The organism is Malikia sp. (assembly GCF_028687635.1).
GTDB lineage: Bacteria > Pseudomonadota > Gammaproteobacteria > Burkholderiales > Burkholderiaceae_C > Malikia.
Genome location: NZ_JAQTZS010000001.1, coordinates 167,547 through 279,957 on the forward strand (window position 1 = coordinate 167,547; position 112,411 = coordinate 279,957).

The window sequence follows — 112,411 nt, forward strand, 5'->3', positions numbered from 1 at the left end:
CTGGCCCAGGCCATCGCGAGCAGGTTGTTGCCAGTGAAAAGCTCGGCGCCCGCGACCACGACCAGCAGCAGGCCGAGCGAGAACACCAGGCCACCCAGCCATTGGCCGGCGGCATAACCCAGGGCGGCATCGGACTTGACGATCACGAAGCCCAATGCCCCCAGGCCGATGAAGGCACCGGCGAGCACCCCCAGCAAGGCCAGCGGCAGCAGAGGCAGACGCGCCTTGGCCACCCCCACCGTCTCGACCCGCTGGGCGATCTCGCGCGGCGCATAGGCGTCGAAACCAAAAATCTCGGACATGCGGCCACCTCCCTGCCGCCAGCCCGGCGGACGATCAACTTATACTATGGGAAAGCGCCGATTTGTTTCCAGATTGCGGGCGCGATAGAAATGCCGCTAAAGAGGGGACCCCGGTTTCGCACCCGTCTCTGCTTATCCGACGGTTCGCGGCGCCGGGTTTTTTGTTTCGGGACGCAGGAGTCCCTGGGGTGAAACCAGTGATCGTCACGCCACAAACGATGCGATTCGACCAGCCGCTCACGCTGCAGAGCGGCGCGGTGCTGCCCAGCTACGAGCTGGTCTATGAAACCTACGGCGAGCTCGACGCCGACCGATCCAACGCGGTGCTGATCTGCCACGCGCTCAACGCCTCGCACCATGTGGCGGGACTGAAGGCCGACGCGAACGGCCAGGCCATCCCCCGGAGCGAAGGCTGGTGGGACAACATGATCGGGCCCGGCAAGTCGCTCGATACCAACAAGTTCTTCGTCATCGGCGTCAACAACCTGGGCTCCTGCTTCGGCTCGACCGGCCCGACCCATGCCAACCCGGCCAGCGGCCAGCCCTGGGGCGCCGACTTCCCCGTCGTGACGGTGGAGGACTGGGTCGACGCCCAAGCCCGCCTGATCGAACGGCTCGGCATCCGGCAGCTCGCCGCCGTCATGGGCGGCAGCCTGGGCGGCATGCAGACCTTGAGCTGGACGCTGCAATACCCGGACCGGGTGCGCCATGCGGTCGTGATCGCGAGCGCGCCCAACCTCAACGCCGAGAACATCGCCTTCAACGAGGTCGCCAGGCGCGCCATCATCACCGACCCCGACTTCCACGACGGCCATTACCTGCGCGCCGGCACCATCCCGAGGCGCGGCCTGCGCATCGCGCGCATGATCGGTCACATCACCTACCTGAGCGACGACGTCATGAACGAGAAGTTCGGCCGCGAGCTCAAGCCGCTGGCCAGCGCGCTCGCAGCCGGCGACCCCGATGCCGCCGAACGGCTGGCCTACCAGTACAGCACCCAGGCGATCGAGTTCCAGATCGAGAGCTACCTGCGCTACCAGGGCGACAAGTTCAGCGAATACTTCGACGCCAACACCTACCTGCTGATCACCCGGGCGCTCGACTACTTCGACCCGGCGCGGCTCTACGGTGGCGGCAGCCTGAGCGCGGCGCTGGCGCGCGCGCGGGCCAGGTTCCTGCTGATCAGCTTCACGACCGACTGGCGCTTCTCGCCGGCGCGCAGCCGCGAGATCGTCAAGGCCCTGATCGACAACCGGCGCGAGGTCAGCTACGCCGAGATCGACGCGCCGCACGGGCACGACGCCTTCCTGCTCGACGACCCGCGCTACCTGGCGGCGGTGCGGGCCTATTTCGAACACACCATCGCCGCCGACGCCCGGGGAGCCGCCGCATGAGCGACCGCCTGATCATGGAATCCATCGCGCGCCTAGTGCCACAGGGCGCGCGCGTGCTCGACCTCGGCTGCGGCGACGGGGCGCTGATGGCCTATCTGCAGGCCGAGCGCGGCTGCAGCGGCTACGGCGTCGAGATCATCGACGCCAAGGTGCTGGCCTGCCTGCAGCGCGGCGTCAACGTGCTGCAGTTCAACCTCGACGAGGGCCTGAGCATGTTTGGCGACCAGAGCTTCGACATCGTGCTGCAGATCGACACGCTGCAGCACCTGCGCAACACCGAGATCATGCTGCGCGAAACGGCACGGGTGGGCAAGAGCGGCATCGTCGCCTTCCCCAACTTCGCGCACTGGCCCAACCGGCTGAGCGTCCTCAAGGGACGCATGCCGGTCACCAGCCGCCTGCCCTACCAGTGGTACGACACGCCCAATATCCGGGTCGGCACCTACGCCGACTTCGAGTTGCTGGCGCGCCGCAACGGTCTGCGCATCGATGACAGCTTCGGCCTGGACGAAGGGCGCGAGGTGCGCTGGCAACCCAACCTGCGCGCCAGCACCGCCGTCTTCAAGCTCAGCCGGGGCTGAGCACGCGACAGAAACCCGGCTGCCACTGCGGTCTTGTCCCGTGGCATGCCCCGCTCGGCGACAATCGAAAATTGAATCCGGCCCTAGCGGCCCATCCCAAAAAGCAACCAGGACATCGTCATGCCCGCATACCGTTCCAAGACCTCCACCGCCGGCCGCAACATGGCGGGCGCGCGCTCGCTGTGGCGCGCCACCGGCATGAAGGATGAGGATTTCAGCAAGCCGATCATCGCCATCGCCAACAGCTTCACCCAGTTCGTGCCCGGCCATGTCCACCTGAAGGACCTGGGCCAGCTGGTCGCGCGCGAGATCGAGGCCGCCGGCGGCGTCGCCAAGGAATTCAACACCATCGCGGTCGATGACGGCATCGCGATGGGCCACGACGGCATGCTGTATTCGCTGCCGAGCCGCGACATCATCGCCGACTCGGTCGAGTACATGGTCAACGCGCATTGCGCCGACGCGCTGGTCTGCATCTCGAACTGCGACAAGATCACCCCCGGCATGCTGATGGCCGCGATGCGCCTGAACATCCCGGTCGTGTTCGTCTCGGGCGGCCCGATGGAAGCCGGCAAGGTGCGCCTGGCCAACCCGACCACCCACGCCATCGAGTTCAAGAAGCTCGACCTGGTGGACGCGATGGTGATGGCCGTGGACGACAAGGTCAGCGACGCCGACCTGGCCGAGGTCGAACGCTCGGCCTGCCCGACCTGCGGCAGCTGCTCGGGCATGTTCACCGCCAACTCGATGAACTGCCTGACCGAGGCGCTGGGCTTGTCGCTGCCGGGCAACGGCACCGTGGTGGCCACCCACGCCGACCGCGAAGCCTTGTTCAAGCAGGCCGGCCGCACCATCGTCGAGCTGTGCCGCCGCCATTACGAGCAGGACGACATGAGCGTGCTGCCGCGCGCGATCGGCCTGAAGGCGTTCGAGAACGCGATCACGCTCGACATCGCGATGGGCGGCTCGACCAACACCATCCTGCACCTGCTGGCGATTGCCCAGGAAGCCGAGATCGACTTCACGATGAAGGACATCGACCGCCTGTCGCGCATCGTGCCGCAGCTGTGCAAGGTCGCGCCCAACACCAACAAGTACCACATCGAGGACGTGCACCGCGCCGGCGGCATCATGGCCATCCTGGGCGAACTCGACCGCGCCGGCAAGCTGCACACCGACGTGCCGACCATCCACGCCAGGACCATGAAGGACGCGCTGGACCAGTGGGACATCGCGCGCCACCCGTCCGAGGCGGTCAAGACCTTCTACCTGGCCGGCCCGGCCGGCATTCCGACCCAGGTCGCCTTCAGCCAGGCCACCCGCTGGCCCAGCCTGGACCTGGACCGCGCCGAGGGCTGCATCCGCTCGGCCGAGCATGCCTTCTCCCAGGAAGGCGGCCTGGCGGTGCTGCACGGCAACATCGCGCTGGACGGCTGCGTGGTCAAGACCGCTGGCGTGGACGAGTCGATCCTGGTGTTCGAAGGCTCGGCCTTCGTGACCGAATCGCAGGACGAGGCCGTGGCCGAGATCCTGGCCGACAACGTCAAGGCCGGCGATATCGTGATCGTGCGCTACGAAGGCCCCAAGGGCGGCCCGGGCATGCAGGAGATGCTGTACCCGACCAGCTACATCAAGTCCAAGGGCCTGGGCAAGGCCTGCGCGCTGCTGACCGATGGCCGCTTCTCGGGCGGCACATCGGGCCTGTCGATCGGCCACTGCTCGCCCGAGGCGGCGGCTGGCGGCGCGATCGGTCTGGTGCGCAACGGCGACCGCATCCGCATCGACATCCCGAACCGCAGCATCGACGTGCTGGTCTCGGACGCGGAACTGGCCAAGCGCCGCGCCGAGCAGGACGCGCTGGGCTGGAAGCCGGCCAAACCGCGCCCGCGCAAGGTCTCGGCCGCGCTCAAGGCCTACGCCCTGCTTGCCACCAGCGCTGACAAGGGCGCGGTGCGCGACCTGTCGCTGCTCGGCGACTGATCGCTACTCCGTCCAAGGCGGCGCTCAACGGCCGGTGAAAACCGGCCGGCGTCGCTCGGCGAAGGCACGCCGCCCTTCGGCAAAATCCGCGCTGCGCGTGCTGGCATGCTCGCGCTCGCGCAGCAGCACGGGATCGTGGCGGCCCGCCGCGATCTCGTTGAGCGAGCGTTTGATGTTTTCGGCCGCCAGGGGCGCCAGCGACAACACATCCCGCACCAGCAATTGCAATTCGGCCTCGAAAGTTTCAGGACTCGCCAGCGCCTCCAGGCAGCCGGTCTGCCAGAGTTGCTCCGTGCTGAACGGACGCGCGGTCAGGAAGGCGCGCTTGGCCGCCGCCAGGCCCAGGCGCTCGACATAGCGCAGCAGCCCGCTCGGGTAGAAATGCAGGCCCAGCGCCGTGGCCGGCATGCGGAACTCCACCCCCTGCAGCGCGATCCTGAGGTCGCAGGCCAGGAACAGGTCGGTGGCGCCGCCGTACAGGCTGCCGTTCAAGGCACAGATCGTGACCGGACGCAGCGCGGCCAGCGCGTCGGGCACGTGCTCGAAGGCGCTTGAGGCCTGCGCATCCTGCTCAAAGCCACTGATGTCGTAGCCGGCACAGAACACGGGCCGGGGCTGATCCGTGGTGTTGGCACGCAGCACCAGCACACGGACCGACTCGTCGGCGTCCACGCGGGCGAAATGCGCCAACAGGGTTTTGAGATCAGCGTCCTCCAGCCGGTTGCGGTGCGCCGGCCGGTTCAGCAGGATCGTGGCCACGCCGTCCTGGACGGTCAGCAGCGGCGTGGAAGGTTCGGAGTGGATCGGGTGGCTCATGCCGGCATTTTCTCCCACGGCACTGAACGCTATCTTGCAGCGGCCCGGGTTGATGCCGAGTTGGCGCCCGGAAAACAAAAAAGCCTGCATGAAGCAGGCTTTTTTGACCTAGTTGAACTGGAAATTCTGGTTGCGCGGGCAAGATTTGAACTTGCGACCTTTGGGTTATGAGCCCAACGAGCTACCAGGCTGCTCCACCGCGCGTCAAGAATTGAATTCTAGCACGAATTATTCGGCTGCCGGAACTTCAGCGGAAGTATCTGCGCGGTCAACCAGTTCGATCAGAGCCATCGGGGCGTTGTCGCCGACGCGGAAGCCCATCTTCAGGATGCGGGTGTAGCCGCCCGGACGGGTAGCCGAGCGCGGGCCCAGGTCGTTGAACAGCTTGGTGACGACGTCGCGGTCACGCAGGCGGTCGAAAGCCAGGCGGCGGTTGGCGACCGAGTCGACCTTGGCCAGGGTGATCATGCGCTCGACGACGCGACGCAGTTCCTTGGCTTTCGGGACGGTGGTCTTGATGGCCTCGTGCGTCAGCAGCGAGTTCATCATGTTGCGCAGCATGGCCTGGCGGTGGGCGCTGGTGCGGTTGAGTTTACGAAGTCCGTTTCCGTGACGCATGGTAGTTTCCTTTTGAGTATTTACCTACGGCCGTATCAGGTACCGCAGGGGGTCAGGGGCAGAAAAAGGGATCAGTGCTTTTCCAGGCCGGCGGGCGGCCAGTTTTCCAGCTTCATGCCCAGCGTCAAGCCGCGCGAAGCCAGCACTTCCTTGATTTCGTTGAGCGACTTGCGACCCAGGTTCGGGGTCTTGAGCAGCTCGTTCTCGGTGCGCTGGATCAGGTCACCGATGTAGTAGATGTTCTCGGCCTTCAGGCAGTTGGCCGAACGCACGGTCAGCTCAAGCTCGTCGACCGGACGCAGCAGCACCGGATCGAACTGCTGGGCACCCGTTCCCTTGGTGGCACCGGCCTCGAAGGCGTCGGCGCCTTCCAGCTGCGCGAACACGGCAAGCTGTTCGACCAGGATCTTGGCGGCGGCACGCACGGCCTCTTCCGGACCGACGGCACCGTTGGTTTCGATCTCCAGCACCAGCTTGTCGAGGTCGGTACGCTGCTCGACGCGAGCGTTCTCGACCGCGTAGCTGACGCGCTTGATCGGGGAGAAGGAAGCGTCCAGCAGGATGCGACCGATGGCTCGGGTCGAATCGTCACCACGGCGCACGTTGCCCGGCACATAGCCGCGGCCCTTCTCGACCTTGATCTGCATGTCGAGCTTGGCGCCAGCCGACAGCGTGGCGATGTGGTGCTCGGGATTCAGGATCTCGACATCATGCGGAGTCTGAATGTCCGCCGCCGTGACGAGGCCGGCACCGTCCTTGCGCAGGCTCAGCGTGACTTCATCGCGACCGTGCAGCTTGAACACCACGCCCTTGAGGTTGAGCAGGATGTTGACGACATCTTCCTGGACGCCGTCGATCGAGGAATACTCGTGCACCACACCCGCGATCGTCACTTCCGTCGGAGCGTGGCCCACCATGGAGGACAGCAGCACGCGGCGCAGGGCGTTGCCCAGCGTGTGGCCGTAACCGCGCTCAAAGGGCTCGAGCACGACCTTGGCCTTGTTGGCCGTCAGTTGCTCGACGTTGATGTTCTTGGGTTTGAGCAGATTATTCAGCATTCGGACTTCCTTCAATACCCTCGGCTCGTTACGCCGATAAGGCCGATGGAGCACAAATCCCGGAAACCGCAGCTGAGCGGAATCCGGGCACTAGGGAGAATTTCTCGATTAACGCGAGTACAGTTCGACGATCAGCGATTCGTTGATGTCGGAACCGAATTCGTCGCGGTCAGGCGACTTCTTGAACACGCCTTCTGCCTTGTCGGCAGCGACTTCGACCCAGGCGGGGAAGCCGATTTGCTTGGCGAGTTCCAGCGCCTCGATGATGCGAGCCTGCTTCTTCGACTTTTCGCGCACGGCCACGACGTCACCGGCCTTGACCGAGTACGACGGGATGTTGACGCTCTGGCCGTTCACCTGGATCGCCTTGTGCGACACCAGCTGGCGCGCTTCGGAACGGGTGGAGGCAAAGCCCATGCGGAAGACGACGTTGTCCAGGCGGGATTCCAGCAGCGACAGCAGGGTCGCGCCGGTGTTGCCACGGCGACGGTCGGCTTCGGCGAAGTAGCGGCGGAACTGGCGCTCGAGCACGCCGTAGATGCGCTTGACCTTCTGCTTTTCGCGCAGCTGCAGGCCGAAGTCGGAGGTGCGCTGACCCGAGGTACGGCCATGCTGGCCCGGCTTGGTTTCGAACTTCGACTTGTCGCTGATCGAGCGGCGGGCGCTCTTGAGCAGCAGGTCGGTGCCTTCACGGCGGGAAAGTTTGGCCTTGGGGCCGATATAACGTGCCACGTTGATTTCCTTGATTGTCTGCCGCAAGTTGGCACTTGCGGGAGCCGCCCGATGCGTTAGCTTTCGGCGGCGGTGGTCTTAACGACAAACACCACCGCAGCGCTGCTGCGGTGGTGACCAAAACAAAAGCTTTGGATTATAGCGGTTTCGCGCTGATCGGCAAGCGATCAGATGCGACGACGCTTTTGCGGACGGCAGCCGTTGTGCGGCACCGGGGTCACATCGGAGATCGAGCTGATCTTGATGCCCAGGGCGCCCAGGGCGCGCACCGAGGATTCGCGACCAGGGCCGGGACCCTTGATCTCGACATCCAGGTTCTTGATGCCCTGTTCGATGGCGGCACGACCCGCCACCTCGGAAGCCACCTGGGCGGCGAAGGGCGTCGACTTGCGCGAACCCTTGAAGCCCTGACCACCCGACGAAGCCCAGGACAGGGCATTGCCCTGACGGTCCGTGATGGTGATGATGGTGTTGTTGAACGAGGCGTGGACGTGCGCGATGCCGTCGGCAATGTTCTTGCGAACCTTCTTGCGAACGCGGGCGGCGGCGCTGGATTGTTGCTTAGCCATGGTGATCCTTCAATCCGGTTTATTTCTTCAGCGACTGGGCTGCCTTGCGCGGGCCCTTGCGGGTACGAGCATTGGTCTTGGTGCGCTGACCGCGGACCGGCAGGCCGCGGCGATGACGGAAACCGCGGTAGCACCCGATGTCCATCAAACGCTTGATGTTCATCGTGGTTTCGCGGCGCAGGTCGCCTTCGATCGTGTAGGAGTTGACCACGTCACGAACTTTTTCAAGTTCGGCGTCGGACAGATCCTTGATCTTCTTGTTGTAGTCGATGCCACAAGCTTCGCAGATCTGGCGCGCACGGGTGCGGCCGATACCGAAGATGGAAGTCAGGCCGATTTCGGCGTGCTTGTGAGGCGGAATGTTGATACCAGCAATACGTGCCATGGTGGTCCCTTAAACCTATCAGCCTTGACGCTGCTTGTGTCGCGGGTCGGTGCAAATAACGCGCACGACGCCATGGCGACGGATGATCTTACAGTTGCGGCACATTTTCTTGACCGAAGCCGAAACTCTCATGTCATTCTCCTGAAGAAATCTCAAAACTCTTTACTTGGCGCGGAACACGATCCGGGCACGCGAGAGGTCATAGGGCGTCAATTCGACCTTGACCTTGTCACCAGGCAGGATGCGGATGTAGTGCATGCGCATCTTGCCCGAAATGTGGCCCAAGACCACGTGCCCGTTTTCCAGCTTTACCCGGAACGTGGCGTTGGGGAGGTTTTCTACCACCTCGCCCTGCATCTCAATCACATCGTCCTTGGCCATTGTCAGACACCTGGCGCGGCCTTGAAGTTGGCTTTCTTTAACAAGGATTCGTACTGCTGGGACATCAGGTAGTTCTGTACCTGGGCCATGAAGTCCATGGTCACCACCACGATGATCAGCAACGAAGTGCCACCGAAGTAGAACGGAACGTTGTACTTCAGGATCAGGAACTCCGGCAGCAGACAGACCAGCGTGATGTAGATCGCGCCAGCCAGCGTCAAGCGCACCAGCACCTTGTCGATATGCCTTGCGGTCTGGTCACCCGGACGGATGCCCGGAATGAACGCACCGCTCTTCTTCAGGTTGTCTGCGGTCTCCCGGCTGTTGAATACCAGCGCGGTGTAGAAGAAGCAGAAGAACACGATGGCCGCGGCGTAGAGCGCCACGTAGATCGGCTGTCCTGGCGACAGTGCCGAAGCAATGTCGCGCAACCAGCGCGTACCGTCACCGGTGCTGACCCAGCTCACCACGGTGGTGGGCAGCAGGATGATGGACGAAGCGAAGATCGGGGGGATCACGCCCGCCATGTTCAGCTTGAGCGGCAGGTGCGACGATTGGCCGCCATACACCTTGTTGCCCACCTGACGGCGTGCGTAGTTCACCAGGATCTTGCGCTGTCCGCGCTCGACGAAGACCACGAAATAGGTCACGAGGACCACCAGGGCGACGATGAAGATCGCCGCCAGGGGAGCCATCGCGCCGGTGCGGACCAGTTCGAACAGGCCGCCGACCGCATTGGGCAAGCCCGCTGCGATACCGGCAAAGATGAGGATCGAGATACCGTTGCCCAGGCCACGCTCGGTGATTTGCTCACCCAGCCACATCAGGAACATCGTTCCAGCCACCAGGGTCACGACCGTGGTCAGGCGGAAGCCGAAACCAGGGTCGATCACCAGGCCTTGCGTGCCTTCCAGCGCCATGGCGATGCCAAGCGACTGGAAGATGGCAAGACCCACGGTGCCGATGCGGGTGTACTGCGTGATTTTTCGCTTGCCAGCCTCGCCTTCCTTCTTCATCTGCTCGAATGCGGGCAGGATGTAGCCCATGAGCTGCATGACGATGGAAGCCGAGATGTAGGGCATGATCCCCAACGCGAACACGGTGAAGCGCGACAGCGCCCCGCCCGAGAACATGTTGAACAGGTTCAGGATGCCGCCCTGCTGGCCCTTGAAGAGCTGGGCCAGCTGGTCGGGGTTGATGCCCGGCACCGGGATATGAGCCCCGATGCGGTACACGACCAAGGCCAGCAGCAAGAAAACGAGCCGGCGACGGAGGTCACCGAACTTGCCTGTCTTCGCGAGGGTTGCAGCGTTAGTGGCCACGAGCAATTCCGGTTAAAGCCCGATCAGGCCAGCGAGCCGCCAGCGGCTTCGATGGCTGCCTTGGCGCCAGCGGTCGCGCCGACGTTAGTCAGCTTGACAGCCAGAGTCAGTTCGCCGGTCTTGACGACCTTGACCTTCTTGGCCAGTTCCGACACGAGGCCGGCGGCTTTGAGAGCCAGCAGATCGACTTCTGCGGCGCCCAGCGCTTGCAGGTCGGACAGGGTCACTTCGGCGTTGTACTTCAGAGTCTGGGACTTGAAGCCACGCTTGGGCAGACGGCGTTGCAAAGGCATTTGACCGCCTTCGAAACCGACCTTGTGGTAGCCGCCCGAACGCGACTTTTGGCCTTTGTGGCCACGGCCAGCGGTCTTGCCGAGACCGGAGCCAATGCCACGGCCCACGCGACGCTTGGCGTGCTTGGCACCGGAAGCGGGCTTGAGAGTGTTGAGTTCCATGTCTTGACTCCGATCAGATCACTTTGATCAGATAACTGATCTTGTTGATCATGCCGCGCACTGCGGGGGTATCCTGCAGTTCGCTGACGCTGTTGAGTTTGCGCAGGCCCAAGCCGCGCACGGTGGCGCGATGGTCCTCTTTGCAGCCGATGGGGCTGCGAACCAGTTGAACCTTGATGGTGTTATTGGCAGTCATGTTCTCTCCCATCAGCCCACGATCTCTTCGACCGACTTGCCGCGCTTGGCAGCGATGTCAGCCGGAGTGGTCGAATTCTTCAGGGCGTCCAGAGTGGCGCGAACCAGGTTGTAGGGGTTGCTCGAGCCATGGCTCTTGGCCACGACGTCGGTGATGCCCAGGACCTCGAAGACGGCGCGCATCGGGCCGCCGGCGATGATGCCGGTACCCTTGGCGGCCGGCAGCATCATGACGCGGGCGGCGCCGTGGTGACCGTGCACCGCGTGGTGCAGGGTACCGTTGCGCAGCGAAACCTTGATCATGTTGCGGCGGGCTTCGTCCATGCCCTTGGTCACGGCGGCCGGCACTTCGCGGGACTTGCCCTTGCCCATACCGACGCGGCCATCACCGTCACCCACCACGGTCAGTGCGGCGAAAGCCATGATGCGACCGCCCTTGACCACTTTGGTCACGCGGTTGACCGCGATCATCTTTTCGCGCAAGCCGTCGTCAGCTTCGCTCTTCACGTTAGCTTGAAATTTAGCCATTTGCGTATCCCCAATCAGAATTGCAGGCCGGCTTCACGCGCGGCGTCTGCCAGGGCTTTGACACGGCCGTGGTAGGCGAAGCCCGAACGGTCGAAGGCCACTTTTTCGATGCCGGCGGCTTTCGCCTTTTCGGCAATGCGCTTGCCGATCAGTTCGGCCGCGGCCTTGTTGCCGCCCTTGCCTGCAGCACCCAGCTGGGCACGCACTTCCGCTTCGACGGTGGAGGCCGAAGCCAGCACCTTGGAGCCGTCGTCGGAGATGACGTTGGCGTAGATGTGCAGATTGGTGCGGTTCACGGTCAGACGAACGGCGCCTTGCTGTGCAATGCGGATGCGGGTCTGACGGGCACGGCGCAAACGCTGTTCTTTTTTCGTCAACATGTTCGCAGTCCTTATTTCTTCTTGGTCTCTTTGATCACGACCTTTTCATCCGCATAACGGATGCCCTTGCCCTTGTAAGGCTCGGGAGGACGCACGGCACGGACTTCGGAAGCGATCTGGCCAACGCGCTGACGGTCAGCGCCCTTGATCACGACTTCGGTCGGGGTCGGGGTGGCGACCGTGATGCCAGCGGGCATCTCGATGTTCACCGGGTGCGAGAAACCGACGGCCAGGTTGAGCTTGTTGCCCGAGGCGGAGGCCTTGTAGCCCACGCCGATCAGGCTCAGCTTCTTCTCGAAGCCCTTGCTCACGCCATTGACCATGTTGTTCACGAGCTGGCGGATGGTGCCGCTCATGGCGTTGGCTTCGCGCGATTCGTCGACCGGGCTGAACGACAGCTTGCCGTCCACGCTCTCGACCTTGACCAGTGCGTTTTGCGGCAGTTCCAGCGCGCCCAGGGCGCCCTTGACACTGATCGCGTCCGCCTGGACGGACACTTCCACACCTTGCGGAATGGCTACGGCTTGTTTTGCTACACGAGACATTTCAGATACTCCTCAATGCAGCGTTAGGCGACGTAGCACAGCACTTCACCGCCGACACCGGCAGCGCGCGCTTTGCGATCGGTCATCACGCCCTGGGGGGTGGTGACGATGGCGACGCCCAGACCGTTCTGTACGGTGGGGATGTCCTTGGTACCCTTGTAGACACGCAGGCCAGGGCGGCTCACGCGCTCGATGCGCTCGATGACCGGACGGCCAGCGTAGTACTTGAGGGCGATTTCGAGCTGGCTCTTGCCGGCTTCGGTCTTGACTTGGAAACCGTCGATGTAACCTTCGTCCTTCAGCACCTGGGCGATGGCAGTCTTCACCTTGGAAGACGGCATGGCCACGACGGTCTTGGCGACCATCTGTGCGTTGCGGATGCGGGTCAGCATATCGGCGATAGGATCACTCATGCTCATTTGGGGTACTCCTTGCGCCTTACCAGCTGGCCTTGGTCACGCCGGGGATTTCGCCGGCAAAAGCCAGTTCACGAACCTTGGCACGTGCCAGACCGAACTGACGGAAGGTGCCACGGGGACGACCGGTGATTTCGCAACGGTTGTGCTGGCGGGTCGGGTTGGCATTGCGGGGCAGTTTCTGCAGACCCAGGCGGGCTGCATCACGCTCTTCGTCGGAACGCTTGGCGTCACCGGCAATGGCCTTGAACTCGTTGTACTTGTTGGCGAACTTGGCGGCGAGTTTCTCGCGCTTCAGTTCGCGCTGGAGCAAAGCTTGTTTAGCCACAAACCACCTCAGTTCTTGAACGGGAAACGGAAACCAGCCAGCAGTGCCTTGCACTCGGCGTCGGTCTTGGCGGTCGTCGTGATGCTGATGTTCAGACCACGCAGAGCATCCACCTTGTCGTATTCGATTTCGGGGAAGATGATCTGTTCTTTGACGCCAACGTTGTAGTTGCCGCGGCCGTCGAAAGACTTGCCGGAGATACCACGGAAGTCACGCACGCGCGGCAGGGCCACGGTGACGAAACGGTCCAGGAATTCGTACATCTGGGCGCCACGCAGGGTGACCATGCAGCCGATCGGCTGTTGTTCGCGGATCTTGAAACCAGCGATAGCCTTGCGGGCCTTGGTCACGACGGGCTTTTGACCGGCGATCTTGGTCAGGTCGCCGACGGCGTGGTCCATGACTTTCTTGTCGGCAACAGCTTCGGACACACCCATGTTCAGGGTGATCTTGGTGATGCGCGGCACTTCCATGACGGACTTGTAGCCGAACTGCTCTTTCAGAGCCGGTGCGACCTTGTCGCGGTAGATTTCTTGAAAGCGTGCCATGGTCATGCTGCCTTGATTTCTTCGCCGGAAGACTTGAAGACGCGGACTTTCTTGCCGTCTTCAGTCACCTTGACGCCGACGCGATCGGCCTTGCCGGTGGCGGCGTTGAAGATAGCCACGTTGGACTGGTGGATCGGCATGGTCTTGTCGATGATGCCGCCAGCGATACCCTTCATGGGGTTCGGCTTGGCGTGCTTCTTGACCAGGTTGATGCCTTCAACCACCAGACGCTCTTCGTTAGCGCGCTGCACCACGGTGCCACGCTTGCCCTTGTCGCGACCAGCGATGACGATGACTTCGTCGCCTTTACGGATCTTGTTCATGTGTCGATTCCTTACAGGACCTCAGGGGCCAGGGACACGATCTTCATGAACTTTTCGGTACGCAGTTCACGCGTCACGGGGCCGAAGATGCGGGTGCCGATAGGCTCCAGCTTGGCATTGAGCAGAACGGCAGCATTGCCGTCGAACTTCACCTTGGCACCATCGCCGCGGCGGATGCCGGCAGCGGTACGGACGACCACAGCGTTGTAGACCTCGCCTTTTTTGACGCGGCCACGCGGTGCGGCTTCCTTGATGCTCACTTTGATGATGTCGCCCACGCTGGCATAACGGCGCTTGGAGCCGCCCAGCACTTTGATGCACATCACGGACTTGGCGCCCGTGTTGTCTGCAACATCGAGTCGAGATTGCGTTTGGATCATTTGATTTAAGTCCCAACTTGAATCCCAGCGGCCACCACGGCCACAGGCGATCAGTCTTGGGCCCGTCGTTGGCAGCCAGCACACGGTTTGCAACCGCGCTCCGGCCGACTTCGCTGGGCAGATACTTCCCCCACTACGGGCGAAGAGAGCGATTATCCATCACTTTTCAAAATCATGCAAGGGGTTTCAGCGGGAAAATCCGCAGTGGTTTCACGTCCGGCAGACCCTGCGGCCCTCCCCGGTGGAGCCGCCTGCCGCTGGCGGTAAGATCGGCGCCCATGAAGCAAGAGCAGCACTCCATCGCAGCGACCCGCATCGCCTTCATCGGCGGCGGCAACATGGCCAGCGCCATCATCGGCGGGCTGATCCAGCAAGGCCTGGACGGCGACCGGATCACGGTCGTCGAGCCCTTGCCCGAGCAGCGCGCGCGCCTGCAGGCTCAGTTCGGCGTGCGAACCGAAGCGGCCGCCGGCCCGGCGTTGCAGGGCTCCGACCTGGTGGTGTGGGCCGTCAAGCCGCAGGTCTTCAAGCAGGTGGCGCGGGACTGCGCCGCGCAGGTCGCGGGCGCGCTGCACCTGAGCGTGGCCGCCGGCATCCGCAGCGACAGCATCGCGGCCTGGCTGGGCAGCGAGCGCATCGTGCGTGCCATGCCCAACACGCCGGCGCTGGTCGGCCAGGGCATGACGGGGCTTTACGCGCGGGCGGCGGTCGAGGCGGCGGACCGCGCCTTGATCGACGCCGTGATCGGCACCACGGGCCAGTTCCTGTGGGTCAGGCAGGAGGCCGACCTCGACGCGGTGACCGCCCTGTCGGGCTCGGGACCGGCCTATGTGTTCTATTTCCTGGAAGCGATGCGACAGGCCGGCACCGAGATGGGCCTGGACGCCGAGACCGCGACCCGGTTGGCGATCGGCACCTTCGCCGGTGCCGCCAGACTGGCGCGGGACGCGAGCGAGCCACCCGAGGTGCTGCGCGAGCGCGTGACCTCCAAGGGCGGCACGACCTACGCGGCGCTGTGCTCGCTGGAGGACAGCGGCGTCAAGGCCAGCTTCGTCAAGGCACTGCACGCGGCCGGGCAGCGCGCCAAGGAACTCGGCGACGAGTTCGGCGCCTGATCAGCAGCCAGTAGCGCGAGGCTCAGCCCAGCGCCTTGAGCGCGTAGTGACCGGCCACGCCCAGGAACAGGGTCAGGCCGAGCCAGTGGTTGAGGCGAAAGGCCCTGAAGCAGCCCTCGCGCGTGCGGTCACGGATCATGCCGTGATGCCAGGCCACCTGCCCCAGCGCCGCCGCCAGCGCGAGACCGAACACCGGCCCGCCGACCGCCGGCCACAGCAGCCCGCCCCACAGCGCGAGGTGGAGCAGGTAGAAGGCGGTCACGCCCACGACGTCCCAGCGCCCCAGCGTGATGGCCGAGGTCTTCATGCCGATGCGCAGGTCGTCGTCGCGGTCCACCATCGCGTACTCGGTGTCGTAGGCCAGCACCCAGAACAGGTTGCTGACCACCAGGCCCCAGGCCTGCCAGGGCACCGAGGCGGCCAGCTCGCTCCAGGACCAGGCGGAGGCGCCCTGCTCGACCTGCATGGCGGCGAAGGTCATCGGGATGCCGAAGCTGAACGCCACCCCCAGCACCGCCTGCGGCATCGAGACATGGCGCTTGGCGTAGGGGTAGGCAAGCGCCACCGCCAGCGCCGGCACGGACAGCAGGATCGCCGCCGGCGTGGTGGTCAGCACGAGCAGGAAAGCAGCGAAAGCCAGCGCGGCACCGACGGCCAGCGCCTCCCGCACCGACATGCGCCCGCTCGTGATCGGGCGCTGCGCGGTGCGCTTGACATGGCGGTCGAAGTCGCGGTCGGCGACATCGTTGATGCAACAACCCGCGCTGCGCATCAGGATGGTACCGAGCGTGAAGACCAGCAGCAGATGCCAGCCGGGCCAGCCGTCGGCGGCGACCCAGAGCGCCGACAGCGTGGGCCAGAGCAGCAACAGCCAGCCGGCGGGCCGGTTCCAGCGGATCAGATCGAGGTAGAGCGCGAGCTTGGCGCGCCAGGCCGGCAGCGCGGCGGCGTTTGCGTGGTTCATGCGGAGAGTCGTTTGACGCCGGGCAGCTCGCAGGCGTAGATGGCGTTGCGCAGCGCGGCGATGGCCTCGTAGCGGGTGAAGCTGCGCCGCCAGGCCAGCACGACGCGGCGCGTCGGCGGCTCGCCCGCGAAGGGCAGGTAGCGCAGGTAGGAGGCGTCGCCCGGACCCGAGCCGGGCGGCAGGGTCCTGGCGTCGGGGCCGAGCGCCCAACTCGGCACGCTCAGGCGCGGCACCAGCGTGACGCCCATGCCGGCGGCGACCATGTGGCGGATGGTTTCGAGCGAGCTGCCCTCGAAGCTCTTCCTGATGCCTTCGGCGTCGTTGGAGAAGCGGGCGAACTCGGGACAGACCTCCAGCACATGATCACGGAAGCAATGTCCGGCGCCCAGCAGCAGCATGGTCTCCTGCTTGAGCTGCTCGGCCGTGACCTCGTGCTGCCGCGCCAGCGGATGGTTGACCGGCACGACGGCGACGAAGGGCTCATCGTAGAGCGGCGCGATCGCGAGGTTGGTATCGGGAAACGGCTCGGCCAGGATGGCGCAGTCGATCTCGCCCAGGCGCAGCTGCTCCAGCAGCTTGGCGGTCAGGTTCTCCTGCAGCATCAGCGGCATCTGCGGCGTGCGCTGGATCACCTGGCGCACCAGGTCGGGCAGCAGGTAGGGGCCGATGGTGAAGATCACGCCCAGGCGCAGCGGACCGGCGAGCGGGTCCTTGCCGCGCTTGGCGATCTCCTTGATCGAGGCGGCCTGCTCGAGCACGACCTGGGCCTGGCGCACGATCTCCTCGCCCAGCGGCGTGACGGCGACCTCGCTGGCGTTGCGCTCGAACAGCTTGAGTTCGAGTTCTTCCTCCAGCTTCTTGATCGCGACCGACAAGGTCGGCTGCGAGACGTAGCAGGCCTCGGCCGCCTTGCCGAAATGGCGTTCGCGCGCGACGGCGACGATGTATTTGAGTTCGGTCAGCGTCATGTGAGGTTCAGGCCTTGAGGTAGTCGGATTTGCCGCCGAGCCAGCGATCGACATGCCGCTGGGCCTGGCGCGGCCAGTGCGCCAGCATGACGGGCGCCCAGGCGCGCGCCCATTCGAGCAGGTGGCTGTCGGTGGTGAGATCGGCGAAGCGCAGCATGGCGGCGCCGGACTGGCGCGCGCCGAGGAACTCGCCGGGGCCGCGGATCTCGAGGTCGCGCCGGGCGATCTCGAAGCCATCCTGGGTTTCGGCCATGGCGCGCAGGCGGTCACGCGCGGTCTCGCTCAGGCGCCCCGACTCGTTGGTGGAATACAGCAGCAGGCAGGCCGAGGCCGCCGCGCCGCGACCGACCCGGCCGCGCAGCTGGTGCAGCTGGCTCAGGCCGAAACGCTCGGCATGCTCGATCACCATCAGCGAGGCATTGGGCACGTCGACGCCGACCTCGATCACGGTGGTGCTCACCAGCACGCCCATGGCGCCGGCACTGAACAGCGCCATCACGGCCTTCTTCTCGGCCGGCGGCATGCGCGAGTGCAGCAGGCCGACCAGCACTGGCGTGCCGTCGGCATTGCGCAGTCCCTCCATCGCGGCGCCGAGTTCAAGGTGGGCCTCGGTCGCGTTGCGCAGGTCGAGCGCCTCGCTCTCCTCGATCAGCGGGCAGACCCAGTAGACCTGGCGCCCCTGCGCGACCTGGGCCCGGATGCGGCCGATGACCTCGTCGCGCCGGCTGTCGGAGACGGTCTTGGTCACGATCGGGCTGCGCCCGGGCGGCAGCTCGTCGATGGTCGAGACGTCGAGGTCGGCGTAATAGCTCATCGCGAGCGTGCGCGGGATCGGCGTCGCGCTCATCATCAGCAGATGCGGCTCGAAACCCGCGCCCTGCATCTTCTCGCGCAAGGCCAGGCGCTGGGCGACGCCGAAGCGGTGCTGCTCGTCGATCACGGCCAGCGCCAGCTGCTGGAACTGGACCTGCTGCTGGATCACGGCGTGGGTGCCGACCACCAGCGCCGCCTCACCCGAGGCGATGCGCGCCAGCATGGCGCCGCGCTCCTTCTTTTTCTGGCTGCCGGTCAGCCAGGCCACGCACTTGCCCAGCGGCGCCAACAGGGACTCGAGCCAGCCGACCAGCTTGCTGAAATGCTGCTCGGCCAGGATCTCGGTCGGTGCCATCAGCGCGCATTGCCAGCCGGCATCGATCGCGACCGTGGCGGCCAGTGCCGCGACCACGGTCTTGCCGCTGCCAACATCGCCCTGCAGCAGGCGGTGCATGGGCACCGGACGCGCCAGGTCGGCCACGATCTCGCCGACGACGCGGGCCTGCGCCCCGGTCAGGCCGAAGGGCAAGGCGGCCAGCAGCTGCTGGTCCAGGCCACCCGGGTGGCAGCGCAGCGCCGGCGCGCGCAGCAGGTCGCGCTCCTGCTTGGCGCGCTGTTGCGAGAGCTGCTGCGCCAGCAACTCCTCGGCCTTCAGGCGCTGCCAGGCCGGGTGGCTGCGATCCTCCAGCGCCACCAGCGAGGTATCGGGCCTGGGGTGATGCAGGAAATGCAGCGCCTCGCGCAGCGTCCAGGACGCTTCCATCGCCCCGCCGGGTCCGCGTCGGCGCAGGCCGGGACAGTCGGCGACGGCCTCGGGCGGCACGGTGTCATCCAAGTCGGCGCGATCGAGTCCGCCGAGCACCGCGCGGCGCAGATAGGCCTGCGGCAGCCCGGCGCTGGTCGGGTAGACGGGCGTGAGCGCATCGGGCAGCTCGCCACCGGCGACGCGGAAGGTCGGGTGCATCATGGTCCAGCCCAGGAAGCCGCCGCGCAGCTCGCCACGGGCCCGGATCTGCTCGCCGACCGCCAGCGTCTTCTGGTGCGAGGGGTAGAAGCTGAAGAAGCGCAGCGTGCAGCGGCCGCTGCCATCATCGAGCACCACCAGCAGCTGGCGCCGCGCACCGAGGCTGACCTCGCAGGAGGTCACGATGCCCTCGATCTGGACCTCTTCGCCCTCGCGGGCGTCGCGCAGGCGCACGATGCGGGTCTCGTCCTCGTAGCGCAGCGGCAGGTGCAGCGCCAGGTCGATCGCGCGCACCAGCCCGAGCTTGCGCAGCGCTTTCTGCGGCGCGGACAAGGGCTTGCTGGCGGATGCCGGCGGCGAAGCGGACGGAACGGCTGACATGGTGGCATTTTGCCGCAGCCGGACCGGCTTTGCGACTGAACGGAAAAGCAGACAATCGCATCATCAATTTAAAGAAAAACAAGCATGAGCCTGGCGTTCAATTACCGGCACCTGTATTACTTCTGGATCGTCGCCAAGGAAGGCGGCATGACGCGCGCCGCCGCGCGGCTGGACATGGCGGTGCAGACCGTCAGCGCCCAGGTGCGCGAGCTGGAGCGCGACCTCGGCTGCCAGCTGCTCAAGCCAGCCGGGCGCGGGCTGGCGCTGACCGAGGCCGGCATCGCGGCGCTGCGCCAGGCCGAGCAGATCTTCCAGCTCGGCGAGGTGCTGCCCGAGCGGGTGCGGGCGGCGGCACAGGCGCCCGCCATGCGGCTGGCGGTCGGGATCGCCGACGGGCTGGCCAAGCTGGAGGTGCAGCGCCTGCTGCAGCCGGTGCTGGCCACGCCGGACCTGCGGCTGGTCTGCCACGAGGGCGAGATGGCCGACCTGCTGGCCGAGCTCGCGGTACACCAGCTCGACATGGTGCTGTCCGACCACCCGGCCCCGTTCAACCCGCACCTGAAGGTGCACAGCCACCCGCTGGGCAGCACCGGCATGGGCTGGTACGCGACGCCGCGCTGGTGGGAGCAGGCCCAGGCCGGTTTCCCGGCCTCGCTGCAGGATGTGCCGGTGCTGCTGCCCACCACCCATTCGATCGTGCGCGCCCACCTCGACCAGTGGCTGGCCCAGCTGGGCCTGCGTCCGCGCGTGGTTGGCGAATTCGAGGACAGCGCCCTGCTCGAAACCTTCGGCGGCGCGGGCCTTGGCGTCTTCCCGGCGGCACTCGCGCTGGAAGGCGCGCTGCTGCAGCGGCATCAGGCCCGGCTGCTCGGTGCCTGCGCGGGCGTCGAGGAGCATTACTACGCGATCAGCACCGAGCGCAAGGTGCAGCATCCGCTGCTGCGCCAGCTGCTGGCGCAGGACTGAAGCGGCCGCTCAAGCCAGCGCGGCGTGCAGCTCGACCAGGGCCAACGTCAGCTTGTGGCTGGGATCGAGGTGGATCATGGGCCGCGCGAGCTGGTGCGACTCGCGCACCTTGATCGAGGCCGGCAGGTAGGGCCGCAGCACCGGCAGGCCTTCCGCGATCAGCTCCTGCACCAGCTGCTGCGGCAGCCTGGCGCGCGACTGGAACTGGTTGACCACGATGCCCTTGACCTGCAGCGCGGGATTGTGGTCGGTGCGAATCTCCCGCACATTGGCCAACAGGGTGTAGAGCGCCTGGCGGCTGAAATCGTCGCAATCGAACGGGATCAGGCAGCCGCCCGCGCCCATCAGCGCCGAGCGGGTGTAGAAGTTCAGCGCCGGCGGCGTGTCGATGTAGATCCGATCGTAGTCGCTGCCGAGCTGCTGCAAGGCCTCGCGCAGCTTGTAGATCTTGTGACGCGACTCAAGCTTGACCTGCAGCTCGTCGAGCCGGTCGCTCGCGGCCATCAGGTCCAGCCGCTCGAACGGGGTGCGCAGGACGAAATCCGCTGGCGGCGCCGGGTTGAAGCTGAAGCTCAGCGTCTGGTCGAAGAAGCTCGCGACCGTGGGCTGGTCGGCGCCGACCCGGTCGCCGAGCAGGTAGCGGGTCGAGTTGCCCTGCTGGTCGAGATCGATCAGCAGCGTGCGCAAGCCCTGGGCGGCGCTGATCGCGGCGAGGTTGCTGGCGATGGTGGACTTGCCCACCCCGCCCTTTTGGTTGAAAACGACTAGCGCCACGGCGCCTCCTGCTGTTGTTGTACTGTGTGGCCCATTATCTGGCAGCCCGGCCATGGGAAAATGGCGGTTTTTCTTGGCACGGGCCCGTTCGGCCCTCAAGCGACATGACTCCAGCCTCTCTTGGCGCCACGCGCGCCCACACCGTCAGCGACTTCGACTTCGAGCTGCCGCCCGAACTGGTCGCCCAGCACCCCTCCCCCGAGCGCAGCGGCTCGCGCCTGCTCGACAACAGCGGCCGCTCGCCGGTCGACCGCATCTTCAGGGAACTGCCCGGCCTGCTCCAGGCCGGCGACCTGCTGATCTTCAACGACACCCGCGTCGTCAAGGCGCGCCTGTATGGCGAGAAAGCCTCGGGCGGCAAGGTCGAGCTGCTGATCGAGCGCGTGCTCGACGGCCACGAGGTGGTCGCGCACATGAAGGTCAGCAAGAAACCGCTGCCCGGCGCGCTGCTCCACATGGTCGGCGGCTTCAGCGCCGAACTGCTGGGCCGCTGGCCCGAGGGCAACGGCCCGCTGTTCCGCTTCAGGCTCAGCGCCGAGCCCTACGGGCTGATGGAGCAGCATGGCCATGTGCCACTGCCGCCCTATATCGAACATGGTGACAGCGCCGAGGACGAGCGCCGCTACCAGACCGTGTTCGCGCGCGCGCCGGGCGCGGTCGCGGCGCCGACCGCCTCGCTGCACTTCGACCAGGCCCTGCTCGACGAGCTCGAAGCCCGCGGCGTGCAGCGCGCCAGCGTCACGCTGCATGTCGGCGCCGGCACCTTCCAGCCGGTCAAGGTCGACCAGATCGCCGACCATGTGATGCATTCCGAGCGCTACGAGGTGCCCGAGGCCACCCAACAGGCCATCGCAGCCTGCCGCGCGCGCGGCGGCCGCGTGATCGCGATCGGCACCACCACGGTGCGCACGCTCGAATCCTGGGCCAAGTCCGGCCGCGCCAGCGGCGAGACCCAGATCTTCATCACGCCCGGCTTCGAGTTCCGGGTCGTCGACCTGCTGGTGACCAACTTCCACCTGCCCAGGAGCACGCTGATGATGCTGGTCAGCGCCTTCGCGGGCTACGAGATCGTGATGGCGCTCTACGCGCGCGCCATCCGCCAAGGCTACCGCTTCTTCAGCTATGGCGACGCCATGCTGCTGACACGCCGGCCAGCGCATTGCTGACACCCGGCCTCCCGCAGCAAGCTGCTGTGCTACCTTACCCATTTTTTAAAAATAAGAACCACATGGAAATGCTCAAAATCGAGAACCCTGTCGTCTTCGGCACCGAAGACCTGCTGATCAGCCTGTGCAATTCGGTGACGCGGATCCTCAGCCTCACGACCCGAACCCAGATCCACTACTCGGGCATGGTCCAGCGCATCAGCAAGACCTGCCTCAAACCCGACATCGGCTGCTTCGTGCTGTTCGATGGCGGCTTCTCCGGCCTCGTGATCCTCAACTTCTCGGCCCAGGCGGCGCTGGAACTGTACGAAAGCTACATGCTGAACATGGGCATGTCCAAGTCGGATCTGGCCACCTCGCACACCTCGGACGAAGTCGGCAACGTGATGGGTGAGCTGATGAACCAGGTGCTGGGCGACTTCACCGGCAAGGTGAGACGCGAGCTGCACACCGACATCACGCAGAACCAGCCCAAGATGCTGTCCATCAACAAGCAGGTGGTGCTGAGCGTGGATGCCAATCTGGACCAGCCCGATTCCCGCCGGGTGACCTTCTATACGGGTCGCAACAACATCTTCTATCTGGAGCTGTCGGTCGACCACACCGAGTTCATCAAGCTGTACGACTTCGAGCCGGAAATACTGGACGCGGATGAATTGATGGATCAGATCCAGGCGGAAGCGGCGGCCGCGTCGTCGCATGCGCCCGCCACCCAGAACGATTCCAGTGTCGATACCGACGACCTGCTCAAGTCGCTCGGCATGTGAGTGGGGAAACGTCCATGCTCAAATTCGACCTGATCAAGACCGACCCGGACAGCCACGCCCGACGCGGGACGCTGACGCTGAACCACGGCGTGGTGCAGACCCCCATCTTCATGCCGGTCGGCACCTACGGCACCGTCAAGGGCGTGATGCCGCGCAGCCTGCACGACATGGGCGCGCAGATCATCCTCGGTAACACCTTCCACCTCTGGATGCGGCCCGGACTCGACATCATGCAGAGCTTCGGCGGCTTGCACCAGTTCGAGCAATGGGACAAGCCGATCCTGACCGACTCGGGGGGCTTTCAGGTCTGGAGCCTGGGCGCGATGCGCAAGATCAGCGAGGAAGGCGTCAAGTTCGCCTCGCCGGTCAATGGCGACAAGCTCTTCATGTCGCCCGAGGTCAGCATGCAGATCCAGACCATCCTGAACTCGGACATCGTGATGCAGCTCGACGAGTGCACGCCCTACTGGCAGGGCGAGAAGGGCTCGGGCCACATCACGACCGAGGCCGAGGCGCGCGTCTCGATGGAGCTGAGCCGGCGCTGGGCGCTGCGCAGCAAGAACGAGTTCGAGCGACTGCAGAACCCCAACGCGCTGTTCGGCATCGTCCAGGGCGGCATGTTCGAGCACCTGCGCCAGGAGTCGCTCGAAGCGCTGGTCGAGATGGACTTTCCCGGCTACGCGGTCGGCGGCGTCAGCGTCGGCGAGCCCAAGGAGCTGATGCTGCAGATCATGGCGCACACGCCGCACCGGCTACCCCAGCACAAGCCGCGCTACCTGATGGGCGTCGGCACGCCCGAGGACCTGGTCGAGGGCGTGGCGCAGGGCGTCGACATGTTCGACTGCGTGATGCCGACGCGCAACGCGCGCAACGGCACCATCTTCACGCGCTACGGCGACCTGAAGATCCGCAACGCGCGCTACAAGGCCGACCCGCAGCCGCTCGATCCCAGCTGCGGCTGCTATGCCTGCGCCGGCTCCAGCGGCGTGAGCTGGGATGACGGCGGGCGCGACGGCTTCAGCCGCGCCTACCTGCACCATCTGGACCGCTGCGGCGAGATGCTTGGGCCCATGTTGACCACCGTGCACAACCTGCACTACTACCTCAACCTGATGCGCGAGGTGCGCGAGTCGCTGGAGGCCGGCCAGTTCAGCGCCTTGCGCGCCCGCTTCAAGTCCGAGCGCGCGCGCGGCGTCTGAGCCAACCAGCCACTCATTCGGCGTCGGGCTTCCTGCGCGAACGGGGAGTCGTGGTCTTTTTTGCTGCAGTGGCGGCACTCTTCTTGGCGGCCGCCTTCGGTCGCTGGCTGGCCTGGGCGGCGGCCCGGGCCGCCGCCTCCGCGACCTCTTCCCTGGCCTGCTCGGCCATCTTCTCGGCGGCCTCGGCACCGGCCTGCACCGACTGAGCCATCTGCTCGGCCGCCTTGGCGGCCTGGCCGGCCATGTCCTGTACCGCGTTGGTCGCAATGCTGGCGAACTGCTCGGTCAGGGAGTTCCACCATTGCATGGAATCGATCGCTGACCTGGACGCCTCGGCGGCGGCCTGAGCCCCGTCCTGGGCGGGTGTCTCAACGGCCTTGGCGGGCTGAGCCGGCTGGCTGGGCTGCGCCGGCGCCGGCGCGGGCTTCATCTTGAACGACTCGGCCACGTCGTGCAGGCTCAGGTTCATGCTCTCGAGCGTGGACAGCGTCATCTTCTGCACCTCGAGCGCCTGTATCGTCGCGTCCAGCGCCTTGGCGTTCTGGTCCAGCCAGAAAGCCACCGCGCGCAGGTCCTGGATGCGCTTGTCGATTTCCTCGATGCTGAAGGTCGGCGCGACCCAGTGTCCGAGTCCGGGCAGGGCGCCTGCCGCCGGCTGCAGTCCCGGCGTCACGCCAGTGGCCTGGCGCGCGAGGTTCTGCAGAAAATCGAAGCCAGGTATGTACTGGCCAAAGGCGCTGAAATCGGTTTTTTCCATCTGAACTCCTGGGGGACAAGAAGCCATGCCGGGTCGGCGCGGCGCTGTTCTGCCAAGCATGCCACAAGCGGCGCAGCTCGCTCCAGGTGCCAGCTTGACCTCCGTCAAGGTGCGGATCAAAGGCTTGGCGCAAGATATGGGCAAGTGCAAGGATTTCGGATCAGAATGTCGATTCGACCCGGCCTTTCCAGGAGCAAACCGCCATGAGCGACAACATGACAGACAATTTCGCCCAGCAACTGCAGCAGATGCGCACCAGCGTGATCGAGCAGATCCGCGCCCAGCGCGGTGGCAAGATCGGCCGGGCCGAGGCCGCCATTGACCGCCACGACGTGCAGAGCGGCGACTGGGCGCAGTTCGACGGTGAGCGCGACCTCGCGATGGCGATCGACCAGCGCGAGACGGAAGAACTCAAGGCCATCGACGAAGCGCTCAAGCGCATTGCGAACGGCAGCTATGGCGAGTGCACCGACTGCGGCATCGACATTCCGGCGGCGCGCCTGCACGCCAACCCGACCGCGCTGCGTTGCCTGAACTGTCAGGAGCGGGCCGAGCGCACCAGCGGCGAGACCCACTCCACGCTCTGATACCGGCTGTTCAGTCCGGCGACACCAGGGTCTGGGCCAGGGCACCGAACAGGCTGCGGCCATCGCGCCCCTTCACCTCCAGACGGATCGTGTCGCCGTATTCCAGACAGGGGGTCAGCACCGGGCTGCCCTGCAGGGTCTCGATCGCGCGCTGCTGCGTGAGGCTGCCACAGCCCCTGGGCCATTCGCGCCGCCCCTCGACCTCCCGCGCGGGAGCGCAGACCGGACCGCTGCCGAGCAGCGTGCCGGCCCCGAGCGCACGGGTGCGGCATAGCTGCGCGAGCAACTGGCCAAAATCAAACAACGCTTCGCTTGCATCGCAAGCCCCGAACTGGCGCCCGTTGAGCTCGACCCGCAGCGGCAGCTTGAGGCGACCGCGCTCCCAGGCACCGCCGAGCTCATCGAGCGTCACGGCCACCGGGCCGAAGGCCGTGGCGGGCCAGGCCTGGACGACAGCGCTGGCATCGACCGGAGCTTCAGCCTGGAGGCCGCGCAAACACCAGTCGTTCGCCAGCATCAGCAGCCGGATGGCGTCGAGCGCCTGCTCGGGACTGGAGCCCGCCGGCAAATCGCCCACGACGACCGCCAGGCCCGCGCCAAAGTCCGCCGCGAATGCCTCGTGCTGGACGACCATCTCGTCGCGGGGACCGAGAAAAGCGTCTCCGGCCCCCTGACGCAGCCGGGGCGGGCCGACGGGAACCGACTGGCCTGCTGCTGGCTCAAGATGACCGGCATAGGCGTCGGCAGCGGCCCACTGGAAGGCGCGCGGCAACGGCGCCATGCAGCGGCCAGCCTCGAAGGGAAAGGCATGCCTGACCCGCCCCTGGTTGAGCGCGACATAGAGGTCATGCAGCTGCGGTGCGATGAAGTTCCAGTCGTCCAGCGCCTGTTGCAGCGTGTGGGCGATGCTGGAAGCGTAGTGGGCCGTTCCGAGATCGCGCGAGACGACGAGCAGCTGCCCGTCGCGCGAGCCGTCCTTGTAAGTGGCCAGTTTCATTTCGGGGGAGCGACCGGCTGAGGGGCCGCCTGGGTGACAGAGAACAGTCGCGCTGCTCCCGGGCTGTGAAATGCTGGCTATTGTAGGCAAGGCCTCCGCTGCGTCGGACTGGCTCAGTCCTCGAGCAGGCTGCGCAGCATCCAGGCGGCCTGCTCGTGCAGGGTCAGGCGCTGCGTCAGCAGGTCGGCGGTTGGCAAGTCGTGCGCCTGGTCGACCAGCGGGAAGATGCTGCGCGCCGTGCGCGCGACCGCCTCATGCCCTTCGGCCAGGATGCGAACCATCTCCAGCGCCTTGGGCGGCCGGGCCTCGGCATCCGGCATGGAACTCAGGCGACCGTATTCGCCATAGGAGCCCGGTGCCACATGGCCCAAGGCACGGATGCGCTCGGCTATCGGGTCGACCGCATTCCACAACTCGGTGTATTGTTGCATGAACATCGCATGCAGGTTGTTGAACATCGGCCCGGTGACGTTCCAGTGGAAGTTGTGCGTGGTCAGGTAGAGCGTGAAGGTATCGGCCAGCAGACGACCCAGGCCCTGGGCAATCTCCGCCCGGTCATGCTCGGCGATACCGATGTCCATCTTGCGCGCTTCGGTCTTCTTCTTGGCCATTTCTCTCTCCGGTTGAAAAGCGTTAGCTCGACAGCCTATTAACACCCCATCAGCCATCCAGTGCAAGACCTACCAATGAAAAAATGATAGGAAAAATCAATCGAACAATCGGTGGCTGACTATGGCTCTGGCAAGGGTTCTTGCCGTATTTTCGGGCAGGGGAGGAAAGCAGATGACCAGTTCACGAGCGCAAGCCCCGTCGTTCACGGCGGGGTCTAGCGAGTCTCTACCTGCTAGGATTTCCGCTGTTGCGACGACGGTTCCGAATTCTTCTTTTGCCATCAGGCAGTCGGAATCCAGCACGACAATTTCCGGTGATTCGCCGTCCCGCATGGGAGTCCGAGAGGTAGGCGCCTTGCTGAATGAGTCGGCGCGAGCCGATGCGGCTGGACATGGCCGTCTCGCGGGAGGAATCACCGCCATCGATGGCGGCGAGGATGTCAAAGACAGCTCGACCATGGGTGCGCCCGCAGCCGAGCGCAAGGGATTGCGCGCCAGCCAGGCGCGCGCCGCCTTCGAGCGCCTGCTGGCGCTGGCCGACGTCAGGGTAGGAGGCAACCGTCCCTGGGACATCCAGATCCACCATCCCGGAACCTTCGACCGCGTGCTCGGCCAGGGCAGTCTGGGACTGGGCGAAAGCTATATGGACGGCTGGTGGGACTGCGAGCGCATCGACGAATTCATCTGCCGCGCGCTGCGCGCCGGCCTGGACCGGCAGGTGCGCAACCCGGCCCTGCTACTGCTCGCGCTCAAGGCCAGGCTGATCAACATGCAGTCGCCCGCGCGGGCCTGGCAGGTGGGACAAACGCATTACGACACCGGCAACCTGCTGTTCGAGGCCATGCTCGACCCCACCATGTCCTACAGCTGCGGCTACTGGAACGACAGCGCGACGCTGGAACAGGCGCAGCGCGCCAAGCTCGAGTTGATCTGCCGCAAGCTGCAGCTGCGCCCCGGCATGACGCTGCTCGACATCGGCTGTGGCTGGGGCGGACTGATGCGTCATGCCGCCGAGCATCACGGCGTGAGCTGCGTGGGGCTGACGATCTCGCGCGAGCAGGCCAGCTGGGCACGAGACAGGCTGCGGAACCTGCCGGTGCGCATCGAACTGGCCGATTACCGCGATTTCAACGCCGACGGCAGCATAGGCTTCGACCGCGTCGCCTCGGTCGGCATGTTCGAGCATGTGGGGCACCGCAACTACAGCGCGTATTTCCGCATGGCAAGACGCAGCCTGCACGAGGATGGCCTGTTTCTGCTGCACACGATAGGCAAGAACCATCCCGGCGCGGCAACCGACCCCTGGATCGCCAGATACGTCTTTCCCAACGGCGAACTGCCGACGGCAGGCGAGCTCTGCACGGCCGCCGAGCCAGATTTCGTGATCGAGGACCTGCACAACTTCGGCGCCGACTACGCCCCCACGCTGATGGCCTGGCTGGCTCGCTTCGATGCCGCCTGGCCCAGGCTGCGGGAACATTACCCGGAGCGCTTTCGACGCATGTGGCGCTACTACCTGATGGCTTGCGCCGGCGCCTCCCGCGCACGCGACAATCAGCTCTGGCAGCTCGTGCTGTCCCCGCGCGGCGCGGCGGGTGGCTACCGGCGTCCGCTGGCTTGAGGCAACCGCCGCCTGCTCGCGCCAATGGCGTCGGCATCATGCGCGACAATTGCAACACCATGAATCCAACTTATGTCTTGACCCTGTCCTGCAAGGACAAACCCGGCATAGTGCATGCCGTCTCGGGCTTCCTGCTGGAACATGGCGGCAACATCGAGGAAGCCGCCCAGTACAACGACCACGACACCGGCCTGTTCTTCATGCGCGTGCAGTTCGTCTGCCAGCGCCTGATCGAGGAGGACCTGCGCACCGAGGTGCACCTGTTCGCACAGACACACGGCTTGGACTGGGGGCTGCACGGGCTGGAGGCGCGCATGCCGACCGTGATCATGGTCAGCCAGCAGGGCCATTGCCTCAACGACCTGCTGTTCCGCTGGAAGAGCGGGCTGCTGCGGCTCGACATCCGGGCCATCATCAGCAACCACCGCGACTTCTACCAGCTCGCGGCCAGCTACAACGTGCCCTTCCACCACCTGCCGGTGACGGCTGCCAGCAAGGCCCAGGTCGAGGCCCGGCAGATCGAGATCATCGAGCAGGAAGGCGCCGACCTGGTGGTGCTGGCACGCTACATGCAAGTGCTGTCGAACGAGATGTGCCGCCAGCTGGCCGGCAAGGCGATCAACATCCACCACAGCTTCCTGCCGAGCTTCAAGGGCGCCAAGCCCTACTATCAGGCGCATGACCGCGGCGTCAAGCTGATCGGCGCGACCGCCCATTACGTGACCGCCGACCTCGACGAAGGCCCGATCATCGAGCAGGATGTCGCGCGGGTGGACCACAGCATGACGGTGGACGACCTGACGGGCATCGGCCGCGATACCGAGAGCCAGGTGCTCGCGCGTGCCGTCAAGTGGCACAGCGAGCACCGCGTGCTGCTCAACGGCCACCGCACCGTGGTGTTCCGCTGAGCGGCGACAGGCTGGGCGTTCAGTCGATCGCGAGCTGGTGGCCGCCGCCGCCGCCCTGCTTCTTGGGCAGCGTGAGGGTGAGCACGCCGTTGTCGAACTTGGCCTTGGCTTGGCTGTTGTCGATGTCGACGGGCAACTGGAAACTGCGCGCGACCGAACCGAAATAACGCTCGCTGCGCAGCGATTTCTCGTCCGAGGTCTGGCTGTCTTGCTGCCTGACCTCGGCGCGCAGGGTCACGACATTGCCGTCGACCGTGACCTGGATGTCTTCCTTGGTGACGCCGGGCAGTTCGGCCTGCACCGTGTAGGCGTCGGCCGACTCCTTGACGTCGACCTTGATCGACTGCGGCAGCGGGTCGCCATGCAGCGGCTTGATGAAGAAACCGGGCGACATCATGTCCTTGAACAGATCGTCGAACAGGTTGCTGCGCGTCATGAGGCTATTCATGGTTCTCACTCCTTGAATCTGGTGGCATGGTCATGTCATTCAACGCGGGGCAATCAAGCCGATGACCCAGCGCAACACTGACAATAATGCCACCCCGGACAATTTGCAAGAGCCTGCGGCCCTTGATCAGGCACGCGCGGGGTAGGTCCGCGCGCCGAAGACCGCGCTGCCCGCGCGCACCAGCGTGCTGCCGCTGGCGACGGCCGCTTCGAGGTCATCGCTCATGCCCATCGACAGGGTGTCGAGTTCCAGCCCCTGCGCCCTGAGCGAGTCGAACAGCGCGCGCGCGCGGCCGAATACCTCGCAGGCGGTCGCGAAATCGGGCGCGGGCTCGGGTATGCACATCAGACCACGCAGGCGCAGGCGCGGCAGCGACGCGACCGCCAGCGCCAGCTCCAGCGCCTGGGCCGGCGCCACGCCCGACTTGGTCGGTCCGCCATCGACGTTGATCTGCACACAGACCTGCAATGGCGCCAGTCCTTCGGGCCGCTGTTCGCTCAGACGCTGCGCGACCTTCAGGCGATCCACCGTGTGGACCCAGTCGAAATGCTCGGCCACGGGACGGGTCTTGTTGCTCTGCAGCGGCCCGATGCAGTGCCACTCGATGCCAAGGCAGCCCAGCTCGCGCAGGAGCAACACCTTCTCGACGCCCTCCTGCACATAGTTCTCGCCAAAGGCGCGCTGGCCGGCCTGCCAGGCCTGCTGCACCGCCTCGGCGCCAAAGGTCTTGGAAACAGCCAGCAGGCGCACCGAGTCCGGCTGACGTCCGGCGCGCGCGCAGGCCTGGGCGATGCGCGCCTGCACGGCTTGGAGATTGGCGGGGATCATGGACATAATGAAACAAATTCAAGGAAGTCGGAATGGACATCACCCAACTGCTGGCCTTCAGCACCAAGAACAAGGCCTCGGACCTGCACCTGTCGGCCGGGTTGCCGCCGATGATACGGGTGCATGGAGATGTCAGGCGCATCAACGTGGAGCCGCTGGACCACAAGCAGGTCCACGCGATGATCTACGACATCATGAACGACAACCAGCGCAAGCACTACGAGGAATTCCTCGAGGTGGACTTCTCGTTCGAAATCGAGGGGTTGGCGCGCTTCCGGGTCAACGCCTTCAACCAGAACCGCGGCGCGGCGGCCGTGTTCCGCACCATTCCGTCCAAGATCCTGACGCTGGAGCAGCTCAACTGCCCCAAGATCTTCGCCGACCTGTCGCTCAAGCCGCGCGGCATGGTGCTGGTGACCGGCCCGACCGGTTCGGGCAAGTCGACCACGCTCGCGGCCATGGTCAACCACCTCAACGAGAACGAATACGGCCATGTGCTGACGATCGAGGATCCGATCGAATTCGTGCATGAATCCAAGAAATGCCTGGTCAACCAGCGCGAGGTCGGCCCGATGACGCTGTCCTTCGCCGCCGCGCTGCGCTCGGCGCTGCGCGAGGACCCGGACGCGATCCTGGTCGGCGAGATGCGTGACCTCGAAACCATCCGGCTGGCGATGACGGCGGCCGAGACCGGCCACCTGGTGTTTGGCACCTTGCACACCTCGTCGGCGGCCAAGACCATAGACCGCATCGTCGATGTCTTCCCGCCCGAGGAAAAGGAGATGGTGCGCGCCATGCTGTCCGAATCGCTGGTCGCGGTGATCTCGCAGACGCTGTGCAAGACCAAGGACGGCAGCGGCCGGGTCGCCGCGCACGAGATCATGCTGGGAACCCCCGCGGTGCGCAACCTGATCCGCGAGAACAAGGTCGCGCAGATGTACTCGGCGATCCAGATGGGCAGCGGCTTCGGCATGCAAACGCTGGACCAGAGCCTGACCGAACTCGTCAAGCGCAACCAGATTTCCGCTGCCGAGGCCCGCAGCAAGGCCAAGATCCCCGAGAACTTCCCGGGTTGAAACCCACAGGAACCCCCTACATGGAACGCGATCAAGCGAGCAAATTCATCAACGACCTGCTCAGGCTGCTGGTCAGCCGCAATGGCAGCGACCTGTTCCTGACAGCGGATTTCCCGCCGGCGATCAAGGTCGACGGCCAGATCACCAAGGTATCGCCCCAGCCGCTGACGGGCCAGCACACCCAGTCACTGGCACGCGCGATCATGAACGACCGGCAGGCGGCCGATTTCGAGCGCAGCAAGGAGTGCAACTTCGCGATCGCACCGGCCGGCATCGGGCGCTTTAGGGTCAACTGCTTCATCCAGATGGGCCATGTCGGCATCGTGATGCGCACCATTCCGGCCAAGATCCCGACCATAGACGAGATGAACCTGCCACAGGTGCTCAAGAACGTCGCGCTGGCCAAGCGCGGCATCTGCATCCTGGTCGGCGGCACCGGCTCGGGCAAGTCGACCACGCTGGCGGCGATGGTGGACTGGCGCAACGAGAACACCCATGACCATATCGTGACGGTGGAAGACCCGGTCGAGTTCGTGCATCAGCACAAGAACTGCATCATCACCCAGCGCGAGGTCGGGCTCGACACCGACAACTGGGAAAACGCGCTCAAGAACTCGCTGCGCCAGGCGCCCAACGTGATCCTGATGGGCGAGATCCGCGACCGCGAGACCATGGAGCACGCGATCGCCTTCTCGGAAACCGGCCACCTCTGCATGGCCACGCTGCACGCCAACAGCGCCAACCAGGCGATGGAGCGCATCATCAATTTCTTCCCGCAGGAGCGCCATGCCCAGATGCTCAAGGACATTTCTCTCAACATCAAGGGGATGATCGCGCAGCGCCTGATCCCGCGCCAGGACGGCAAGGGCCGCTACGCGGTGGTCGAGGTGCTGCTGCACAGCGGCCTGATCGCCGACCAGATCATGAAGGGCGAGATCGGCGAAATCAAGGAGACGATGAAGAAGAGCCGCGAGGTCGGCATGCAGACCTTCGATCAGGCGCTGTTCGACGCTTTCGAGGCCAGGCTGATCTCCTACGAGGAGGCGATCCGCAACGCCGACTCGCAGAACGACCTCAAGCTCAACATCAAGCTCAACAGCCAGCGGGCGCGCAATGCCGACCTGTCGGCCGGCACCGAGCACCTGACGATCATCTGATGAAGGCGACTCAGTTGAGCGGCTTGGCCGGGGTGTCGCGGGCCGGCTCGGGCTGCAGGCGCTTGAGCTCGTCCTCGCTGATGTAGTCGAAGACGCGCACCACCGCCTTGGCACCGCTGGTGGTGCGTGCCACCTCGGTCGCGAGGTCGGCTTCACGCTTGGTGACCCGGCCCATCAGGTAGACGGTGCCGCGCTCGGTCACGACCTTGAAGGCCAGGGCGGAGAGATCCTTGTGGTCGATCAGGCCCGCCTTGACCCGGCCCGAGAGCACGACATCGGAGGTGCGCTCGCTCAGCGACGGGCTGTCGAGCAGCGCCAGCTCGTTGACGACCGAGCGCACGTTGTCGACGCCAGCGACGACCTGCTGCACGCGCTGACGGTCGGCCTCGTTGGGCACTTCGCCGCTGAGCAGGACCCGGCGGTTGTAGCTCGTGACGTTGACGCGCACCCGGGTGCCGAAATGGTCGTGGATACGGTTGGCGGCCTTGAGCTCGATCGCCTCGTCCTCGACCTGGGCGCCCGAGCTGCGGCGGTCGGAAGCGACGATGCCGGTGCCGACGGCCGCGCCGACCATGATTGGCGCACAGCCGGAGAGCAGGCCGCCAAACGTGGCGGCCAGCAGCAGCGCGACGGTACTGCGCTGCAGGGAAACGGTGATCGGCTTCATCAGATTGCGCGGGAAACTTCGGCCTTCAGGCCGGGGAGGCAGAGCGCATCGTGCGCTTGGCGCGACCCTCTCCCGCTTCCTTTCTCGTCAAGCTCTGTTGTTGAAAGTAGCCGTAGCCGTCGCTGCGCTGGATAAGGCGGCAATGGCGGTGCGAGATGCCTTGGACGACTTCGGAGCCGGTTTGGATGTTGAAGCTGCCGGTAGCCCTGACGGCGACCCGGCCGGTGTAGCGACCGACTTTCTTGCCCGTGGGTACGGTGGCCTTGATGAGATCGCCAGTGCCGAAGCCTTTGACGCGCTTGGTTCGCATCAGGTAGCCACGGGGGAAACCGAACTTGTTGAGACGGGTGCGTTGGTAGCTGCCGCGTCCGGTCGCCTTGATCATGAGCGTGGGGCGCTGCCAATGGGCGATGGCGGCCAGTGATCCGACGCAAACGGCATCGAGGGCATGGGTCTTGGGGATACCGAGCCGGGCGCGGTTGAACTTGGTGCGTCCGCCCGAGGCCAGTTCGACGGGCAGGCCGGTGGCCTTGAGGGCTTGGGCCAGTGCCCAGCGGGTGGCGTTGACGGCGGCGGCATCCTTCAGGGGGCGCTGGGCTTGCGCCAGGAGTCGGCGCAGGCGCTGTGGGTCTTGCGCCAGGAACGATTCGATCGGCTGGGCGCCCTTCTTCTGGTTGCAGCAGGCGCAGGCCAGCGTGAGGTTGCTCACGCAGTCGGAGCCGCCCCGGGCGCGAGGCTGGATGTGCTCGACTTGCAGCGGCAGGTTCTGGGCACCGCAGTAGGCGCAGGTGCGGTCCCACTTTTCGAGCAGGTATTCCCGGGTTTCGTAGCCGGCGAGCGTGCCTTGCTGATACTCGACGCCGGCTATTTCGGGGTTCTGGATGGCCTGCAGGTCGAACCGCACGAGTTCGCTCGACAGGGCGGTGATGGGTGCCCAACGCTGGAGCCGCTGGACCCAGGCCAGGCTGGTGTGGACGCGGTGTTGCAGGCTGGGCGGCAGCCAGCCCTTGGCCTTGCGACGGTTGAGGAATCGCGGGGCACGGTGGCGCAGGTGGCCACGGCGGCGGCGGCGCATGGCGCAACGAGCCGTGAGGGCGTCGGAGATGGCATGACCCCGATGCGCGAGTTCGAGCAGCTGCAGCACGGCAGCGCCGGGGAGGACTTCGCCGGTGTCGGGCTCGACCGATTCGGTCTCGCGCACCAGGGCCAGTCCCGTGGTGCGGCTGCCCGGATCGAGTTTGACGCGCAGCGGCTGCAAGGCACAGCGGTCCGATTCACGGTCGATGAGACGAATGACGAACGGGACGACGCGGTGGAGGCGAGCCCTGCCGCGTTCGAGCAGCAGCCTGGCCCGCTTTTCGCTGCACGGCATCAGGGGTTTGCCCCTGCGATCCAAAACGAACACTGACACAAAAAACCTTTCTGCCCTTACGGGCCCTGGTGACGCCTGTCTTGCGACAGGGCTCCCCTCGGGAATGTCCATCACCGGCTCCCGTGCTGCAAGGCACGGCGGCCAGGACCTTCGGCGCTTTACCTTTCGCCAGCATGATCTTGGCCTTGCAGAGCAGCCCACTGAGGAAGCATGGACTGGTGCGTCGCAACGACCTGCAATGAACGTAGCGGGTTGGCTACCGCTTTCCCTGGTCAACCCGGCTTGAAGGGATTGCTCCCCTCAAGCTCCGCTTTTTAGAACGGGGTAGTTGACTCGACAAACTCCTCGGACTCGTCCTCGCCCAGCAGCTGGACGTCGATGCCATCACACATGCAGTGCAGCACCACCTGATGCGCCTCGTGGATGCGCGGCGCGCGCTCGCTGGGCGCGCAGACCAGGACATCGGTGTCCTTGAGCAGCTGGCCGAGCGCGCCGGCACGGGCACCGCAGAGCGCGACCACGGTCATCTCGCGCTCGTGCGCGGCCTCGACCGCGCCCAGTATCTCGGGCGCCTGCGACAGGCTGGTGACGACCAGCAGGGTGTCGCCCGGCTGGCCGAGCGCCCGCACCTGGCGCGCGTAGACCGAGCGCGCGTCGAAGGCGTTGTAGAGCCCGGTGAAGAGGGCGGCATTGCTGCCCAGGGCGATCGCGGCGAGCTCGGGCCGATCGCGCTCGAAGCGGCCGACGAAGGCACTCGCGAACGCCTCGACCAGACCGACCGAGGCACCGTTGCCGCAAGCCAGCACCTTGCCGCCGCCGGTGACCGAGGCCAGGATGGCACCGAGCGCGGCCTCCACCGCCGGCGCCAGGCTTTGCGCGCACTGGTACTGGAGGTCGGCGCTGTCGATGAATTGCTGTTGGATCCGTTGCAAGAGCATGGCGCGGATGATAAACCCGGCAGCACGGCGCTGCAGCTAGTCGGCGTAAAAGGCTGCCTGCAGCCATTCGATCGCGGGTGGCTCGGGGCCGTCGAGGCGGCCCTGCAGCAGCACGGCGTCGAAGCGGCAGGGTGGAATGCTCGCGAGTCGGGCCAGAAAATGGCGCGCGGCAAGGATGATGCGGCGCTGCTTGCTTGAGACGATGCTGGCCGCCGCGCCGCCATGATCCGACGAGCGGCGCTGCCTGACCTCGACGAAGACCAGCGTGCCGTCGCGCTCGCGCATAATCAGGTCGATCTCGCCGCCACCACGGCCCGGCGTCCTGAAATTGCGGCAGACCAGGCGCAAGCCCTGGCGCCGCAGATGGTCGAGCGCCAGCTGTTCGGCCCTGTCGCCTCGGGCCTTGCTGGTGCTGGCCGCTCCCTGAATCTGGATCGTCATCTTGAACCCATCCTTCCAGCCGGCGCTGGGCGCCGCGCAAGCGGCTGCCGGTCCGCAACATTATCCCGCCGGCGCGCTCTACGTGGTCGCCACCCCGATCGGCAACCTGGCCGACATCACGCTGCGCGCGCTGCACCTGCTCGGGCTGGTCGACGCGATCGCCTGCGAGGACACCCGCCACACCGCCAGCCTGCTGCAGGCCTACGGGTTGCACCGGCCGCTGCTGGCGCTGCACCAGCACAACGAGGCCGAAGCGGCCATCGGCGTGGTCGAGCGGCTGCGGCGCGGCGAACGCATCGCCTATGTCAGCGACGCCGGCACGCCCGGCATCAGCGACCCTGGCGCCCGGCTCTGCGCGGCGGTGCAGGCCGCCGGGTTGCGCGCGATCCCGCTACCGGGCGCCAGCAGCGTGACGACGCTGCTGAGCGTGGCCGGACTGGCGGCGACCGAGACCGACGCGGCCTTCGAGTTCACCGGATTCCTGCCGACCAAGGGCTCGGCGCGCGCGCGGGCACTGCGCCGGCTGGCGCAGCAGCCGCACGCCTGTGTGCTGCTGGAAGCGCCGCATCGCATCCAGACCCTGGCCAAGGATCTGATCGAGCTGGGCGAGCGCAAGGTGACGCTGGGACGCGAGCTGACCAAGCAGTTCGAGCAGCTCGTCACGCTGCGCTGCGACGAGCTGGCGGACTGGCTGGTCGCCGACCCCATGCATGGCAAGGGCGAGTTCGCGCTCGCGCTGCACCCACTGGCGCGCGCCGCGGCCAGCGAGGACGGCCCGGACGCCGAGGCGCTGCGCGTGCTCAAGCTGCTGCTGGCCGAGCTGCCGCTCAAGGGCGCGGCCCGGCTGGCGGCCGAGATCACGGGTGGATCGAAAAATGCGCTCTATCAGGCCGGGCTCGCGCTCAAGCCAGACAAATATTGATTTTTGTCAGCATTCGCGCAGGCCGATCGGGCATGATGAGGTAATTGATGCACTGCAACAAAAGCATCAAGCGACATTCATCAAGGCAGCCCAGCATGAGCATACGCAACCTAGACTCCCTGTTTTCCCCTCGCAGCGTCGTCGTCATCGGCGCCACCGACCGTCCCCACAGCGTGGGCGGCACGGTCTGGAACAACCTGTCGGTCGGCTACAAGGGTGAACTCCACGCGGTCAACCCGCATCTGACCGAACTCGGTGGCAAGCCCGTCTGCGCCGACCTGCGGGCGCTGGCGACGCAGGCCGGCAAGGCGCCCGAGCTCGCGGTGATCTGCACCCCACCGGCCAGCATCGTGGGCCTGATCGCCGAGCTCGGCGCCATGGGCACGCGCGCCGCGATCGTGATCACGGCCGGACTCTCGCCCGAACAGAAGCAGGCCATGCTGGACGCGGCCCAACGCCACACGCTGCGGATACTGGGCCCCAACTCCATCGGCCTGCTGGTGCCGCACCTGGGCCTGAACGCGAGCTGCGCACCGGCCAACGCGGCGGCAGGACAGATCGCCTTCGTCTCGCAGTCGAGCGCGCTGGTCACCGGCATGCTGGACTGGGCCAACGCGCGCGGCATCGGTTTTTCGCATTTCATCTCGTTGGGCGAGCATGCCGACGTCGACTTCGGCGACATGCTGGACTACCTCGGCAGCGACGCCCGTACGCGCGCCATCCTGCTCTACGTCGAGTCGATCGATTCGCCGCGCAAGTTCATGTCGGCCGCGCGCGCGGCGGCGCGCAACAAGCCGGTGATCCTGGTCAAGGCCGGACGCTCGGCACCGGGCCAGCAGGCGGCGGCCTCGCATACGGGCGCGCTGGCCGGCGCCGACGACGTGTTCAACGCGGCGATCTCGCGCGCGGGCATGCTGCGCGTGCACACGCTGTTCCAGCTCTTCACCGCGGCGGAGCTGCTGGCGCGCTTCCGCGACAACCGCAGCGGGCGGCTGATCGTGCTGAGCAACGGCGGCGGCACCGGCGTGATGGCGGCCGATGCCGCCGCCTATTCCGGCGTCGAGCTGAGCACGCTGAGCCCGGCCATGCTGGAGCAACTCGATGCCGTGCTGCCAGCCAACTGGTCACACGGCAACCCGGTCAACATCATCGGCGACGCACCGGCGCAGCGCTATGTCGATGCCCTGAAGATCCTGCTGCAAGACCGCGAGAGCGCGGTGCTGTTCGTGCAGGCGCCAAGCGCGATCGTGCCCAGCCTGGAGATCGCGCAGGCGCTGCTGCCGCTGGCGCAGCAGCGCCCACCCCGGCTGCTGGGCTGCTGGCTCGGACAGGACAACGTCGCCGAGGCGCGCCAGCTGTTCCGCCAGGCCGGCGTGCCCGACTACGACACGCCCGAGCAGGCGGTGGTGGCCTTCTCCTTCCTGCGCACCTACCAGCGGCACCAGGCCGAGCTGATGGAGACGCCCATGGCCGACCCGCTGGGCAGCCAGCCCGACCTGGCGCGCATGCGCGAACTGGTCGACTTCGTGCTGGCCGACGGGCGCGACGTGCTGACCGAGCCCGAGGCCAAGGAGCTGCTGCGTCTGGCCGGCGTGCCGGTCACGCCCACGCGCGTGGTGCCTCCGACGCCCGAAGCGGCGGTCTACGCCGCCGAAACGGTGGGCTATCCGGTGGTGATCAAGATCCTGTCGCAGGACATCGTGCACAAGTCCGATGTCGGTGGCGTTCGGCTCAACCTGCACGACGGGACCGAGGTCCTCACCGCGGCACAGTCCATGCTGCAACGGGTCGCCGAGCGCCAGCCCGATGCCCGCATCGAGGGCTTCACGGTCCAGCCCATGGTGCGGCGCTCGCATTCGCACGAGGTGATCATCGGCGCCAGCGTCGACCCGATGTTCGGCCCGGTCATCCTGTTCGGCGCCGGCGGCGTCTCGGTCGAGGTGGTGGGCGATCACGCGGTCGCGCTGCCGCCCCTCAACACCTCGCTGGCCAGCTCGCTGATCGGACGCACCCGCATCTCCAAGCTGCTGCAAGGCTACCGCGAGGTGCCGGCGGCCGACCACGACGCCATCGTCCATGTGCTGCTCGCGGTCTCGCAACTGCTGTCCGACATTCCCGAGATCGCCGAACTCGACCTCAACCCGCTGGTCGTCAACCATGAAGGGGCGCTCGCGCTCGACGCGCGCGTGCGCCTGAGCCGAGCCAAGCCGGCCGGCGCGTCCAACTTCGCGATCCGGGCCTACCCGCGTCACCTGATCGAGACCGTGCCGTGGAAGGATGGCGGCACGCTGACGCTGCGACCGATCCGGCCCGAGGACGAGGCCAGGCACCTGGACTTCTTCCACAAGCTCGACCCCGAGGACGTGCGCATGCGCATGTTCAGCTCCCGGCGCAGCCTGGAGCACAGCGAGCTCGCGCGCATGACCCAGATCGACTACGAGCGCGAGATGGCCTTCCTCGCCACCGTCACCAACGCCGACGGCAGCGAGGAAACGATAGGCTCGGTGCGCGGCATCAGCGACCCCAACAACGACGAGGCCGAGTTCGCCGTCATCATCCGGTCCGACATGAAGGGCAAGCGCCTGGGCTGGCTGCTGATGGACAAGCTGATCCGCTACCTGCGCGCCAACGGCACGCAGCGCGTGGTCGGCACCATCCTGAAGGAGAACAACGGCATGCTGGATCTGGCGCGTGGCCTGGGCTTCACGATCAAGCGCCACCCGGAAGATCCGGACCTGCGCTGGGCCGAGCTGCCGCTGCGGGAAGCGGCAGCGCCGGCATCGGCCTGAAGCGAGCCGGCATAATTTGGTCTGAACCCCTCACCCCACAAGCAGGAATTTCCATGAGCAGCATCAAGACAGTCGGCATCGTAGGCGCCGGCACCATGGGCAACGGCATCGCGCAAGCCTGTGCCGTCAACGGCATCCGCGCCGTGATGGTCGACATCAACGAGGCCTCGGTGCAAAAAGGCGTCGCGACGATCGCGTCCAGCCTGGAGCGCCTGGTCAAGAAGGACAAGCTGAGCGCGGCCGACCGTGACGCGGCGCTGGCGCTGGTGCAGGGCTCGACGAACTACGAGGACCTCAAGGGCGCCGACCTGGTGATCGAGGCGGCGACCGAGAACCTGGAGCTCAAGATCAGGATCCTGCGCCAGCTCGACGGCCTGCTGCCGGCCGAGACGCTGATCGCGACCAACACCAGCTCGATCAGCATCACCCAGCTCGCGGCCGTGACCGCGCGGGCCGAGCGCTTCATCGGCATGCATTTCTTCAACCCGGTGCCGCTGATGGCGCTGGTCGAGGTCATCCGCGGCCTGCAGACCAGCGACGCGACGCATGACGCCGTGCGCGAGCTGGCGCTGCGGCTGGGCAAGACGCCGGTCAGCGTGAAGAACGCGCCGGGCTTCGTCGTCAACCGCATCCTGGTGCCGATGATCAACGAGGCCTTCTTCGTGCTGGCCGAGGGCGTCGCCTCGGCCGAGGATATCGACGCCGGCATGAAGCTGGGCTGCAACCACCCGATCGGCCCGCTGGCGCTGGCCGACATGATCGGCCTGGACACCTGCCTGGCGATCATGAACGTCTACTTCGACGAGTACCAGGACAGCAAGTACCGCGCCGCGCCGCTGCTGAAGGAGATGGTGGTGGCCGGCCGCCTGGGTCGCAAGAGCGGCCGTGGCGTCTACGCTTACTGATGGCGGCTGATCCGCACACCGAGGGCCGGCTGACCGAGCTTGAGATCAAGGCGAGCTTCGCCGACGATCTGCTCGACGAGCTCAACCAGCAGGTCTGGCGCCAGCGGCAGCAGATCGCCCAGCTGCAGCTTGAGCTCGCCGCGCTGCGCGACCAGTTGCGCGACAACGGGGCGTCGACTTTCCGCAGCCTGCGCGACGAACTGCCGCCGCACTACTGAAGACCGGACCGCATGAGCCACTACACCATCGCCCACCTGGGCGCCCTGCCCATCACTGACCTGGCTTGCGCGCAGGCAGCGGTGACGATGGGGCGCGAACTGGCGGCCCGCTCCGGCATCAGCCTGCGCGAGCCGCCGCCCGAGCCGACCAGCTGCTGCGGTCGCGGCTGCAACGGCTGCGTCTGGGAGGGCTACTTCTCGGCCCTGGCCTACTGGCGCGACGAGGCCCTGCTGGAGCTGTCCGACCCGGACGGCGGCGCCTGACCCGACCCGATATCCCGGACCGAAAAAGCTGTTTTCCCTCAAAGGCGGCTACGATGATGACGCCATGCGCCCGATCGCCTTCATTTTCCCGAGCGGCCGGCAGGCCCTGCGCAGCGTTCTGGCCTGGCTGGGCGGATGGCTGCTGTGCGCGGCGATGGCCCAGACTGGCCTGGAGCACTACGGTGAATCCGGCAACGAAACGGTGACGGCTTGGCGGCGCCTGCTCGAAGAATCGCGGCCACTGCCCATGGATGAGCAGCTCCAGGCCGTCAACCAGTTCTTCAACCGCCGCCTGCGCTTCACGACCGACCAGGCCGCCTGGGGCGTATCGGACTACTGGGCCACGCCGATCGAGTTCATGCGGCGATCCCAGGGCGACTGCGAGGAATTCGCGATCGCCAAATATGTCTCGCTGCTGATGCTGGGTGTACCGTCCGAGAGGCTGCGCCTGATCTATGTGCGGGCACGCTTGGGCAGTGCCGCCAGCGGCAACAGCGAGGCGCACATGGTGCTGGGCTATTACGCCGACCCCACCGGCGAACCCCTGCTCCTGGACAACCTGGTCAACGGCATCAGGCCCGCCGCCTCCCGACCCGACCTGACTCCCGTCTTCAGCTTCAACACCCAGGGCCTCTGGGTGCCGGGCAGCGAGAAACCAGCCGCAGCGGACCCGACGGCACGCCTGTCGCGCTGGCGCGACCTGCTCAGCAGAATGAAGACAGAAGGCGTAAAGTTATGAAAAAAGCAACCCAGGAAGGGGGCGGCATGACACTTGTCAAGCAGATCTGGCTGGCCATTGCATTGATCATGGCAGCGGCCTTCGGCACCAGCCTGGCGGTCAACCTGTACTCGACACGCCACTACCTGGAGCAGCAACTGCAGGTCAAGAACCTCGACAATGCGACCTCGATCGCGCTATCGCTGAGCCAGATGAACAAGGATCCGACGACGGTGGGGCTGCTGCTGGCCGCGCAGTTCGACCTCGGCCACTACCGCTTCATCCGCATTACCTCGCCGAATGGCCAGAAACTGTTCGAACAGACCTACAGCGGCGACTTCGGTGACGTACCCCCATGGTTCACCAGGCTGTTTCCGATCCACACCGAGCCCGGCCAGGCGCTGATCCAGGACGGCTGGAAACAGTACGGCACGCTGACGCTCGCCAGCCATGACCAGTACGCCTACCAGAGCCTGTGGGACGGCATGCTGGAACTGCTGCGCTGGTTCGTGCTGGGTTGTCTGGTCGCCGGGGGCATCGGCACCTGGCTCGTGCGCTGGTTCACAAGACCGCTGCTTGAAGTGGTGGCACAGGCGCAGGCACTGGCCGAGCGACGCTTCCAGACGGTGAAAGAGCCGCGCACCTCCGAGCTGCGCGCCGTCACCCGAGCCATGAACGACATGGTGGGCCGCATCAAGGCGATGTTCACCGAGGAAGCGCAGCGACTTGAGGTGCTGCGCGACCGGGTCAACCACGATGCCGTCACCGGACTGTCCAACCGCGACCATTTCCTGTCGCAGCTGCGTGAGGTCCTGGGTGGCGAGCAGCACGGCTCCTCCGGCAGCCTGATCATGCTGCGGCTGGCGGATCTCAACGCACTCAACAAGCAGCTGGGCCACCAGCGCGCCGACCAGCTGCTCAAGTCGCTGGGCGAACTGCTGCAGGCCGACACCCAGGAAGGTCAGCGCGCCGGCCGGCTCAAGGGTGGCAAGTTCGCGCTCATCTGTCCGACCCAGGACTCTGCCGCCGCAGCGCAGGCCCTGCACGCAAGGCTGCTGCGCGACTGGCTGCCGCAATGGCAGTCTGAATGGCACGACCTGTTCCACCTCGCCGCGGTGCATTACGAGCGCCACCAGGGCCTGGCCGACCTGCTGACGCGGGCCGACCAGGCCCTGGCGCGGGCTCAGGCCAAGGGGCGCAACAACTGGTATGCGCCCGAGGCCAGCAGGACCCGGATCGCCATTCCAGCCGAACAATGGCGCGTCCTGCTGACCGAGGCGATGGCTCAGACCGACCGCCTGAGCCTGGCCCTGTTCCCGGTGCTCTCATGTCGGGACGGGTGGCTGCTGCACCACGAGGGGGCACTGCGCCTGCAGACGGACGTTGCCAGCGCGCCGCTGTCGGCTGGCGACTTCATGTGGATGGCGGCCAAGCTCAACCTGACCGCGCCGATCGACCTCGGCGTGGTGAAGCTGGCCATCAGGGGCCTGCGCGAACGCAGCGGCAAGGTGGCGATCAACCTGTCGGCCGACACGATTGCCGACTTTGGTTTTCGCAACCAACTGACCGAACTGCTGCAGGCCAATCCGGCGCTTTGTTCCAGGCTGCTGTTCGAAGTGCCGGAATACGGCGTCTCGCGTCATTTCGAAGCCTTCCAGAGCCTGTCGCACCGGCTCAAGTCACTGGGCTGCCAGGTCGGCATCGAATATTTCGGCAAGCGCTTCGTCGAGAGCGACAAGCTCGCCAGCCTGGGACTGGACTACATCAAGGTGGATCCGGGCTATGTGCGGGGCATCGGCGGCAACGCCGGCAACCAGGAGTTCCTGACCGGTCTGTGCACGATGGCACAGACACTGGGCATGGCCGTCATCGCGGTCGGCGTCGAGCACGCGGAGGACCTGGCGCTGCTGAGCCGGCTGGGCTTCGACGGCGCGACCGGACCGGGCGTCCAGTGGAACGAACGGTCCTGAGCCGCAAAACGCCCCGCCAGCCGTCGGATAATGACGAGATGGCGCCTGGGAGGCGCGATTACGGAGTTTTCTGATGAGCTTTCCCGTGGATGTGGTGATCATGGCGGCCGGCAAGGGCACGCGCATGAAGAGCAAGAACCCCAAGGTGTTGCAGCGCCTGGCCGGACGCGCCCTGTCGGCGCATGTGATCGCCTGCGCGCAGCGCCTGGGCGCGCGCCAGGCGGTGGTGATCACCGGCCACGGCGCAGAACAGGTCGAGGCCGCGCTCAGCCCGCTGGCCAGCGCGGCGCTGGCACTCGACTTCGTGCGCCAGGAGCCGCAGCTCGGCACCGGCCACGCGGTGCAGCAGGCGCTGCCGGTGCTGGCCGATGACGGCATCACCCTGGTGCTGTCGGGCGATGTACCGCTGACCCGGCCCGAGACGCTGGAGGCGCTGCTGCAGGTCTGTGGCGGCGAACACCTGGCGCTGCTGACGCTGGAGATGGCGGACCCGACCGGCTACGGCCGCATCGTGCGCAATGCGATCGGCGACGTGCAGGCCATCGTCGAGCACAAGGACGCCAGCGACGAGCAGCATCGCATCACCGAGATCTACAGCGGCATCATGGCGCTGCCGACCCGATTGCTGCGCGGCTGGCTGGCGCGACTGGACAACCACAACGCGCAGAACGAGTACTACCTGACCGACATCGTGAAGTTCGCGGTCGCCGACGGCGCGCGCGTGCTCGGACACCGCATCACCGACGCGGTGCAGGTCGCCGGCGTCAACAGCCCGGCCCAGCTGGCCGAGCTTGAGCGCGCCTTCCAGCGCCGCCAGGCCGACGAGCTGATGGTCGCGGGCGTGCGCCTGGCCGACCCGGCGCGCTTCGACCTGCGCGGCGAACTGGTCTGCGGCCAGGACGTCGAGATCGACGTCAACTGCGTCTTCGAGGGCCGGGTCGAGCTCGGCGAGGGCGTGCGCATCGGCGCCAACTGCGTGATCGCCAACGCGAGGATCGGCGCCGGCGCGGTGATCCACCCGTTCACGCATATCGACGGCGAGCAGGCCGGCGTGAGCGTCGGCGCTGGCGCGCTGATCGGCCCGTTCGCGCGGCTGCGCCCCGGCGCGCAACTGGGACGCGAGGTGCATATCGGCAACTTCGTCGAGGTCAAGAACTCGACCCTGGCCGATGGCGCCAAGGCCAACCACCTGGCCTACCTGGGCGATGCCGACGTGGGCGAGCGCGTCAACTACGGCGCCGGCAGCATCACGGCCAACTACGACGGCGCCAACAAGCACCGCACCGTGATCGAGGCCGATGTCCATGTCGGCAGCAACTGCGTGCTGGTCGCGCCCGTCACGATCGGTGCCGGCGGCACGGTCGGCGGCGGCTCGACCGTGACCAAGGACACGCCGGCCGGCGCGCTGACGGTGGCGCGCGGCAAGCAGTTCAGCATCGCGAACTGGAAGCGCCCGAGCAAGCAGAAGGGCTGAAGCAGCCCGGGAGTCACTGGGGCCTCACCAGCCCCAGAGCAGGTCGCGCGCGATCCAGGCGGTGCGTCCCGGCGCCAGCCGCACGCGCACCCAGTCGGCGCCGCGCAGTTCGGTCCGCAGCACCTGGCCGTAGACCGCGTAGCCGAGCGCCGCATGCTCATCGCCCGGGCCGGCGCGCAGCCGGGCCGAGCGCGCCCGCACCACATGGTAGGGCAGCGCACCCGTGGTCGAGGCCGCCACCCAGCCTTGATCACCCTCGAAATCCCTCACCTTGAGCCAGCGGCCCTGGCGTTCGAGCACCTCGAGCGGATAGCCGCGGTCGAGTTGCCACAGCACCTCGCCGGACTTGCCGGGCGCGGCGCGCAGGTTGGCGGCGTTGGCCCTGATGCTGATCAGCTGCTGGGCGCCCGCCGCCAGCGGGACGACACAGGCCGCCAGGCAGAAGGCCCAGCGGACAAGGATGCGGCGCGAAGTCGGCATGGATTGCTCCCCAAACGGTTTGCAGCCACTATAGCCGCTGCCGCGGCGCGCGCCAACGGGGCCGATCAGCCGCGCGCAGGCTCGGGCAGGGGCAGGGTCGGCTCGAACTTGGCACGCTTGAGGCTGAAGAAGGCGCGCACGTTGCGCACATTGGCATCCTGGGTGAACAGGCGTTGCGCCAGCAGCTGGTAGCCCGGCATGTCGCGCACGGCGACCACCAGCACGAAGTCCGGCCCCGGGCTGACGCGCCAGCATTGCTGCACCGCCGCGTCGGCGACGGCGCGGGCCTCGAAGGCATCGAGCGCCTCCTGGCCCTGGCGGTCCAGGCTGACCTCGACCAGGGCGGTCAGGCCGTGGCCGAGCGCGGCGGCGAGCCGTTCGGGCTGCAGCAGCGCGACCTGGCGCTCGATCACGCCGAGCTCGACCAGGCGCCGGGTGCGCCTCAGGCTGGTCGCGGGCGAAACGCGCAGGGTCTCGGCCAGCGCCTGGTTCGAGCGCGCGGCATCGCGTTGCAGTTCCGCCAGCAGCCTGAGGTCGATGTCGTCCAGGATCATTTCTTCCATAAAAAGTAATTCTATGAAAGAAATCATCAAAAATGTGGCATGGAGAAATTAACCATCATTAATGAGTCAAAAAAGCTTGCCAATTTTTCTCACGCCCCCTTAACATTTCTTTATTGACTATCAAAAGGGCAAGCTATGTGCGGCATCGTCGGCGCGGTCTCCACGCGCAATATCGTCCCGATCCTGGTCCAGGGTCTGCAGCGGCTGGAATACCGGGGCTATGACTCCTGTGGTGTCGCGGTGCACCGCGGCGCGGCAATCGAGGGCGCGCAGGCACCGGCCCCGTCCGGCCTGCAGCGCGCGCGCAGCACGGCTCGGGTGGCCGAACTGCAGCAGCAGGTCGATCAGGATGGCCTGGCCTCGGGCACCGGCATCGCGCACACGCGCTGGGCCACCCATGGGGCACCGGCGGTACACAACGCGCACCCCCATTTCAGCCACGGCCCCGGCCCGCAGGCCCAGGCGCGCCCGGCCCGCGTCGCGCTGGTGCACAACGGCATCATCGAGAACCATGAAGAGCTGCGCGCCGAGCTGCAGGGTCGCGGCTATGTCTTCGAGAGCCAGACCGACACCGAGGTGATCGCGCACCTGGTCGACTCGCTCTATGACGGCGACCTGTTCCAGGCGGTGCGCGTCGCCACCGCCCGCCTGCATGGCGCCTACGCGGTCGCGGTGTTCCACAAGGACGAGCCGAACCGGGTGATCGGCGCGCGCGCCGGCTCGCCGCTGGTGCTGGGCGTGGGCGCAGGCGAGTACTTCCTGGCCAGCGACGCGATGGCGCTGGCCGGCGTGACCGACCAGATCGTCTACCTGGCCGAGGGCGACCTGGTCGACCTGCAGCTGGGCCGCTACTGGATCTGCGACTCCGCAGGCCAGCCGCTCGACGCCGCGCAGCGTCCGGTCAAGACGGTGCAGGCACACAGCGGCGCGGTCGAGCTCGGCCCCTACCGCCACTACATGCAAAAGGAAATCTTCGAGCAACCGCGTGCGCTGGCCGACACGCTCGAAGGCGTCGAGGGCATCGTGCCCGAGCTGTTCGGCGACGGTGCCTACCGCGTGTTCAAGGAGATCGACAAGGTGCTGATCCTGGCCTGCGGCACCAGCTACTACAGCGGCTGCACCGCCAAGTACTGGCTGGAGTCGATCGCCAAGGTGCCGACCCAGGTCGAGATCGCGAGCGAGTACCGCTACCGCGACTCGGTGCCCGACCCGAGGACGCTGGTGGTGACGATCAGCCAGTCGGGCGAGACCGCCGACACGCTGGCCGCGCTGCGCCACGCGCAGAGCCTGGGCATGACGCACACGCTGACGATCTGCAACGTGTCGACCAGCGCGATGGTGCGCGAGTGCGAGCTGGCCTATGTCACGCGCGCCGGCGTCGAGATCGGCGTCGCCTCGACCAAGGCCTTCACGACCCAGCTCGCCGGCCTGTTCCTGCTGACGCTGGCGCTGGCGCAGGTCAAGGGCCGGCTCAGCGAGGCGCAGGAAGCCGACTACCTCAAGGCGCTGCGCCACCTGCCGGTCGCGCTGCAGTCGGTGCTGGCGCTGGAGCCGCAGCTGATCAGCTGGGCGCAGGACTTCACCAGCAAGGAAAACGCCCTCTTCCTGGGTCGCGGCCTGCATTACCCGGTAGCGCAGGAAGGCGCCTTGAAGCTCAAGGAGATCACCTACATCCACGCCGAGGCCTATGCCGCCGGCGAGCTCAAGCATGGCCCGCTGGCGCTGGTGACGAGCGCGATGCCGGTGGTCACGGTGGCGCCGAACGACGCGCTGCTGGAGAAGCTCAAGAGCAATATGCAGGAGGTGCGCGCGCGCGGCGGCGTGCTCTACGTGCTGGCCGACGGCGACACCCGCATCGAGAGCAGCGAGGGGGTACACGTGATCCGCATGCCCGAGCATTACGGCGCGCTCAGCCCGATCCTGCACGTGGTGCCGCTGCAGCTGCTGTCCTATCACACGGCCTGCGCGCGCGGCACCGACGTCGACAAGCCGCGCAACCTGGCCAAGAGCGTCACGGTGGAGTAATCGGGTTCAATCCCGCTCCGACTGTTCCTCGACAGTGGCGCTGGCGGCGGTTGGGGTGGGCGCCTGGGTCCATTCCCAGCCCCAGTAGGACAGGACCCCGACCAGCAGCAGCAGCGCCAGCCAGCGGTGGTTGCGCTTGGCCAGGTCGGGGCCGGCGCCCTCGACGCGCCCGGTGAGCATGGGCAGCGCCTGGTTCTTGCGCCGCAGCAGGCTCATCAGCAGGATCAGGCCCAGGTGCAGCAGCACGACCCACAGGAAGAGCTCGCCCACGGCTTCGTGGACCTCTTCCAGCAGCTCGATCAGCCAGTCGCCGCCCCACTCGTGGAACACGGCGTAGCCGCTGAGCGTCAATGGCAGCACCAGCAGCAACATGGCGACGACCGCCGTGGCCATGGCCAGGTTCTGTCCCTGGCGCCAGTTGACGGCCTTCGGCCGGCCCTGGGCCGGGCGCTCGAACCAGGCCGCCTTGACGGAACGCAGCCAGAACGGCGCGTTGCCGAGCTTGTTCCACAGCGTTGACAGGCGCGCCTGGCGCGGCCCCAGCACCCCGTACAACACCCGGAACGCGAGCAGCCCGGCCAGGGTGTAGCCCAGCACCACATGCAGCAGGCGCAGGCGCTCGCCGTCGGCGGTGAGGTAGGCCCCGACAAAGCAGAGCGCGAACAGCCAGTGGAAGACCCGGGTCGGCGCGTCGATGACGCGGCGGGTGGGCGGCGCGGCCTGATCCAGCCGGTCGGCGGCAGGCACGGAAGTGGTTGCGATATTCATGTCGATCTCCTTGAGCCGGCTTCAGTCCTGGAAGGCGCGGCGATAGCGGGCATCCAGCCCGGCCGGGAAACGCAGTTCGTCTTCGTCGAAGCGGCCTTGCTCGGCTCGGGTGTGGCAGGCCGCGCAGTTGGCCGCGCTCTTGACGCTGGCCTGGCGCCAGACGGTGGCATCCAGCTCCCGGTGCTTGCGCTGGAACCAGGCCGAGCGCGTGATGCGGTCCTCCGGCGGTGCCTCCTGCACCCGCTTGTAGGTCCCGGCATTGGCCTGCAGCCACTGGCTGATCTGCTGCACGGCGGCCGGGTCCAGCGAGGCGTCGGTGCCGTAATGCCGGTCGAGCCCGCCCATGAGGTGGTTCCAGGACCGCGCGGGCAGCAGGCCGGGCGGATAGGCCAGGTGGCAGGCGGCGCATTCCTGCTGGTAGGCGGGCAGCATCGACCGGGGTTGCAGCGGCTGGCTGTCGGCCATGGCCGCCGGGGCCGTCAGGCAAGCGGCCAGGGGCAGCAGGACGGCGGGCAAGACAGCGGCCCAGCCGGAGATTCTTTTGGCAAAACGGGGGAGCGACATGGGGTTTCCTCCTGGCGGATCAGGGCTTGAGGCTGCCGATATAGGCCAGCACATCGGCCTTCTCGGCCGCGCTGCACTCGCGGCTCAGCACGTCCTTGCAGTTGCGCCGGAACCATTTGTCGACCTTGGCCGCCTCGGTGAAGGCCTTGGGATTGAAGGCCGGCGCCAGCGGAGCGATGCCCTTGCCGGTGCTGGCATGCTTGCCCGGCCCGGTCGGTGGCATGCCGTGGCAGCTGGAGCAGGACCACTCCGAGCCGTGACGGGCATCGAAGAAGCGCTTGCCGCGTGCCGCGTCGGCCGGCGCCCCGGCGGCGGCGCTCCAGCGGTTGAGCTGTTCGCCCAGGCTGGTGTCGGCAGCCTGGGCGCCGGTCCAGACCAGCCCCAGGGTCAGGACCAGACAAAGTGGCAGGCGGGTAAAAGTGAAGCGTTGCATGAGGGTGGTCTCCCTGGCTTGGGTTGGATGGGTTGGATCGGTTGCTGGCCATGTTGCGCCAGCCCCGCTTGACCCAAGCTGAACCCCGCGTTCATCCGGGGTTCAGACTGGCGCCTCCACAATCCGCCACACCATGAGGAAGATCCGATGCGCAACACCTTGAGCCTGCTCGCCCTGGCCCTGAGCGCGACATTGATGCCGCTGCACGCCAGCGCCGACAGCGACCAGGACCGTGCCCGCAGCGCGCTGCTCGCCGGTGAAATCCTGCCCCTGCCTGCGATACTGGAGCGGGTGGCGAAAGAGCATCCGGGCAACGTGCTGGAAGTGGAACTCGACCGCGAAGGCGAACGCTGGATCTACGAACTCAAGATCCTGCAAGGCGGCGGCGGCCTGCTCAAGCTCAAGGTCGATGCCAGGGACGCCCAGATCATCAAACGACGGGAACACAGACGCTGATGCGCATCCTTCTGGTGGAAGACGAGACGACGCTGGCGGCTCAATTGCAGCGGGTACTGACCGAGGCCGGCTATTCGGTCGACCATGCCGACAACGGCCGCGAGGCCTGGTTCATGGGCGGCGTGCAGCCCTACGACGCCATCGTGCTGGACCTGGGCCTGCCAGTGCTCGACGGGCTGAGCGTGCTCAGGCGCTGGCGCAGCGAGGACGTGACGGCGCCGGTGCTGATCCTGACCGCGCGCGACCAGTGGCACGAGAAGGTGGCCGGCATCGACGCCGGCGCCGACGATTACCTGACCAAGCCCTTCCATGCCGAGGAGCTGCTGGCCCGCCTGCGCGCGCTGATACGCCGCGCCAGCGGCTTGGCGTCCGCCCTGCTGCAATGCGGGCCACTGACGCTCGATACCCGAAGCACCCGGGTGACGCTGGACGGCCAGCCGGTGAGCCTGACCGCGCACGAGTTCAGGTTGCTGTCCTACCTCATGCACCACCCCAATGAAGTGGTGTCGCGCAGCGCGCTCGCCGAGCACCTGTATGCCCAGGACGCCGAGCGGGACTCCAACACCATCGAGGTCTTCGTGGCCCGGCTGCGCAAGAAGCTGCCGCCGGAGCTGATCGAGACGGTGCGCGGCCTCGGCTACCGGCTCAACCTGCCCGGCGCCAAGGGCTGATCGCATGCAGGCCTGGCCGCGTTCGCTGCGCTGGCGCCTGCTGGGCGTGACGGCGCTGACCCTGGTCGTCGCGCTGGCGGGTGCGGGCTGGTCGCTGGCCAGGCTGTTCCAGGAGCATGCGGCGGCGCAGTTCGAGGCGCAGCTGCAGGTGCAGCTCGACCAGCTGACCGCCCTGTTCGAACTCGACCCGCGGCAGGCGCCGAGCCTGAAATCGCCGCCCAGCGACCCGCGCTGGCACAAGCCCTACTCCGGCCTGTACTGGCAGATCGAGCGCCTCGATCCCCCGTCACGCGCGGCCGGACCCGCGCGCGCGGCAGTGCTGCGCTCACGCTCGCTGTGGGACCATCAGCTGGCGGTGCCCGACGACGGCCTGGCCCGCGACGAAATCCACCGCCACCAGATCGCCGGCCCGGACGGCCAGTCGCTGCGGGTGCTCGAACGCCGGGTGCAGTTCATCGCGCCACCGACGGAGGAGCGCGGCGACTCACCGGCGGATCCGGCCAACCCCGCGCCGTCCTGGCGGCTGCTGGTCGCGGCCGACGATGCGGCGCTGGCGGCCGCCGTGGCCCGGTTCACGGGCTTGCTGGCGCTGTTCCTGGCCATCCTGGGGGCCGCCCTGCTGGCGGCGGCCTGGGTACAGGTTCACCTGGGCCTGAAGCCGCTGCGCAGCCTGCAAGCGGCCGTGCAGGCGGTGCGCGGCGGCAGCGCGCCGCGACTGAACGGCCGCTTTCCGACCGAGGTCGAGCCCCTGGTGCAGGATTTCAACCGGGTGCTGGACCAGCACCAGCAGGTGGTCGAGCGCGCGCGCCATCTGGCTGGCAACCTGGCGCACGCGATCAAGACGCCGCTGGCGGTGATGGGCAACCTCGCCAACGACAGCGGAATCGAGCGGCCGGCGCTGGCGCGACAGCTGCGCGAGCAGGTGGCCCAGGTGCGCGAGCAGGTCGACTGGCACCTGAGCCGGGCGCGCCGCTCCAGCTCCGGCCTGCCCGGGCAGGCCACCGAGGTGGGTCCCGTGATCGAGGGACTGGTGCGGGTGATGCGCAAGGTATACGCCTATCGGGAGGACAAGCCCGACCTGGTGGTGGAAACCGGCCTGATCGACCCGACGCTGCGCTTCGCGGGCGAAGCGCAGGACCTGCAGGAGCTGGTGGGCAACCTGCTGGACAACGGCTGCAAGTGGGCCAGTCGCCGCGTCAGGGTGCAGGCCGGACTGGTCGGGGCCGAATTGCACATCACGATCGATGACGACGGACCGGGCCTGAGCCCCGAGCAGCGCCGGGCGGTCTTCGAGCGGGGCGTGCGCGCCGACGAACGCACGCCAGGCTCGGGCCTGGGGCTGGCGATCGCCAGGGAAACCGCCGCGCTGTACGGCGGACAGGTCAGCCTGGAGCCGTCGAAGCTCGGCGGGCTGCGGGCGGAGTTGCGGCTGCCGGCGCTTTAGCCGGACTGGGCGACGCGGCGTTGACGCTGCGGTGATCAGGGTGCGCCGGATCTGAAACCGGCAAGCTCCGATAATGCCCGATTGCCATGCACGCACCAAGAGAATGAAAAAGCTATCGACCTCGTTCGCCACTGCAGCCCTTGCCGTCGCCTGCGCGCTGGCGCTGAACGCCTGTGGGGACAAAGGCCCGGCCGCATCGGGCGCCGGCGAGGCGGCACCGGCCGCCAAACCCGCCGCTCCAGCGGTGCCGGTCAGCACGGTGACGGCGGTCAGGCGCAAGCTGGAGCTATCGATCTCGGCCACGGGCAGCGCGACCCCGGTTTCGGCGGTCGATGTCAAGCCCCAGCTCAGCGGCGTGATCCGCCGGGTGCATGTCAGCGAGGGCCAGCAGGTGCGCGCCGGCGATCTGCTGTTCACGCTCGACACGCGCAGCGACGAGGCCAATGTCGCCAAGCTGCGCGCGCAGATCGCCAAGGACCAGGTGCTGCTGGCCGACGCCCAGCGCCAGCTGGCCCGCTCGCGTGATCTGCTGGCGAAGAACTTCATCTCGCAAGGCGCGCTGGACACCAGCCAGACCGCCGTCGACTCGCAGCAGGCCAACCTGCTGGCCGACCAGGCCAGCCTGGCCGCCGCGCAGGTGCCGCTGTCCCATGGCCAGATCCGCGCGGCCAGCGCCGGCCGCGTCGGCCTGGTCCCCGTGTTCGCGGGCAGCTCGGTGCAGGCCAACGTCACGACGCTGGCGACCATCACGCGGATCGACCCGATCGACATCGCCTTCAGCCTGCCGCAGTCGGCGCTGCCAGACCTGCTGGCGCTGCTCAAGTCCGGCCAGGCCCGGGTCGAGGCCAGGCTGCCAGAGCAGGCCCAGGCGCTTGAGGGCCGGCTGCAATTCGTCGACAGCGTGGTCGACGCGGCCTCCGGCACGGTCAAGGCCAAGGCGCGCTTCGACAACCGCGAGCAAAAACTCTGGCCTGGCGCCTTCGTCAAGGTCTCGCTGCAGACCCGCCAGCTTGAGGATGCGGTCGTGGTGCCGTTGCAGGCCGTGATCCAGAGCGCGCGCGGCCCCGTCGTGTATGTCGCGCAGGACGGCAAGGCGGTGCAAAAGCCGGTCAAGCTGCTCGCGACGCAGGGCGACGATGCCGCCGTTTCGGGCGTGGACGAGGGCGACCAGGTCGTCGTCGACGGACGCCAGAACCTGCGCCCGGACGTGCCGATTTCCGAGCGCAAGTCGGCAGGCGACAAGACTGGCCAGGGCGACAAGGCAGCAAAGACCGACAAGGCCGCGCCATGAACCTGTCCGAACTCTTCATCCGCCGCCCGGTCATGACGGTGCTGCTGAACCTGGCCATCGTGCTGGCCGGGGTCATCGGCTACCGCTCGATCCCGGTCGCGGCGCTGCCCAGCTACGACACGCCGGTGATCAACGTCTCGGCCTCGCTGCCGGGCGCCAGTCCAGAGACCATGGCCTCCTCGGTCGCGCTGCCGCTGGAAAAGCAGTTCCAGACCATCCCGGGCCTGGCGCAGATCAGCTCGACCAGCACCTTGGGCAATACCTCGCTGACGCTGGAATTCGTCGAGGGCCGCGCCATCGACGGCGCCGCGCTCGATGTGCAGGCCGCGCTGCTGCGCGCGCAGCGCTCGCTGCCGCAGGACATGACCAGCCAGCCGGCCTACCGCAAGGTCAACCCGGCCGACGCGCCGGTGCTGCTGGTCGCGTTGACCTCGCCCTCGCTGGCGCCGGCCGAGCTGCACGACTACGCCGAGCACCTGATCTCGCCCACGCTCTCGACCCTGGACGGGGTGGCGCAGGTCAACATCTACGGCGCCAAGCGCTACGCGGTGCGGGTGCGCGTGCGACCCGACGCGCTCGCCGCGCGCAACATCGGCCTCGACGAGGTCGCCAGCGCGCTGCGCGCGGCCAACGTCAACACCCCGGTCGGCACGCTCGAAGGCCAGCGCCAGACGCTCACGCTGCAGGCCAACCGGCAGCTCGGCAACGCGGCCGAGTTCGCCGATCTGATCGTGCTCAACCGCCCGGGCGGTCCGGTGCGTCTGCGCGATGTCGCCACCGTCGAGGACAGCGTCGAAACCCTCAAGTCCTACGGCAACCTGGACGGCGAACCGTCCATCACGCTGGCCATCCAGCGCCAGCCCGGCGCCAACACGGTGCGGGTGGTGGACTCGGTCAAGGAGGCGCTGCAGAAGATCCGCGCCCAACTGCCGGAGTCGGTCCGCATGACCCAGGTCAACGACCGCTCGGTCTCGGTGCGCGAGGCCCTGCACGATGTCTCGCTGACGCTGATCGGCACCATCGCGCTGGTGGTGCTGGTGATCTTCCTGTTCCTGCGCCACGCGGTCGCGACGCTGATCCCGGCGCTGTCGCTGCCGGTCTCGCTGGTCGGCGCGGTGGCCCTGCTCTGGGGCCTGAACTACAGCCTCGACAACATCTCGCTGCTCGGCCTGACGCTGGCGGTGGGCCTGGTGGTGGACGACGCGATCGTGATGTTGGAGAACATCATGCGCCATGTCGAGGCTGGCGAGAGCCCGTTCCATGCGGCGCTGCGCGGCTCGCGCGAGGTCGGCTTCACGATCATCTCGATCTCGACCTCGCTGGTCGCGGTGTTCATCCCGATCTTCTTCATGCCGGGGGTGATCGGCCTGCTGTTCCACGAGTTCGCGGTCGTGGTCGGGCTGGCCATCCTGGTGTCGGCCTTCGTCTCGCTGACGCTGGTGCCGATGCTGGCCAGCCGCTTCCTGCACGCTGAAGTGCACGACAAGCCGCCGGGCGCGCTGGTGCGGGCCTTCGAGCGCGGCTTCGACGCCACGCTGCGCGGCTACACCCGCACCCTGGATCTGGCGCTGCGCCGACGCAACAGCATGCTGCTGCTGGCGCTCGCGACCTTCGCGGCCACGGCCTGGCTGTTCGTCATCATCCCCAAGGGCTTCTTCCCCGAGGAGGACATCGGCCAGATCAGCGTCAGCACCGAGGCGGCCGAGGACGTGTCCTTCCCCGAGATGGTGCGGCTGCAGGACAGCGCCGCCGCCATCATGCGCGCCGACCCCAACATCCTGCGGGTCAGCTCGTTCAACGGCGGCAGCGGCTCGCAAAACAGCGGCCGCATGTTCATCACGCTCAAGGAGCGCGGCGAACGGCTGCCGGCCAAGCAGGTGATCGAGGGGCTGCGCAAGCAGCTGCGCGCCGTGCCGGGCCTGCGCGTCTTCATGCGCCCGGTGCAGAACCTGCAGCTGGGCGGACGCTCCAGCAAGGCGCAGTACCAGTACATCCTGCAAAGCCTCAAGGCCGATGAGCTCAACAGCTGGGCGCAGCAGCTGCAGCAGAAGCTGCGCCCCGACCCGCTGTTCCGTGACGTCACCAGCGACTCGCAGCTGCGCGGGCTGCAGGCCCAGCTCAAGATCGACCGCGAACGGGCCAACACGCTCGGGGTCTCGATCGACGCGATCCGCAACGCGCTCTACAGCGCCTTCGGCGAGCGCCAGGTCTCGACCCTCTACCTGCCGACCGACAGCTACCAGGTCATCATGGAGGTCGCGCCCGAGGCCAAGCAGGACGAGAGCGCCTTCGGCGCCATCTACGTGCGCGCCAGCACCGGCACCCTGGTGCCGCTGTCGGCCTTCGCGAGCGTGGAGCGCGGCGTCGGCCCGACCGCGATCAACCATGTCGGCCAGCTGCAGGCGATCACGGTGTCGTTCAACCTGGCGCCTGGCGTGGCGCTGGGCGACGCGACGGCCCGCATCGATGCGCTGCGCAGCGAGATCGGCATGCCGAGCTCCATCATCACCCGCTATGGTGGCGACGCGGCGGTGTTCCAGAGCTCGCAGGGCAGCCAGACGGTGCTGATCCTGGCCGCGCTGCTGGTGATCTACGTGCTGCTGGGCGTGCTCTACGAGAGCTATATCCACCCGATCACGATCCTGGCCGGCCTGCCCTCGGCGGCGGTCGGCGCGCTCGCGACGCTGCTGCTGTTCAAGCAGGACCTGACGCTGATCGCGACCATCGGCATCCTGCTGCTGATCGGCATCGTCAAGAAGAACGCGATCATGATGATCGACTTCGCGCTCGACGCGCAGCGCCACCACGGCATGACGCCGGCGCAGGCGATCCGCGAAGCCTGCGTGCTGCGCTTCCGACCCATCATGATGACGACGCTGGCCGCGCTGATGGGCGCGCTGCCGCTGGCGCTGGGCCTGGGCGCCGGCGCCGAGCTGCGCCAGCCGCTGGGACTGGCGGTGGTCGGCGGACTGGTGTTCTCGCAGGCGGTCACGCTCTACATCACCCCGGTGATCTACCTGGCGCTGGACCGCTGGGCCGGCGGCGGGCCGGACACCACGGCCGAGGCATCGCACGTCTGATAATCTCCCCATGCACATACACATTCTCGGAATCTGCGGCACCTTCATGGGAGGACTCGCCGCGCTGGCGCGCGAGGCGGGCCACCAGGTCACCGGCTGCGATGCCGGCGTCTACCCGCCGATGAGCGACCAGCTGCGCGCGCTCGGCATCGAGCTGATCGAGGGCTTCGGCGCCGAGCAGATGGCACTCAAGCCCGATGTCTTCGTGGTCGGCAACGTGGTCTCGCGCGCGCGCCTGCCCGATGGATCGCCGAAATTCCCGCTGATGGAAGCGATACTCGACGCTGGCGCCCGCTACACCAGCGGCCCGCAATGGCTGGCCGAACATATCCTGCGGGGCCGCCATGTGCTGGCGGTCGCCGGCACCCACGGCAAGACCACCACCACCTCGATGCTGGCCTGGATCCTGGAGCATGCCGGACTGCAGCCGGGCTTCCTGGTCGGAGGCGTGCCGCTGAACTTCGGCGTCTCGGCGCGGCTGGGCAGCGGCAAAGCCTTCGTGATCGAGGCCGACGAATACGACACCGCCTTCTTCGACAAGCGCAGCAAGTTCGTGCATTACCGCCCGCACACGGCCGTGCTCAACAACCTCGAATTCGACCACGCCGACATCTTCGACGACCTGGCCGCGATCGAGCGCCAGTTCCACCACCTGCTGCGCACCGTGCCCTCGACCGGGCGCGTCGTGGTCAACGGGGTCGAGGAAAGCCTGGCGCGCGTGATCAACCAAGGCTGCTGGAGCGAGCAGCGCAGCTTCGGCGCGCTGGTCAGCGACTTCACCGCCGAGGGCGATGCCAGCGACTTCGCCGTGCTGTTCCAGGGCCGCGCGGTCGCGCGCGTGCAATGGGGCTTGAGCGGGCAGCACAACCAGCTCAACGCGCTGGCCGCGATCGCCGCCGCCGAGCACCTGGGCGTGACGCCAGCGCAAGCCGCCGCCGGCCTGTCGGAATTCCAGAACGTCAAGCGCCGCATGGAAACGCGCGGCAAGGTTGCGCTGGGCGGCCCGGACGGCCAGAACAGCGATATGGTCACGGTCTATGACGACTTCGCGCACCACCCGACCGCCATCCGTACCACGGTCGACGGCCTGCGGCGCCAGCTCGACAGGGCTGGCAAGCAGGAGCAGCGCATCCTGGCCATCTTCGAGCCGCGCAGCAACACCATGAAGCTCGGCACCATGAAGGCCCAGCTGCCCTGGAGCCTGGAAGGGGCCGACCTGGCCTTCTGCCACGGCGGCGGGCTGGGCTGGGATGCCGAGGCCGCGCTGGCACCGATGGGCGAGCGGGCGCAGGTCGCGGGCGATATCGACCGCCTGATCCAGCAGGTGATGGCCGCCGTGCTGCCGGGCGACCAGCTGCTGTGCATGAGCAATGGCGGCTTCGGCGGCATCCACGGCAAGCTGCTCGACGCGCTGGCGGCCAAGGCCGCCTGAGGCTCAGCCCCGACGCGCCTGGACCGCGTCGCTCAGCGCCTGCATGACCCGGACCGAGCTGGCCCAGTCGATGCAGGCGTCGGTGATGCTCTTGCCGTATTCCAGACTGGACACCTGGTCCTTGCCCGGGGTGAACTTCTGCGCGCCGCCCAAGATGTGGCTCTCGACCATGACGCCGAATACCTGGCGCGAACCGGTGCGGATCTGGGCCGCGATGTCCTCGGCGACGACGATCTGGCGCTCGTGCTGCTTGCTGCTGTTGCCGTGGCTGCAGTCGACCATCAGCGTCGCCGGCAGGCCGGCGGCCGCGAGCTCCTGGCAAGCCGCCGCGACATTGGCCGCGTCGTAGTTGGGCGTCTTGCCGCCGCGCAGGATCACATGGCAGTCCGGGTTGCCCTTGGTGTGCACGATCGCGACCTGGCCGTTCTTGTGCACCGACAGGAAATGGTGGCCACGGCTGGCGGACTGGATCGCGTCGGTCGCGATCTTGATGTTGCCATCGGTGCCGTTCTTGAAGCCGATCGGCGCCGAGATGCCCGAGGCCAGCTCGCGGTGCACCTGGCTCTCGGTGGTGCGCGCTCCGATCGCGCCCCAGCTGATCAGGTCGCCGATGTACTGCGGGCTGATGGTGTCGAGGAACTCGCTGGCCGCCGGCAGGCCCAGGCGGTTGATGTCGATCAGCAGCTGGCGCGCGATGCGCAGGCCCTCGTCGATCTTGTAGCTCTCGTCCATGTAGGGGTCGTTGATCAGGCCCTTCCAGCCCACGGTGGTGCGCGGCTTCTCGAAGTAGACCCGCATCACGATCTCCAGCGTGTCGGCGAACTGCTCGCGCAGCGGCTGCAGGCGGCGCGCGTAGTCCAGCGCGGCTTCCGGGTCATGGATCGAGCAGGGGCCGATCACGACCAGCAGCCGGTCATCCTTGCCCTGGATGATGTCGTGGATGCCACGGCGGGTGTCGGCGATCAGCTTCTCGGTCTTGCTGCCCGCGATCGGGAAGAAGCGGATCAGGTCCTCGGGCGGCGGCAGGACGGTGATGTCCTGGATATGCTGGTCGTCGGTGCGGCTGGTGCGGTCGGCCGGGTGGGCGGCCCAGACATCGGTGGCTTGGGCGTGGGGCTTGCTCATCGCGTGAACTCCTGGAAGGTGAGGGATGCGGGTGTGACAGGGCAAAAAAAAACCGCCGGGGCTTCCGACGGTCTCTTGTGAGGGGCTAGGCGCTTGGGGCCGTGCTCAACTCTCTCTGCCGTCGGTGACGCTTGAGACAAAGAAGCAGGCAAAGTAAAAGCGGCTGGCCTTCATGCGAATCAATATAGCACAGGAAACCGGGAATCCCGGCTCAGGCGGTGCCGCCGACGGTCAGACCCTCGATGCGCAGCGTGGGCTGGCCGACGCCGACCGGCACGCTCTGGCCGTCCTTGCCGCAGCTGCCAATGCCGCTGTCGAGCGCGAGGTCGTTGCCGATCAAGGTGATCTTCTTGAGCGCCTCCGGGCCGCTGCCGACGATGGTCGCGCCCTTGACCGGGTAGAGGAGCTGGCCGTTCTCGACCCACCAGGCCTGGTTGGCGCTGAAGACGAACTTGCCGCTGGTGATGTCGACCTGGCCGCCGCCGAAGTTGGTCGCGTACAGGCCCTTCTTGATGCTGGCGATGATCTCCCGCGGGTCCTTGTCGCCGCCCAGCATGTAGGTGTTGGTCATGCGCGGCATCGGCAGGTGGGCATAGCTCTCGCGCCGGCCGTTGCCGGTCGGCGCCACGCCCATCAGGCGCGCGTTCAGGCTGTCCTGGATATAGCCCTTCAGGATGCCGTCCTCGATCAGCACGTTCCTCTGGCTGGCGCAACCCTCGTCGTCGACGTTGAGCGAGCCACGGCGGTCGGCGATGGTGCCGTCGTCGAGCACCGTCACGCCCTTGGCCGCGACGCGCTGGCCGATGCGCCCGCTGAAGGCGCTGGACCCCTTGCGGTTGAAGTCGCCTTCCAGGCCATGACCAACCGCCTCATGGAACAGCACGCCGGGCCAGCCCGGACCCAGCACCACGGTCATCTGGCCGGCCGGCGCCGGGCGCGACTCCAGATTGGTCAGCGCGGCCTGCACCGCCTCGTCCACGTACTGCTGCACCAGCGCGTCATCGAAGCGGTCGAGGCCGAAGCGCCCGCCACCGCCCGAACCGCCCGCCTCGCGCCGGCCGCCCTGCTCGGCGATCACCGACACCGACAGCCGCGCCAGCGGGCGCACGTCGGCCGCCAGCGTGCCATCGGCGCGCGCCACCAGCACCACGTCGTACTCGCTGGCCAGCCCGGCCATCACCTGCACCACGCGCGGGTCCTTGGCCTTGGCCAGGCGCTCGACCTTCTCCAGCAGCGCGACCTTCTCGGTGCTGTCGAGCGTGGCGATCGGGTCCATGCCGGCGTACAGGCTGCGCGACCTGGCGACCTTGCGCGCGCCGACCTTGGCCTTCAGGCTCTGGCCCTGGGCGCCGATCGCGCGCACGCTGTGGGCGGCGTCGAGCAGCGCGCTCCAGCTCAGGTCGTCGGAATAGGCGAAGGCGGTCTTCTCGCCGCTGACGGCGCGCACGCCCACGCCCTGGTCGATGCTGAAGCTGCCGGTCTTGACGATGCCCTCCTCCAGGCTCCAGCCCTCGGCGCGGGTGTACTGAAAGTAGAGGTCGGCGTCATCGACGCCGGGCACGAGGATCTCGCCCAGCGCGCGCTTGAGGTGCTTCTCGTCGAGGCCATAGGGCGAAAGCAGCAGGTCTTGGGCAACGGCCAGACGGGCCAGGGTAGGTTCACGGGCGATCATGCCCGCATTGTAGGTTTTGTGCCTCAGGTCTGCACCAGCCGCTTGGCGCGCGCCACCGCCATCAGGATGCCCAGGCCCGCGCCCAGCGTCACCATCGCGGTGCCGCCATAGCTGATGAAGGGCAGCGGCACCCCCACCACCGGCAGGATGCCGCTGACCATGCCCATGTTCACGAAGCCATAGACAAAGAAGATCATCGACACCGCGCCCGCCAGCAGGCGCGCGAACAGCGTCGGCCCCTCCAGCGCGATCTTGAGCCCGCGCGTGATCAGGAACAGCAGCGCCGCGGCCAGACAGCAGACGCCGACCAGGCCGAACTCCTCCGAGAAGGCCGCGAAGATGAAGTCGGTGGTGCGCTCGGGGATGAATTCGAGGTGGGTCTGCGTGCCCTGCATGAAGCCCTTGCCCCAGACCCCGCCCGAGCCGATCGCGATCATGCCCTGCAGGATGTGGAAGCCCTTGCCGAGCGGGTCGCGCGTCGGGTCGAGCAGGGTGCAGACGCGCTGGCGCTGATACTCGTGCAGGATCTTCCAGTCGACATCGGGCGCGCACCACTGCGGCTCCATCCAGACCAGCGTGATGATGCCCAAGGCGCCCAGCACGATGGGCGGCAGGATCAGCTTCCAGCTCAGGCCGGCGAAGAAGATCACGGCCAGGCCCGAGGCCATCACCAGCAGCGCCGTGCCGAGGTCGGGCTGCTTCATGATCAGCGCCACCGGCAGCAGCAGGATCAGCCCCGCGACCGAGAAATCGAGCGGACGCAGCGCCCCCTCGCGCTTCTGGAACCACCAGGACAGCATCAGCGGCATCGCGATCTTCATGATCTCGCTGGGCTGGATCACGACGCCGACGTTGATCCAGCGCGTCGCGCCCTTCTTGGTGATGCCGAACAGCGCGACCGCCAGCAGCAGCACCACGCCGACCGAATAGAGCGGCACCGCCAGCATGGAAAGCCGCTGCAGCGGAATCTGCGCGACCAGGAACATCACGCCCAGCGCGATCAGCATGTTGCGGCCATGGTCGTAGAAGCGGCTGCCGTTGTCGTAGCCGACCGAATACATGACGAGCATGCCGCCGCAGACCAGCAAGGCGACGGCCAGCGCCAGCACGCCATCGAAGCCTTGGAAGGCCGGGCGCAGACGTTGCCAGAGGGGAGGTTTTTCGAACACGACGGACATGGGGGGCGATTATCCTGCGCGCATGAAAACCACGCATCTGCTCTACCTGCACGGCTTCCGCTCCTCGCCGCAATCGACCAAGGCCAGGCTGATGGCCGAGCGCATGCGGCGCGAGCATCCAGCCGTGACCTGGTGCTGCCCGCAGCTACCGCCCTCGCCCGCCGCGGCGATGACGCTGATACGCGAACTGACCGCCGACTGGCCGCGCGAGTCGATGGCCGTGATCGGCTCATCGCTGGGCGGCTGCTATGCGGCGCGCCTGGCGACCGAGACCGGCTGCGCCAGGCTGGTGCTGATCAACCCGGCGGTACACCCTTCGCGCGACCTGGCGAAGTACATCGGCGAACAGAGCCACTGGCACGACCCGCAGCAGAACTTCCACTTCGGCCCCGAGCACATCGATGAGCTACGCACCATCGAAACCGGCCATCTGTCCCACCCCGAGCGCTGCCTGCTGATCGCGGCCAAGGGCGACGAGGTGCTGGACTGGCGCGAGATGGTGGCTCGCCACCCCGGCGCGCGGCGGCGGCTGGTCGAAGGCGGCGACCACGCGCTGAGCGACTTCGAGTCGGCGCACCTCGGCGCGGTGATAGCCTTCCTGCAGCCAGCCTGAAGCCGCGCCGCGCACCGGAGTCGCGGCTGCTACAGTCGCCGCCATGGCCAAAGACAAGTCCCTCTACGTCTGCAACAAATGCGGCGGCACCAGCACGCGCTGGCTCGGCAAATGCCCGAGCTGCGGCGCCTGGAACAGCCTGGTGGAAACCGTCGCCGAGGCGCCCAGCGGCAGCAAGAACCGCCTGAGCGCGACGCCCAAGGGCCTGGCGCCCGCGTCCGAGCTCACGGTGCTCAGCGAGATCGAGGCCTCCGACGTCGAGCGCACGCCGACCGGCCTGGGCGAGCTCGACCGCGTGCTCGGCGGCGGCATCGTCGAGGGCGGCGTGGTGCTGATCGGCGGCGACCCCGGCATCGGCAAGTCGACGCTGCTGCTGCAGGCGCTCGACGCGCTGCAGCGCGCCAACCTGTCCACGCTCTATGTCACCGGCGAGGAAAGCGGGGCCCAGGTCGCGCTGCGGTCGCGCCGGCTCGGGCTGGACAACAGCCAGGTCAAGGTGCTGGCCGAAATCCAGCTCGAGAAGATCCTGGCCACGCTCGACGCCAAGCGGCCCGCGATCGCGGTGATCGACTCGATCCAGACCGTCTACTCCGACCAGCTGAGTTCGGCGCCGGGCTCGGTGGCGCAGGTGCGCGAATGCGCGGCGCACCTGACGCGTGCGGCCAAGGCCAGCGGCGTCGCGATCGTGCTGGTCGGCCATGTGACCAAGGAAGGCGCACTGGCCGGCCCGCGCGTGCTCGAGCACATGGTCGACACCGTGCTCTATTTCGAGGGCGACACCCACAGCAGCTACCGGCTGATCCGCGCGATCAAGAACCGCTTCGGCGCGGTCAACGAGATCGGCGTCTTCGCCATGACCGAAAAAGGCCTCAAGGGCGTCAGCAACCCGAGCGCGATCTTCCTGAGCCAGCACAGCCAGCCGGTGCCGGGCAGCTGCGTGCTGGTGACGCTCGAAGGCACGCGCCCGCTGCTGGTCGAGATCCAGGCCCTGGTCGACAGCGGCGGCCCGAGCCCGAGGCGCCTGAGCGTCGGGCTGGACCGCGACCGGCTGGCGATGCTGCTGGCGGTGCTGCACCGCCACGCCGGCCTGTCCTGCGCCGACCAGGACGTGTTCGTCAACGCGGTCGGCGGCGTGCGCATCGGCGAGCCGGCGGCCGACCTCGCGGTGCTGCTGGCCATCACGTCGAGCCTGCGCGGCAAGGCGCTGCCGCAGGGCTTCCTGGCCTTCGGCGAGGTCGGCCTGGCCGGCGAGGTGCGCCCGGCGCCGCGCGGCCAGGAGCGGCTGAAGGAAGCGGCCAAGCTCGGCTTCAGACTAGCGATCGTGCCCAAGGCCAACCTGCCCAAGAAGTCGGACAGCGGCCTGGCCAAGGCGCTCGAAGGCATGACGATCCATCCGGTCGAGCGGATCGAGGAAGCGCTGGAGGTAGTGCGCGGCTTCTGAGCGCCGGGACGCGACTCAGCCGGCCGGCAACCAGCGGACCAGCAGCCGTGGCAGGAAGATCCAGGCCCCGGTCGCCAGCGCGCCCAGGCTGGCCAGCAGCACGCCGGCCGCCGCCACGTCCTTGGCGTCGCGCGCCAGCCGGTGCCATTGGGGCGAGACCAGATCCACCACGATCTCGATGCCGGTATTGAGCGCCTCGGCGCACAGCACCAGACCGATCACCGCCGACAGCAGCGCCCATTCGAGCGCGCCGATGCCCAGCCAGGCCCCCAGCGCCACCACCAGCAGACCCGCCAGCAGATGCAGCCGCGCGTTCACCTGGCCGGCCAGCAGCAGCTTGACGCCGCGCAGGGCATGGCCGAAAGACGCCACCCGCGACACGGAGCGGTTATGCAACAAGGGCCTCATGTCTGGTCTGATTCTGGCCTGATCACCAGGGCCGCTGCCAGCCCACGGTCACCCCGCGCGGGGCCGGCTGCAGGCTGATGCGGCCGCCCGCCTGGGTCTCGGTGAAATACCCGGCCCAGGCATAGCCCAGGGCGCCACCAGCGATCGTGTCTTTCCAGTAATGCTTGTCGGCCTGGACCCGCGCCAGCGCGGTCAGACTGGCCGCGCCGTACAGCAGATAGGGGCTGACCTGTCCGGCGTAGCGCTTGTCCAGATAGCGCGCCGAGGCAAACGCCACCGCCGTGTGGCCGGACGGAAAACTCTTGTCATCCGACCGGTCGGGCCGCTGCTCCGAGACCCGGGACTTCAGGATCTCGGTACTGCCCACGGTGGCACCCAGCGTCCAGGCCAATTGCGCCGCCCCGTCGGCATCCCGGTCACGGTAGGTGTAAGCCGCCGCCAGCGTCGGCAGGCCCACGGCCAGCAGGTCGGAAGCCGTACCCCAAGCCTGACCACCGGCATGGCCCTGGGTCGCCAGAAGCATGCTCATCAAAGAAAATGATATTTTTTTCATCAAGAAATTACTTCAATCAAATATAAATCAGCGCCGTTACCGTCGCGATTATCATGAAAGAAGATCGATCCCGCAGCTTCAACACTCAAATCCTGCGCCATCTTGAACCCTAAGGGCTCTTCATTGCTAGAATGGACCGTAAATCACTTAACCTACCGGGAAACCCCATGAAACCGACTCAACTGTTAGTCATTGCTTCCACCCTGCTGGCCCTGGCTGCTCAACCGGTGCTGGCACAGACTGCATCTGCGACCGGCGCCACCACCGGCACCACGGCCACTACTGGCGCCGCTGCCGGGACCGGCGTAGGCGCTGCCGCCGCGACGACCGCCGCCATTGGCACCATCGCCACCTCCACCCTCGTGGTCGGTGCCATCGCTGCCGCTGTCGTGGTTGCTGCCGTCTCTGACGATGGCGGCACCGGCACCACTTCCGGCACTGCCACCGGCAGCGTCACGCGATAATCGGTCTGCACACCTGTCACAGGTCATTGGCGCCTCCGGGCGCCAATTTTTTTGATGATGCCACTTCCTCGCTTCACTCCAACCGCCATCGTCTGCATCGCTGGACTGCTGGTCGGCGGCTGTGCCACCCATACCGCGCCTTATGCCCGGGCGCTCGAAGCACTGTGGACAACGGGCAACCAGCCCGCCCTGCCCAGCCAGCCCGATCCCGCCTACCGCTATCTCCGCATCCAGGCCAGCGATGCCCCCCCCGCCTTGCTGGTGCTGGGCTATGAGGACCCCGATCCCCTGGGCCCGATCGAAGTCTGGTACTCGGCCAGCCAGGAAGTCATCAAGATCCAGCATGGCCGCATCGTCGGCACGGCGGGCCTCCCCATCAACTGGGACCGGGTGCAATCCCCTGTCCCCCCCCCCAGCTGGCAAGCCGTGCCCGCCACGGGCAGCCAATACCAGCGCCTGCGCGACCTGAGCCCCGGCTACCGCGCCAACCTGGCCGACCCAGTCACCATCCGGCCCCACAAGGGGCAGCCCGACATTCCCCTGCCGGCCAGCCTGCCCAGCGCCACCGCCGCCAACCTGCAATGGTTCCGCGAAGATACGCATGGCGGCACCGACCCACTGCCCACCGCCTGGTTTGCCTGGGGCCCACATCGTGGTCAGGTCGGCATCGTCTATTCCCACCAGTGCCTGTCGCCCCAATACTGCCTGCAGCTGCAACGCTGGCCGCAAGAGCCCACCCGCCCATGAGATTTCGCGCCCACCGCATTGCACTGGCCGCCGCGGCCTGCCTGCTCGCCTCCGCAGCCCACGGCCAGACCGGTAGCGCCCCCACCCTCCTGGATGCCCCAACCATTGCGGGCGAAAGGCTCAGCGACTGGCTGCTGCGCAACGCCGGCCCAGGGGCGGACACCACCTCGCTGCACTGGCGCGTGCAATCCGAGCGCCACGCGCAGGAGCAGCAGCGCCGCGCGGTGCTGCAATCCCTGCGGCACAGCCCCGACTTGACCTTGCCCCTCCAGACGCGCGAAGCCCTGGCCGACTGGCTGCAGTCGCTGCCGCTGACCGGACGCCTGCCGCTGGCGGGCCGCGACGCGCGCTGGCTGCAAAGCGCGCCCCGGCAGGACCCGGTCCTGGACGCCCATCATTCGGTTGTCCTCACGCCCCGCCCCAGCCAGGTCGCCGTGCTCGACAGCCAAGGGCAAACCTGCCTGCGACCCCATCGCCCCGGCGCACTGGCGCTGCACTACCTGCAGGCCTGTGCGACACCAGGGCAGGTGGTCGAGGCCGACCGCGCCTGGCTGGCACAGCCCGACGGCCGGATCAGCCAGGCCGGCATTGCCCCCTGGAACCTCGAACCGCAGGACGAACCCGCTCCCGGCGCCTGGATCTGGGCGCCCGCACGCCAAGAAGGTTTCTCGCCTGCACTATCAGACCAGCTGACCCGCTTCCTGGCCACCCAGCTGCCGGCTGAGTTTTCGCTGAACGGTCAAGGCCGCAGCGCGCCCATCACGGCCGCCTCGGTGGCCCCAGCCACCGAACAGCCGCGCGCGCGCCCCATCACCAGCAACGACTGGGGCGAAGCCGGCTACCTGCAAACCCCCAGCGCGCGCATGGCGGGCGCCGGCAGCGCGCGCTTTCACATCAGCCGGGTGGCGCCCTATACGCGCGTCAGCACCCTGCTGCAGCCGCTGGACTGGTTCGAGGCGGGCTTTCGCTACACCAGCGTCTCCAACCGCCTGTATGGCCCCGAGGAACTTTCGGGCAGCCAGTCCTACAAGGACAAGTCGATCGACCTCAAGTTTCGCCTCAAGCAGGAAGACGCCCGCTGGCCGGAACTCGCGGTCGGCCTGCGCGACGGCGGCGGCACCGGCCTGTTCTCCAGCGAATACCTGGTGGCCAGCAAGCGCTGGGGCAACTGGGACGGCTCGCTGGGCCTGGGCTGGGGCAATGTGGGCAGCCGCGGCAACCTCGGCAATCCGCTGGCCAGCCTGTTCGGCGCCCAATTCAAGACACGGCCAATCACATCCAGCGCAACCGGCACCGCCAATACCAGCGGCTGGTTCAAAGGGCCCACGGCCCTGTTCGGCGGGGTGCAATGGCATTCCCCGGCCGATCGCTGGATCATCAAGGCCGAACTCGACGGCAACGACTACCAGCACGAGCCACAGGACAACCACCAGTCCGTCCGGTCACCACTCAACTTCGGCCTGGTCTACCGTTACTCGCCGTATATCGATCTGTCGGTCGGGGTCGAACGCGGCAACCAACTCATGACGGGCATCACGCTGCACGGCGCACTCGACCAACTGCACTCGCCCAAGCTGCTCGACCAACCGTTGCCTGCGATCACCCCGCAAGCACCCGCCAACGCGGACAAACGTCAGCTGCCCACCCTAGCCCAGGCCATCGAGCTCTACACCGGCTGGCAGGTACGCCAGATCGACGAACAGGCCAGCCGTACCACCCTGGTGGCCGAGGTGGACGGTGCTCTCTACCTGCAAGAGCGGGTGCAGCGCGCCATTTCCCTGTTGCACAACGGCAGCCCAGCCAACTGCCAACGCTTCGAGCTGCAACTGCAAGCGCATGGGTTGCCACTCAGCACCGTACAAGTAGACAGGGCCGAATGGCTGGCACAGAACACCAGCGCCCAGCCTCCGAGCCAGCGCCTGCCGGTCCAAACCGTACACCCGACCCCAGTGGTTGCAAGGGCCAGCCCGCAGGCCGCGGCCTCGCCCAGCTGGCAAGCCAGGCAGGCTGGACTGGAATGGGAAGTCGCCCCCAGCTACCGCCAGATCCTCGGCGGCCCCAACAACTTCCTGCTGTACCAGCTGGGCGTGCAGCTCAAGTTCGAGCAGGCACTGGCCGACCGCACCTGGGTGGCCGGCAACGCCAACCTGCGCCTGCTCGACAACTACGACAACTTCAGTTACGACGGCCCCAGCAAGCTGCCGCGCGTGCGCACCCTGCAACGCCAGTTTGTCACCACCGCGCGCGCCACCTTGCCGCTGTTGCAGCTCACGCATGTGCAGCCGCTCGGCGACGGCCACTATGTCAGTGCCTACGGCGGCATGCTCGAGTCGATGTACGGTGGCGCCGGCACCGAATGGCTGTACCGCCCCTGGCACGGCCGGTTCGCCTTCGGCATCGATGCCAACCATGTGCGGCAGCGCGACTTCCACCAGAACCTGGCCTTGCGCGACTACTCGGTCAACACCGGGCACGCCACCCTGTACTGGGACACCGGCTGGAACGACGTACAAGCCAAGCTCAGCGCCGGGCGCTATCTGGCCAGCGACAAAGGCGCCACGCTGGAAATCAAGCGCAGCTTCAAGAACGGCGTGTCCATCGGCGCCTGGGCCACCAAGACCAATGTGTCCAAGGAACAGTTCGGCGAAGGCAGCTTCGACAAAGGCATCTATGTCAGCATCCCGTTCGACGCCATGCTGCCCCTGTCGAGCTCCAGCAGCGCCAACCTGGCCTGGAGCCCGCTCACGCGCGACGGTGGCGCCAAGCTCAACCGCCGTTATCCGCTGTTCGATCTGACCGAAGCCAGCGGGCCACGCGCCTTCCAGTGGTCGGCCGCAATGCCAAGCCCAAGGCAAACGGCCGACGATAACTGAGGAGCGGGCTGGCCACAAGCACCCACTAGAAACTCTGATTCAATGCTGCAACGCAATTGCAAATTCATCATTTTACTCAGGCAAATAGAATTACTTTTTAAAAATTTGCTATAATGTCGGCCCAATATAGGTGTCAGACTTTGTCGTGACATTGCGGTAGCTATGGCAACGCCAAAATGCTTGCTCCAGGCACCGCCCTCCCATCTACAAGTTGCCCAGCGCAACCGTTCCCCTTCTCCCACATGCTTTTGCCCCAATTCCGCCTCCATGGTGTCTACCTGGCCGTGCTAGTCGGCGCACTGGCCCCGCAGCTGAGTTCCGCCCAAACCGCCACCGCCTCGGAAGCAAGCGCCATCACGGTGGCCGCCCCCAGCGTCGCCGTGGGCGGTCCTGGCAACCTGGGCGGCACGGGGGGCGCAGCCGACCTGAGCGGCAACAGCAGCGCCAAGGCCGCCTTGCCGGAGAACTCGGCCAGCTCCAAGGTGGGCGAAAGCCTGGCCGCCGACCTGGCCAAGGCCGCCGCGGTCAAGGACCTGGGCGCGGGCGAAACCGAATTCCAACGCTTCGTGTTTGCCAGCACCGGCAAGCCGCTGCCGTTGTTCGGCCACAACCTGTTCAACAACCCGGCGCAATACGCTCCGGTGCTGGCGGCACCGGTGCCCGACAGCTATGTCCTCGGCCCGGGCGACGAGCTGGTGGTGCAGACCTTTGGCCTGGTCGATGTCGCCGAGCGCCTGGTCATCGACCGCGACGGCCGGGTCAGCATCCCCAAGGTCGGCCCGCTGGTGCTGGCCGGCCTGCCAGTCGCGCAGGCCGAAAAAGCCCTCACCGCCCATGTCGGCAAGGTATTCCAGAACTTCACGCTCAGCCTCAGCATGGGCCGCATCCGCAGCCTCGAGGTGTTCGTGGTCGGCCAGGCCCGCAAGCCCGGCAAGCATGTGGTCAGCGGCCTGTCCACGCTGGTCAACGCGCTGTTCGAAACCGGCGGCCCCAACGCCAACGGCAGCTTGCGCCAGCTGCAGCTGCGCCGTGGCGGCAAGACCATCGCCAACGTCGACCTGTACCAGTTCCTGGCCAAGGGCGACCTGTCGGCCGACGTCAGGCTGCAATCGGGCGACGTGATCGTGATTCCGCCGGCGGGCGCGCGCGCCGCGCTGCTGGGCACGCTCAACGCGCCGGCCATCTACGAACTCAAGGCCGGCGACAGCATCCAGTCGGTGCTGGAACTCTCGGGCGGCCTGCCCGCGCTGGCCGCGCCGCAAAAAGCGCAGCTCGAACGCCTCGATGCCCAGCGCAACATTCCGCGCTATGTCGAGGACTTCGCGCTCGACGCCCAGGGCCTGCAGCGCCCGCTGCAAGCCGGCGATGTGCTCACCGTGTTCCAGATCAGCCCGCAAATCGACAGCGTGGTCACGCTGCAGGGCCATGTCGCGGCGCCCATGCGCTACAACTTCAAGCCGGGCATGAAGGTGTCCGACCTGCTGTCCGACCCGCGCCTGCTCATCACCGGCGACTACTGGCAACAGCTCAACGCCGGCAACAACCCGGGCAAGCTGCCGGTGGTCAACTTCGACTACGCCACCATCAAGCGCCTGAACCCGGCCACGCTGCGCACCGAACTGCTCACCTTCAACCTCGGCCAGGCCATCGCACAGCAGCCGGCGGCCAACCTAACGCTGCAAAGCGGCGACATCGTCACCGTCTACAGCAGCGCCGACGTGGCCTTGCCGGTCGAAAAGCGGCTGCAGCAAGTCACGCTGGAAGGCGAAGTCAACACCCCCGGCACCTACCAGCTGCTGCCGGGCGAGACGCTGCCGCAGCTGATCCGCCGCGCCGGTGGCCTGACGCCCAACGCCTTCCTGTACGCCGCCACCTTCACCCGCGAAAGCACCCGCCTGAAACAGCAGGAAAACCTCGACAAGGCCCTGCGCCGCGCCGAGGCCGACCTGTCCAACCAGTCCAGCAACCTGCTGCAAAACCAGAACGCCAAGGACCAGATGGCGGTTCAGGCCCAGGTCGAGCTGCAAAGACAGCAAATGGAACGCCTGCGCAACCTCAAGGCCAGCGGCCGGATCGCGCTCGAGGTCGTGCCGCAAGCCCAGCAGCTGCCGGGCATCAAGCTCGAAAACGGCGACCGCATCAGCATCCCCACCTCGCCCGACTTCGTCGGCGTGCAAGGCGAGGTACTGGCGGAAAACGCCTTCATGCACCGCCCCGGCGACACAGTGGCCAGCTACCTGGAACGCGCCGGCGTCACGCGCGACGCCGACCTCGACAACCTCATGCTGGTCCGTGCCAACGGCAGCGTGGAGTCCGCTTCCATGCAAAGCGGCCTGCTGGGCTGGGCCTCCGACTTCAAGAACCGGCAGGTGTTCCCGGGTGACATGGTGTTTGTACCGGCCAAGGTCGACCGCCGCACCGGCTACACCCGCTTCATCGAAGGTGCCAAGGACTGGACCAGCATCTTCTACCAGTTCGGCCTGGGCGCCGCCGCCATCAAGACCCTCAACAACGCCAACTGAGCGCGGCCAGCATGAACGACCAAACCGCCGCCCACAGCGCGCAAGCCCCCGCAACAGAAGACGAAGGCGAGATCAGCCTGCTGGACCTGCTGCAGACCATCGCCGACAACCTCAAGCTGCTGACGCTCGGGCCGCTGGCAGTGGGCGTGACCGCGCTGGGCATCAGCTTCGCGATACCGCCCACCTTTACCGCCAAGACCCAGTTTCTGCCGCCACAACAGCAGCAAAGCATGGCGGCAGGCATGCTGTCCAGCCTGGGCGCTCTGGGTGGACTGGCTGGCGCGGCAGCCGGGCTCAAGAACCCGGCCGACCAGTATGTGGCCTACCTGAAAAGCGACAACGTACAGGACGCCCTGATCGAGCGCTTCAAGCTGCAGGAACGCTACGACCTGAAATTCAAGGTCGATGCCCGCCAAGAACTCAGCAAAAAAGCCCGCATCAGCGCCGGCAAGGACGGGCTGATCACAGTCGAAGTCGATGACAAGGAAGCGCAAGTCTCGGCCGAGCTGGCCAACGCCCATGTCGAGGAACTGCAACGCCTGTTGGGCCAGCTGGCGGTGACCGAAGCGCAGCAGCGGCGCCTGTTCTTCGAAAAGCAGCTCAAGCAGACCCAGGACAAGCTTGTTCAGGCCGAGCAGGTGCTGCGCAGCAGCGGCGTTGACGCCTCGGCGCTCAAGAGCGATCCCAAGGCAGCCGTCACGGCAGTGGCGCAACTGCAAGCCCAGGTCACGGCGCAGGAAGTCAAGGTCGCCAGCCTGCGCGGCTACCTGTCCGAGGGTGCTCCACAGTTCAAGCAGGCCATGATCGAGCTGGGTGCGCTGCGCGCCCAGCTCCACAAGCTGGAAAACACCAACAGCAAGACCGGCGGCGATGGCGATTACACCACGCGTTACCGCGAGTTCAAGTACCAGGAAACGCTGTTCGAACTGTTCTCCAAACAGTACGAAGTAGCCAAGATCGACGAAGCGCGCGAAGGCGCGGTGATTCAGGTGCTGGACCTGGCCCAGACTCCTGAGAAGAAGTCCAAGCCCAAAAAAGCCTTGATCGCCATGCTGTCCACGCTGGGCAGCGGTTTTGCCTTGCTGCTGTATGTGTTCGTGCGCCAAGGCCTGCGCAACGCCAAGCGGTCAAGCGAGACGGCTGAAAAACTGGCCAGAATCCGCCGCAGCTTCGGCTTCAAATCCTAACAACCAGCCAAGCCAGGATAGGCAAGGCCTTGGGGGCCGTTTCATGCAAGCCAACAACAACTCAAGCGGGGCAGTGAGTCCCCGCCGGTTCAGCGCGCGCACTCAAGTCTGGGCGCAGGCCAGCGTCATGCTGGGCATCGAAGCCGCAGCGCTGCATACCCCCACCTTGTGGGGACTGACACCGCATCAGGCACAGTACGAAATCCTGGCCCTGGGCTGGCTGCTGTGGTTCGGACTGGCCAGACGGATCTTCACCGAGCGCCGTCCGTTCTGGAACGAACTGCTCTATGTCGTGCTGGCGTCCTTTACCCTGACACTGCTAGCCGCAGGGCTGTCGATCACAAACAACCAGCCAATCACTCTTGGCGCCAGCGTGCAGCTTTTTAGCTACCTGATTCTGGCGGTGATCGCGGGACGGTTGGTGGCACATCAGTTGCTCAAGACCCTCGGGCTGTGGGTCAAACCCACGCTGATTTTTGGCAATGGAAACAATGCGGTACAAGCCTGCCTAGCGCTGCGCAGCGAACCTTGGATGGGCCTGGCGGTCAAAGGTTTCGCCAACCTGCGCGCGGGTCAACCGCGTCAAATCCCCGCCGGCCTGCCAGCCCAGTTTAACTGGCAGGACCAGCCGGAATGCTGGCAACTGGTACGAGATTACTACCAATGCGTGATCGCGGTGGAGCCCGACGAGGCCGAGCTGCGCGACCACCTAATCCGGCAGCTGGCCCAACACCATGTCAACAATGTGCATGTGATCCCGGCCATGCGCGGGATCCCGCTGTTTGGGCTGGAGACTTCGCATTTCCAGAGCCATGAAGTGCTGATGATCCACCTGCAGAACAACCTGGACCGCCCCGTCTTCCGAGGCGTCAAGCGGTTGTTCGACTTGGTGACCGCCAGTGCCTCGCTGCTCCTGCTGAGCCCCGTGATGCTGGTGCTGGCCGCACTGGTCAAGCGCGACGGCGGACCGGCCTTTTTCGGTCACACGCGCATCGGGCAGAACGGACAGGCGTTCAAATGCTACAAGTTCCGCTCGATGGTCGTCAACTCGCAAGAGGTGCTGGCCGAACTGCTGGCCAACAGCGCCGAGGCGCGCGCCGAATGGGAACGCGACTTCAAGCTCAAGGACGACCCGCGCGTGAGCCGCATCGGTCACTTCATACGCAAGACCAGCCTGGACGAATTGCCACAACTCTGGAACGTCATCAAGGGCGAAATGAGCCTGGTGGGGCCGCGTCCGGTGGTCAAGGCCGAGCTTGAGCGCTACGGCGAAGACGTGTCCTACTACCTGGAAGCCAAGCCTGGCGTGACCGGCCTGTGGCAGGTCAGCGGCCGCAACGACGTGGACTACGACACGCGCGTCTACCTGGATGCCTGGTATGTCAAGAACTGGTCGCTGTGGACCGACATTTCGATTCTGTTCAAGACCGTTGGTGTCGTGCTTGGCCGGGATGGAGCATATTGAAAAATCGAAGCACTCACATGACAACCAATATTCCCAAAATCTACGTCGCCGGCCATCGCGGCATGGTTGGCAGTGCGATAGTTCGCCAGCTGCTAGCCGCAGGCCACCCTGCCTCGGCCATCGTCACGCGCACCCACACCGAACTTGACCTGACCAATCAAGCCGCCGTGCGCGCTTTCTTTGAGGCAGAAAAGCCCGACCAAGTCTACCTGGCAGCGGCTAAGGTCGGCGGCATCCACGCCAACAACGTCTACCCGGCCGAATTCATCTACGACAACCTGATGATGCAGGCCAACGTCATCGACGCGGCCTTCCGCAGCGGTGTCAAGAAGCTGCTGTTCCTCGGCTCCAGTTGCATCTACCCCAAACTGGCCGCGCAACCCATGCGCGAAAATGCCCTGCTCACCGGTACGCTTGAGCCAACTAACGAGCCCTACGCGATCGCCAAGATCGCCGGCATCAAGCTGTGCGAAAGCTACAACCGCCAGTACGGCGACAGCCACAGCGTGGACTACCGCAGCGTCATGCCCACCAACCTGTACGGCCCGGGCGACAACTACCACCCTGAGAACTCGCATGTCATCCCGGCGCTGATCCGCCGCTTCCACGAAGCCAAAGTCAGCGGCGCGGCAAGTGTCGCGATCTGGGGCACCGGTACGCCCAAGCGTGAGTTCCTGTATGTCGACGACATGGCGGCCGCCAGCGTGCATGTCATGAACCTGGCCAAACCGGTGTACGAGCAGCACACGCAGCCGATGCTCAGCCACATAAACGTGGGCTACGGATCCGATGTGACGATCGCCGAAGTCGCCCGCACCATCGCACAAGTCGTGGGCTACCAGGGCCAGATTGAATTCGATACCAGCAAGCCCGACGGTGCGCCGCGCAAGCTCATGGACAGCTCGCGTCTGCAAGGCCTGGGCTGGCAGGCCAAGGTCGGCCTGACAGAAGGCCTGCAACAGGCCTACGCCGGCTTCCTCACCAGCAGCAACATCCGTTCCAAATAACTCGCATCATGACTCAGTCCAATAACAAAGTCGCGCTTATTACCGGCATCACAGGTCAGGACGGCTCCTACCTAGCTGAACTCCTGCTGGAAAAAGGCTACACCGTACACGGCATCAAGCGTCGCGGCAGCCAGTTCAACACGCAGCGCATCGACCATATCTACCAGGACCCGCACATCGAGAACAGCCGCTTCAAGCTGCACTACGGCGACCTGTCCGACACCAGCAACCTGGTACGCATCATCCAGGAAACCCAGCCTGACGAGATCTACAACCTCGGCGCCATGAGCCATGTGGCGGTGTCGTTCGAAAGCCCCGAATACACGGCTGACGTCGACGGCATCGGCACACTGCGCATCCTCGAAGCCATCCGCATCCTGGGCCTGGAAAAAAAGACCCGCTTCTACCAGGCCAGTACCAGCGAGCTGTACGGTCTGGTCCAGGAAATTCCGCAGAAGGAAACCACGCCCTTCTACCCGCGCAGCCCCTACGCGGTCGCCAAGCTCTACGCCTACTGGATCACGGTCAACTACCGCGAAGCCTACGGCATGTACGCCTGCAACGGTATCCTGTTCAACCATGAGAGCCCGCGCCGCGGCGAGACCTTCGTCACGCGCAAGATCACGCGCGGCTTGGCCAACATCGCGCAAGGGCTGGAAGAATGCCTCTACATGGGCAACATGGACGCGCTGCGCGACTGGGGTCATGCCAAGGACTACGTGCGCATGCAATGGATGATGCTGCAACAGGACCAGCCCGAGGACTTCGTCATTGCCACCGGCGTGCAGTACAGCGTGCGCCAGTTCATCGAATGGTCGGCAGCGGAGTTGGGCATCACGCTGCGCTTTGAAGGCCAAGGCGTGGACGAAGTCGCCATCATCGACAGCATCACGGGCGACAAGGCCCCGGCACTCAAGTCCGGCCAGGTGATCGTCAAGATCGATCCACGCTATTTCCGTCCGACCGAAGTCGAAACCCTGCTGGGCGATCCGAGCAAGGCCAAGGACAAACTGGGCTGGGTACCGGAGATCACGGTGCAAGAAATGTGTGCCGAAATGGTTAGCCACGACCTGGAAGAAGCCAAACGGCATGCCTTGCTCAAGGCCAATGGCTACACGGTCAGCGTAAGCATCGAATAACGCGCAGTCACTGAGTGACCAAGATGTTTTCAATCGAGACGACTGCAGGCACTTACTTTAAATCAGCGGCAAAAGACAGCCTGCTTGCTGCAGCGGAAAAGTCTGGTAATCCCTTATCCTATAGTTGTCGGACAGGCCGCTGCAGCACTTGCAAGTGCAAAATCATCAGCGGCTCCAGTGTTGCCCTATCCGAAGAACTAGGCTTGACCGAAGCAGAAAAATCCGAAGGCTGGATTCTGAGCTGCGTCCGATCTGCCACCAGCGACATGGTATTGGAAGTTGAAGATCTGGGCGGCGTGAATTTGCCTGTCGCCAAGACCGCCCCTTGCCGGATCCAAGAACTGAATCGCTTGGCCAACGACGTGATGCAAGTCCGCCTGCGCTTACCGCCGACGGCAGACTTTACATATCTGCCAGGGCAATACATCGATGTGATCGGCCCAGCCGGCATACGCAGAAGCTACTCGCTGGCCAACGCCCGGGCTGCCGACAAACATCTGGAACTTCACATACGCTCAGTGCCTGGTGGCACCATGAGTGAGTACTGGTTCCAGCAAGCCAAAGTCAATGACCTGCTACGCCTGAATGGTCCACTGGGTACCTTCTTCCTGCGGCAGGTCTCAGGCTTGGATCTGGTCTTTCTGGCTACGGGCACCGGCATAGCTCCCGTCAAATCCATGCTCGAAGGCATGAGCGCCTTGTCGGCGGACCAGCAACCCCGTTCGGTCACCGTCTACTGGGGTGGCCGCAAACCCCAAGACTTGTACTATGACGTGGCAGCATTCTCAGGTTCGGCTCGATATGTGCCAGTGCTCTCACAGGCTGACGATACCTGGTATGGCGCCCGTGGCCATGTTCAACAGCAATTGCTCAATGACATGTCTGATCTGAGTCAAGTCGTGGTGTATGCCTGCGGCTCAGACGCCATGATCCACAGTGCAAAAACCCTATTGAACAGTGCCGGCTTGCCGACACACCGTTTTCACTCCGATGCATTCGTCTGTTCAGCATCGGTCTAATTCATTTCAAGGTTGATTTCATGAAGGCAGTGATTCTTGCAGGTGGTTTGGGTACGCGCTTAAGCGAAGAAACCTCGCTACGACCCAAGCCCATGGTCGAAATCGGTGGCAAACCCATTCTTTGGCACATCATGAAGATGTATTCCCATCATGGAATCAATGATTTCGTGGTTTGCTGTGGCTACAAGGGATATTTGATCAAGGAATATTTCGCCAACTACTTCCTACACATGTCGGATGTGACTTTCGACATGAAGTCGAACGTGATGAATGTTCATCAAAAACGCGCTGAACCCTGGACGGTGACATTGGTGGATACCGGAGACAATTCGATGACCGGTGGGCGCTTGCGTCGCGTCGCTGATTACATCAAGGACGAAGAAGCATTCTGCTTCACCTATGGTGATGGTGTCGGCGACAACGACATTGCAGCCACGATTGACTTCCATCGCAGCCATGGCAAGGCTGCCACCTTGACTGCGACCTATCCTCCTGGTCGGTTTGGGGCGCTTGACATTCAAAACGGTCAAGTTCACAGCTTCAAGGAAAAGCCGCGCGGGGATGGCGCCTTGATCAACGGCGGATTTTTTGTTCTTTCCCCCAAGGTTCTTTCACTGCTGGAAAGCGACCAAACCATCTGGGAACAAGAGCCATTGATGAAACTTGCAGCGGATGGCGAACTGATGGCATATCCGCATTACGGATTCTGGCAGCCGATGGATACGCTGCATGACAAGAACACGCTTGAAAAAATGTGGACAAGCGGAACCGCCCCCTGGAAAAAATGGGATTGAAATGACTCACCAGCAAACCAACCCCGCATTCTGGCAAGGCAAGCGGGTCCTGCTGACAGGCCACACCGGTTTCAAGGGCAGCTGGCTCAGCCTGTGGTTGCAGTCCATGGGTGCAGTAATCCGTGGCGTGGCACTTGAGCCCCCGACCGAACCGGCTCTGTTCAAGGTAGCCCGGGTCGCCGAGGGGATGGAGCACCAGATCGCCGACATCCGGGACTACGCAGCTGTGCAGTCGCTGATGCGCGAATTCCAGCCGGAAATCGTCATCCACATGGCCGCCCAGCCGCTGGTACGCCTGTCGTATCAGCAGCCGATCGAGACCTACGCCACCAACGTGATGGGTACGGTCCATGTACTGGAAGCGGTACGACACGCCGGCTCGGTGCGCGCCATCGTCAACATCACGACGGACAAATGCTACGAGAATCGCGAGTGGGTATGGGGCTACCGTGAAGATGAGCCGATGGGCGGTCACGACCCGTACTCCAACAGCAAGGGCTGCGCGGAACTGGTCAGCAGCGCCTACCGCAGGTCCTTCCTGAAGGATGCCGGCATCGCCATGGCGACAGCCCGCGCGGGCAACGTGATCGGCGGTGGCGACTGGGCGGCTGACCGCCTGGTGCCCGACATCCTGCGCGCGCTGGAAAAGCGCGAACCCGTGCTGATCCGCAACCCGCATGCGATCCGCCCTTGGCAACATGTGCTGGAGCCGCTGTCGGGTTATCTGCTGCTAGCAGAGCGTCTTTATGAGCACGGTCAAGTCGACGCCGAGGGCTGGAACTTCGGCCCCCGCGACGAGGATGCCCGTCCCGTGCAGTGGATCGTCGAACATCTCTGTGAGAATTGGGGCCATGGGGCCACCTGGTCCTTGCAGCCAGGCGAGCATCCGCACGAAGCCAACTTCCTCAAGCTGGACATCTCCAAAGCGCGCCAGCGTCTGCACTGGACACCGCGCTGGTCACTGGAAACCGCGCTCACCCGTATCACCGACTGGCATCAGGCCTGGCTGGCCAAGCAAGACATGCGCGCTTTCTGCCTGCAACAAATCTCTCAATATCAAGCTGACGTATGAGCACTACCACCATTACCTTCCAACCCGAGTTGGACAAACTGCGCAGCCAGATCAGCGAGCTGGTCCAGCAATACGCCGACATCGCGTATGCGCCCAAGCCCTTCGTGGCTGGTCAAAGCGCCGTGCCGGTATCCGGCAAGGTCATCGGCGCGAAGGAGCTGCAGTTGATGGTTGATGCCTCGCTGGACGGCTGGCTGACCACCGGCCGCTTCAACGCGATGTTCGAGCAACGCCTGGCAGAATTCCTGGGCGTCAAGTATCTGATCACGGTGAACTCGGGCTCGTCGGCCAACCTGGTGGCCTTCTCCACGCTGACCAGCCCCAAGCTTGGCGACCGCGCCATCAAGCAAGGCGATGAAGTCATCGGCGTGGCCGCCGGCTTCCCGACAACGGTCAACCCGATCCTGCAGTTCGGCGCGGTGCCGGTGTTCGTCGATGTGGACCTGGCGACGCACAACATCGACGCCAGCAAGATCGAAGCCGCCATCACGCCCAAGACCAAGGCCATCATGCTGGCCCACAGCCTGGGCAACCCGTTCAACCTGGACGTGGTCACCGCGCTGTGCAAGAAGCACAACCTGTGGCTGGTGGAAGACTGCTGCGACGCCCTGGGCGCCAGCTACAACGGTCAGCTGGTGGGCACCTTCGGCGACATCGCCACCTTGAGCTTCTACCCCGCGCATCACATCACCATGGGCGAAGGCGGTGCGGTGTTCACCAACAACGCCGAACTGAAACTGATCGCCGAATCCTTCCGTGACTGGGGCCGCGACTGCTACTGCCCCCCCGGCAAGGACAACACCTGCGACAAGCGCTTCTGCTGGACCAAGAAGGAGCTGGGCGGCGATCTGCCTGACGGCTACGACCACAAGTACACCTACAGCCACCTCGGCTACAACCTCAAGATCACCGACATGCAGGCCGCCTGCGCACTGGCGCAGATGGATCGGGTGGAAGAGTTCATCGCCAAGCGTCGCGCCAACTTCGCGTACCTGAGGAATCGCCTGCAGAGCTGCGTCGAGTTCCTGCACCTGCCTGAAACCACGCCGAATTCCGAGCCGTCCTGGTTCGGTTTTCCGCTGGTGCTCAAGGAAAGCAGCGGTGTCAAGCGCACCGACCTGATCAACTTCCTGGAACAGAACAAGATCGGCACCCGCCTGCTGTTTGCCGGCAACCTGACCAAGCAACCCTACATGGCGGGCCGCAACTTCCGCGTCAGCGGTGAATTGACCAATACCGATGTCGTGATGAACCAGACCTTCTGGCTGGGCACCTTCCCGGGGCTGGACGAGCCGCAACTGGACTACATCACGGACAAGCTGGAAGAGTTTTTCGGAGTCAATTTCTAATGACCAAGCTCGCGACCCCCACTGCCAGCGCTACTGCGGATATGCGGTTCGTCCCGGCGCGTCTGCGACGCACGGTGCTCGAAATGGCCTATGCCGGATCAACCGTGCACATCGCATGCGCGTTCTCGATCATCGAACTGGTCTCGGTGCTGTACCGAAACCATCTGCGTTATCCAGGCAACGATCCGCGCGCTGAGGGTCGCGACTATTTGGTTCTTAGCAAGGGTCACGGCGTCATGGCCCAGTACGCCTGCATGCATGAACTGGGTTGGCTGAACGACTCACACATCAAGAACTACTTTGCTGACGGCAGCGAGCTGAAGGGCTTGTCTGATTCGCGTGTCGCAGGCCTGGAGGTTACCTCCGGCTCGCTCGGCCACGGCTTCTCGGTCGGCGTTGGCATTGCTATGGGGCTAAGACGCAAGGGGACCGACCAGAAGGTATATGCGATCGTCGGCGATGGCGAGCTCAACGAGGGACCGATCTGGGAGGGTGCGCTGGTCGCGACGCACCACCGGATGGACAACCTGATGCTGATTGTCGACAAGAACGGATTCCAGGCGATGGGCAGTACGGACGACGTGCTGGCACTGGGCGATCTGTCCGCGAAGTTCGCCAGCTTTGGCTTTGAAACACTGGAAGTCGACGGGCATGACGAAGCGGCGGTCGACGCTGCCATCCGTCACCTGTGGAGCGCAGGCGCTGGCAAACCCAAGGCGCTGATCGCGCGCACGGTGAAGGGCAAGGGCGTGCCCTTCATGGAGTCAGACAACCGCTGGCATTACACCCGCCTTAACGCACAGACCTTCGTCGAAGCCATCGATGCACTCGGTCTTTCTGGAGCCTCCAAATGAGAGACGCCTTTTCTAACACGCTGGTCCGACTGGCACTCGCGGACCCCAAGGTTTTGCTGCTAACGGGCGACCATGGCTATGCGCTGTTCGACGAATTCCGCAAGCGCTGTCCTGATCAATACATCAACGCCGGCATCGCCGAGCAAAACATGGTCGGCATGGCCGCCGGCCTGGCGCGCGTTGGATTCCGTCCGTTCGTCTATGGTCTGGCCGCCTTCGTGCCAATCCGCACCGTCGAGCAGATCAAGCTCGACATCGCCCACGACGACCTGCCGGTCGTCCTGCTCGGTGATGGCGCAGGTTTTGTCTACAGTCACCTGGGCACCAGCCACCAGTCGACCGAAGACATCGCCTGTACCCGCGCGATCCCGGGTCTGCAAGTGCTCTCGCCAGCCGACCGCTACGAGATGACGGCTTGCATGGAATACGCCTATGCAACAAAAGGTCCGGTTTACTTGCGCATGGGCAAGTCGGATCGCGGCGATGTACATGCCGGCCCCATAGATATCACGCAGGGTAACCTGCTGCAGGTGCGTGAAGGTCGACCCGGTTGCGTGGCTTTTGTGGCCACCGGTTCTATGGTGAAAACAGCTGTGCAAGTAGCCGACACACACTTTGCCGAAGCTAGCGTATGGAGCGTACCATCGATCAAGCCTGTGAATGCTGCGGGCATTGCACGGATCTGCTCCAACAGCGCTGCCGTGGTCACCATGGAAGAACACACCACCGCTGGTGGTTTGGGCTCACTGGTTGCCGAAATAGCTGCAGAGCAGGCGCCGGTGCGCATGCTTCGCATCGGCGTGCCTGACCGCTTCTCGGAGCACTGCGGCACCTACGAGTATCTACTGTGCGAACACGGGTTGGACGCCGTCGCGGTTCAAACCAAGGTGCAGGCTTTCCTGAACACCATGTTAAGCAGGTGAAAGGCAAAATGAAGCCCTTGCAGCTTACCGGCCGACGCCTGTTCATCACCGGTGGTACAGGCTTTGTCGGCCGAACCTTGCTGGACTATCTGATGGACTGGCAGGCAAAGACCGAGCAGGTTTTCGAGGTTTCGGTACTGAGCCGCGACCCGATCAACTTTCTGGCCAGGTATCCACAATATGACGGCAAGTCATGGCTTCGCTTTGTAGCCGGAAGTCTGAAGGAACTGCCGCCACCCGCTGCGTACACCGATGTCATTCACGCGGCTGCGGACACCCACTTGCAGGGTCAAGCAGCACAGTGGATTGACCAGATAGTCAACGGAACTGCTGCAGTACTCGACTTTGCGGTGAAATCCGGCGCCACGCGCTTCCTGCACACAAGCTCTGGAGCCGTGTACGGACCTCAGCCTGAATCGCTGATCGAGTTGCCTGAAGACTATTGCGGAGCCCCGTCGACAGCGCTCCTCAGCAGTATCTATGGTCAGGCCAAGCGAGTGGCCGAGCAACTTTGTACCGCCTACTTCCATGAGCATGGTTTGCAGACCATCAATGCGCGCTGCTTTGCGTTTTCTGGCAAACACATGCCACTAGACGGGCCGTACGCCTTTGGTAATTTCATTCGCGATGCATTACATGGTGATGCAATCCGGGTGAATGGGGATGGTACAGCGGTACGTAGCTACCTTGACGGTGAAGACATGGCTCAGTGGTTGATGGGACTGCTACAGGAAGGTAGCCCTAGTGAAGCGTACAACGTCGGCAGCGATCAAGAAGTGACGATGCGGGAGTTGGCTCAAAAGGTAGCGCAACTGTTGGCACCCGGCAAGGCTGTGATTATCGAGAATGCGCAGCCGCTAAACCTGCATCGTTCGCGCTACGTCCCTTCAATACAGAAAGCTAAAACGTTAGGATTGGTCGTACGTCATGACTTGAACCAAGCCATCGCAAGAGCAGTAGCCGGATTAGGCTGATGTCTCTAAAAGTGCTTGGAAAGCTGGGAGGTCTGCGGCTATTGTCGCTTTCACTCATGCTTGCGCAGAATGTTCTTGTCGTGCGTTTCATGGCGCTAGAAGACATCGGCCAATACTACCTGATGGTCACGGTTGCATACCTGGGGAATGCGACCATCTTCGTTGGTACCGATCTTTATTTGCAGCGACAACTGGCACACCTTTCATCTAGGGCAGAGCTGAACCAAGCAGCCTTGTATCGATATGTCGCATCGACCGCCGCCGTAGGCGGTGGAGTCGTTTTGATAGCAGCGGCTCTCTATTTTTTTGGTACGGCCTGGCCGGAATGGTGGCTTCCTTCATTGGTGTGCACGACCTTGTCCGTAGCGACATACCTTAGCGGATTGGGTCGCAATTTATGCCAGCTTGCTGCGCACCCTGCGTTTTCAAATCTGGGGCCCGTCACCGAGGGTTTATTCAGGTCAATTGCGCTCTGTGGCTTGGCCTACCTTGGACAAGCGCACCCCCTGTCTGTAGCTGCCGCAAGTGCTGCCGGATCACTGCTCGCTGCGGCAGTAACGCTCGGATTGCTGTTGCGCGCGATGAAGCGTCGCAATAGTGAGGTATCCTCATACCGAGGTAAAACGCGCCTTCTGGGGGATACCGTTGTTTCGATAGGAACTAGTGGGATTCTGAATTGGGCACAACTGCAAGGTTACCGTCCCTTGATGATGAGCATGCCCAATGGTGGACAAGTGGTGGGCAGTGTGGCGTTCATGTCAACGCTGGGCAGTACGGCCGCCAATGCCGTGTTTACCATCCTGGCGCAACTGCAGGTACCCCAGCAATACAACACACGGGGGGCCAGCACGCCCCGCTATCTGCGGTTATTGGGATTCACTGCCTTAGGCCTGTCGTTGATCTGCTTACCCGCGGGCGCTGTGTTTCTGTGGCTAAGCGCCAAGACACAGCTGATGGGCTTGGTGTACCTAGTTGCTGTGGGCGTTCTGGTGGAGGCAGGAAATGCTGCCATTGGCGTGTGCACGCACCATATGAATGCACTAGACCAGAAGATGTGGGGACTTCCACTCGCGGGCTTTCTCGGCTGTGCCTTGACCTTTGGAATGATCATCATACCGGTGTCAAGCGACCCGCACTTACGCGTGGCAATAGCTTTGTTAGCTGGCCAAGCCTTGGCTGTCAGCAGCATCCTGTACCTGACTTACCGAACAGACCGACACTGAAATGCTCAGCCATAACATCACCGTCTGTATATTCGCCTGGAACGAAGAGCAACGCATCCTGCGTTGCATCGAGAACTTCAAAGGCTTCTTCGACATCGTTATCGTCGACAACTGTTCAACAGACCGCACTGTCGAGGTGGTCCGCGAAGCTGGGTACCGCACCATCACTGTCAAGAACCCCGGGTTCATCGAGACCCCTGAAGTCATGGGACCGGTCTGCGACGCTTGCAACACAGACTACGTGCTCATCGCTTCGGTCAGCGAGTTCATTCCGCTAGTTCTGCTGCAACGGTACGCCGAAGTGGCCAATGGCGGCACGCACGACGTAGTACGTGCCTACCGCGAAAGCATTACGGCTGGCCAGCCCATACCGATCAGCGGCCGCCCCACGAAGCGGTTCCCAGGGGAACTGCGCTTCTTCAAGAAAGGTGCGGTTGACTATGCTAACAACGAAGTACACGGACGCGGCCGCATGGCCTGCACCCCCGATCGCGTACTGAGCCTAGTCACCGACTCGCGCCTACACTTTTTCCAGTTCCGCGACTACGACTGCTCGCAGACCGAGCTCAAGCACCGCTCCTACAATGACGTGCTAGCCAAGCAACGCTACGACAGCGGCACCCGGTTTTCTTGGCTGCGCATGATGCTGCATGCCACCAAACAGTTTCTAGACGCCTACGTGCGCTTCGGTTCCTGGCGCTACGGCATGCTCGGCTTTATGCACTCGTTCTACCGCTGGTACATGGAAGTGGGCATCTGGTTTCGCATCTGGGAGTGGGAGCACCGTCTCTCGCGTGATGGCGTCATCCAACAGAACGACGCCATGCGAAAGAAACTGGAGCAAGAAGTGGCCCAATTTGTCGCCAAACCCCGATGAACGCCTACGCCACAACGCACGCGCCCATGATCACAGCCCAGACGCCCTTCTTCACTGTCATCATCGCCACGTATAACGCTGCGGCAACCATCTGCAAAAGCATCGACAGCGTGCTGGCGCAGACTGAGCACGCGCAGATACTGGTTATGGACGGCCTGTCGAATGACAATACCGCCTCGCTGGCCCGACGTTACGAGCCCCTGGGCGTCGCCGTTTACTCCGAGAAAGACCACGGAGTATACGACGCATGGAACAAGGGGCTTGAGCACGCCCGCGGCGAATGGATCATTTTCCTGGGTGCCGACGACTACTACGACAACCAAGACAGCCTGTATACGTTGAGGCAGGCGCTGACCAACGGCCCGAAGGATGCTTGCCTGGCATATGGCCTGGTAGAAGTGGTGGACGCCAAAGGTCAGGTCATCGCTGTGGAAAACAAGCCGTGGAACGAGTGCCGCGACACGCTTCGAAAGAACATGCCCTACACGCACGTGGGCAGCGCACACCACGCATCAATTTTCCGTGAGCGCCGGTTTGATCCGGAGTTCCGAATTGCGGGGGACTACAACTTTTTGTATCCCATACTGACTCGCATCGCCCCAGTATTTGTTTCAACCTACATTGTCAAGATGGGGCACGGCGGCTTGTCCACGTCCTTCACCGCACGGCTTAACCTGATTAGAGAGATAAAGCAGATTAGGCGAGGACACAGGATCAATGCAGGATGGCGCGCCACCTTTTGGCTAAATATCAAAGAAATATATTACAGCGCAACTAAATTCATCTCAACCATACTGGACCGACAAGGCATCACATGAGGCTGATTTATTTTTCGGCACCATTGTCGCTGTATTTTTCATTCTTTGGTTTTTTTATTATTGGGGAATACATATTTCGAGCTTCCAGAGAAGATCTCCCGGGAGGCGTTAATCTTTGGGCAAGAGATGCAATAATAGCAAATTCTATCGCATTCAGTCTTGTTCTTCTATGGGAGTTATTCCGCGTTGTGCAAGGTGGAGGCAAAAAACTTAAGGAAGATACCATTACTATCTTCCGAGATAAATTTTCTCGAAAAATAAGAATTCACACTCTGCTATCAATATGCTTATTAGTTTTGATCGGCATAGTGAGCCTCGGTAATCCATTTTCGAATCCACTAGGGTTTCGCCAGGCGATTCAGGGTGGTGGCGCGGCGTACTTCCTAGTATATTTCATATTTATGGAGCGCGTATATGGCATCTATTACTTCAATCAAATTTATACCCGCAAGGTAACAGCCACCGACACCTCGATTGCTTTAATAGTAATTGCTTTTTCGCTTAGCAGTGGATTCGCCTCACTCTTTGCGTATCTTTTCATTTACGGCATGATTTTTGTAAACGCCCGATATGGCGTTAGGGTAATCGGATTCTGGAGCATATTGTTGTTTTGTCTGCTAGTGATACTTACTCCTATTTATACACTAGTTCGCGAGAATTTAATGTTTGGAGGTGAGGACATCGCGGCACTTGCAAATGTTTTCTGGGATCGATTTGCAAGCGATTTTCTTACAATCATCTACGACCGATTTGACTATTTTGATCTGCAGATTGCAGGGGCTAGTGTTGCTAGAGAGAATGCCCAAATTACCAATATATTCAATGCACTCACTCAGTTTGTCCCTCGGACACTGTGGCCAGAAAAACCCCCGACATACTCGCTATTGATGACTTCTATATTCGCACCAGAGCTACTGGATATCGGGGTCACGATTAATTTCGGGTACATCAACGAATTCGTTTTGTACTTCGGCGATTTTGGTCCGGTAATCGCCGGAATATTTTTTGGAGCTCTACTGTGTTACTGCCACAATACGTTGAGCGGCACAAACGGATCCAAAGGCTTGCTATTTTATTCAGTTGTAACTCACGGATATGTTCTAGCGTTTGTGGGAGGCGGATTCATCAACGACATGCCGTTTGCGCAATTGGTAATGGGACTAGTCTTTTTTCGAATTCTGGGCCTGAACAATGCGGTCTATGATGGTCTCCAAGGAGAAAAAATCGAGCAGGCAAGTCGATTTAGATTGATCGTATATCCATTTGCGCTCACCGCTCGAAATTGGCTTTTGAGAATTATTCGATTCATATCTAACGTCCCTCACCAAGGTTACGGTATTACAGCAAGCATGCATATGGATAAGCAGACCCGTGACACCTAATATTTCGCACTCTATCAACCTGCTTCGGGTGATATCTATATTTCTTGTCTTGATACTGCATGCACGAACGAATATCGATTTTTCGGTTGAGTGGGTGGCGGCTTGGTCTGACATTGCGTCACGCGGCTTCGGCGCCCTCGGGGTGCCGATTTTCCTAGTGATCTCGGGCTATCTGGCCGGCATCAAGCGTACTCATGGCGCAGCGGCCGAGACCTGGACGTCCTGGCAACGGCGGGTGAAAGGACTGCTGGCCGGCTATGTCTTCTGGAACTCGTTGGTCGCACTGCTGGTGCTTTTTGCGGTATGGTTGAATTTCTCCATGGGTTCGTTCCTCAGTGGAAAACTAGCGGGGGGTTGGCTGAGCATCTTCGGCCTGAACGATAAGTTCCCGATAGCCTATCAGTTCTGGTTCATTCGTGAGTTACTCATTTTCTCCACCATGGTGTTCTTTGTGGAGCGACTGGCGGCGTGGTCTCGCCTTTTGGCTTTTGTAATGATTTTGGCAGTGGTGGTCGCGTTTTTCGAGGTGGATGGGCGTAGTCAGATGGCTGCACTTGCTTATATGGCTGGATACTTGGCTGGCCACAATGACGTTGTGGTTTCGATCATGAATGCACATTGCCGCCATCACCTCTGGCTGGCTACCATGGGGGCTACAGCGCTTCTCAGTCTGGCGATAGCTGCCATACACCAAGATTGGAATGGTTTGGCATTGCTGTCGTTCATGGCGCTCGGCACGGTTTCGTTGATGGGCGGTGCCATAGGCCTAGTGTCCAAGGGCTGGCGCCTGGATGCACTGGCACGGTGGGCACCAGCCACGTTCTTCATTTTCGCGGCGCATGAGCCGTTACTGGCATTGCTGCGCAAGATGCTCATTGCTCGCGTCGGCCCCGAGTGGGCCTATGTCGCGGCCCCCACCGTAGTGGTGGTTGTGCTGATAAGCCTGTACAAGTTGGTACCGGAGGGGCTGAAGGCCCGGGTCTGGTTCGTATTCAGCGGCGCACCTCGCAGGCAAGAGCGCGCATCTGCATAAAAAATTCGAGAATGAAAATGACAAAAATTCTTTTTGTGACGTCAAAGAGCCTAGGAGGTTCGGGTAAGTACATCTCGACGCTGGCGTCGGCGTTGCGTGACCGTGGGCATCACTGCGAGCTGGTCTACTTTCCGCTGGGCGTGGCGCAAGACACCGAGATTGAGGCGGCGTTTGCTGCGGTTCACCACTTCGACAGCCGCCCGGGGTTTTCTCCGATCGCGGTGGCTGCCAACGTCAAGAAGGTGCGCAGCATCCTGAAAGCTGGCCGGTTTGATTGGGTGCACACACACACTAGCTTGGGAGGGCTGTTTGGTCGGCTAGGCTCTATTGGGGCGGGTGCATCGCTCAAGGTAGGACACACCATACACGCGTACGGCGCAGACGAGTTCACGCCAGTGCCTCAAAAATGGGTGTACTGGGCTATCGAGCGGTTTCTGGATGACTTCACCGATGCGTATGTGTCGCCTTCAAAGTACATGGTCGAGTATGGGCGGCGTACGCATGTGATTCGTCCGCACAAGGCCACCGTTATCTACAACTCGCTACAGCTAAAGCCCGTTTCGCCCGAGGCCGCCGAATTGCGACGCCGCAAGCGTGAGGAGCTCGGTGTGGCCGATGGCGAAATCGTCTACCTTTTCTGCGGGCGGCTGGAGCGGCAGAAGGGCGTGGATGTGCTTATCGCCTCGTTAGGCAAGCTACCCAAGGATCTAGCTTACCGCTTGGTGATATGCGGTATTGGCGATGACGGAGTGAAGCTGCGCGCCCAAGCCGAGCAGTTGGGCGTGGCACAGCGCATCACATGGGCCGGTTGGCAGACGGACTTAGAGCCGTTTTATGCCGCGGCTGATGCGTACGTGATGCCAAGCCGCTGGGAGTCGTTCGGCTTGGTATTCCTGGAAGCCATGAACCATTCCTTGCCGGTTGCCAGTACGCGGACGCAAGCTATCCCGGAAGTTGTCGCAGATGGCGAAACGGGGTTGCTGAGCCTCAACGAAGATGCTGACGGCTTCGCACAGAATCTGTTGAAGCTAGCGCTGAATGCCGAACAGCGTCGCACGCTGGGGCGGGCTGGCAAACAAAGGCTGGAGTCACACTTCCGGTTTGAACGTTTTGTCGACGAGCATGTCAGCTGGTATGCAGTTCGCAAAATGCCCAAGTCATGATCGAAAGTGTGCAGCTAAACTTCTCGCATCGCCACTATTGACCAGAACTGAGCGGCAAGCCTCGGGGTTCAGCCCGAGGTTCGAGCGATCAGGCCGGCACGGCCTGTAGTCAGCTGCACAGTTCATACCCTATCATGTTTGCCGTGAACACCGCCACCAAGACCCTCCAGCTGCGCATCAAGGACAAGCACGCTCGCGTGCTGTGCCAGATGGCGCGAGAGGTCAATCAGGTGTTCAACTTCTGCAACGAAACCAGTGCCCGCGCCATCCGCGAGCGACGCCACTGGCTCAGTGGCTACGACCTGCAAAAGCTCACTGCCGGGTTCAGCCAGTGCGATGGCATCACCATTGGCAGTGGCACCGTGCAAGTCGTCTGCGCCGAATATGCCACCCGGCGCAAGCAGTTCAAACGCTCACGCCTGCACTGGCGGGTGTCGAACCCCAAGTCATCGAAATACTCGCTGGGCTGGATACCGTTCAAGGGCGGTCATGTTCGCTACAAGGCAGGCCAGATCCACTTTGCAGGCCAAAAGTTCAGTCTGTGGGACAGCTACGGTTTGTCGGATTACGAGTTGCGTGCGGGATCGTTCAGCGAGGACAGCCGGGGTCGCTGGTACTTCAACGTGGCGGTGCAGGTGCCAGCAAAACCCAGCATAGGCACGGCAGCGGTGGGCATCGACTTGGGCCTGAAGGAAGCGGCCGTTTGTTCAGATAGCCAGCGCATCGAAGGCCGCTGGTTTCGGCAGCATGAGTTGAAGCTGGTCAAGGCCCAGCGTGCGCGCAAGAAACGGCGCGTCAAGGCAATCCACGCCAGGATCAGAAACCAGCGCAAGGACGCGCTGCACCAATTGAGCACCGCCTTGGTGCAACACAACGCCGCCATCTTCGTGGGCGACGTGGCCAGCGCCAAGCTGGTCAAGACCCAGATGGCCAAGTCCACGCTGGACGCGGGCTGGGCCATGTTCAAGACGATGTTGGAATACAAGTGCCATCAGGCCGGTGTCGTCTTCGAGGTCGTCAACGAAGCGTATTCAACCCAGACTTGTTCGTGCTGCGGGGCCATCCCCGCCAGCAGTCCGAAAGGTAAGGCAGGTCTTGGAATAAGAGAATGGGCTTGCAGCGAGTGCGCGACGGTCCACGACCGGGACGTGAACGCGGCCAGGAACATTCTCGCGGCGGGACATCGCCGTCTAGCAGTAGGAATCCCCGTCCTTTAGGGCGGGGAGGATGTCAATGTCTTCGCGTGGACTAGCCGTACAGCTCAACACCACGCCGGTGCTGGTGTTGCGGTTTAAAGACCAGACGCCAAGTTGAGTACTGGCAGCGCATTGACGCCAAGCGCCGCACCCATCCGATTGATGAAACAATAAAAAATTGAAAGAAAAATCATGCCCGCCCCCATCCGCAAAGCCGTATTCCCGATCGCTGGCCTCGGCACCCGCTTTCTGCCCGCCACAAAGGCCAGCGCCAAGGAGATGCTGCCCGTGGTCGACAAGCCCTTGATCCAGTACGCGGTCGAGGAGGCCTACGCGGCCGGCATCCGCCAGATGATCTTTGTCACCGGTCGCACCAAGCGCAGCATCGAGGACCATTTCGACACCGCCTACGAGCTGGAAAGCGAACTCGAAGCGGCTGGCAAGACCGCGTTGCTGGAAGTGGCGCGCTCCATCGCGCCCGATGACATGACTTGTGTCTATGTGCGCCAACCGCGTGCCCTGGGCCTGGGCCATGCGGTGCTGTGTGCCCGCGAACTGGTGGGCAACGAGGCTTTTGCCGTGCTGCTGGCCGACGACCTGATGGTGGGCAAGCCACCCGTGATGGCTCAGATGGTGCAGCAGTACGCGCAATGGGGCGCCAGCCAGCTGGCGGTGCAGGACGTGCCGCGCGAACATACCCGGCGTTACGGCATCGTGTCGGGCACGGCCGTCGCGGACGATCTGGTCGACGTGACCGGCATTGTCGAGAAGCCCGCCCCCGAGCTCGCACCGACCACGCTGGCCGTGGCCGGCCGCTACATCCTGACGCCGGGCATCTTCCACGAACTCGAACGCCTGCCGCGCGGCGTGGGCGGCGAGATCCAGCTGACCGACGGCATTGCGCAGCTGCTGCGCCGCGAGAAGGTATTCGCCTTCCGCTATGCTGGCACCCGCTACGACTGCGGCAGCAAGCTCGGCTTCCTGCAGGCCACGGTGGACCTGGGGCTGGAACACGATGAGGTAGGCGCCGACTTTGCAGCCTGGATGCAAGGACGTGAGCTGGTCTGATGCAGCACCCGACCAACGAACTCTGGCAAGCGCTGGAGCAGCAGGCCAGTGAATACGCCAGCGGCTTCGACCTGCGGCAGGCTTTTGCAACTCAGCCCGACCGTTTTGCTGCCTTGAGCCTGTCGGCCCCGCATCTGCGCGCCGACCTGTCGAAGAACCTGTGGGACAGGTCGGTCCTGTCGGGCTTGCTGGCCTTGGCGCAGTCCCGGGGCCTGGACGCCAGCCGCCACGCCTTGCTGGCTGGCGAGGTAGTCAACCCGACGGAAAACCGCCCCGCCCTGCACGCCTGGCTGCGCATGTATCACGCGCAGGCCACCGACCACGAGTGGGGTCAGGGCCTGCACGACATGCTGGCGCTGGCCGAGGCTTTGCGCGCCGACCCCGAGGTGGACGACCTGGTGCATATCGGCATCGGCGGCTCGGGCCTGGGGCCGGAAATGGCCTTGCAGGCACTGCAGCCTTTCAAGACCTGCCGCCAGCGCATCCATGTGGTCAGCAATCTGGATGGCCACGATCTGCACCAGACCTTGCAAGGGCTGCAACCGGCGCGCACGCGCTTTGTGGTGGCATCCAAGTCCTGGTCCACTACCGAAACCCTGCGCAATGCCCGCTCCGCCTGGGACTGGTGCGTGGCGGGTGGGCTGGACGCGCCGGGGCGGCACTTCATTGCCGTGACATCGCGTCCGGAACGTGCCGCAGCCATGGGCTATGCCCAGTTGCTGCACCTGCCCGAGGGGGTGGGTGGGCGCTTTTCACTCTGGTCGGCCGTGGGGCTGCCCTTGGCAGTGGCCATTGGTGCCGGAGGCTTCGGGCAGCTGCTGCGCGGCGCCGCCGAGATGGACGAGCATTTTGCACAGGCTCCGCTGCATGCCAACTTGCCGGTCTGGCTGGGCCTGCTGGATGTCTGGAACAGCACGTTCCTGAACCTGGGCAGCCGCTGCGTGGTGCCCTATCACCACGGCTTGCGCCGCCTGCCGGCCTACCTGCAGCAGCTGGAGATGGAGAGCAACGGCAAGCGGGTCGATACCCAGGGCCAGCCCCTGCCTTGGCCGACCACCACCGCGCTGTGGGGCGAGGTGGGCAGCAACAGCCAGCATGCCTTCTTCCAGTGGCTGCACCAAGGCAGCCAGCGCGTGCCGACCGAGCTGCTGCTGGTGCGCCGCCCGGCTCATGACCTGGACGGCCACCACGACGCGCTGCTGGCCAACGGCCTGGCGCAAGCCCAGGCGTTGATGCTGGGCGCGCAGGCCGGCGCTGACCAGCTGGCGGGCCACCAGGACTTCCCCGGCAACCGCCCCAGCACGGTCCTGCTGCTGGAAGCACTGAGCCCCGCCAGCCTGGGCGCCTTGCTGGCCCTGTACGAGCACCGCGTGTTCGTCGCCGGGGTGGTTTGGGGCATCAACAGCTTCGACCAGTGGGGCGTGGAGCTGGGCAAGACCCTGGCCCGCGATCTGGAACCTCGACTGGCCAGCGGTGACACCGCCGGGTTGGATGGGTCTACGGCGGGGTTGGTGGGGTGGGTGGGGTGGGTGCGGGAAGCTGTCGTTTCATTTTCTGAATGACCACCCCTGCCAGCCCCTGGCTGTCCCCCGAGCAGTTCAGCCAGTCCTGTGCTGCCCTGCCTCTGGTGTCGCTGGACTTTTGCCTGCTGCGCCCCGGCATGGCCGGTCCCGAGCTGCTGCTGGGCCTGCGGAACAACCGTCCGGCCCAGGGCTGGTGGTTCACGCCGGGCGGACGCATCCGCAAGAACGAGTCGCTGGCCAGCGCCAGCGCCCGCATCGCGCTCGATGAGCTGGGCCTGCCCGCCACCGCCCTGCCTCGCACGCGGCTGATGGGCGCTTGGGACCATTGCTACCCGGACAGCGCCTTCGACCCGGCCGTATCGACCCATTACGTGAATCTGCCGCACTGGCTGGCCCTGTCAACCGACGAGGCCGCAGCGCTGACGCTGCCGCAGGGGCCGGATCAGCAGCATGTCCGCTGGCAGTGGCTGCCGCTGGACCAGGCAGCGCGGGATGAATCAGTCCACCCCTATGTGCGCGTCTATGCGCAGTGGTTGCGGGACAAGACCAGCTGATCGCGGCTAGCTGGCGATTTCGACTGGCGATTTGATTTTCTGGTGACCGAAAATGGCGCAGTCGACCTGCGCCGCAGTTCGTCGACCCTTGGCCTGTGGGAGGATTCCCGCTGCAGCCGATCAAGATATGTGTTTTTTAGGAATCGATGCAAAACATCCTCACGCTCTGCATCGGCAATATCTGCCGCAGCCCGCTGGCCGAGGTGCTGCTCGCGCGCGAACTGCCCCAGCACCGCGTCTGGTCGGCCGGGCTGTCGGCCATGGTCGGCTGGCAGGCCGACCCCACCTCGCTGCGAATCGCGCAGGAACAAGGCCTTGACCTGTCCGCCCACCGCGCGCAACAGGTCACCCGCATCATGTGCCAGCAGGCCGACGTCATCCTGGTGATGGAACAAAGCCACAAGGCGCTGCTGGAACAGCAGTTCCCAGCCGTGCGCGGCAAGGTGTTCCGCCTCGGTCATATCGGCAACTTCGAGATCGCCGACCCCTACCGCCAGCCACGCGAAGCCTTCGACGCCGCCTGGGCCGCGATCGCCCGTGGCGTGGCCGACTGGGCTCCGCGCATCCGCCAGCTCAGCGCCTGAATCGTTCACAACACTCACTACTGAATGACAATCCCCATGCAACTGTTACCCGTGATCATGGCTGGCGGTTCCGGCACCCGTCTGTGGCCGCTGTCGCGCGAGTTGTTTCCCAAGCAGTTCCTCGCGCTCGATGGCCAGCGCTCGATGTTGCAGGCCACCGTGGCCCGCCTGGACGGCCTGACCAGCGCGCAGCCGCTGGTGATCTGCAACGAGGCGCACCGCTTCCTGGTCGCCGAGCAGCTGCGCCAGATCGAGGCCCTGGGCCACAACATCCTGCTGGAGCCCGCCGGACGCAACACCGCGCCCGCCGTCGCGCTGGCAGCACTGCACGCCACGGCCGATGGCACCGATCCGCTGCTGCTGGTGCTGGCGGCCGACCATGTGATCCAGGACACCTCGGCTTTCCAGGCCGCCGTGCGCCGCGCGCTGCCGCTGGCCGAGGCCGGCTCGCTGGTGACCTTTGGCATCGTTGCGCGCCAGCCGGAAACCGGCTATGGCTACATCAAGCGTGGCACAGCGGTAGCCGATGGCGCCTGGGCGGTCGAGCGCTTTGTCGAGAAGCCGGCGCTCGAACTGGCCCAACAGTATGTCGCCAGCGGTGACTACGACTGGAACAGCGGCATGTTCCTGTTCCGCGCCAGTCGCTATCTGGAAGAACTGGAACGCCACCGCCCCGACATCCTGGCCGCTTGCCGTGCCGCCTTCGCGCAGCCGCAGAGCGACCTCGACTTCGTGCGCGTCAATGAGGCCGCCTTCAAGGCCTGCCCCGACGAGTCGATCGACTACGCGGTGATGGAACCCACCGATGCCGCCGTGGTGGTGCCGATGGACGCCGGCTGGAGCGACGTCGGCGCCTTCGCCGCGCTGTGGGAGGTGCTGCCGCACGACGCCGACGGCAATGTGCACCGTGGCGACGTGATCAGCCACGACAGCAGCAACAACCTGGTGTTTGCCGAGAACGCGCTGGTCGCCACCGTGGGCTTGAGCGACCATGTGGTCGTCCAGACCAAGGACGCGGTGATGGTGGCGCCGCGCGAGCGGGTCAGCGAGGTCAAGCAGATCGTGGCCCGGCTCAAGGCCAGCGGTCGCAACGAGCACCAGATCCACCGCGAGGTCTACCGCCCCTGGGGCCAGTACGACAGCATCGACAACGGCTCGCGCTACCAGGTCAAGCGCATCACGGTCAAGCCGGGCCAGAAGTTGTCGGTGCAGATGCACCACCACCGCGCCGAGCACTGGATCGTGGTTTCAGGTACCGCGCGGGTCACGCTCGATGGCCAGCAGCGCCTGCTGACGGAAAACGAATCGATCTACCTGCCGGTCGGGTCGGTCCACGCGCTAGAGAACCCGGGCAAGATCCCGCTGGAGCTGATCGAGGTCCAGGTCGGCAGCTACCTGGGCGAGGATGACATCGTGCGCTTCGAGGACCGCTACGGGCGGGCGTGAGGCGACACCAGCCTCAGTGCAAGGCCGCCAAGGCGGCCTCGGGTAGCCTGTCCAGCAGTTTAACCAGCGCTTTGGCTGCACCCGTCGGGCTACGTTTGCCTTGTTCCCAGTTGCGGAGGTATCGAGTGGAACATCGATCCGCTCGGCAAACTCCGCCTGGCTGAACCCCAGGCGCTTGCGAGCACGCCGCGAGAACTTGGCAGCGTCCTGCATCGCCAGGGCTTCGTGAGCAGCTTTGTGCAAGGCAAGTTCCTTCTCTGTCGTGGCATCCACGCGAGCCGCGTCGATGCGTCCCAATGACAAAGAGCTTGGGACGGCAGGGTCAATCGTCATCCGTACCTGCTTCATATTGTCTGACCTCACGTTGGTTGGCCTTTCGTGCCGAAATGATGCGCACCACATCGCGACGAGGCGTGTAGACCAGTACGAATAGGCGATTTTCTATTTTGCCCATCAACTGATAGCCCGAACTGAGCGGCAAGCCTCGGGGTTCAGCCCGAGGTTCGAGCGATCAGGCCGGCACGGCCCGTGGTCCGCTGCGCGGTTCCATGCCCTATGATATTCGCCGTGAACACGACCAAGACCCTCCGGCTGCGCCTGAAGGACAAGCACGCCCGCGTGCTGCGTCAGATGGCGCGCGAGGTCAATCAGGTCTGGAACCACATCAACGAAATCTCCGCCCGGGCCGCACGCCCTTTCTCGGGCCAGCCGCGCTACCTCTCGGGCTACGACCTGCAAAAGCTCACGGCCGGCTTCAGCCAGTGTGAGGGCATCTCGGTCGGCAGTGGCACCGTGCAGGTGGTCTGTGCGGAATACGCCACCCGGCGCAGGCAGTTCAAGAAGATCCGCCTGAACTGGCGCGTCTCGAATCCGAAATCATCCAAGTATTCGCTGGGCTGGATTCCGTTCAAGATCGGCCACGCCCGCTACAAGGCCGGCCAGATCCAGTTCGCCGGCCACAAGTTCGGCTTGTGGGACAGCTACGGCCTGGCGGACCACGAACTCCGCAGCGGCTCGTTCAGCGAGGACAGCCGGGGCCGCTGGTACTTGAATGTCGCCGTCGAGATCCCGGAACTCGTCGGTCCGCGCCTGCCCGGCCCGACCGCCAGCGTCGGCATCGACCTGGGCCTGAAGGACTGCGCCACCACCTCGGACGGACAGAGACTCGAAGGTCGCTGGTTCAGGGCGCAGGAGTACAAGCTCGCCACCGCCCAGCGGGCGAGAAAGAAACGCCGCGTCAAGGCGATCCACGCCAGGATCGCCAACCAGCGCAAGGACGCGCTGCACCAGTTCAGCACCGCCCTGGTGAAAGAGCACGCCGCCATCTTCGTGGGCGACGTGGCCAGCGCCAAGCTGGTCAAGACAAGAATGGCCAAATCCACGCTCGACGCGGGCTGGACCATGTTGAAGACGATGTTGGAGTACAAGAGCCATCAGGCCGGTGTCGTCTTCGAGGAAGTGAACGAAGCGTATTCCACCCAGACTTGCTCGTGCTGCGGGGCCATTCCCGCCAGCAGTCCGAAAGGTAGAGCCGGCCTTGGAATAAGGGAATGGGCCTGCAGCGCCTGCGCCACGGTCCACGACCGGGACGTCAACGCGGCCAGGAACATTCTCGCGGCCGGACATGGCCGTCTCGCAGGAGGAATCCCCGTCCTTTAGGGCGGGGAGGATGTCAACGAGAACCAGTCGATCTACCTGCCGGTGGGCGCGGTCCATGCGCTGGAGAACCCGGGCAAGATCCCGCTGGAGCTGATCGAGGTCCAGGTCGGCAGCTACCTGGGCGAGGATGACATCGTGCGCTTCGAGGACCGCTACGGGCGGGCGTGAGGGCTGACGGTCCTGCGCCGGTAAACTCGGAACTTCGTCGGCGCCTTGCGCGCCGCCACCCGATACCTACCGAAAGCCCCCATTTTGTTTGCATTGTTCGATGAAGCCGGCAAGTTCATGACCGGCCGCGTGATGTCCGAGGCCGAGAACTCGCTGCAGATCGAGCTCGACAGCGGCAAGCGCGTCAAGGTCAAGTCCGCCAATGTGCTGCTCAAGTTCGACAAGCCGGCACCGGCAGCGCTGATGGCCAGCGCGCAGATGCTGGCCGAGCAGATCGAGCTCGAACTGGCCTGGGAGTTCGCGTCCGAGCAGGAATTCGGCTTCGCCGACCTGGCGGCCGACTACTTCCAGGACCCGCCAACGACCGAGCAGCAGGTCGCCGCCCTGTTGCGCCTGAGCGAGGCGCCGCATTACTTCCGCCGCGCCGGCAAGGGCCGCTACAAGAAGGCGCCGGCCGAGATCCTGCAACTGGCGCTGGCCGCGATCGAGAAGAAGAAGGCGATACAGGCCCAGATCGAGGCCTGGACCGCCGAGCTGGCCGCCGGCCAATGCCCGCGGCCGGTGCGCGACCAGCTCTACAAGATCCTGTTCAAGCCCGACAAGAACGCGCCCGAGTACAAGGCGGTCGCGCATGCCGCGCACCAGACCCATCTGCCGCCGCTGACGCTGCTGCAGAATGCCGGCGCAATCCAGAACGCCTACCAGTTTCACTGGCAGCGCTTCCTGTTCGAGCATTTCCCCAAGGGCACGGGCTTCCCGGCGTTGCAGGCAGCACCGATCGGCGACGCGCTGCCGCTGGCCGAGGTGCGAGCGTTCTCGATCGACGATTCAAGCACGACCGAGATCGACGACGCGCTGTCGGTGCGGGGCATTGGCAGCGGCACGATCCAGGTCGGCATCCACATCGCGGCGCCAGGCCTGGCGATCCAGCCCGATGACGCGATCGACAAGGTGGCGCGCAACCGCCTGTCGACGGTCTACATGCCGGGCCACAAGATCACCATGCTGCCCGATGCGGTGGTGCGGACCTACACTCTGGAGTCGGGCGGCAACCGGCCGGCGCTGTCGCTGTATCTGACGCTGGACGAGGCCGAGCTGACCGTGCAGTCCAGCGAGACCCGGCTGGAGCTGGTGCCGATCGCGCACAACCTGCGCCATGACCAGCTCGACCAGGCGATCACGGCCGACTGGCTGGAAAACCCGGCCGCGCCGACCGGTGCCGAACTGAGCGACGAGATCGCCGCGCTGCGCCCCGAGCTGTCGCTGCTGTTTCGCCTGGCCAAGGTCTGCAAGGCGCGCCGCGAGGTGGTGCGCGGCAAGCCCGAGAACTTCACCCGCCCCGACTACACCTTCAAGCTCGAAGGCGTGGCGGGCGACGAGCCGCATGGCGACGAGACCGTCATCATCGGCACCCGCTCGCGCGGCGCGCCGCTGGACCTGATGGTGGCCGAGGCCATGATCCTGGTCAACAGCCACTGGGGCCAATGGCTGGCCGAATGCGGCGTGCCCGGCATCTACCGCAGCCAGGCCAGCCTGGCGCCGGGTGTCAAGGTGCGCATGGGCGCCCGGGCGCTGCCGCACGCGGGCATCGGAGTGCCGGCCTATGCCTGGAGCACCTCGCCGCTGCGCCGTTACACCGACCTGGTCAACCAGTGGCAGATCATCGCCTGCGTGCGCCATGGCAAGACCGCCGCGCTGGCCGCGCCGTTCCGGCCCAAGGACGCGCAGCTGTTCGCGGTGATCAGCGCCTTCGACGCCGCCTACGGTGCCTACAACCAGTTCCAGAACGGCATGGAACGCTACTGGACGCTGCATTACCTGCAGCAGCACGGCATCACCGAGCTGACCGCGAGCGTGATCAAGGACGGCCTGGTGCGCGCCGACGAGCTGCCGCTGGTGCTGGCCGTGCTGGGCGCCGAGGGCCTGCCGCGCGGCGCGCAGGTGCGGGTGCGCCTGGGCCGGATCGACGACATCTCGCTGGAGGTGGGCGGCACCGTGATCGAGCGGCTGGAAGCACCGGCGCTGTCCGAGGAGGCACTGGAAGCCGAATCCGAGGAGGATGCCGAGCTCGCCGCGCCGATCGCGATCCAGATGGACCTGGGCGAGGAAGAGGTCGCGCCCGCGGCCGACTCCACCGCCCCGGCTGCCGCGCAGCAAGGCTGAAGCCGTGAACCCTCTGCGGCGTCTCAGCCCGCTGCAGATCGCGCTGGCGGTCTCGGGGCTGGCGCACGCCGGGCTGCTGATGCTGCATTTTGTCGCGCCGATCGAGCCCGAGCGCGTGCTGCGCGAGTCCCCGCTGGCGGTGGTGCTGGTCAATGGGCAGGACGAGGCAGCACCCGAACAGCCCAGCGCGGTGGCGCAGGCGAATCTGGCCGGCAGCGGCAGCGAGGGCAAGGGCCGCGTCAGCTCGCCACTGCAGAACGCCGAACGCAGCCAGGCCGGCGACTCGCCCGACGAGGCCGATGCGACAGGGCGGCGCGACCATCACCAGACCGCCAGGCCGCTGCTGGCCAGCCTGCGGCTGCGCGACGCAGCCCAGCCCCTGCCGCGCTCGCCACAAGAGGATGCCAGCGCGTCCGATCCGGAACGGGAACGCCGCCAGCAGGCGCTGCTGAGCCGGCTGGCCGAGATCGAGCAGCGCATCAACACCGAGGCCAGCGGCCCACGCCAGCGCTACATCGGCGCCGCCACGCGCGAGGCCGTCTACGCGAGCTACTACGCCGAACTGCGCCGCCAGATCGAGGCGCGCGGCACCGCCGAGTTCCCGGCAGTCGCCGGGCGCAAGCTGTTCGGCGAGCTGACGCTGCTGATCACGGTCGACCACGAGGGCCGCGTGCTGGCCACCGAGCTGCTGCAAGGCAGCGGCAGCGAGGCGCTCGATCTGCGGGCGCAGGCGCTGGTGCGCGGCATGAACTTCGGCCGTTTCGACCCAACGCTGCGGCAGCAGGCCGACCGGGTGGTGGTCGCGTCGCGCTTTCGCTTCACGCGCGGCGGTGACGCGCCAGGTGCATGGTGAACGGCAACCAGACCGGCTCCCCGCTGCGGCGCTGGCTGCTCTGGCTGCTGGCGGCTTTCATCGCGCTGCAGGTCTTCTTCGTGGGACGGATCGCGCTGATGGCGGTCATCGATCCACAGAGCACGGCCTTCCAGCGCTCGGAGGCCTGGCGCCTCGCGCGCGACGACTACCGGCACAGAAAATGGTCGCAGCAGTGGCTGGACTACGACCGGATCTCGCCCCAGCTCAAGCGCGCGGTGATCGCGTCGGAGGATGGCGGCTTCACCGCGCACGAGGGGGTGGAATGGGACGCGCTGGAGGCCGCCTGGCTCCGGAACGAAAAGCTGGCCGAGCAGGCCGAGCGCCAGGCCACGCGCGCCAGGGACCCTGCCCAGGTCAAGCCGGCCAAGGTGATCGGTGGCTCGACCATCACCCAGCAGCTGGCCAAGAACCTGCTGCTGTCGGGCGAACGCAGCCTGCTGCGCAAGGGACAGGAGCTGGTGCTGGCGCTGGCGCTGGAAAGCTGCCTGAGCAAGCGGCGCATCCTGGAGATCTACCTCAACAGCGTCGAATGGGGCGAAGGGGTGTTCGGTGCCGAGGCCGCCGCGCGGCGCTACTTCGGCAAATCGGCCAGCCAGTTGACTGCCCACGAGGCCGCGCGGCTGGCCGTGCTGCTGCCGGCGCCCAAGCGCTACGAGCAGCGCCCCGGCTCGGCTTACCTGGCCGGCCGCGCCGCGACCATCGTCGCGCGCATGGGCGGCGTCGCCCTGCCCTGATCGCCGCCTGCCATGCCGCGACAATAGCCGGATGAGAATCCTAGGAATCGACCCCGGCCTGCAGGCCACGGGCTTTGGCGTGATCGACGTCGATGGCCCCCGGATGGCCTATGTGGCCAGCGGCACCATCCGCACCAGCCCCGCCGAGGGCGCGCTGCTGCCCGAACGGCTCAAGGTCATCTTCGACGGCATCAGCGAGGTGGTGCAGCGCTACCAGCCCACGGTGGCGGTCTGCGAGATCGTCTTCGTCAACGTCAACCCGCAGGCCACGCTGATCCTGGGTCAGGCGCGCGGCTGCTGCCTGACCGCGCTGGTCGCCAACGGCCTGCCGGTGGCCGAATACACCGCGCTGCAGCTGAAGAAAGCCGTGACCGGCCACGGCAAGGCGGCCAAGGAGCAGGTGCAGGAGATGGTGCGCCGCCTGCTGGAGCTGCCCGGCCTGCCGGGCAAGGACGCCGCCGACGCGCTGGGTCTGTGCATCACGCACGCGCAGGTGGCGCGCACCACCGACGCGATCCGCCAGGTCGGCAAGCTACGGGCGCGCACCCACGCGGCCTACAAGGACGGGCGGATCTACTGAAGCGCGGCCGGGGCCGCGCGCGTCACCAGACCGGCGCGAGCCGGTCGAAGCCCTTGGGCGCCTGGCTGTCGCGCTCGAAAGTGACGATGTCGTAGGCGTCGGGCTGGGCCAGCAGCGCGCGCAGCAGCTGGTTGTTCAGCGCGTGGCCGCTGCGATAGGCGCTGTAGGCGGCCAGCAGCGGCTTGCCGACGATGTAGAGGTCGCCCATCGCGTCGAGGATCTTGTGCTTGACGAACTCGTCCTGGTAGCGCAGGCCATCGGCGTTGAGCACCTTGTAGTCGTCGAGCACGATCGCGTTGTCGAGCCCGCCGCCGAGCGCCAGGCCGTGCGAGCGCATCATCTCGACATCGCGCGTGAAGCCGAAGGTGCGCGCGCGCGCGATCTCGCGCGAGTACTGGCCGCTGCCGAGGTCGAACTCGACCGCCTGCCCGGTCGCGCTGACCGCCGGGTGGTCGAACTCGATCTCGAAGCTGAGCTTGAAGCCGTGATACGGATCGAGCCGCGCCCACTTGAGGCCGCGGCCCTCGCCCTCGCGCACCTCGACGGTTTTCAGCAGGCGGATGAAGCGGCGCGGCGCGTCCTGGGCGGCGATGCCCGCGCTCTGCAGCAGGTAGACGAAGGAGGCAGCCGAGCCGTCGAGGATCGGCACTTCCTCGGCCGTGATGTCGATGATCAGGTTGTCGATGCCGAGGCCGGCGCAGGCACTCATGATGTGCTCGATGGTGTGCACCTTGGCCTGGCCCTGCGAGATCGTCGAGGCCAGCCGGGTGTCGGTCACCGAGCTGGCGTTGACCGGGATCTCGACCGGATCGGCCAGGTCGACGCGGCGAAAGCGGATGCCGGTGTCGGGTGGCGCCGGGCGCAGCGTCAGCTCGACGCGCTGGCCGCTGTGCAGGCCGACGCCGACGGCCTGGGTCAGGGTCTTGAGGGTGCGTTGCGCGATCATGGGGTTGATTATCCCGGATCGCGCGTCTCCACGCGGCTGGCTGGGGGGCGCGCCTGCCAGCCTGAGCGATCAGGACGTGAGCGTGAGGTTGCCACCCGTCAGGTCGATGCCGCCTATGCTGGTGACGCCGACCAGTTGCACCACCATGTCGTTGGCAGTGACACCAGCCGTGCCGTCCGAGACGAACAGATAGTAATCGCCAACGCGATTGACCTTGAAAAAGGCGAATTCGCCCGCCACGTCCTTGACCGCGTCCAAGGACAGGCTCTTGGCCACATCGACCAGTGCATCGGCCATCGTCGTGCCGGAGCCAGACGCGAAAGTGGCGACGCCAGTAGTGGCATTGATCGATGCCCTGTCTGCGGCAGCAGCCGTCGCCACGCCCCCTTTGCTCAAACTGGCGCTGTAATCGATCAGATCGCCCGTGCCGACCACGCCTTTGGCGTAGTCCTTGATCTGGTCAAAGCCTGTCGTCTGACCGCTGTCACCAGCGGCAAACACGAACGTGTCTTTACCAGTGCCACCGGTCAGTACGTCGGCACCTTTGCCGCCCTTGAGAATGTCATTGCCGGCGTTACCGAGCAGCGTGTTAGCCAAACCGTCTCCGTTGAGCGTATCAGCCGCTGAGCCACCAGTCAGGTTCTCGATGTTCTTGAGGCTGTCCTCCACCACCCCGCCGATATTCACATTGACAGCAGTGGCGCCATTGAGGGTGACCGCGACAGCTGTGGTCTTGTCCGAATAATCCGCCGTATCGGTGCCTGCACCGCCATCCAGCGTGTCTTTGCCAAAGCCACCCTTGAGAACGTCATTGCCGTTCTGTCCGCTGAGTACATTCGCTGAGTCGTTGCCCGTGATCGTGTCGTTGTAGTTGCCGGCGATGACGTTCTCAATGCCGCTAAGAGTGTCAGAGCCGATCTTGGCGGCATCGTTACCTGCGGTCGAGGTGGCGTTGCCCTTGACCAAGTCGACCGTGATGGCAGCAGTCGCAGAGGTGTACTTGATGGTGTCGCTACCCAAGCCACCGATATAGTTGTCGTCGCCAGCGCCGTCGCCGCCTACGATGAGGTCGTCGCCATCGCCGCCATCGACTGTGTCATCGCCGGTACCGGCGTAGAGGACGTCCGAGCCGCCGCCGCCGCCGAGGCTGTCATCGCCTAGGCCACCCGTCAGCTCGTTGTCGGCAGTGCTGCCGACGATGGTGTCGTCTCCCTCGCTACCGATCACGTCTTCGATCGAGATCAAGGTGTCGGCGCCGTCTCCCTTGGCCTTGCCCGTGGCGAGGTTCACGCTGACAAAACCGGCTGCAGCATCGCTGAAATCCGCCAGGTCGTCACCCGTGCCACCGTTGAGGATGTCGTTGCCCAGACCGCCGACCAGGCTGTCGGTGCCTTCTCCACCAAGCAGCGTGTCGTTACCCGCGCCACCATCGAGGGTGTCGGCGCCCGTGCCACCGTCGAGCTGGTTCTTGTTGTCGTTGCCGCTGAGCTCGTTGCTCAGGGCGTTGCCGGTCAGGCTGGCCTCACCACTACCATCCTGGATTTCGGCCTTCTCAATGTTGGCTCCGAGCGTGTAGGTGATGGTCGACATGACGATGACCGTGTCTTCATCGGTGCTAGCGCCCTGGTCGTCAATCACATCGCCGGCGTCATCCACGTAGTAGGTGTCATTGCCAGCGCCACCGACCATCAAGTCGGCACCCTCGCCGCCGTTCAGGATGTCGTTGCCTGCGCCACCCTTCAGGGTGTCATCACCTTCTTCGCCGTAGAGTTTGTCATTGCCGTTTCCGCCATCGACCAGATCATCGTCATAGCCGCCGTAAACCCAGTCGTTGCCATCTTCACCGTAGAGTTCGTCGTCATCTTCCTGACCATAAACACGGTCATCACCACGTCCACCACGGATATCGTCCATGTCGCCCCTGCCATAAAGGCGGTCGGCACCGTTTTTCCCCTGAATGTAATCGATTTCGTCTTTGCCGTACTTCTGGAACGGTGCGTCTTCTGTGTCGTCGTTATTGGTCAGACCAATCGAGTTGACGGTCACCCGCTTGTAGGACAGGTCGGTCGTGTCCACCTTGGCGGTGAGGTTGTAGCCGACATTTTTGTCGTTGTCGTAATCATCCAGGCCGGTAACGGTCAGGGATTGAGCAATGTTCCAGTTGGCCTGAGTGAAGGTCAGACTGGAAGTACCAAGCTTGGCTTCGCTGGTATCCGACAGCGCGAACTGGATAGTCACCGGGTTAACTGGTGCCTTGGCGAGCTTGATGGAGAACACGGCGGTGCTGCCGTCTTCGCCAGTCTCCTTGTCATCACCCGTGATGATCACTTCAGGATTCAGGGCTTCCGCAAGGACGGCGGCAGTGGTTTTCGACTCGGTAAAGCCGCCGCCGTCGGTGTAGGACAGGCGAGCGGAGATGGATTTACCCACATCGGATTTTGTGAGGGTGTAGGAGTCCTGAATGGCGCCAGAGATGGCAGATCCATCGCTCAGCCACTGAACCTCGGCGACTCCTGGGCCATCAAGGTCTTCGAGGGTACTGACAACTTTGAGCACTTTTCCTTCAATGGCTGTCCCGCTAAGGGTCACAGATCCTGTAAGTGCGTCGTTGACATTGGCTACTAGACTGGTGGCGGTGCTGGTCACAGCTTCAGCAGTACCAAGACCGTCGATATAACTCAAGGTAACGGTGATGGCTTTGCCGACTTCGGCCTGATTGAGCGTGTAGGTCGAGCTGGTCGCGCCGGTGATCGCGGTGCCGTTGGCCTCCCACTGGTAGCTGATCGTGCCTAGATTATCCAAATCGGCCAGCGTATGGCTTGCAGTCAGGCTCTGGCCCTGCGTGGCAGTACCTCCGATAGTGACACTGCCGGTAGGAGCGTCGTTGACATCAACCAAGTTAACAACAACGGTACCAGAGCCTGTCTTTGAGCCATCCGACGCTCTGACGGAGAGGCTGAAGCTGGATTGAGTTTTATAGTTCAGATCATCGGCATCGTTCACCGTGATCAGGCCGTCTGAAGATCGGATGGAAAAAGCCGCATTGCCGTCACCATCGACATCCGTGTTACCGGAATAAATCGCATAGGTGATGCTGTCTCCGTCGGAGTCGCTGGCATACACGTCATGGACACTGGTGCCCGCGGCGGACTTCTCGTTAAGAGAGACGGATGAACCGCTTACCGATGGTGCGTAATAATTTGATTTATAGGTTTCAACCAGAGTGAGCTTGTATTGCGAGGCACTGCTATCCGAGACAGCGACATAGTAATAGTCTGAAGCACCGGGGCTGAAAGTCACCGAACCAGCAGAACCCGATTTCACGAGGTTGCCGGAGGCATCATAGATGCTGACATCAGGCGTGTTGTATTGACCGTTGCTGGTATTACTTGCCCAAGAGGTGCCACTGGCTTGAATGGTGTACTGATAGCTTCCACTGCTGAGATAGCCGAGCGAATAATAGTCCTTGTCAGAGGAGCTGGATATATACCCGTAAGCAGCCTCACCAGTCCCCAGATAATAGGAGCTGTTCACATAACCAGGCGCATCATAAGAACCTGCACTGTAGCCGTAGTAGCCGTAGCTATAGCTATAGTTATAGTTATAGTTATAGTTATAGTTGTATCCATAACTGGCATCTTTTTCGTCATAGCTGTAATAGTTGGCCATCTCGAACCTCCAAAATCAAAATTTTTCTACTGAAAAGCACCCTGAAACCAGTCGTGCCACTGTCAAGAAACCGTCATGGCAACGGGCTCTACGGGTTGTTCCCTCTTCAGGAGTCCCTGCTCGACCATCTTTTCGAGCACGGCGCTCAACTGCTGATGGGTTCGCAGCAAGGCCGGCAGGGTCATGGCCAGACTGCCCACGGGTTGCACGGCAGCCTTGTCCTCGACAAGGTTCTGTATGTTGACCAGGTCGAGGCGGACGATGCCATCGATCAGGCGGATGTTGGCGATGCCGTCGGCGTAGAGTGTTTGCATGTTTTTTCCAGAAATCTGGTTTCTACAGGAGTTTTGCCATTATTAAATATGTAGCCAATTTTACCACTCAATAACAAGCCACAAGAAAACCATGTCATGCTTGAAAAATGATTCGAGCGCCGCTTTTACTCGGAAAATTCAAGTAAATATGTTCGAATTGATTACCAAAACGCAGAATCGATCTTCTGGCATGGGTCAAAAAAAATCGCGCACAACGGCGCGATTCACCAGGCTGGCAACGCCTTGAAACGGAGGGGCCTCACCCCTCCTCCCCCAAGAAGCCCCCGCTCTGCCGCGCCCACAGCCGCGCATAGAGCCCGCCCCGCGCCAGCAGCTCGGCATGGGTGCCGGTCTCGGCGATGCGGCCCTGGTCCAGCACGATGAGCCGGTCCATCGCCGCGATGGTCGACAGGCGGTGCGCGATCGCGACCACGGTCTTGCCCTCCATCAGCCGGTACAGGCTGGCCTGGATGGCGGCCTCGACCTCGGAGTCGAGCGCGCTGGTGGCCTCGTCGAGCAGCAGGATCGGCGCATCCTTGACCATCACGCGCGCGATCGCGACGCGCTGACGCTGGCCGCCCGACAGCTTGACGCCGCGCTCGCCGACATGGGCGTCGTAGCCTTGGCGGCCTTGCGGGTCGCTCAGGGTCTGGATGAACTCGTGCGCCTCGGCCTTCTTCGCGGCCTCGACCATGGCGGCGTCGCCGGCGTCGGGCCGGCCATAGAGGATGTTGTCGCGCACCGAGCGGTGCAGCAGCGAGGTGTCCTGGGTCACCATGCCGATATGCTCGCGCAGGCTGTCCTGCTGCACCGACGCGATGTCCTGGCCATCGACCAGGATGCGGCCCTGCTCCAGGTCATGAAAGCGCAGCAGCAGGTTGATCAGGGTCGACTTGCCGGCGCCGGAACGGCCCACCAGGCCGATCTTCTCGCCCGGGCGGATGGTCAGGTCGAGCCCGTCGATCACCCAGCGCGGCGCCGCGCCCAAGGCGGCCGACTGGCCGTAGCCGAAGCTGACGCGCTCGAAGCGGACCTCGCCGCGCGGCACCCGCAGCGGCGGCGCGCCGGGCCGGTCGACCACGCGCTGCGGCTGCGCCAGCGTGTTGATGCCGTCCTGCACCGTGCCGACATGCTCGAACAGCGAGGCCATCTCCCACATCACCCAGTGCGACATGCCGTTGAGGCGCAGCGCCATCGCGCTGGCCGCCGCCACCGCGCCGATGCCGACCTGGCCCAGGCTCCACAGCCACAGGGCCACCCCGGCGGTGCTGACGATCAGCGCCATGCTGAGCAGGTGGTTGACGACCTCGATGCCGCTGACCAGGCGCATCTGGCCATGCACGGTCAGCATGAATTCCTGCATCGCCGACTTGGCGTAGCTGGCCTCGCGCCCGGCGTGCGAGAACAGCTTGACGGTCGCGATGTTGGTGTAGGCGTCGGTGATGCGCCCGGTCATGAGCGAGCGCGCATCGGCCTGCGCGCGCGAGACGCGCGACAGCCGTGGCACGAACCAGCGCAGCGAGACCGCGTAGAGCGCGACCCAGCCCAGGAAGGGCAGCAGCAGCCAGGCATCGAAGCCGCCCAGCACGGCGGTCATGGTGACAAAGTAGATGGTGACGAAGACCAGGATGTCGGTCAGCGTCAGGCAGGTGTCGCGCACCGCGAGCGCGGTCTGCATCACCTTGGCCGCGACGCGGCCGGCGAACTCGTCCTGGTAGAAGGCCATGCTCTGGCCCAGCATCAGGCGGTGGAAGTTCCAGCGCAGCCGCATCGGGAAGTTGCCCGCCAGCGTCTGGTGCTTGAGCATCGTCTGCAGCGCGACCAGCACCACGCTGGCGAGCACCAAGGCGCCCAGCAGCAGCAGCTGGCTGCCGTGGCGCTCCCAGAGCTGCTGCGGCGGCACCTGCCCCAGCCAGTCGACCAGCCGACCGAGCATGGCGAACAGCAGCGCCTCGAAGGCACCGATCGCCGCCGTCAGCAGCGTCATGCCCAGGATGTAGGGCCGCAGGCCCCGGGTGCCCTCCCAGAGGAAGGCCGCGAAGCCGCGCGGCGGCGTGCGCGGCGCGGCTTGCGGGTAGGGATCGACACGCCACTCGAAGCAGCGCCAGAGGGCGAAGCCCTGGTCGTTGCGCGGGCTCAAACCTCAGTCGGCCTGGCGACGCAGGAAGGCCGGGATCTCGATGTCGTCCATGCCGCCCGAGGACAGCGCGTCGACGCGCGAGGCGGCCGTGGTGCGATCGACCGGCTTGCGCCAGATGGTCGGCACGCCGAGGTCACCGCCGGCGGCCGTGACCGCGCCACCCAGGCCGGAATGGCCGCTGGGCTGACGCAAGCCCGCCGACAGCTCGAAGGGGTCGGTGCCGGTGCGCACGCCGGTCTGGACCACGGTCAGCGGCTGGCGCGCGGCCTGGCGGTTCAGGCCGGTGGCGACCACGGTGACGCGGATCGCGTCGCCCAGCGACTCGTCGTAGGCGGTGCCATAGATGACATGGGCATCGGGCGCGGCGAAGGCCCGGATGGTGTTCATCGCGACCTTGGATTCGCTCAGCTTGAGCGAGCCCCGGCCGGCGCTGATCAGCACCAGCACGCCCTTGGCGCCGCGCATGTCGACGCCTTCGAGCAGCGGGCAGGCGACGGCCTGCTCGGCGGCGATGCGGGCCCGGTCCGGACCGCTGGCGATGGCGGTGCCCATCATGGCCTTGCCGGGCTCGCCCATCACGGTGCGCACGTCCTCGAAGTCGACGTTGACCATGGCCTCGACGTTGATGATCTCGGCGATGCCGCCGACCGCGTTCTTGAGCACGTCGTTGACCTCGGAGAAGGCGTCATCGAGGATCGCGTCATCGCCCATGACCTCGAGCAGCTTGTCGTTGAGCACGACGATCAGCGAGTCGACGTTGGCTTCGAGCTCGGCCAGGCCGGCATCGGCGTTGCTCATGCGGCGGCCACCTTCCCAGTCGAAAGGCTTGGTCACCACGCCCACGGTCAGGATGCCCATCTCCTTGGCCAGCTTGGCGATCAACGGCGCGGCGCCGGTGCCGGTGCCCCCGCCCATGCCGGCGGTGATGAAGAGCATGTGCGCGCCATCGATCGCGGCGCGGATGTCGGACTCGGCCATCTCGGCGGCGATGCGGCCCTTCTCGGGCTTGCTGCCGGCGCCCAGACCGGACTGGCCGAGCTGGATCTTGCGGTGCGCGGCGGCCTTGTTGAGCGCCTGCGCATCGGTGTTGGCGCAGATGAACTCGACGCCCTGCACCTGGCAACGGATCATGTGATCGACCGCGTTGCTGCCGCCGCCACCCACACCGATCACCTTGATCAGGGTGCCGCGGTTGAATTCCTCGACTTCGATCATCTCGATGCTCATTTCCCTACTCCTTGCATGCGTTTGAACCTGAAACTAGAACCACCCGAAAAACCTGCCTGGGTGCCGGCTCAGAAGTTGCCGACGAACCAGTCCTTGATCCGGCCCAGCGTGCCCTGGACCGATCCCGTCTTCTGCGCCACCTTCTGGCCACGCAGGCGGTCCAGCCTGGCTTGCTCGAGCAGGCCCATGACGGCGGCCGAGCGCGGCTGCGCGACCATGTCGCTGAGCGCGCCCGCATAGCGCGGCACGGCGCGGCGCACCGGCTTGAGGAAGATGTCCTCGCCGAGCTCGACCATGCCGGGCATGACCGAGCTGCCGCCGGTCAGCACGATGCCCGACGACAGCCGTTCCTCGTGACCCGAGTCGCGGATCACCTGCTGCACCAGCGCGAAGATCTCCTCGACGCGCGGCTCGATCACGCCGGCCAGCGCCTGGCGGCTCAGCATGCGCGGGCCGCGGTCGCCCAGGCCGGGCACCTCGACCCGCTGCTCGGGGTCGGCCAG

At 65.1% G+C, this 112,411-nt stretch carries 112 protein-coding genes, 1 tRNA gene and 1 pseudogene (2 of these 114 only partly in view); 63 read left to right on the top strand and 51 right to left on the bottom strand.

Going from position 1 to position 112,411, the window contains the following annotated elements; genetic code table 11:
- On the bottom strand, positions 1-302 hold the 5' end (the start) of the coding sequence (locus tag PHR85_RS00830) for a formate/nitrite transporter family protein (protein WP_300049313.1). 520 nt of this gene lie to the left of the window's left edge; 302 of the gene's 822 nt are visible here — the first part of the coding sequence; it begins with the start codon at positions 300-302; its stop codon lies beyond the left edge, outside the window.
- A gap of 197 nt (positions 303-499) precedes the next feature.
- On the opposite strand from PHR85_RS00830, the gene PHR85_RS00835 reads away from it, so the two are divergent.
- The 3 genes from PHR85_RS00835 (at position 500) to ilvD (ending at position 4,257) form a co-directional block, all read left to right on the top strand.
- Positions 500-1,696 (top strand): homoserine O-acetyltransferase, encoded by a 1,197-nt coding sequence (locus PHR85_RS00835; RefSeq protein ID WP_300049578.1) that lies wholly within the window; start codon positions 500-502, stop codon positions 1,694-1,696.
- Complete coding sequence (gene metW / locus PHR85_RS00840; protein ID WP_300049315.1) at positions 1,693-2,277, top strand: methionine biosynthesis protein MetW; 585 nt, start codon at positions 1,693-1,695, stop codon at positions 2,275-2,277. Before PHR85_RS00835 ends, metW begins: the two co-directional genes overlap by 4 nt.
- Before the next feature lie 120 nt (positions 2,278-2,397).
- Positions 2,398-4,257, top strand: coding sequence for a dihydroxy-acid dehydratase (gene ilvD / locus PHR85_RS00845; protein ID WP_300049317.1), 1,860 nt, complete (start codon positions 2,398-2,400; stop codon positions 4,255-4,257).
- Positions 4,258-4,281: 24 nt separating this feature from the next.
- On the opposite strand, the gene PHR85_RS00850 is transcribed toward ilvD, so the two are convergent.
- The 20 genes from PHR85_RS00850 to rplN form a co-directional block, all read right to left on the bottom strand.
- Positions 4,282-5,073, bottom strand: a complete 792-nt coding sequence (locus PHR85_RS00850) for an enoyl-CoA hydratase/isomerase family protein (protein ID WP_300049319.1) — start codon at positions 5,071-5,073, stop codon at positions 4,282-4,284.
- Between the two features lie 127 nt (positions 5,074-5,200).
- Positions 5,201-5,277: transfer RNA gene (locus PHR85_RS00855), tRNA-Met, on the bottom strand.
- A 24-nt stretch (positions 5,278-5,301) separates the two neighbouring features.
- Positions 5,302-5,691, bottom strand: coding sequence for a 50S ribosomal protein L17 (gene rplQ / locus PHR85_RS00860; protein WP_300049321.1), 390 nt, complete (start codon positions 5,689-5,691; stop codon positions 5,302-5,304).
- Between the two features lie 71 nt (positions 5,692-5,762).
- Positions 5,763-6,749, bottom strand: coding sequence for a DNA-directed RNA polymerase subunit alpha (rpoA, locus tag PHR85_RS00865; RefSeq protein ID WP_300049323.1), 987 nt, complete (start codon positions 6,747-6,749; stop codon positions 5,763-5,765).
- A 108-nt stretch (positions 6,750-6,857) separates the two neighbouring features.
- Positions 6,858-7,481, bottom strand: coding sequence for a 30S ribosomal protein S4 (rpsD, locus tag PHR85_RS00870; protein WP_300049325.1), 624 nt, complete (start codon positions 7,479-7,481; stop codon positions 6,858-6,860).
- 167 nt (positions 7,482-7,648) lie between these two features.
- Positions 7,649-8,050, bottom strand: a complete 402-nt coding sequence (rpsK, locus tag PHR85_RS00875; RefSeq protein ID WP_300049327.1) for a 30S ribosomal protein S11 — start codon at positions 8,048-8,050, stop codon at positions 7,649-7,651.
- Between the two features lie 19 nt (positions 8,051-8,069).
- Positions 8,070-8,435 (bottom strand): 30S ribosomal protein S13, encoded by a 366-nt coding sequence (gene rpsM, locus PHR85_RS00880; RefSeq protein WP_300049329.1) that lies wholly within the window; start codon positions 8,433-8,435, stop codon positions 8,070-8,072.
- 18 nt (positions 8,436-8,453) lie between these two features.
- On the bottom strand, positions 8,454-8,567 hold the full coding sequence (rpmJ, locus tag PHR85_RS00885; RefSeq protein WP_072242940.1) for a 50S ribosomal protein L36: 114 nt from the start codon (positions 8,565-8,567) through the stop codon (positions 8,454-8,456).
- 30 nt (positions 8,568-8,597) lie between these two features.
- Positions 8,598-8,816 carry a translation initiation factor IF-1 gene (infA, locus tag PHR85_RS00890; protein ID WP_300049334.1) on the bottom strand — a complete coding sequence of 73 codons (219 nt, stop codon included), beginning with the start codon at positions 8,814-8,816 and terminating at the stop codon, positions 8,598-8,600.
- 2 nt (positions 8,817-8,818) lie between these two features.
- Positions 8,819-10,138 carry a preprotein translocase subunit SecY gene (secY, locus tag PHR85_RS00895; RefSeq protein WP_300049336.1) on the bottom strand — a complete coding sequence of 440 codons (1,320 nt, stop codon included), beginning with the start codon at positions 10,136-10,138 and terminating at the stop codon, positions 8,819-8,821.
- A gap of 23 nt (positions 10,139-10,161) precedes the next feature.
- Positions 10,162-10,593, bottom strand: a complete 432-nt coding sequence (gene rplO / locus PHR85_RS00900) for a 50S ribosomal protein L15 (RefSeq protein WP_300049338.1) — start codon at positions 10,591-10,593, stop codon at positions 10,162-10,164.
- A 13-nt stretch (positions 10,594-10,606) separates the two neighbouring features.
- Complete coding sequence (gene rpmD / locus PHR85_RS00905) at positions 10,607-10,789, bottom strand: 50S ribosomal protein L30 (protein ID WP_300049340.1); 183 nt, start codon at positions 10,787-10,789, stop codon at positions 10,607-10,609.
- 11 nt (positions 10,790-10,800) lie between these two features.
- Positions 10,801-11,316, bottom strand: a complete 516-nt coding sequence (rpsE, locus tag PHR85_RS00910; protein ID WP_300049342.1) for a 30S ribosomal protein S5 — start codon at positions 11,314-11,316, stop codon at positions 10,801-10,803.
- 14 nt (positions 11,317-11,330) lie between these two features.
- Positions 11,331-11,696 carry a 50S ribosomal protein L18 gene (gene rplR, locus PHR85_RS00915; RefSeq protein WP_300049344.1) on the bottom strand — a complete coding sequence of 122 codons (366 nt, stop codon included), beginning with the start codon at positions 11,694-11,696 and terminating at the stop codon, positions 11,331-11,333.
- Positions 11,697-11,707: 11 nt separating this feature from the next.
- The gene (rplF, locus tag PHR85_RS00920; RefSeq protein ID WP_300049346.1) at positions 11,708-12,241 is read right to left on the bottom strand and encodes a 50S ribosomal protein L6; all 534 of its coding nucleotides are present in this window, start codon (positions 12,239-12,241) and stop codon (positions 11,708-11,710) included.
- 23 nt (positions 12,242-12,264) lie between these two features.
- A complete protein-coding gene (gene rpsH / locus PHR85_RS00925) occupies positions 12,265-12,660 on the bottom strand; it encodes a 30S ribosomal protein S8 (RefSeq protein WP_300049348.1) in 396 nt (131 codons plus the stop codon).
- Between the two features lie 19 nt (positions 12,661-12,679).
- Positions 12,680-12,985 (bottom strand): 30S ribosomal protein S14, encoded by a 306-nt coding sequence (gene rpsN, locus PHR85_RS00930; RefSeq protein ID WP_105728737.1) that lies wholly within the window; start codon positions 12,983-12,985, stop codon positions 12,680-12,682.
- Positions 12,986-12,993: 8 nt separating this feature from the next.
- Positions 12,994-13,533 (bottom strand): 50S ribosomal protein L5, encoded by a 540-nt coding sequence (gene rplE / locus PHR85_RS00935; RefSeq protein ID WP_105728902.1) that lies wholly within the window; start codon positions 13,531-13,533, stop codon positions 12,994-12,996.
- 2 nt (positions 13,534-13,535) lie between these two features.
- Complete coding sequence (gene rplX / locus PHR85_RS00940) at positions 13,536-13,856, bottom strand: 50S ribosomal protein L24 (protein ID WP_300049352.1); 321 nt, start codon at positions 13,854-13,856, stop codon at positions 13,536-13,538.
- An 11-nt stretch (positions 13,857-13,867) separates the two neighbouring features.
- Positions 13,868-14,236: a 50S ribosomal protein L14 gene (gene rplN, locus PHR85_RS00945; RefSeq protein ID WP_105728735.1), complete on the bottom strand. Its 369-nt coding sequence runs from the start codon at positions 14,234-14,236 to the stop codon at positions 13,868-13,870.
- Between the two features lie 278 nt (positions 14,237-14,514).
- On the opposite strand from rplN, the gene proC reads away from it, so the two are divergent.
- On the top strand, positions 14,515-15,351 hold the full coding sequence (gene proC, locus PHR85_RS00950; RefSeq protein ID WP_300049355.1) for a pyrroline-5-carboxylate reductase: 837 nt from the start codon (positions 14,515-14,517) through the stop codon (positions 15,349-15,351).
- 22 nt (positions 15,352-15,373) lie between these two features.
- Here the strand turns inward: proC and PHR85_RS00955 are convergent, their stop codons facing one another.
- From PHR85_RS00955 to recG, 3 genes are read right to left on the bottom strand one after another with little or no spacing between them, the layout of a single operon-like run.
- Positions 15,374-16,315 carry a UbiA family prenyltransferase gene (locus PHR85_RS00955; RefSeq protein ID WP_300049357.1) on the bottom strand — a complete coding sequence of 314 codons (942 nt, stop codon included), beginning with the start codon at positions 16,313-16,315 and terminating at the stop codon, positions 15,374-15,376.
- Entirely contained in the window at positions 16,312-17,283 is a 972-nt protein-coding gene (locus PHR85_RS00960) for a hydrogen peroxide-inducible genes activator (RefSeq protein ID WP_300049359.1), read from the bottom strand. Before PHR85_RS00960 ends, PHR85_RS00955 begins: the two co-directional genes overlap by 4 nt.
- A gap of 7 nt (positions 17,284-17,290) precedes the next feature.
- The gene (gene recG, locus PHR85_RS00965) at positions 17,291-19,441 is read right to left on the bottom strand and encodes an ATP-dependent DNA helicase RecG (RefSeq protein WP_300049361.1); all 2,151 of its coding nucleotides are present in this window, start codon (positions 19,439-19,441) and stop codon (positions 17,291-17,293) included.
- An 84-nt stretch (positions 19,442-19,525) separates the two neighbouring features.
- On the opposite strand from recG, the gene PHR85_RS00970 reads away from it, so the two are divergent.
- Positions 19,526-20,407 carry a LysR family transcriptional regulator gene (locus tag PHR85_RS00970; protein ID WP_300049363.1) on the top strand — a complete coding sequence of 294 codons (882 nt, stop codon included), beginning with the start codon at positions 19,526-19,528 and terminating at the stop codon, positions 20,405-20,407.
- 9 nt (positions 20,408-20,416) lie between these two features.
- Here PHR85_RS00970 and PHR85_RS00975 read toward each other — a convergent pair whose 3' ends face one another.
- Positions 20,417-21,181 (bottom strand): ParA family protein, encoded by a 765-nt coding sequence (locus PHR85_RS00975; protein ID WP_300049365.1) that lies wholly within the window; start codon positions 21,179-21,181, stop codon positions 20,417-20,419.
- Positions 21,182-21,285: 104 nt separating this feature from the next.
- Between PHR85_RS00975 and queA the strand changes: the two genes are divergently transcribed.
- The 3 genes from queA (at position 21,286) to tgt (ending at position 24,313) form a co-directional block, all read left to right on the top strand.
- On the top strand, positions 21,286-22,347 hold the full coding sequence (gene queA, locus PHR85_RS00980) for a tRNA preQ1(34) S-adenosylmethionine ribosyltransferase-isomerase QueA (RefSeq protein ID WP_300049366.1): 1,062 nt from the start codon (positions 21,286-21,288) through the stop codon (positions 22,345-22,347).
- Positions 22,348-22,415: 68 nt separating this feature from the next.
- Complete coding sequence (locus PHR85_RS00985; RefSeq protein WP_300049584.1) at positions 22,416-23,114, top strand: DUF3334 family protein; 699 nt, start codon at positions 22,416-22,418, stop codon at positions 23,112-23,114.
- Between the two features lie 14 nt (positions 23,115-23,128).
- Complete coding sequence (gene tgt / locus PHR85_RS00990) at positions 23,129-24,313, top strand: tRNA guanosine(34) transglycosylase Tgt (protein ID WP_300049368.1); 1,185 nt, start codon at positions 23,129-23,131, stop codon at positions 24,311-24,313.
- Between the two features lie 13 nt (positions 24,314-24,326).
- On the opposite strand, the gene PHR85_RS00995 is transcribed toward tgt, so the two are convergent.
- On the bottom strand, positions 24,327-25,070 hold the full coding sequence (locus tag PHR85_RS00995; RefSeq protein ID WP_300049370.1) for a PhaM family polyhydroxyalkanoate granule multifunctional regulatory protein: 744 nt from the start codon (positions 25,068-25,070) through the stop codon (positions 24,327-24,329).
- Between the two features lie 215 nt (positions 25,071-25,285).
- On the opposite strand from PHR85_RS00995, the gene PHR85_RS01000 reads away from it, so the two are divergent.
- Positions 25,286-25,657 carry a TraR/DksA family transcriptional regulator gene (locus tag PHR85_RS01000; protein ID WP_300049372.1) on the top strand — a complete coding sequence of 124 codons (372 nt, stop codon included), beginning with the start codon at positions 25,286-25,288 and terminating at the stop codon, positions 25,655-25,657.
- Positions 25,658-25,667: 10 nt separating this feature from the next.
- Here PHR85_RS01000 and PHR85_RS01005 read toward each other — a convergent pair whose 3' ends face one another.
- Both PHR85_RS01005 and PHR85_RS01010 read right to left on the bottom strand, forming a co-directional pair.
- Positions 25,668-26,654, bottom strand: coding sequence for a fumarylacetoacetate hydrolase family protein (locus PHR85_RS01005; RefSeq protein ID WP_300049374.1), 987 nt, complete (start codon positions 26,652-26,654; stop codon positions 25,668-25,670).
- A 113-nt stretch (positions 26,655-26,767) separates the two neighbouring features.
- Positions 26,768-27,265 (bottom strand): Dps family protein, encoded by a 498-nt coding sequence (locus tag PHR85_RS01010; RefSeq protein ID WP_300049376.1) that lies wholly within the window; start codon positions 27,263-27,265, stop codon positions 26,768-26,770.
- Between the two features lie 355 nt (positions 27,266-27,620).
- Between PHR85_RS01010 and cfa the strand changes: the two genes are divergently transcribed.
- Together cfa and purU are read left to right on the top strand one after the other, a co-directional pair.
- Complete coding sequence (cfa, locus tag PHR85_RS01015; RefSeq protein ID WP_300049378.1) at positions 27,621-28,886, top strand: cyclopropane fatty acyl phospholipid synthase; 1,266 nt, start codon at positions 27,621-27,623, stop codon at positions 28,884-28,886.
- Between the two features lie 59 nt (positions 28,887-28,945).
- Positions 28,946-29,794 (top strand): formyltetrahydrofolate deformylase, encoded by an 849-nt coding sequence (purU, locus tag PHR85_RS01020; protein ID WP_300049380.1) that lies wholly within the window; start codon positions 28,946-28,948, stop codon positions 29,792-29,794.
- Positions 29,795-29,813: 19 nt separating this feature from the next.
- Here purU and PHR85_RS01025 read toward each other — a convergent pair whose 3' ends face one another.
- Complete coding sequence (locus PHR85_RS01025) at positions 29,814-30,242, bottom strand: Hsp20/alpha crystallin family protein (protein ID WP_300049382.1); 429 nt, start codon at positions 30,240-30,242, stop codon at positions 29,814-29,816.
- Positions 30,243-30,368: 126 nt separating this feature from the next.
- On the bottom strand, positions 30,369-31,076 hold the full coding sequence (locus PHR85_RS01030) for a YggS family pyridoxal phosphate-dependent enzyme (protein ID WP_300049384.1): 708 nt from the start codon (positions 31,074-31,076) through the stop codon (positions 30,369-30,371).
- A 26-nt stretch (positions 31,077-31,102) separates the two neighbouring features.
- Here PHR85_RS01030 and PHR85_RS01035 point away from each other — a divergent pair, with 26 nt between their 5' ends.
- Positions 31,103-32,146, top strand: coding sequence for a type IV pilus twitching motility protein PilT (locus PHR85_RS01035; protein WP_300049386.1), 1,044 nt, complete (start codon positions 31,103-31,105; stop codon positions 32,144-32,146).
- A 20-nt stretch (positions 32,147-32,166) separates the two neighbouring features.
- A complete protein-coding gene (locus PHR85_RS01040; RefSeq protein WP_300049388.1) occupies positions 32,167-33,303 on the top strand; it encodes a PilT/PilU family type 4a pilus ATPase in 1,137 nt (378 codons plus the stop codon).
- A gap of 10 nt (positions 33,304-33,313) precedes the next feature.
- Here PHR85_RS01040 and PHR85_RS01045 read toward each other — a convergent pair whose 3' ends face one another.
- The 4 genes from PHR85_RS01045 to PHR85_RS01060 form a co-directional block, all read right to left on the bottom strand.
- Entirely contained in the window at positions 33,314-33,970 is a 657-nt protein-coding gene (locus PHR85_RS01045) for a BON domain-containing protein (RefSeq protein WP_300049390.1), read from the bottom strand.
- Positions 33,971-33,995: 25 nt separating this feature from the next.
- Positions 33,996-35,342, bottom strand: coding sequence for an RNA-guided endonuclease IscB (gene iscB, locus PHR85_RS01050; RefSeq protein ID WP_300049392.1), 1,347 nt, complete (start codon positions 35,340-35,342; stop codon positions 33,996-33,998).
- A gap of 314 nt (positions 35,343-35,656) precedes the next feature.
- Positions 35,657-36,280, bottom strand: a complete 624-nt coding sequence (locus PHR85_RS01055) for an SIS domain-containing protein (RefSeq protein WP_300049394.1) — start codon at positions 36,278-36,280, stop codon at positions 35,657-35,659.
- Positions 36,281-36,316: 36 nt separating this feature from the next.
- Positions 36,317-36,721 carry a YraN family protein gene (locus tag PHR85_RS01060; protein WP_300049396.1) on the bottom strand — a complete coding sequence of 135 codons (405 nt, stop codon included), beginning with the start codon at positions 36,719-36,721 and terminating at the stop codon, positions 36,317-36,319.
- Between the two features lies 1 nt (position 36,722).
- Between PHR85_RS01060 and rsmI the strand changes: the two genes are divergently transcribed.
- The 8 genes from rsmI (at position 36,723) to glmU (ending at position 45,981) form a co-directional block, all read left to right on the top strand.
- Complete coding sequence (rsmI, locus tag PHR85_RS01065) at positions 36,723-37,643, top strand: 16S rRNA (cytidine(1402)-2'-O)-methyltransferase (protein WP_300049398.1); 921 nt, start codon at positions 36,723-36,725, stop codon at positions 37,641-37,643.
- Positions 37,644-37,738: 95 nt separating this feature from the next.
- Positions 37,739-40,432, top strand: coding sequence for a bifunctional acetate--CoA ligase family protein/GNAT family N-acetyltransferase (locus tag PHR85_RS01070; protein WP_300049400.1), 2,694 nt, complete (start codon positions 37,739-37,741; stop codon positions 40,430-40,432).
- Positions 40,433-40,485: 53 nt separating this feature from the next.
- A complete protein-coding gene (locus PHR85_RS01075; RefSeq protein ID WP_300049402.1) occupies positions 40,486-41,337 on the top strand; it encodes a 3-hydroxybutyryl-CoA dehydrogenase in 852 nt (283 codons plus the stop codon).
- Positions 41,337-41,555, top strand: a complete 219-nt coding sequence (locus PHR85_RS01080; protein WP_300049404.1) for a SlyX family protein — start codon at positions 41,337-41,339, stop codon at positions 41,553-41,555. Before PHR85_RS01075 ends, PHR85_RS01080 begins: the two co-directional genes overlap by 1 nt.
- Positions 41,556-41,567: 12 nt before the next feature.
- Positions 41,568-41,819, top strand: coding sequence for an oxidoreductase-like domain-containing protein (locus tag PHR85_RS01085; RefSeq protein ID WP_300049406.1), 252 nt, complete (start codon positions 41,568-41,570; stop codon positions 41,817-41,819).
- A gap of 64 nt (positions 41,820-41,883) precedes the next feature.
- Positions 41,884-42,558 carry a transglutaminase-like cysteine peptidase gene (locus PHR85_RS01090; RefSeq protein WP_300049408.1) on the top strand — a complete coding sequence of 225 codons (675 nt, stop codon included), beginning with the start codon at positions 41,884-41,886 and terminating at the stop codon, positions 42,556-42,558.
- A gap of 26 nt (positions 42,559-42,584) precedes the next feature.
- Positions 42,585-44,507: a LapD/MoxY N-terminal periplasmic domain-containing protein gene (locus tag PHR85_RS01095; protein ID WP_300049410.1), complete on the top strand. Its 1,923-nt coding sequence runs from the start codon at positions 42,585-42,587 to the stop codon at positions 44,505-44,507.
- 73 nt (positions 44,508-44,580) lie between these two features.
- Positions 44,581-45,981, top strand: coding sequence for a bifunctional UDP-N-acetylglucosamine diphosphorylase/glucosamine-1-phosphate N-acetyltransferase GlmU (gene glmU, locus PHR85_RS01100; protein WP_300049412.1), 1,401 nt, complete (start codon positions 44,581-44,583; stop codon positions 45,979-45,981).
- A 24-nt stretch (positions 45,982-46,005) separates the two neighbouring features.
- Here the strand turns inward: glmU and PHR85_RS01105 are convergent, their stop codons facing one another.
- Both PHR85_RS01105 and PHR85_RS01110 read right to left on the bottom strand, forming a co-directional pair.
- Positions 46,006-46,461, bottom strand: coding sequence for an SH3 domain-containing protein (locus PHR85_RS01105; RefSeq protein ID WP_300049414.1), 456 nt, complete (start codon positions 46,459-46,461; stop codon positions 46,006-46,008).
- A 65-nt stretch (positions 46,462-46,526) separates the two neighbouring features.
- A complete protein-coding gene (locus PHR85_RS01110) occupies positions 46,527-47,024 on the bottom strand; it encodes an Lrp/AsnC family transcriptional regulator (RefSeq protein ID WP_300049416.1) in 498 nt (165 codons plus the stop codon).
- 135 nt (positions 47,025-47,159) lie between these two features.
- Here PHR85_RS01110 and glmS point away from each other — a divergent pair, with 135 nt between their 5' ends.
- Positions 47,160-49,049: a glutamine--fructose-6-phosphate transaminase (isomerizing) gene (gene glmS / locus PHR85_RS01115; protein WP_300049418.1), complete on the top strand. Its 1,890-nt coding sequence runs from the start codon at positions 47,160-47,162 to the stop codon at positions 49,047-49,049.
- Positions 49,050-49,055: 6 nt separating this feature from the next.
- On the opposite strand, the gene PHR85_RS01120 is transcribed toward glmS, so the two are convergent.
- Genes PHR85_RS01120 through PHR85_RS01130 form a run of 3 tightly spaced genes read right to left on the bottom strand, consistent with a single transcriptional unit; the run spans position 49,056 to position 50,814 of the window.
- Positions 49,056-49,817 carry a cytochrome b/b6 domain-containing protein gene (locus tag PHR85_RS01120; RefSeq protein ID WP_300049420.1) on the bottom strand — a complete coding sequence of 254 codons (762 nt, stop codon included), beginning with the start codon at positions 49,815-49,817 and terminating at the stop codon, positions 49,056-49,058.
- A gap of 21 nt (positions 49,818-49,838) precedes the next feature.
- Entirely contained in the window at positions 49,839-50,381 is a 543-nt protein-coding gene (locus PHR85_RS01125; protein WP_300049422.1) for a diheme cytochrome c, read from the bottom strand.
- 19 nt (positions 50,382-50,400) lie between these two features.
- Positions 50,401-50,814: a DUF1924 domain-containing protein gene (locus tag PHR85_RS01130; protein WP_300049424.1), complete on the bottom strand. Its 414-nt coding sequence runs from the start codon at positions 50,812-50,814 to the stop codon at positions 50,401-50,403.
- Between the two features lie 147 nt (positions 50,815-50,961).
- Here PHR85_RS01130 and PHR85_RS01135 point away from each other — a divergent pair, with 147 nt between their 5' ends.
- From PHR85_RS01135 to mpl, 6 genes are all read left to right on the top strand, one after another.
- A complete protein-coding gene (locus PHR85_RS01135; protein ID WP_300049426.1) occupies positions 50,962-51,270 on the top strand; it encodes a PepSY domain-containing protein in 309 nt (102 codons plus the stop codon).
- Entirely contained in the window at positions 51,270-51,941 is a 672-nt protein-coding gene (locus tag PHR85_RS01140; protein WP_300049428.1) for a response regulator transcription factor, read from the top strand. Before PHR85_RS01135 ends, PHR85_RS01140 begins: the two co-directional genes overlap by 1 nt.
- Positions 51,942-51,945: 4 nt before the next feature.
- Positions 51,946-53,385 (top strand): ATP-binding protein, encoded by a 1,440-nt coding sequence (locus PHR85_RS01145; RefSeq protein WP_300049430.1) that lies wholly within the window; start codon positions 51,946-51,948, stop codon positions 53,383-53,385.
- Positions 53,386-53,488: 103 nt separating this feature from the next.
- A complete protein-coding gene (locus PHR85_RS01150; RefSeq protein ID WP_300049432.1) occupies positions 53,489-54,676 on the top strand; it encodes an efflux RND transporter periplasmic adaptor subunit in 1,188 nt (395 codons plus the stop codon).
- Positions 54,673-57,756 (top strand): efflux RND transporter permease subunit, encoded by a 3,084-nt coding sequence (locus tag PHR85_RS01155; protein WP_300049434.1) that lies wholly within the window; start codon positions 54,673-54,675, stop codon positions 57,754-57,756. The genes PHR85_RS01150 and PHR85_RS01155 overlap by 4 nt, the downstream gene beginning before the upstream one ends.
- Positions 57,757-57,766: 10 nt before the next feature.
- On the top strand, positions 57,767-59,188 hold the full coding sequence (mpl, locus tag PHR85_RS01160) for a UDP-N-acetylmuramate:L-alanyl-gamma-D-glutamyl-meso-diaminopimelate ligase (protein ID WP_300049436.1): 1,422 nt from the start codon (positions 57,767-57,769) through the stop codon (positions 59,186-59,188).
- Between the two features lie 3 nt (positions 59,189-59,191).
- On the opposite strand, the gene PHR85_RS01165 is transcribed toward mpl, so the two are convergent.
- From PHR85_RS01165 to rodA, 3 genes are all read right to left on the bottom strand, one after another.
- On the bottom strand, positions 59,192-60,313 hold the full coding sequence (locus tag PHR85_RS01165; protein WP_300049437.1) for a 3-deoxy-7-phosphoheptulonate synthase: 1,122 nt from the start codon (positions 60,311-60,313) through the stop codon (positions 59,192-59,194).
- A 211-nt stretch (positions 60,314-60,524) separates the two neighbouring features.
- On the bottom strand, positions 60,525-61,985 hold the full coding sequence (gene tldD / locus PHR85_RS01170) for a metalloprotease TldD (RefSeq protein WP_300049439.1): 1,461 nt from the start codon (positions 61,983-61,985) through the stop codon (positions 60,525-60,527).
- A 23-nt stretch (positions 61,986-62,008) separates the two neighbouring features.
- Positions 62,009-63,163 (bottom strand): rod shape-determining protein RodA, encoded by a 1,155-nt coding sequence (gene rodA, locus PHR85_RS01175; RefSeq protein WP_300049441.1) that lies wholly within the window; start codon positions 63,161-63,163, stop codon positions 62,009-62,011.
- A 22-nt stretch (positions 63,164-63,185) separates the two neighbouring features.
- Here rodA and PHR85_RS01180 point away from each other — a divergent pair, with 22 nt between their 5' ends.
- Positions 63,186-63,776 (top strand): YqiA/YcfP family alpha/beta fold hydrolase, encoded by a 591-nt coding sequence (locus PHR85_RS01180; protein ID WP_300049442.1) that lies wholly within the window; start codon positions 63,186-63,188, stop codon positions 63,774-63,776.
- A 43-nt stretch (positions 63,777-63,819) separates the two neighbouring features.
- Entirely contained in the window at positions 63,820-65,217 is a 1,398-nt protein-coding gene (gene radA / locus PHR85_RS01185) for a DNA repair protein RadA (protein WP_300049444.1), read from the top strand.
- Positions 65,218-65,232: 15 nt separating this feature from the next.
- Here the strand turns inward: radA and PHR85_RS01190 are convergent, their stop codons facing one another.
- Both PHR85_RS01190 and PHR85_RS01195 read right to left on the bottom strand, forming a co-directional pair.
- Positions 65,233-65,613 (bottom strand): diacylglycerol kinase family protein, encoded by a 381-nt coding sequence (locus PHR85_RS01190; protein ID WP_300049446.1) that lies wholly within the window; start codon positions 65,611-65,613, stop codon positions 65,233-65,235.
- A 34-nt stretch (positions 65,614-65,647) separates the two neighbouring features.
- A complete protein-coding gene (locus tag PHR85_RS01195; RefSeq protein ID WP_300049448.1) occupies positions 65,648-66,154 on the bottom strand; it encodes a phosphatase PAP2 family protein in 507 nt (168 codons plus the stop codon).
- A 191-nt stretch (positions 66,155-66,345) separates the two neighbouring features.
- Here PHR85_RS01195 and PHR85_RS01200 point away from each other — a divergent pair, with 191 nt between their 5' ends.
- The 27 genes from PHR85_RS01200 to PHR85_RS01330 all read left to right on the top strand — a co-directional run bounded on the left by PHR85_RS01200 (position 66,346) and on the right by PHR85_RS01330 (position 97,434).
- The gene (locus PHR85_RS01200; RefSeq protein WP_300049450.1) at positions 66,346-66,642 is read left to right on the top strand and encodes a hypothetical protein; all 297 of its coding nucleotides are present in this window, start codon (positions 66,346-66,348) and stop codon (positions 66,640-66,642) included.
- A 54-nt stretch (positions 66,643-66,696) separates the two neighbouring features.
- Entirely contained in the window at positions 66,697-67,389 is a 693-nt protein-coding gene (locus PHR85_RS01205; protein WP_300049452.1) for a YjbF family lipoprotein, read from the top strand.
- Complete coding sequence (locus tag PHR85_RS01210) at positions 67,386-70,262, top strand: YjbH domain-containing protein (RefSeq protein WP_300049454.1); 2,877 nt, start codon at positions 67,386-67,388, stop codon at positions 70,260-70,262. Before PHR85_RS01205 ends, PHR85_RS01210 begins: the two co-directional genes overlap by 4 nt.
- A 242-nt stretch (positions 70,263-70,504) precedes the next feature.
- On the top strand, positions 70,505-72,784 hold the full coding sequence (locus tag PHR85_RS01215) for an SLBB domain-containing protein (RefSeq protein WP_300049456.1): 2,280 nt from the start codon (positions 70,505-70,507) through the stop codon (positions 72,782-72,784).
- Positions 72,785-72,795: 11 nt separating this feature from the next.
- On the top strand, positions 72,796-73,971 hold the full coding sequence (locus PHR85_RS01220; protein ID WP_300049458.1) for a Wzz/FepE/Etk N-terminal domain-containing protein: 1,176 nt from the start codon (positions 72,796-72,798) through the stop codon (positions 73,969-73,971).
- A 73-nt stretch (positions 73,972-74,044) separates the two neighbouring features.
- Entirely contained in the window at positions 74,045-75,436 is a 1,392-nt protein-coding gene (gene wbaP / locus PHR85_RS01225; protein ID WP_300049460.1) for an undecaprenyl-phosphate galactose phosphotransferase WbaP, read from the top strand.
- 17 nt (positions 75,437-75,453) lie between these two features.
- Positions 75,454-76,443: a GDP-L-fucose synthase gene (locus tag PHR85_RS01230; protein ID WP_300049462.1), complete on the top strand. Its 990-nt coding sequence runs from the start codon at positions 75,454-75,456 to the stop codon at positions 76,441-76,443.
- Positions 76,444-76,451: 8 nt separating this feature from the next.
- The gene (gmd, locus tag PHR85_RS01235; protein ID WP_300049464.1) at positions 76,452-77,582 is read left to right on the top strand and encodes a GDP-mannose 4,6-dehydratase; all 1,131 of its coding nucleotides are present in this window, start codon (positions 76,452-76,454) and stop codon (positions 77,580-77,582) included.
- A gap of 23 nt (positions 77,583-77,605) precedes the next feature.
- Entirely contained in the window at positions 77,606-78,601 is a 996-nt protein-coding gene (locus PHR85_RS01240; protein ID WP_300049466.1) for an FAD-binding oxidoreductase, read from the top strand.
- A 20-nt stretch (positions 78,602-78,621) separates the two neighbouring features.
- On the top strand, positions 78,622-79,395 hold the full coding sequence (gene rfbF, locus PHR85_RS01245) for a glucose-1-phosphate cytidylyltransferase (RefSeq protein WP_300049468.1): 774 nt from the start codon (positions 78,622-78,624) through the stop codon (positions 79,393-79,395).
- A 1-nt stretch (position 79,396) separates the two neighbouring features.
- The gene (gene rfbG / locus PHR85_RS01250) at positions 79,397-80,467 is read left to right on the top strand and encodes a CDP-glucose 4,6-dehydratase (protein ID WP_300049470.1); all 1,071 of its coding nucleotides are present in this window, start codon (positions 79,397-79,399) and stop codon (positions 80,465-80,467) included.
- Positions 80,464-81,816, top strand: coding sequence for a lipopolysaccharide biosynthesis protein RfbH (gene rfbH, locus PHR85_RS01255; RefSeq protein ID WP_300049472.1), 1,353 nt, complete (start codon positions 80,464-80,466; stop codon positions 81,814-81,816). Before rfbG ends, rfbH begins: the two co-directional genes overlap by 4 nt.
- Entirely contained in the window at positions 81,816-82,670 is an 855-nt protein-coding gene (locus PHR85_RS01260) for a transketolase (protein ID WP_300049474.1), read from the top strand. Before rfbH ends, PHR85_RS01260 begins: the two co-directional genes overlap by 1 nt.
- Entirely contained in the window at positions 82,667-83,593 is a 927-nt protein-coding gene (locus PHR85_RS01265; RefSeq protein WP_300049476.1) for a transketolase C-terminal domain-containing protein, read from the top strand. The genes PHR85_RS01260 and PHR85_RS01265 overlap by 4 nt, the downstream gene beginning before the upstream one ends.
- Positions 83,594-83,601: 8 nt before the next feature.
- Complete coding sequence (locus PHR85_RS01270) at positions 83,602-84,567, top strand: NAD(P)-dependent oxidoreductase (protein WP_300049477.1); 966 nt, start codon at positions 83,602-83,604, stop codon at positions 84,565-84,567.
- Positions 84,567-85,790: a hypothetical protein gene (locus PHR85_RS01275; protein ID WP_300049479.1), complete on the top strand. Its 1,224-nt coding sequence runs from the start codon at positions 84,567-84,569 to the stop codon at positions 85,788-85,790. The genes PHR85_RS01270 and PHR85_RS01275 overlap by 1 nt, the downstream gene beginning before the upstream one ends.
- 1 nt (position 85,791) lies before the next feature.
- Complete coding sequence (locus PHR85_RS01280; RefSeq protein WP_300049481.1) at positions 85,792-86,667, top strand: glycosyltransferase; 876 nt, start codon at positions 85,792-85,794, stop codon at positions 86,665-86,667.
- Positions 86,664-87,485: a glycosyltransferase gene (locus PHR85_RS01285; protein ID WP_300049483.1), complete on the top strand. Its 822-nt coding sequence runs from the start codon at positions 86,664-86,666 to the stop codon at positions 87,483-87,485. The genes PHR85_RS01280 and PHR85_RS01285 overlap by 4 nt, the downstream gene beginning before the upstream one ends.
- Positions 87,482-88,867, top strand: a complete 1,386-nt coding sequence (locus PHR85_RS01290; protein ID WP_300049485.1) for a hypothetical protein — start codon at positions 87,482-87,484, stop codon at positions 88,865-88,867. The genes PHR85_RS01285 and PHR85_RS01290 overlap by 4 nt, the downstream gene beginning before the upstream one ends.
- On the top strand, positions 88,857-89,900 hold the full coding sequence (locus PHR85_RS01295; protein WP_300049487.1) for an acyltransferase: 1,044 nt from the start codon (positions 88,857-88,859) through the stop codon (positions 89,898-89,900). The genes PHR85_RS01290 and PHR85_RS01295 overlap by 11 nt, the downstream gene beginning before the upstream one ends.
- A gap of 17 nt (positions 89,901-89,917) precedes the next feature.
- The gene (locus tag PHR85_RS01300; RefSeq protein WP_300049489.1) at positions 89,918-91,063 is read left to right on the top strand and encodes a glycosyltransferase family 4 protein; all 1,146 of its coding nucleotides are present in this window, start codon (positions 89,918-89,920) and stop codon (positions 91,061-91,063) included.
- 143 nt (positions 91,064-91,206) lie between these two features.
- Positions 91,207-92,280 (top strand): transposase, encoded by a 1,074-nt coding sequence (locus PHR85_RS01305; RefSeq protein ID WP_300049491.1) that lies wholly within the window; start codon positions 91,207-91,209, stop codon positions 92,278-92,280.
- A gap of 171 nt (positions 92,281-92,451) precedes the next feature.
- Positions 92,452-93,327 carry a UTP--glucose-1-phosphate uridylyltransferase GalU gene (galU, locus tag PHR85_RS01310; protein WP_300049492.1) on the top strand — a complete coding sequence of 292 codons (876 nt, stop codon included), beginning with the start codon at positions 92,452-92,454 and terminating at the stop codon, positions 93,325-93,327.
- A complete protein-coding gene (gene pgi / locus PHR85_RS01315) occupies positions 93,327-94,889 on the top strand; it encodes a glucose-6-phosphate isomerase (RefSeq protein ID WP_300049494.1) in 1,563 nt (520 codons plus the stop codon). Before galU ends, pgi begins: the two co-directional genes overlap by 1 nt.
- The gene (locus PHR85_RS01320) at positions 94,886-95,404 is read left to right on the top strand and encodes an NUDIX domain-containing protein (RefSeq protein WP_300049496.1); all 519 of its coding nucleotides are present in this window, start codon (positions 94,886-94,888) and stop codon (positions 95,402-95,404) included. Before pgi ends, PHR85_RS01320 begins: the two co-directional genes overlap by 4 nt.
- Positions 95,405-95,550: 146 nt before the next feature.
- Complete coding sequence (locus tag PHR85_RS01325) at positions 95,551-95,988, top strand: low molecular weight protein-tyrosine-phosphatase (protein ID WP_300049498.1); 438 nt, start codon at positions 95,551-95,553, stop codon at positions 95,986-95,988.
- A gap of 36 nt (positions 95,989-96,024) precedes the next feature.
- Complete coding sequence (locus PHR85_RS01330; RefSeq protein WP_300049500.1) at positions 96,025-97,434, top strand: mannose-1-phosphate guanylyltransferase/mannose-6-phosphate isomerase; 1,410 nt, start codon at positions 96,025-96,027, stop codon at positions 97,432-97,434.
- A gap of 322 nt (positions 97,435-97,756) precedes the next feature.
- Here the strand turns inward: PHR85_RS01330 and PHR85_RS01335 are convergent, their stop codons facing one another.
- Positions 97,757-97,888 carry a BrnT family toxin gene (locus tag PHR85_RS01335; RefSeq protein WP_300049586.1) on the bottom strand — a complete coding sequence of 44 codons (132 nt, stop codon included), beginning with the start codon at positions 97,886-97,888 and terminating at the stop codon, positions 97,757-97,759.
- Between the two features lie 113 nt (positions 97,889-98,001).
- Here PHR85_RS01335 and PHR85_RS01340 point away from each other — a divergent pair, with 113 nt between their 5' ends.
- The 6 genes and pseudogenes from PHR85_RS01340 (at position 98,002) to ruvC (ending at position 103,612) form a co-directional block, all read left to right on the top strand.
- A complete protein-coding gene (locus tag PHR85_RS01340) occupies positions 98,002-99,093 on the top strand; it encodes a transposase (protein ID WP_300049502.1) in 1,092 nt (363 codons plus the stop codon).
- Between the two features lie 18 nt (positions 99,094-99,111).
- Positions 99,112-99,261, top strand: a pseudogene (cpsB, locus tag PHR85_RS01345) (mannose-1-phosphate guanylyltransferase/mannose-6-phosphate isomerase); the annotation flags it as partial.
- 84 nt (positions 99,262-99,345) lie between these two features.
- Positions 99,346-101,424, top strand: coding sequence for an RNB domain-containing ribonuclease (locus PHR85_RS01350; RefSeq protein ID WP_300049504.1), 2,079 nt, complete (start codon positions 99,346-99,348; stop codon positions 101,422-101,424).
- Between the two features lie 4 nt (positions 101,425-101,428).
- Positions 101,429-102,277 carry an energy transducer TonB gene (locus PHR85_RS01355; RefSeq protein WP_300049506.1) on the top strand — a complete coding sequence of 283 codons (849 nt, stop codon included), beginning with the start codon at positions 101,429-101,431 and terminating at the stop codon, positions 102,275-102,277.
- Positions 102,271-103,032, top strand: a complete 762-nt coding sequence (mtgA, locus tag PHR85_RS01360) for a monofunctional biosynthetic peptidoglycan transglycosylase (RefSeq protein WP_300049508.1) — start codon at positions 102,271-102,273, stop codon at positions 103,030-103,032. The genes PHR85_RS01355 and mtgA overlap by 7 nt, the downstream gene beginning before the upstream one ends.
- Before the next feature lie 31 nt (positions 103,033-103,063).
- Entirely contained in the window at positions 103,064-103,612 is a 549-nt protein-coding gene (gene ruvC, locus PHR85_RS01365; RefSeq protein ID WP_300049510.1) for a crossover junction endodeoxyribonuclease RuvC, read from the top strand.
- A gap of 22 nt (positions 103,613-103,634) precedes the next feature.
- On the opposite strand, the gene lpxC is transcribed toward ruvC, so the two are convergent.
- The 6 genes from lpxC to ftsA form a co-directional block, all read right to left on the bottom strand.
- Positions 103,635-104,558 carry a UDP-3-O-acyl-N-acetylglucosamine deacetylase gene (gene lpxC, locus PHR85_RS01370; protein WP_300049512.1) on the bottom strand — a complete coding sequence of 308 codons (924 nt, stop codon included), beginning with the start codon at positions 104,556-104,558 and terminating at the stop codon, positions 103,635-103,637.
- 69 nt (positions 104,559-104,627) lie between these two features.
- The gene (locus PHR85_RS01375) at positions 104,628-108,227 is read right to left on the bottom strand and encodes a cadherin domain-containing protein (RefSeq protein WP_300049514.1); all 3,600 of its coding nucleotides are present in this window, start codon (positions 108,225-108,227) and stop codon (positions 104,628-104,630) included.
- Between the two features lie 62 nt (positions 108,228-108,289).
- Positions 108,290-108,541 (bottom strand): hypothetical protein, encoded by a 252-nt coding sequence (locus PHR85_RS01380; RefSeq protein WP_300049516.1) that lies wholly within the window; start codon positions 108,539-108,541, stop codon positions 108,290-108,292.
- A gap of 259 nt (positions 108,542-108,800) precedes the next feature.
- On the bottom strand, positions 108,801-110,681 hold the full coding sequence (locus PHR85_RS01385; protein ID WP_300049518.1) for an ABC transporter ATP-binding protein: 1,881 nt from the start codon (positions 110,679-110,681) through the stop codon (positions 108,801-108,803).
- A 3-nt stretch (positions 110,682-110,684) separates the two neighbouring features.
- Positions 110,685-111,908, bottom strand: coding sequence for a cell division protein FtsZ (ftsZ, locus tag PHR85_RS01390; protein WP_300049520.1), 1,224 nt, complete (start codon positions 111,906-111,908; stop codon positions 110,685-110,687).
- Positions 111,909-111,976: 68 nt separating this feature from the next.
- Positions 111,977-112,411, bottom strand: partial view of a cell division protein FtsA gene (gene ftsA / locus PHR85_RS01395; RefSeq protein ID WP_300049522.1) — the final stretch only. The gene runs 795 nt beyond the window's last position; only the last 435 of its 1,230 coding nucleotides appear in the window; its start codon lies beyond the right edge, outside the window; it ends in the stop codon at positions 111,977-111,979.

Coding starts and splice junctions, on each gene's coding strand:
- metW (WP_300049315.1), top strand. CDS start 1,693: ATGAGCGACCGCCTGATCATGGAATCCATCGCGCGCCTAGTGCCACAG.
- ilvD (WP_300049317.1), top strand. CDS start 2,398: ATGCCCGCATACCGTTCCAAGACCTCCACCGCCGGCCGCAACATGGCG.
- PHR85_RS00850 (WP_300049319.1), bottom strand. CDS start 5,073: ATGAGCCACCCGATCCACTCCGAACCTTCCACGCCGCTGCTGACCGTC.
- rplQ (WP_300049321.1), bottom strand. CDS start 5,691: ATGCGTCACGGAAACGGACTTCGTAAACTCAACCGCACCAGCGCCCAC.
- rpoA (WP_300049323.1), bottom strand. CDS start 6,749: ATGCTGAATAATCTGCTCAAACCCAAGAACATCAACGTCGAGCAACTG.
- rpsK (WP_300049327.1), bottom strand. CDS start 8,050: ATGGCTAAGCAACAATCCAGCGCCGCCGCCCGCGTTCGCAAGAAGGTT.
- rpsM (WP_300049329.1), bottom strand. CDS start 8,435: ATGGCACGTATTGCTGGTATCAACATTCCGCCTCACAAGCACGCCGAA.
- rpmJ (WP_072242940.1), bottom strand. CDS start 8,567: ATGAGAGTTTCGGCTTCGGTCAAGAAAATGTGCCGCAACTGTAAGATC.
- infA (WP_300049334.1), bottom strand. CDS start 8,816: ATGGCCAAGGACGATGTGATTGAGATGCAGGGCGAGGTGGTAGAAAAC.
- rplO (WP_300049338.1), bottom strand. CDS start 10,593: ATGGAACTCAACACTCTCAAGCCCGCTTCCGGTGCCAAGCACGCCAAG.
- rpmD (WP_300049340.1), bottom strand. CDS start 10,789: ATGACTGCCAATAACACCATCAAGGTTCAACTGGTTCGCAGCCCCATC.
- rpsE (WP_300049342.1), bottom strand. CDS start 11,316: ATGGCTAAATTTCAAGCTAACGTGAAGAGCGAAGCTGACGACGGCTTG.
- rplR (WP_300049344.1), bottom strand. CDS start 11,696: ATGTTGACGAAAAAAGAACAGCGTTTGCGCCGTGCCCGTCAGACCCGC.
- rplF (WP_300049346.1), bottom strand. CDS start 12,241: ATGTCTCGTGTAGCAAAACAAGCCGTAGCCATTCCGCAAGGTGTGGAA.
- rpsH (WP_300049348.1), bottom strand. CDS start 12,660: ATGAGCATGAGTGATCCTATCGCCGATATGCTGACCCGCATCCGCAAC.
- rplE (WP_105728902.1), bottom strand. CDS start 13,533: ATGGCACGCTTTCAAGAAATCTACCGCGACAAGGTCGCACCGGCTCTG.
- rplX (WP_300049352.1), bottom strand. CDS start 13,856: ATGAACAAGATCCGTAAAGGCGACGAAGTCATCGTCATCGCTGGTCGC.
- rplN (WP_105728735.1), bottom strand. CDS start 14,236: ATGATCCAAACGCAATCTCGACTCGATGTTGCAGACAACACGGGCGCC.
- proC (WP_300049355.1), top strand. CDS start 14,515: ATGAAGCAAGAGCAGCACTCCATCGCAGCGACCCGCATCGCCTTCATC.
- PHR85_RS00955 (WP_300049357.1), bottom strand. CDS start 16,315: ATGAACCACGCAAACGCCGCCGCGCTGCCGGCCTGGCGCGCCAAGCTC.
- PHR85_RS00960 (WP_300049359.1), bottom strand. CDS start 17,283: ATGACGCTGACCGAACTCAAATACATCGTCGCCGTCGCGCGCGAACGC.
- recG (WP_300049361.1), bottom strand. CDS start 19,441: ATGTCAGCCGTTCCGTCCGCTTCGCCGCCGGCATCCGCCAGCAAGCCC.
- PHR85_RS00970 (WP_300049363.1), top strand. CDS start 19,526: ATGAGCCTGGCGTTCAATTACCGGCACCTGTATTACTTCTGGATCGTC.
- queA (WP_300049366.1), top strand. CDS start 21,286: ATGACTCCAGCCTCTCTTGGCGCCACGCGCGCCCACACCGTCAGCGAC.
- PHR85_RS00985 (WP_300049584.1), top strand. CDS start 22,416: ATGCTCAAAATCGAGAACCCTGTCGTCTTCGGCACCGAAGACCTGCTG.
- tgt (WP_300049368.1), top strand. CDS start 23,129: ATGCTCAAATTCGACCTGATCAAGACCGACCCGGACAGCCACGCCCGA.
- PHR85_RS00995 (WP_300049370.1), bottom strand. CDS start 25,070: ATGGAAAAAACCGATTTCAGCGCCTTTGGCCAGTACATACCTGGCTTC.
- PHR85_RS01000 (WP_300049372.1), top strand. CDS start 25,286: ATGACAGACAATTTCGCCCAGCAACTGCAGCAGATGCGCACCAGCGTG.
- PHR85_RS01005 (WP_300049374.1), bottom strand. CDS start 26,654: ATGAAACTGGCCACTTACAAGGACGGCTCGCGCGACGGGCAGCTGCTC.
- PHR85_RS01010 (WP_300049376.1), bottom strand. CDS start 27,265: ATGGCCAAGAAGAAGACCGAAGCGCGCAAGATGGACATCGGTATCGCC.
- purU (WP_300049380.1), top strand. CDS start 28,946: ATGAATCCAACTTATGTCTTGACCCTGTCCTGCAAGGACAAACCCGGC.
- PHR85_RS01025 (WP_300049382.1), bottom strand. CDS start 30,242: ATGAATAGCCTCATGACGCGCAGCAACCTGTTCGACGATCTGTTCAAG.
- PHR85_RS01030 (WP_300049384.1), bottom strand. CDS start 31,076: ATGTCCATGATCCCCGCCAATCTCCAAGCCGTGCAGGCGCGCATCGCC.
- PHR85_RS01035 (WP_300049386.1), top strand. CDS start 31,103: ATGGACATCACCCAACTGCTGGCCTTCAGCACCAAGAACAAGGCCTCG.
- PHR85_RS01040 (WP_300049388.1), top strand. CDS start 32,167: ATGGAACGCGATCAAGCGAGCAAATTCATCAACGACCTGCTCAGGCTG.
- PHR85_RS01045 (WP_300049390.1), bottom strand. CDS start 33,970: ATGAAGCCGATCACCGTTTCCCTGCAGCGCAGTACCGTCGCGCTGCTG.
- iscB (WP_300049392.1), bottom strand. CDS start 35,342: ATGCCGTGCAGCGAAAAGCGGGCCAGGCTGCTGCTCGAACGCGGCAGG.
- PHR85_RS01055 (WP_300049394.1), bottom strand. CDS start 36,280: ATGCTCTTGCAACGGATCCAACAGCAATTCATCGACAGCGCCGACCTC.
- PHR85_RS01060 (WP_300049396.1), bottom strand. CDS start 36,721: ATGACGATCCAGATTCAGGGAGCGGCCAGCACCAGCAAGGCCCGAGGC.
- PHR85_RS01070 (WP_300049400.1), top strand. CDS start 37,739: ATGAGCATACGCAACCTAGACTCCCTGTTTTCCCCTCGCAGCGTCGTC.
- PHR85_RS01075 (WP_300049402.1), top strand. CDS start 40,486: ATGAGCAGCATCAAGACAGTCGGCATCGTAGGCGCCGGCACCATGGGC.
- PHR85_RS01080 (WP_300049404.1), top strand. CDS start 41,337: ATGGCGGCTGATCCGCACACCGAGGGCCGGCTGACCGAGCTTGAGATC.
- PHR85_RS01085 (WP_300049406.1), top strand. CDS start 41,568: ATGAGCCACTACACCATCGCCCACCTGGGCGCCCTGCCCATCACTGAC.
- PHR85_RS01090 (WP_300049408.1), top strand. CDS start 41,884: ATGCGCCCGATCGCCTTCATTTTCCCGAGCGGCCGGCAGGCCCTGCGC.
- PHR85_RS01095 (WP_300049410.1), top strand. CDS start 42,585: ATGACACTTGTCAAGCAGATCTGGCTGGCCATTGCATTGATCATGGCA.
- glmU (WP_300049412.1), top strand. CDS start 44,581: ATGAGCTTTCCCGTGGATGTGGTGATCATGGCGGCCGGCAAGGGCACG.
- PHR85_RS01105 (WP_300049414.1), bottom strand. CDS start 46,461: ATGCCGACTTCGCGCCGCATCCTTGTCCGCTGGGCCTTCTGCCTGGCG.
- PHR85_RS01110 (WP_300049416.1), bottom strand. CDS start 47,024: ATGGAAGAAATGATCCTGGACGACATCGACCTCAGGCTGCTGGCGGAA.
- glmS (WP_300049418.1), top strand. CDS start 47,160: ATGTGCGGCATCGTCGGCGCGGTCTCCACGCGCAATATCGTCCCGATC.
- PHR85_RS01120 (WP_300049420.1), bottom strand. CDS start 49,817: ATGAATATCGCAACCACTTCCGTGCCTGCCGCCGACCGGCTGGATCAG.
- PHR85_RS01125 (WP_300049422.1), bottom strand. CDS start 50,381: ATGTCGCTCCCCCGTTTTGCCAAAAGAATCTCCGGCTGGGCCGCTGTC.
- PHR85_RS01130 (WP_300049424.1), bottom strand. CDS start 50,814: ATGCAACGCTTCACTTTTACCCGCCTGCCACTTTGTCTGGTCCTGACC.
- PHR85_RS01135 (WP_300049426.1), top strand. CDS start 50,962: ATGCGCAACACCTTGAGCCTGCTCGCCCTGGCCCTGAGCGCGACATTG.
- PHR85_RS01140 (WP_300049428.1), top strand. CDS start 51,270: ATGCGCATCCTTCTGGTGGAAGACGAGACGACGCTGGCGGCTCAATTG.
- PHR85_RS01145 (WP_300049430.1), top strand. CDS start 51,946: ATGCAGGCCTGGCCGCGTTCGCTGCGCTGGCGCCTGCTGGGCGTGACG.
- PHR85_RS01150 (WP_300049432.1), top strand. CDS start 53,489: ATGAAAAAGCTATCGACCTCGTTCGCCACTGCAGCCCTTGCCGTCGCC.
- PHR85_RS01155 (WP_300049434.1), top strand. CDS start 54,673: ATGAACCTGTCCGAACTCTTCATCCGCCGCCCGGTCATGACGGTGCTG.
- mpl (WP_300049436.1), top strand. CDS start 57,767: ATGCACATACACATTCTCGGAATCTGCGGCACCTTCATGGGAGGACTC.
- PHR85_RS01165 (WP_300049437.1), bottom strand. CDS start 60,313: ATGAGCAAGCCCCACGCCCAAGCCACCGATGTCTGGGCCGCCCACCCG.
- tldD (WP_300049439.1), bottom strand. CDS start 61,985: ATGATCGCCCGTGAACCTACCCTGGCCCGTCTGGCCGTTGCCCAAGAC.
- rodA (WP_300049441.1), bottom strand. CDS start 63,163: ATGTCCGTCGTGTTCGAAAAACCTCCCCTCTGGCAACGTCTGCGCCCG.
- PHR85_RS01180 (WP_300049442.1), top strand. CDS start 63,186: ATGAAAACCACGCATCTGCTCTACCTGCACGGCTTCCGCTCCTCGCCG.
- radA (WP_300049444.1), top strand. CDS start 63,820: ATGGCCAAAGACAAGTCCCTCTACGTCTGCAACAAATGCGGCGGCACC.
- PHR85_RS01195 (WP_300049448.1), bottom strand. CDS start 66,154: ATGAGCATGCTTCTGGCGACCCAGGGCCATGCCGGTGGTCAGGCTTGG.
- PHR85_RS01200 (WP_300049450.1), top strand. CDS start 66,346: ATGAAACCGACTCAACTGTTAGTCATTGCTTCCACCCTGCTGGCCCTG.
- PHR85_RS01205 (WP_300049452.1), top strand. CDS start 66,697: ATGATGCCACTTCCTCGCTTCACTCCAACCGCCATCGTCTGCATCGCT.
- PHR85_RS01210 (WP_300049454.1), top strand. CDS start 67,386: ATGAGATTTCGCGCCCACCGCATTGCACTGGCCGCCGCGGCCTGCCTG.
- PHR85_RS01215 (WP_300049456.1), top strand. CDS start 70,505: ATGCTTTTGCCCCAATTCCGCCTCCATGGTGTCTACCTGGCCGTGCTA.
- PHR85_RS01220 (WP_300049458.1), top strand. CDS start 72,796: ATGAACGACCAAACCGCCGCCCACAGCGCGCAAGCCCCCGCAACAGAA.
- PHR85_RS01230 (WP_300049462.1), top strand. CDS start 75,454: ATGACAACCAATATTCCCAAAATCTACGTCGCCGGCCATCGCGGCATG.
- gmd (WP_300049464.1), top strand. CDS start 76,452: ATGACTCAGTCCAATAACAAAGTCGCGCTTATTACCGGCATCACAGGT.
- PHR85_RS01240 (WP_300049466.1), top strand. CDS start 77,606: ATGTTTTCAATCGAGACGACTGCAGGCACTTACTTTAAATCAGCGGCA.
- rfbF (WP_300049468.1), top strand. CDS start 78,622: ATGAAGGCAGTGATTCTTGCAGGTGGTTTGGGTACGCGCTTAAGCGAA.
- rfbG (WP_300049470.1), top strand. CDS start 79,397: ATGACTCACCAGCAAACCAACCCCGCATTCTGGCAAGGCAAGCGGGTC.
- rfbH (WP_300049472.1), top strand. CDS start 80,464: ATGAGCACTACCACCATTACCTTCCAACCCGAGTTGGACAAACTGCGC.
- PHR85_RS01260 (WP_300049474.1), top strand. CDS start 81,816: ATGACCAAGCTCGCGACCCCCACTGCCAGCGCTACTGCGGATATGCGG.
- PHR85_RS01265 (WP_300049476.1), top strand. CDS start 82,667: ATGAGAGACGCCTTTTCTAACACGCTGGTCCGACTGGCACTCGCGGAC.
- PHR85_RS01270 (WP_300049477.1), top strand. CDS start 83,602: ATGAAGCCCTTGCAGCTTACCGGCCGACGCCTGTTCATCACCGGTGGT.
- PHR85_RS01275 (WP_300049479.1), top strand. CDS start 84,567: ATGTCTCTAAAAGTGCTTGGAAAGCTGGGAGGTCTGCGGCTATTGTCG.
- PHR85_RS01280 (WP_300049481.1), top strand. CDS start 85,792: ATGCTCAGCCATAACATCACCGTCTGTATATTCGCCTGGAACGAAGAG.
- PHR85_RS01285 (WP_300049483.1), top strand. CDS start 86,664: ATGAACGCCTACGCCACAACGCACGCGCCCATGATCACAGCCCAGACG.
- PHR85_RS01290 (WP_300049485.1), top strand. CDS start 87,482: ATGAGGCTGATTTATTTTTCGGCACCATTGTCGCTGTATTTTTCATTC.
- PHR85_RS01300 (WP_300049489.1), top strand. CDS start 89,918: ATGACAAAAATTCTTTTTGTGACGTCAAAGAGCCTAGGAGGTTCGGGT.
- galU (WP_300049492.1), top strand. CDS start 92,452: ATGCCCGCCCCCATCCGCAAAGCCGTATTCCCGATCGCTGGCCTCGGC.
- pgi (WP_300049494.1), top strand. CDS start 93,327: ATGCAGCACCCGACCAACGAACTCTGGCAAGCGCTGGAGCAGCAGGCC.
- PHR85_RS01320 (WP_300049496.1), top strand. CDS start 94,886: ATGACCACCCCTGCCAGCCCCTGGCTGTCCCCCGAGCAGTTCAGCCAG.
- PHR85_RS01325 (WP_300049498.1), top strand. CDS start 95,551: ATGCAAAACATCCTCACGCTCTGCATCGGCAATATCTGCCGCAGCCCG.
- PHR85_RS01330 (WP_300049500.1), top strand. CDS start 96,025: ATGCAACTGTTACCCGTGATCATGGCTGGCGGTTCCGGCACCCGTCTG.
- PHR85_RS01335 (WP_300049586.1), bottom strand. CDS start 97,888: ATGGGCAAAATAGAAAATCGCCTATTCGTACTGGTCTACACGCCTCGT.
- mtgA (WP_300049508.1), top strand. CDS start 102,271: ATGGTGAACGGCAACCAGACCGGCTCCCCGCTGCGGCGCTGGCTGCTC.
- ruvC (WP_300049510.1), top strand. CDS start 103,064: ATGAGAATCCTAGGAATCGACCCCGGCCTGCAGGCCACGGGCTTTGGC.
- lpxC (WP_300049512.1), bottom strand. CDS start 104,558: ATGATCGCGCAACGCACCCTCAAGACCCTGACCCAGGCCGTCGGCGTC.
- PHR85_RS01375 (WP_300049514.1), bottom strand. CDS start 108,227: ATGGCCAACTATTACAGCTATGACGAAAAAGATGCCAGTTATGGATAC.
- PHR85_RS01380 (WP_300049516.1), bottom strand. CDS start 108,541: ATGCAAACACTCTACGCCGACGGCATCGCCAACATCCGCCTGATCGAT.
- ftsZ (WP_300049520.1), bottom strand. CDS start 111,908: ATGAGCATCGAGATGATCGAAGTCGAGGAATTCAACCGCGGCACCCTG.